This window comes from Granulicella sp. WH15 (assembly GCF_009914315.1).
Classification (GTDB): Bacteria; Acidobacteriota; Terriglobia; order Terriglobales; family Acidobacteriaceae; genus Edaphobacter.
In genome coordinates this window covers 2,528,691-2,643,663 of record NZ_CP042596.1, presented here as the reverse complement: position 1 = coordinate 2,643,663, position 114,973 = coordinate 2,528,691, and the positions used below count along the sequence as shown (strand labels likewise).

Here is a 114,973-nt window from a genome sequence, read left to right as displayed (position 1 = left end):
GGCGATGCCGGAGAGGATCTGGCGCTTCTCGTAGCCGAGGTCGACCTCGAGGCGCAGCAGCTTGTCGGCCTTGGGGATGCGCTCGCAGACGAGCACCTGGGCTACGCGCAGCTCGACCTTGGCGAAGTCGTCGATGGTGATCTGGGGGGAGGCGTCGGCTGGGCCGGTGACGGTTGGTTCGGGAGCTGTTTCGATGACTGCTGGTGCGGGTGTGGTCTCGGCGGCTGGCTGCTCAGTGGCGGGCTTGGTCGAGGGGGCGGAGGCTTCTACTTCGGTCATGATCTGTGCGAGTCCTTTGTCGGCGCGGGGGAAGATGGGGGAGAGGGTGCCTAGCGGAGTGCCGGGTTTCAGGCCGCCCCATGCGAGGTTGTTCAGCTCGCCGTTCCTGGCTGCGGCTTCGATGTCGCCGAGGCCCAGTTGTGCCCAGACCTTCGCCGTAGCGTTGGGCAGGAAGGGAAAGAGCAGGGCGGTCAGGATGCGGATGGATTCTGCTGCCGTGTAGAGAACCTCGACCATCTTCTGGAGGTCGGCGGGGTCTTCCGATTTGGCGAGCTTCCAGGGTGCGTGGCTGCTGAGGTAGACGTCCACGGTCTTGATACGGGCGGAGATCGTCTGGGTCAGTTGGTCGAAGCGAGAGCTTTCGTAGTGGGCGTCGATCTCGGAGAAGCTGAGAAGCTCGTTGATGACCGCGTCGGTTTCTGCGCTTTGCGGAGCAGAGACGGACGGGACGATGCCGTCTAGGTTCTGGACGATCAGGCTCAGCGTGCGGCTGGCGAGGTTGCCGTAGCCGTTGGCGAGGTCCGCGTTGTAGCGCGTAATCATCGCGTCGAAGCTGAAGCTGCCGTCCTGCCCGAAGGGAATCTCGCGCAGCAGGTGGTAGCGCAGAACGTCGGCGGAGAAGAGGTCGCGCTCGTGTTTGGTCGAGTCTGGGAACTGCTTGCCGTAGACGTGCTCGCCGAAGGCGTCAAGCACCGTTTCGGCGCGGACGATGTTGCCCTTCGACTTCGACATCTTCGACTCTTCGAAGAGCAGCCAGCCGTGGGCCGTCACCGACTTCGGCGTGGGCAGCTTGGCGGCCATCAGGAAAGCGGGCCAGTAGATGCAGTGCTGGCGGGTAATCTCCTTGCTCATCAGGTGGACGTCGGCGGGCCAGTAACGCTCGAAGCAGGCTTTGTCTTCGGGCTTGTCCGAGCCGTAGCCTACGGCCGTCATGTAGTTGGCCAGAGCGTCCAGCCAGACGTAGATGATGTGCTTCTGCTGGGTCTCGGAGGCGGCGGGCTCGGGCACCGGAATGCCCCAGGTGAAGCTCGAGCGCGAGACGGAGAGATCGCGTAGTGCGCCGATGACGTACTGGTTGCCGAGCTTTGAGGTGCCGATGGCGGAGCCGGATTCGCGAGCTTCGACGAGGTTACCGCGCAGGAAGCTGAGCACCTCGTTCTTGCGCGACTCGGACTGGATGTGCAGGCCGTCGGACTCGATGAGGTCGATGAGCGGAAGCTGGTACTCGCTGAGCTTGAAGAAGAAGTTCTCTTCGGTGACGGTCTCGGTGGGGCGGCCGTCGGGGCCGAGGACGCCGGGAGGGCCTTCGACGAAGATCTCCTCGCCGACCGAGTACTGGCCGGTGTAGGTGCTCAGGTAGATCTGGCCGCGGGCGTGCAGGTCGGCGAAGAGCTTCTGCGCGCCGATCTTGTGGCGCGGCTCGGTGGTGCGGATGTAGTCGTCGTAGGTGAGGCCCATGCGGTCCCAGAGCTGGCGGAACTCGCGGGAGACCTCGTCGGTGAACTGCTGCGGCGGGATGCCCGCGGCGAGGGCCGAGCGCTCGATCTTCTGGCCGTGCTCGTCGGTGCCGGTCAGGAAGCGGGTGTCATGGCCCAGAAGGCGGTGGCGGCGCGCGATGACGTCGGCCACGATGGTCGTGTAGGCGTGGCCGATGTGCGGGCGCGCGTTGACGTAATAGATCGGGGTTGTGAGGTAAAACTTTTCAGTGCTGGGCATGAGGGTTCCATGGCCAGTTTAGCAGGGCGGTTGCGGGATTCAGTCATTCGCCTTGGAAGCAGAGGACTTTGGGGTGGTTTTGCCCTTCGGCTCGCGGCGCGGGGTGGAGCTGGACGGGGCCGCTGTCTCGAAGGTCTCGCCCAGCTCGGCGGCCTGGGCCATGCGGGCCATGTTCAGGTGCCGCTCCATCGCCTGCATGGCTCCGGTGGGGTTGTGCGAGCGGATGGCGCGGTAGATCTCCCGGTGCATCTCGGCGGACTCCTTGAGGTCGACCGAGTAGTGGACGGTCTTCATGCGGGCGTCGTAGAGGTTGGCCGTGATGGTCTCCATCAGGGCGGCAAGGATGGGGTTGCCCGCCGCGCGGGCGATGGTGCGGTGGAAGCGGACGTCGTGGATCAGGTACTGCTGCGGGTTGTCGAGAGAGGCGTACATCTCGGCGACCTCCTCGGCCAGCTCGGTGATATGGTCGCCGGTGGCGCGCTCGGCAGCGAGTGAGGCCACGTTCGACTCGATGACCAGACGCGCCTCGAACATCTGCCAGGGGAGGAATCCGTGCAATGCGCCCAGCACCGTCAGGGAGTTGGAGTCGAGCGTCGGAGGGCCGGTGGAGACGAAGGTGCCCGCGCCGTGGCGGCTCTTGAGCACTCCCATGGCCGAGAGGAAGCCGATGCCCGCACGCAGGCTGGAGCGGGAGATCTTCAGCTTGCGCGCCAGCTCGCGCTCGGGCGGCAGACGGTCGCCGGGCTTCAGCTCGCCGCTGGCGATCAGGCCGCGCACATGCTCGACTACCTGCATGGTGAGCTGGCTGTGTCCTGTCATTCCGTCCAAGGTTTCTTGAGGCAAGTTGGCTTTCGCTCCTATCGGTGTCGTGAAGATTATCACGGTAATTCGTACTGCTCTCGGGGCGATATGGGGAAATTATCAGCATGGGCCTTCCGCCCAGCGGGAGTCCTCAGAAGATCACTTGCCCATACTGCCCCGAGGACAGCACGAAGCACTGCTTATGCTTTGCTTCGGGACTCTCCGATGCGCGGCACCAGTATCTGGAAGAGTGCGAGGGCGGAGATGTAGCTGAAGCCACCGAGGAGGAAGATCAGCAGAGGATGCGCGGAGAACTGAGTCTTCACGACGTACGTGAAGATGGCTCCGCCTACCGCGCCTGCCGCGCCGCCGATTCCCACCACCGTCGAGACCGAGGTGGAGGGGAACATGTCGGTGGGGGTTGAGAAGAGGTTAGCGGACCAGCCCTGGTGTGCCGCCGTGGCCAGCGAGAACAGCGCGATGGCGGGCCATACGTTGCCGTGGAAGATGTGACCTGCCATCGGCACCAGCATGATGGGCAGGACGCAGATCGCGCAGATGAGCATGGCGAACTTACGTCCGTCGTTGACGCTGTGGCCCTGCTTCATGCGCAGGCCGGAGAGCCAGCCGCCGCCGATCGAGCCGACGCTGGAGAAGGCGTAGACGATGATGATCGGGTACTTGGCGTGGTTCAGGTCGAGGCCGTAGTTTTCGTTCAGGAACTTGGGGAGGTAGAAGAGATAGAACCACCAGACCGGGTCGGTGAAGGCCTTGCCGATGGCAAAGGCGTAGAGGCCGGGCTGCTTGGACAGCTCGCGGAAGAGCGTGAAGAAGCCCGCGTTGGCCGTGCCGGGGATCGCCTGCTGGAGGTTGATCTGGGTCTGGGTGGCTCCGCGGCGCAGGCGGTTGTAGGGGAAGAAGAGCCAGATGACCAGCCAGATGAGGCCCATCGAACCGGTGGTAATGAACGCCGCGTGCCAGCCGTACTTGTAGGTGACGAAAGCCACGAGCGGAGGCGCGATGAAGGCCGAGGCGTTCGAGCCGGAGTTGAAGAGGCCGGTGGCCAAGGCGCGCTCTTCGGAGGGGAACCACTCGGTGGTGGCCTTGATGGCGGCGGGGAAGTTGCCCGCCTCGCCGAGGCCGAGCATGAAACGCGCGATGCAGAACCCCGCGACCGAGAAGACGAAGGCGTGGCTCATGGACGAGAGCGCCCAGATGCCGATGGCCAGAGCATAGCCCAGCTTGGTGCCGAGCTTGTCGATGATGCGGCCCGCAGTTAAAAGGCCTACGCCGTAGGCAATCTGGAAGCAGATGATGATGTTGCCGTAGTTGTTGTTGAAGACGCTCTGGTGCGCGTTGTCTTGCGAGAAGTCCCAGCCCATGAAGGGCAGGTTGTGCAGCATCGGCTCGATGAGCGAGAGCACCGAGCGATCCATGTAGTTGATCGTCGTCGCCAGGAAGAGGAGACCGCAGACAAACCAGCGGATGTTATGGCCGGTGGCGGGTTCGGAGGAGGCGAAGCCTTCATGGGGCGAGCCGCTGTCCTGGGACAGACCGCCAGTGTTCGTCGACATAAGTAAAGATGCTCCCGCGGCAGGTTTTGGTCGGACCATGCGCGCGCCTGGCGGTTCAGTGGGGCTGAAGACGGATCTGCTGCTGGAACGACGGTTGCTTTGTGGTGAGAATATCTGGTGGGTGGCTATTACTGTCAAGCGGGCACGATCTACTGGCGATAGGATTGATCCGACCACTTCGGGTATCCTCGGGATCGTCAGGTACTTAAGATGGAGATTCAGAGGTTATGGAGGTTGCCGATATCTTAGCGATCAATACAAATGGCCAGCCCCCCAGGCTCGATCACCTCGGCATCGCGGTTCGCAGCATCGCGGCGGCGCGGGGTTTTTACGAGATGCTTGGTCTCTCCGCTGCTCAGGAGGAAACCATCGAGCATGAGCGGGTGAAGACCGCGATGTTCTCCGTAGGGGAGAGCCGTATCGAGCTGCTTGAGCCTACCGTGGAGGATTCGGTGATCGGGAGGTTTCTTGATCGGCGTGGAGAGGGACTGCACCATGTCGCGCTCCACGTCGCGGAGATCGACGCCGTGTTTGTAAGGTTGCAGGGGGCGGGTGTGCGGCTTGCGAGTGACTCGATTCGCGTCGGCGCGGGTGGCCACCGATATTTTTTTGTTCATCCGGCCAGCACGAGCGGCGTGCTGCTGGAGCTGGTGAGCGACGAGGTGACGGAGTGAGGTTATTGCTGCTCAATACCTGCGGGGCCGAGGGCTCGGCTGCTCTGGCTGATACTGCGTTGCCGCAGCCGGTCGTTGCGGCTGAGACCTTGCCTGGACGGGGCAGCTCTGAGCAGTTGCTGCCGGTGTTGCATCGGCTCTTCAAGGTCGCTGGATGGCCTGTGAGCGAGCTGGGCGCGGTCGCTGTGGTGCATGGGCCGGGGTCTTTTACCGGGGTGCGTGTCGGGTTGAGCGCGGCCAAGGGGCTTTGCGCGGCCACGGGGGGGCGGATGATCGCGATCTCGCGGCTGGCGCTGGTGGCCGCGAGCGTGGAGGCGGATGGGGAGACGCTGGCGCTGCTCGACGCGGGGCGGGGAGAGTTTTATGCAGGGTTTTATCGTGGTCGTGAGTGCCTGAGTGAACAGTTGCTGCGGCGCGAAGAGGTGTTGGAGCTGCTTGCTTCCCGGACGCCGGTGACGTGCGAGGCCCGAGTGAGGGAACTGCTGCCGGAGGTCGACGGGCTGCGGCTCGTCGAGGAGCCAGGGGCGGTCCTGATTTTGCGGCTGGCCGTGGAGAGGATCGCGGCAGAGGAGTGGACTGACGTGGTGACCATCGACGCCAACTATCTGCGTCGTACCGATGCTGAGCTGCTGGTCGAGCGCCGCGCTGCCGCGGAATCGGCCTGAATGGGGATGGCTTCCACTCCAGAGCTACGGCCCGCACGGGCGGAGGATCTTGCAGGGGTTTTGCGGATTGATCGTGAGACTCCCGAGGCTCCGCATTGGGCGGAAGTGGAGTATGCGGGCAGGGTTGCGGGAGAAGAGGAAGGCGAGTTGATGCGGCGGTGCCTGCTGGTGGCGGCTGCGAGTGAGACCGTCGTCGGGTATGCGGCTGCGCGGGTGGTTGCCGGAGAGGCGGAGCTGGAGACCGTCGCCGTAGACGCATCGGCCCGGCGGCAGGGGATTGGCCGGGAGCTGTGCCGGGCGGTGATGGAGTGGTCTCGGCTGCATGGAGCAGAGGTGATGGACCTGGAGGTTCGGGCTGCCAGTCTGGGGCCACAACGGCTCTATGCGGAGTTGGGGTTCATGCCGACAGGGAGGCGACGCGATTATTATCAGGAGCCGCCGGATGATGCCGTGATGATGCGGGTGGCTTTTTGATGGGGTGATATGGCTTCCTCAACCCTGTATCGTGAGGCCGGGGAGGAAAGCATACTTCGGGGCTAAACCAGCCTTCTCAGAAGCAGCAACAACGATCAGCGACAGATTCTTCCGCTTCCCCGGTTTCCGCCTCGCTGATTTAACGGCAGTATAATCAAACTGATTATGGTCAAAGACGGTTATCTCTACGCGTTAGGTCTGGGTGTGGTCGCAGCGGTGGCCTGGTTCTTTACCCACAGCACGCTGCTGGTGCTGCTCCCGGTTCTGTTTGCGTTGTTCTTCCTCTGGTTCTTCCGCGATCCGCAGCGTACGATCCCTACCGGCCCCGGTCAGATCGTCTCGCCCGGCGACGGCGTCGTGACCGATGCCGAATGGATCGAGACCACGCTCGGCACGCGGCTGCGCCTCAGCATCTTTCTCAACGTCTTCGACGTCCACGTCAATCGCGCACCGATCGCCGGTACGGTCTCCTCGGTGGAGTATCGGCCTGGTGGTTTTATGAATGCGATGCAGCCGGAGTCCGGCCTGACCAACGAACAGACCATGATTGTGATCGAGGGCGGTGGGTACGAGGTCGCTTTTAAGCAGATTGCGGGGCTGCTGGCGCGGCGCATCGTCTGCAATGTCAAGGCGGGCGACAAGGTAGAGCGCGGGCAGCGCGTGGGGCTCATCAAGTTCGGCTCGCGCGTCGATGTGCTGATGCCTGCTGAGGCCGAGCTGCGGGTCAAGACCGGCACCAGGGTCAAGGGCGGCTCGACCGTACTGGCGGTTCTGCCCGTTGGCGAAGCACCTGTGGGGGCCTGATGCAGGTGCCCGAACCCGAATATGCGGTCGCACGGCAACGGCCCAGTAGAGGCATGTACGTGCTGCCGTCGGCCTTTACCGCGGGGAATATCGCGTTTGGCTTTTATGCCATGACCCAGAGTGTGCAGGGGATCAACGGCGGCGATGCCTGCTTCGATCGTGCCGCGATGGCGATTGGATTTGCGGTGCTCTTCGATGGGCTCGACGGCCGCGTGGCCCGGATGACCAACACTACCAGCGACTTCGGCAAGGAGCTGGATTCGCTGGCGGATGTGGTGACCTTTGGGGTTGCTCCGGCGCTGCTGGCGTATGTATGGGGCTTTCGGATGTTGCCGCTTGACCTCTATCCTTACCTGCGTGAGCGGATCGTTCCGCTGGGCCTGGTGATCTGCTTTCTCTTCCTGATCTGCGGCGCGTGCCGTCTGGCGCGGTTCAATATCAGCGTCAACCCGCAACCTCGCAATCCAGGGCGGGCGGATCGCAAGTACTTTGTGGGGATGCCGATTCCGGCTGGCGCCGGGGTGTTGTGTTCGGTCATCCATTACTTCAACGGTAGCCCGATCCATAACCCACTGATCTCCGTGGTCTGGCTGCTGCTCATTATGGGGACAGGCTTCCTGATGGTCAGCAGTTGGCGGTTCTGGAGCGGGAAAGAGATCAGTCTGGGCGACCGGCATCCCTTCCGGACCGTGATTCTGCTGGCTGCGTTGATCGCTGTTCTGGCCTTCTTCTCGGAGATCGCTCTGATCGTGCTGGCACTCGGGTATTTGGTCTCTGGTGTGATCGCTCGGCTGGCTTACTCGTGGGGCAGGGAGCACCGGCGTATCGCTGCGTAGAGGGGCGGGGCAAAGTTGCCTGGGGCAGGGAAGTGGAAGCGTCGTAAACTGGCTGCGCACCGCATCGTTTACCGATCGAAGTGAATCTGACAGGATGCGGGTTTGCGAACCCGATCTGTAAAAGCGCAGGTCAGGCGCAGTATGTGCAAGGGAGCAGGATGGCAGACGGAATGTATCGCATTGGTGTGGTGGGCGCGTCGTCGCTCGTGGGCAAGGAGCTGGGCGATGAGCTGAACGAGTCGCTGCTGGCGGCTTCGGACTTCATCCTGCTCGAAGACGAGGATGATGCCGCTGGGCAGATTACCGCTACCGGCGATGAGGCCGCGTTTATCCAGCGCATCGAACCGGGCTCCTTTGATCGGATGGACTTTGTCTTCTTTGCGGGCTCTGCTGCGGACGCCGCCAAGCACTGGCAGGCCGCGCGGCGTGCGGGGGCGAGCATCGTCGACATGACCTACGCGCTCGAGAACGAGCCGGATGTGCTGGTGCGAGCGCCCTGGGTGCCGCAAGCTGCTGCGTCGGCAAAGCCTGATCTGCGGACTCCGGCCGTGGTTCCTGCTCACCCGGTAGCTGTGATGCTGGCTCTTACGGCCAGTCGGTTGGTGTCGCGGGTTGGGCTGGTGAACTTTGCGGCAACGGTGCTTGAACCGGCGTCGCAGCACGGGCGGGAGGCGATGGACGAGCTGCATCAGCAGACGATTAATCTGCTCTCCTTCCAGAACCTGCCCAAGGAGCAGTACGACGCGCAGGTCTCGTTCAATCTGCTGCCGACGCTGGGCGAGTCGGCGAAGATCGACATCAGGGGGAACGAGCGGCGCATCCATCGGCACTACGCTGCTCTTTCGGGAGGGCGGCTGCCGGAGCTGGTGTTGCAGATGGTGCAGGCTCCGGTCTTCCATGGCTATCTGGCTTCAGTGCTCATTGAGCTGGACAAGCCTGCGACGGTCGCGGAGGTGGAAGCCGCGCTCGCGGGCGATTACGTGGATGTGGTGGCGGATGAATCGGACCCGCCGAGCAATCTCAGCGTCGCGGGGCAAGAGGATATTATGGTCCAAGTGCGGTCGGCGACGGCGAACGCTGAGGGTTCGACGAGGTTCTGGCTGTGGCTGGGCGCGGACAATCTGAAGCTGGCGGCGCTGACGGCGATCTCCTGCGCCAGCGAGCTGCGGAGAATGCGTCCGCAGGGCAGCGTCCAGTAGCGAGACCTTTGGTAGTATCAATAAAGCGCCGGGATGGCGGAACTGGCAGACGCAGCGGACTCAAAATCGTCCAAGACACCATTGGATATCCGCTTAAACCATTCAAAATAAGCCATTTAGCTTCTAGTGAATGTTGCCTCTTCCGTTACACAACTCTTCCACACTTTCATGGTATTTTGGGTGTGTCAGGAGGTGCTCTCGCATGTCCGAACATCACACCATCCTCGGTGGCAAGGTTCACGTCTACAAACGTCCGAATAGCTCAAGCTGGCAATGCGCGACGTATCTAGCCGGAAGGAATCGGCGCACAACAACCAAAGAAGACAGCCTTTCGAAAGCAAAAGAGTTCGCTGAAGACTGGTACTTGCAGTTGCGCGGTAAGCTCCGCGACGGCGAGTTAAAGACAGGCAGAATGTTCCGCGATGCCGCGAAGTTATACCTGCGCGAGTTCGACATCATGACGCAGGGACAGCGAAACGCGACCTATGCGCGTGGTCAGCATGCGCGTACGAATGGCTATCTCGTGCCGTTTTTCGGCGGCATGGTTCTTCCCGAAATCACTGCGGGCAAAATCAATGAATATCGCATCCACCGACTAGAAGAAGCAAAGGCATCCCGTGGCAAACCTCCAGCACATAGCACCATGCACCAAGAGATCGTGACGCTGCGTCAGATTTTCAAAACGGCATTGCGGCATGGATGGATCGACCATATGCCGGACATGTCCGCGCCCTATCGGGCGTCGGCCAAGATTTCTCACCGCGCATGGTTTTCGCCGGAAGAGTATAAGCAGCTCTACGAAGCGACCCGCAAGCGGGCGCAACACCCGAAACAGCCACGCTTCCGCTGGGAAGCAGAACAACTTCATGACTATGTTCTGTTCTCTGCGAATACTGGGCTCAGGCCCGATGAAGCGATGCGCCTTCAGTTTCGTGACGTAAAGGTCATCAAAGACGAAGGCAGCGGCCAAACGATCCTAGAAATCGAAGTTCGAGGCAAGAGAGGTATTGGCTTCTGCAAAAGCACAGAAGGAGCTGTGCGCCCGTTCGAACGGTTGAAGACTCGTCCCCGTCCTGACGGTGGACCGGGACGAGCAGGAAGCCGCAAGGAAAGCGGCGAATGGCAGCAATCTGGACCAACTGACCGCCTGTTCCCCAAGTGGTCTCGAGACTTGTTCAACAAGATTCTTGACGAAGAAAAACTACGTAAAGATCGTGACGACAGACCGCGTACGGCGTACAGCCTTCGCCATACCTATATCTGTTTGCGGCTTCTTGAGGGGGCTGACATCTACCAGATCGCAAAGAACTGTCGGACAAGCGTAGAGATGATTGAGAAATACTATGCGGCTCACCTGAAGACTCAGCTCGATGCCTCTGCGATAAATGTGATGAGACCACGCCCTAAGAAAGAAGTGGCAAAGAAGGATCCCCGGCGAGTCGAGTCACAGCTGTTGGCAAATGCAATGTAGTTGCACTACCCGGATGGAAGCATCCGGGTTTGCTTTTGGCACCGGATCAGGGCCGCTCCGGCCCGCTTTGATCCGGTGCCGCCTCTGCACACGAGCGTGTGCCGCGGTTTCACGGCCATCCAGCTCACGATAGGTGAAGCACTAATAAACGGTCTACTCCTGTTTTCCATTCACCATCGTGGTGTAAAGTGGTGAACGATCATAGGAGTCTAGATGATGAAACGCAAATCGCCTCTAACAAGCGGCATAAAGGTTGACCCTGAAACTGTTCGGGCGTCGATCAGCTTTCCTGCCGAGCTTTACTTAGCCCTCGAAGCTGAGGCAAAGCAAAAGAAAGTTTCGCTTGCATGGATAGTGCGCGATGCTGTCGAAGTTTATCTCAGCGACAGACGGATTCCGAGTCTGCGTGAGGCTCGCAAATGACGCCTTATCACGCGAAGCTCTTTGCTCATGAGCTGACGAAACGGTCCAGTTCGGACAATGTTGACAAACTTGCGTCCGCACTCTCTGACGCACAGGTTGACCTCAATCCCCATCAGATTGAAGCTGCACTTTTCGCCTTTCGCTCCCCACTGTCGAAAGGAGCGATCCTTGCCGATGAAGTCGGTCTTGGAAAAACAACGTCCCTAACGGCTGTCCGTGAAGCCGCCGAGCGTTCGGGATATCAGATTGAAGGTCTAGCGCCGACGTCCAGAGCCGCGCAAAAGCTGGGCGAAGCGGGCATGGAGACGCAGACGTTACAACGCCATCTTGCACGCGGCGAGCAGCCGGACAATGGTCAGAAGACGCTCTACGTCGTCGATGAGTCGAGCATGGCAAGCACCATGCAGATGCACACGTTTGTCGAGCGCCTAAAAGAACATGATCGTGTGTTGTTCGTCGGAGATACGCGGCAGCATGAAGCGGTCGAAGCTGGCCGACCGTATGCTCAGCTTCAGGAGGCAGGAATGCGAACGGCGCAGTTGGATGAGATCATCCGGCAGAAAGACCCTGCCTTGAAAGAGGTTGTCGAGCAGCTTGCGCGGGGCGAAGTGCGCGAGGCCATCGGCAATCTCAATAGCCAGGGCCGCGTGTTGGAGATCGAAGACCGCCACGAGCGTATCGGTGAAATTGCGCGTGAGTATGTGCGTTCGCCTGAAAGCACGTTGGTCGTCTCGCCCGACAATGAATCGCGCCGCGACATCAACAGCGCCATCCATCAGAGGATGCAGGCAGACGGCAGAGTATCGAATGAAGAGCATCGCGTGCATGTGCTGTATGCGCGGCAGGACATCAGCGGAGCTGATCGTCAACATGCGCAGAACTATGACAAGGGTGATGTGATCCGCTACTCGAAAGGATCGAAGCCGCTGGGTATCGAGGCCGGAGAGTATGCGCGTGTCACGGCCACAGATCGAGAGACAAATACGCTGACGGTGAAGCGTCACGGTGGCGAAGAGCTAAGCTACGATCCTCGCCGCTTGCAGGGCGTGACGGTCTACCGCGATCATGACCGCAGCTTCGCGCAGGGTGACCGTGTGCAAATGACCGCGCCGTACCATGCGGAAAAGCTAGCGAATCGAGAGCTGGGAACGGTCGAGCAGATCGACAAAGGCGGCAACCTAAAACTGAGGATGGATTCGGGCCGCGAAGTCGAGTTCAACGCGCGACAGCATCCGCATCTGGACTACGGCTATGCGGTGACGAGCCACAGCAGCCAAGGCCAGACCGCCGACCGCGTGCTGGTTCATGTGGATTCTTCACAAGCACACGGCGAGCTGTTGAATAGCCGCATGGCGTACGTCTCCGTTTCGCGGGCGCAGTATGACGTGAAGATGTATACGAACGATGCGAAAACCCTGGGGCAGGACCTGAGCCGGGATGTGACAAAGGCTACAGCGATTCAGGAAGCTCAAAGTATCGGGAGCCAAGATCTAGGGCAGAGCGTCGCGAACCCGTCTGCAACCGTCGAAATGTCTCAGGGGCTAAGCATAAGTTGATCGCATCTAGTGATGCTGGCGAGTCAATCCGCTTTTGTCTTTGGTGCGGCAGTTTTCTTAGCTGCAGCTTTCTTCGCCACTGGTTTTTTCCGTGGTCTGCCGCCAGTGGTCGGCTTGAAAGCCTCCACCTCTGAGCGGCGCACAAAAGTCTTCCCGCCGATAAGCAGGGTTTGCAGCCGTCCTCGTCTGATGAGGTCGGATATGCCTTGCGGAGAAACGTCCCGAATCCGGGCTGCTTCTGCTTGCGTAATCCAGTCCTGAAAATGATCGGCCTGATCGGATTTATTACTTGTTTTTATCAAGTAGTTTTGCTACGATCCTTGAAGTTTAGAGTTCCGGTTTAACTATAGCCGCGGCGACCCACCCTCGTGCGCTTACGTAAACCCTTGTTTCCAAATAGGTCTCTTCTCGGGAGGTCTTCGATGAAATGGGATTTTCGCCACCATCTGCTCTTGCAGATTGAAATGTTGCGCGGGGACATCTCCCATCAGGAACTTAGCGAGCGGCTCGGCGACATCACCGAGCGCTGTCTGGCTCGGTACCTCGCCGGAAAGAGCCACCTGACGGAGACCGAATTCAGGGACGTGGCGAAAGCCCTCATGATTGATGCGCACGTACTCGCAAAAGCCTGGGCTTCCTCTCTCGGTTTGCGGACTTCGGGAAAGGATGCGGTGAGCTGGATAGTGAGTCGAGCGTATCGCCGGTGGAGAGAGCACTCGCGTGTCGCTGGTCGTGGTGTTCCATCCCATCCTTCTGCAATCGCGGTTCTTCGTGCACGGTATGCCGCCCGGCTTCCAAGGAAAACTCCCCCTCTTTGGTTTGGTGCTCATCACCCTCTCCGCTCGCGACAGGATTCCATTGAAGGTCGCGCACGCTTTGCGCGTGCCTACGAAATGCTGGTCGATTCGGTCCATGGCGGCATGTCCGCGCCAGATATCGGGGCACTGCGAGGGATTAGTGGTGAACGCGCGAGACAGCTCATGACCTGTGCAGCCTATACCTGGGCCATGCGGGAAGGCATCGACCTCTGCGGCAAATCAGTTGCTTTCAAGAATGAGGCAGGGTTCGTGAAGAATCTCTATGCCGGACTACGGTTTTTTGGGCAGGAGAAGTTCAATGAACTCGCGCATCGAGCTCAGGCGAGGAGATCGGCCAGCGGCAGAGAGGATATCCCATGAAGAAACCGGTGGATCGAGCTGTTTTAGAACGCTATGAGATGGAGCACGATCGCTGCCTCGGCGTGGCTGTCCGTGAATTCCGTACGGATAAGGGTCTTACGCATGGCGAAGTTGCGAGTAGGGCCAAGGTGTCCGTTCCATGGCTTAAAAAGTTGGAGACAAACGAACTTCACACAAACTACTCGATTGGAAGGCTGGACCGGATTGCTCGTGCCCTGGGGTTGGAAATGTTCGATCTCTATAAGCGCGCCGGGGATATGGCAGGTCCGCCACCTTGGTTGGAAGCAAAGGGAGCCCAAGATGAAAAATAAGGCAAAGCGCGCTGTACTGGTCATGGACGAAGCTGTTGGAAAGCAGATTCGTCGATTGGCGTTAGAAGAGCCCTATCCGAAATCCCATGAAATATATCTGGTCGTGGAGTTTGAGGATAAGACAGAAATCCTGATTGAAGTGAGATGTGCCCCGTCGTTCGAGATTACCCACCTGGCACGCGATGCGCGCGGGGAGTTGGAGCCCATCAAGAAACCGGTGCGCGGCTCACTGCCGATACTGGCGAAGACGCAGAACAACGCCGATTAGGATGACGTGCCGGTTCTAGCAGCTCACAACGTACGGGTCTGGTGACCTTCGAATCGTAGAGTTCCTCTTCTTCGGAGGATGTTTCCTCCGCGCTTCGACCGCTTGCGCGTTCTCCGCTTCCACCTCTGCGGGCCGTTCCTTCCCGCAACGCCCTCCCTGTAGTTTCTGTGCGCTGACGCGCACTGCATAAGGAAGCCAAGCCTTCCTAGTGGGCTCTGCCCCCCGCGCGGCGACAAGGGCATCCCCAATCTTCCGCGCTTCGCTTGTGCAGACCTTCGCTGCGCTCGCCCTCCGCTTTGCTCCGGGTGGGGAGACCCCTCCCTTGCACCTTGCTACCCCCGCCTTCGCCAGGTGGCGTTCGGCATGTACATGCCGCGTTTCAACGCGGAAGTGCAAAAGCAAATGCCGACAAGGAGCAGACGCCATGAACATCATCGCCAAGAACGAAGCCATCGACACCCACAATCAACCCAAGACCGCCCGTGAAGTTATTGCGGAGAATGTACAGCTTCTCATCGAGCAGCTAGAGGCCGGGCATTCGGAAGCCCTCACCGACTACCTCAATGCGATGAGCCGGTTTCATCACTATTCACTTGGCAACATCCTCGAAATCGCGCGCCAGCGACCGGACGCGACTCGCGTTGCAGGCTTTTGGACATGGAAGAACTTAGGTCGTTCGGTGAAGAAGGGCGAAAAAGGCATCCGCATCCTTGCGCCCATCATCGGCGTTCGCAAGAAAAAGGACGAAGAAGGCAGTAGAGATATCACCAAGCAGAACAGCGCTGTTCTGTGTGGCTTTCGTTCGACGTACGTTTTCGATGTCTCGCAGACGGACGGAGTAGACCTGCCATCCATGCGCGAGATCTCCGGCGATCCCGGCGAGAACTCGGCACGTCTGGCCGCATTTGTTTGCTCTCGCGGCATCACCCTTGTCTATAGCCCCAATATCGCGCCCGCACTTGGCATGAGCTACGGCGGACGTATCGCGATCCTCCCCGGACAATCGAAGGCGGAAGAGTTTTCGACGCTGGTGCATGAGACGGCACACGAACTCTTGCACAAGGCTGAGCGCAGGACAGCCACCACCAAGACCGTGCGCGAGACAGAGGCTGAGGCCGTCGCCTTTGTGGTGGGCAAGGCCATTGGGTTGGTTACGGGTACAGCATCCGCCGATTACATAAGCCTGTATCACGGCAACGCTTCACTGCTGGCGGAATCGCTGGAAGTGATCCAGAAGACAGCGGCAGTCATCCTTGCTGCGCTGGAGCCGACCATAGAAGAGAAGAACGACGCTGCCGCCACCGATGAACTCGCGGAGGTGGCGGCATGAAGACGGTTCTCAACATCCTCAAGAAAGCTGGAGGCTGGCGGCCCAACCTCTACATCAGAATTGAGAATCCGCCGTATTTGCCGTTAGTGATTGAAGGGGTGCCTGAGTCAGGACCATTGGGTTTGCCTGCGCTGTCAGTCGCACACTACGGCGAACAGAGCGGCGATGCTATGCGCGACCCCGAGATGTGTTTCGAGCTTGGCCTCGCGGGAGGCGCACACCTGATCCCGTACTCTTGGCGAAATGACTATGTGGCCGTCGAGCAGGTTTCACGTTCCATCATCCGTGATCATTATGTGGCTCTTCTTGAATTGCAGAGGCAGCAGGAGAAGTTTGCGGAGACGTGGGACAACAACTTGCGCTTGCAGGGCTACGGAGAAGCCTTCACGAGCAATTGCATTCTCGGTTAAGTAAGACCCGTCGGGAGGTTGCGAACCTGCAACCTCACCGCTTTTCTTGCGCTCGGCGCGCGGCAAGGAGACACCCACTGGGTTTCTCGCTGCACCCATTTCCTAATGCTCCGGCCTCCGCTCGCCGGCTGCGCGGTAGGAATCCACGCTCCAAGGTCGCACCCGCTCATCGTACCTGCGGTACAATCTTAATCATGGCCGAGTGGTGAAATTGGCAGCCACAGCAGACTCAAAATCTGCCGAGGGCAACCTCATGTCGGTTCGAGTCCGACCTCGGCCACCATCTTCCCCCCAAAGGCATCACCAGCCCCTCGCCAATGAAGAAGCGCATGGACGTGGTTATCATCCACGGCTGCCGCCTCATCACTGGCGCGGGTCTCCAGGTCTCGGATGTCAAGAAGCGTCCGAAGTAAGACGCCCATGTGCTCAAATTGTCGGGTCTGACGGTACCAAGATGCAACAACGTCGCCTTTTCCGGATCAGGGCATGCATGCTTGGATTTGTAGCTTGGCCTCAGTAGTAGATGCGCGCTGATAATATTGCGGGGAATTACTACGGAGTACTATCGGTTTGCCAATAACAGAGCAACATACCGAAGAATGCCTTTCGATTGCACATATACAAGCAATTGCGGGTGCTGCTGGCTACATCGCCGAATGCCGTCCTCCACTCGATTACGGTGTTGACGGACGCTTCCATTCCGTCCAACGCAGGGGGAACAGGTTTGTAGCCGAAGGGTTCCCTCTCGACTTCCAGCTTAAGGCCTCGATAAATTGGCACCGAGACGCCGACTTCATTGTTTACGACCTAGACGCCACCGCATTCAACGACATCGTTTCGCGCTCCGCCGCCGAAACAACGTTGATCCTTATACTCCTGTGTCTCCCGAATGATCGGAGCACATGGCTTCGTGTAAATCAAGACGTTTCCGAATTGAGGAACTGCTGCTACTGGCACGTCCCCGATGGACCAGAAACTGAAAATACGACATCGCGGAGAATCCGCATTCCCGTTGACCAGATACTGACCCCAAAAACATTAGAAGCGCTAATGGTGGAGGAACGGAATCGGAGGATTGCACAGTTATGATGCCGTTTGACGTAACCCGCAATCCGGTGCTTCCCGCCGACCTGATCCGTGCTTATCTGGAATCGACGGGGTGGCGTCTTCAACAGAATCTGGAGCTACCTGCGCTGGGGGCTGAACCGAAGCTCCTCGCTAAGAGATGGGGAGCAGCGAAAAAATATGACGTCTTTTACTCTGGATTACAAAATCCCGTTGAGCTAATTATTCCGCGAGACCCACAAACCTCCGATTACCAGCAACGAGTTCAAGATGTGTTGAGGACGCTTGAAGCCGTCGAAGATCGATCCCGTCATGATATTGCGACCGAGATACTATTCATAAATTTCGATCTGTTAAAGTCCGCGATTCCGAATTCATATCTAACTTACGACGCGATCCCATTGCAATCCGCTGTTGAGCATGTTGGCAATTTGCAGGAGCTCCTAGCGTCATCAGCAACCACACAAATTAGCCCTAAAGCTTTTTATGGAAGAGTCCGAAAGGCAGCCGTTGAATACAGCGAACGATGCCTATTCGGTCACACTTTCAAAGGAAGTTTTGGATTTACCGTTCAGTCGCCACTTCTGATTGAAACCTCTCAAACCAAACTCTTTGAGCTAGACGTTCCGTTTGAACGCAAGGTTCTCGCTCGTCTAGTAAACGGGTTGGAGAGCATCAGAGAGGCACAAAAAGAGAACAATCTTGATGTAGCTCTGAACCCAGAAAGCGGGCTTAGCGCGAACGGATTTGATGTGCTTGCAAAGCTGATAGAAGAGGCGGGAGGACAAGTTTCCCTTGAGGTTGCTTTCAGTCGTCGGTGGCAACGACAAACTGAGACGGCAAGGGTCGAGTCGTTCGAGTTTTCGTCGCAAACCATCGAAGTTTCGCGGGAAGCTGCTGACAAACTCCGCGCGACATATAAACCGGTTTTGAAGACAGTAGTTGGACGTGTTATCAACTTACGCAATACAACTGACCCATCTAGACTCATGCAGCTGGCGAAGTCCAGAGACGTAGTCATAGATTTCGAAGACGAAGATCTTGGAGATATCAAGGTTAAGGTCACGCTCAACGCGTCGGACTACCTTAGAGCTGTGGAGGCTCATAAAGTTGGGCAGCGCATCGCGGTCGACGGGCTGTTAGAGCGCAGTGGATTGCGCTATATGATTCAGAATCCAACACAACTCCGGACCCTCTGAGCCAAGACGTATGAAGGGCAGAGCCACGAGGGGAGTTGCTGGACCAGATGAGCGGACATATCAATGCTTAGCATGAGAAAGTGCAGCGGATGTTTCGAGAGAGGCCTGAAGCGCTTGCGGGCGGCATGAGTGCAAAGGGGTACAGCGTCATGCCGGACGGCTCGGGCCAGGACTGCTGGCGACTGGGTGGGAATGGCGAAGGTTGACCGTCTCCTTGAGGCCCTTTATAAGAAGGTCCTTGGACTGATTTGGACGAGTCCAATCACAACTCGACCGTTGGAATTATGGATGAGGCTTTTCGCTCAGAGGCACGTAGCGTTCTCTCGGAGCCTTCCAGGACGTAAAGAATTCGAGTGGGTCCTGTGTGCCTATGGTTTCCCTCGCGAGTTGGAGTCGTTCCTGCATTAGTGCTTGTTGTGCTGATGGGAGTTTGCCCGCACGTTCTTCAACCTCTTTGAAGAATTGCTCAATGCTCACCGTTGTTGCCCACGCTTGAATAACCTGCATTAACTGGTCGCGACTCTCTTTCTCCGAGGCGGCAGTTTTTCTCTGATCTTCTTCGTGTCGCCATCGTTCACGCTGTTCGTCCCACTCTCGCTTCTGCACCTCCGCTCTTTTCTCAGCTTCGGCCAATTCATTGCGGACGACTTCGACGGAGTTTTCAATTGATTTCACGATCTTCTTGACGTCCTGCGACAGAGACCGCCGGACTGTTTCTTGGAAGGTTAGTGACCACGCGACGTCATGTTTCGGGGCATAGACGATTAACCTTAGGCGGCCGCATGCAATCGCCTTTGTCGTTGTCCATGTATGCCCCATAAGAGAGCGGGATGATTTGCTAGCCTTAAATTCCGATTCGCGGACATACTGGCCATTCAGATAGCGCATCACGGTTTCCTCAGTCATTTCAATGACTGCCAATCCAAACGGAACGTCTCCAATGTATGCGACGGTGGGAACAGCGGGTTGCCACACGGTGCTGTTCCTGTGTGGATGTTCACCGTGTTTCGACTTGGGAACTTCCTCGCGTTCGTCAATATGGGGTCGGTAAAGACGGGATATTGAAGTCGCAAGACGTACGCGATGGCCGCTGCTTTCCAAGGCGTTGAATAGTTCATTCGCTAGCGCCAAGGCTTTATCGAGTCCAGCCGCCGATGCAGCGACATCAACGAGCTGCCGTTTATATGGTCGCAGCAGTTGACCTTCGTCAACCTTGTAGCCCCTTTCGTAATGTTGCTTGGCGTTATGGATCAAAGTATGAACTCCCTTGGCAGTAGGGCCGATTCGAGGTTTCGATGGCGCGGATGTAACGGTGACGATCCGTGCATCAGCGGAAGCCGGCTCGCCGTCGCTATGTGACCAAAATTGTGGTTCTCCTACCGAGGACTCGGGCAGCACTGGTCGATCTGGAGCTTTTCCGGCTTCAAGCTTGGCCCAATAACCTCTGTCTGGTCGCGGAACATTCAATGCCGAGCACACGCGAGCCATGTAGCTCCCAGAAACTGAAAACTTCGCAGCTACCTTTACCATCGGAATTGACCAAACAAGGCTGTACAGCTCTTCTCTCGAAACCATAGATAACCACATTCTATCAATCACAAGAATGGCATATTATGATTGATAAAGGGGGCCGCTATCAATCATGTCTTGGAACTGGCAACAGTCTGATTGGCCTGATTTTCGGTGGAACGAGAAGACCTTCGCGAAGGCAGAAGCGGCATTCCTGCGGGGCGCTGGAGTGTTGATTGGGTCGGCAAAGCATCTTGATGAGGATGCTCGGCAGCAACTTGTCGTAGATGCAATGAGTGTTGAAGCACTGACAACCTCTGAAATCGAAGGTGAGATGTTGAATCGAGCGAGCGTCCAGTCTTCGATCCAACGACAACTCGGTTTTCTCTCTGACCGGCGAAAAGTTCAACCAGCCGAACAGGGCATTTCAGAGCTGATGGTTGATCTTTATCGAGGCGTGGACGGAGCCCTAACAGAGAATCAGCTTTTCGCTTGGCACCGGATGGTGGTTTCCGGACGCACAGACCTTCGCGATATCGGTCGTTATCGCACGAGTGATGAGCCAATGCAGGTGGTGTCCGGAGCCAGCTATGCGCCGAAAGTACATTTTGAGGCTCCTCCGTCAACTCGCGTGCGCAAGGAAATGAAGCGATTCCTTGATTGGTTCAACGGAACCGCGCCGGGCATGGCCTCTGCCTTGCCCCCACTGACACGAGCAGGTATTGCCCATCTCTACTTCGAATCAGTTCATCCGTTCGAAGATGGCAATGGACGTATTGGGCGTGTGGTTGCGGAAAAGGCACTCGTCCAGGGTTTCGGGCAGCCCATCATTGTTGCCTTGGCGCGTTCGATCCTGGCGCATCATGCGGACTACTATCGGGCGCTTGAGGAAGCTAACAAGACCAACGATGTCACGACTTGGCTTCGGTGGTTTTCTGCCATAGCACTTGAGGCTCAATACCGAACGTTCGCCGAGATTGACTTTGTCATTCACAAGACGAAGTTGCTGGACCAAGTGAGAGGACGTATCAATGCTCGACAAGAGAAGGTTCTGCTGCGGATGTTCCGAGAAGGGCCGGAAGGGTTTGAGGGTGGCATGAGTGCGAAGAAGTACAGCATCATCGCCGAAACAGCTCCAGCCACGACTACTCGCGATCTGGCCGGGCTGGTGGGCGCTGGCGCTCTCATTCGCTCAGGAGAACTGAAGCATACGCGCTATGCGTTGAACATCCCTGTTTCAAACATCCCTGATATTTCTATCGATGAGAACGGCAAGCTCACTTTCTTGATCTAGCGACGGCTGATCATGCGCGTCGAGATAAAGCAATCCCAAGCGCTTTAGTAGCTCTGATTGCGTCTTTGCTTTCCTGTCGCTCTGCGGCGACTTTTCGGTTGCGCCAACAACGCGTCGAGCGATTGAGGAATTCCACTTGGATGACTCTCTGGGGCCAGAGAGTCGAAATCGTCGAGGCGGCCCAATACCATCGCCAAGCTGAGCAATGAATCAAGAGAGATCAACCCTTCTCGTTCGAACCGTTTCAGCGAGCTCCACGAAACGCCAGAAGATATTTTGCCTTCATATCAGAGCACGAAGAAGGGCGCCCTTAGTCTCGAAATGCAGGAAGAACGTAGAAACTGCTTCGTTGCGGTGACGAGAACGAGGAAATGTCTGACGTTGACAAGATCGCAGAATTATTTCGGCTACGAGAAGCAGCCCTCGCGGTTCCTTCGAGAAATGGGGCTCAAGACGTTCTGACCCTGTGCCTCGGCATCGCCGAGACACAGGCCGGAGCGCGGCGTGGCGTTTCATGCGTAGGGCGATTGCTTGGCGTGAAACTAAGGGACAAGACTAGGGCATGGCTGCAGCGTCGATTGAGCTCACTTCGTGTATACGGTTAAGCAGCCAACAGTGAAGGCCTTGTTCAAGGCGGCAAAAACACCCCGGTTTCCAGTTCGGTCTTTCTTCCTGGTAGCTCATTGGTTGCTTAAACGATACGAATGAAATAGTAGGTTACTTATATTGGCTGGAATGCTCTGATTAGAAAAGGGCTGAAACCTTTCCTCCCTCAAAAGACCGCACGGCAGCTCTGACATTCGCATCGAGAAGGTCCAAGAGCCGTAACGTTCCGTCCGACACTTTGGCAATCGACTGAATACGTAAAAAATGAGAGCTATATGTCTCAGAAAAATCGGCTAACGCGCGAAGCTTAGCTTTTGCATCGGCCAGGTGATCGCCATGCGGATCTATGATTGAAGCTGCCAAACTGCCATCGTCCTTTCTCGAAACGATTATGAAGTCAATTTGGAGAGACGCCCATTTGCCAGCTTCATTCTTATATGGAATTCGTAAAGAGTTTGCAGTTGCTCTTTGGGGATTCCTATACCAGGCGACAAAGGATTTACGAGCGATTTCTGTGTTGATGACCTGGACTTCCCAGTCATTTAGTTTGGGATTTATATACTTGACTCCCTTTTCAGAGATTCCCCTTACGTTCTCTCAAAGAAACCGCAAGGGGGGTTGTAGGTTAGCTAACGCTATCTCGGGAAGTTCTCGAAGACGTATATAATAGGAGCAGGTGATGAAGATGCGAAAGAATGATCCTACGGTTTAGTTCCTGCGAGGCGACCGTGGTTCTTGGGCTGAGTGGAGGGTTTTCTATTGAAGGGAACAAATGACCGCAGACAGAGTATGTAGCAAGGGTGATTGCGAATCAGAGGCAGTAGGTTTTGTTGGAAAATTTGGCGAGACTAGAACAGTCGGTCCTCCCGTGAACACTCCACCGGGAATGCCCATTTCAGCCTCATACTGTGCCGAGCATGAAGATTGGGTAAGAGACGTACTCAAATCACTTTAGCGTCTCAGGTCCACGCGAATAACACCCTTCGATAAGCGGGTGACTAATTCCCGAAAATTGTTGGACAAGCCCCACGAGCAGGTATCGAGCCCTGCCCACTGCAAACAAACCCTCCCAAGTGGAGGGTTTTCTATTGGAGAACGAGTGAGTGCGTGCGTTGGAGTGATAACAATTGATCTTGCGATGAAAGATTTATTCGGTCTTCTTGAAGGTGATGCCGTTCGATCCATCAAAAGTCTCACAGAGCATGTCCGAGAGCGATTCTTCAAATTTCTCTGTAACGGCTTTGTTCATTGCGGCCTGTATGTCGCCCCACCTTCCACAATCGGCACTACATGCGGAACAAATAACATGCATATCCGCCGAATCTGGAATAGTGAGTTCGTTGCTGCCGCATTGTTGGCAGCTGAGGTGATGTGGATCTGCTCGGCAATCGTTTCAGAATCGGGGTTGATGTTGTCAGTCATAGGGCTACAGCCTAACAGGACCCTTTTTTAGGGAACTACATACTCGACCCCTTTGGGGTTCTAACCTAGTAGCCAATGGCAAAGGTTCACTATTGTTCCCAGGTCGCGGTTCGAAACTCCGAGCTTTTTGCTCACTGCTGTGAAGTGCAGGTGCTCGCCAGTGGCAAATTCGCGGGAGGTTTCATTGTAAATATTTACCCCGCGAAGCCGTCGGGGGGCGTAGGTCGCACTCGATCCATTATCCAAGGACACAGTAACCTGTCCTGGGATCGCTGCTACTGCCTCCCAGCGGACGGCATTCGGATGAGAGATGTTCAACTCAGCCGGTTGCTCGATCACGACCAGCCTTTCGTTCATGGGAATGTGGTCAAGAAGAGCCTTCATTAGGGTGGACTTTTCAGACCCGTTCTTCCGCTTCAAAATGAGGTTTACGACATCATCCCGGATGAGGGACGGCAAGTCGACTTACACATAGCGTCACTAGATGCAACTCGACTTGCGTTTAGTTCACACCACCAAAAATCCTCAATCCAAGGCGCCTGTGGGCTTCGGTGTCGGTAATGGATGTTCGCGGATCGTGGGGTCAGCATCTGAAGGACGCGCACGAGAAGTTTGAAGAGTGCGAGTGCGCCAATCTTTTACAGAGGGAAATAAAATAACCATTTTCCATGTAATTTAGTACAATAATTCTTGTTATGGGAAGGATGATTCCAGCCATACTCCCTCGAATGGCGCGCCTGCTTGAAGGCTTCGGCGCGAACCTCAAGCTTGCCCGGCTGCGGCGGAAGTATTCGTCCGAAACCGTCGCTCAGCGCGCCGGCATCACGAGACGAACGCTCTCGAAGGTGGAACAAGGCGATCCAGGTGTCGCGTTGGGTGTCTACGCTCGGGTGATGCAGGTCCTGCGACTGGAAAATGACTTCGCGCAGTTGGCTGTCGATGATGTTCTGGGCCGCAAGTTGCAGGACGCGGGGCTTACTCCGAAACGCCGCGCACCAAAACGGACATCCACTAAATTAGCCGAGGAGAAACCTGCCGAGAACGAACCGAGGAATGCATGACTCGTTTCGATACCGTTCAAGTCTATGTCGATCTCGAACGTTTTGGGCAGCCGGCCCTGATGGGAGAGCTTCACTGCCAGCAAAGCCGGTCAGGGGAAATCTTCTCTTTCAACTATGACGAGGCGTGGCTGACCGGTCCAGAGACCTTTGCGTTTGATCCGGATCTTGCCCTTGTGGCAGGCCATCAATACCCAGCGTCCGACAGGGCGAACTTCGGCATTTTTCTGGATTCGTCTCCCGATCGATGGGGACGCGTGCTAATGCAGCGCCGTGAAAATTCACGCGCACGGCAAGAACAGCGAAGGGCACGCACCTTAACAGAATGGGATTTTCTGTTGGGCGTGCATGATGAGACCCGGCTAGGAGCGTTACGCTTCCGTGTGCCACCTGATGGCGCGTTCATCGATAGCGATGAGCATCTGGCCGCTCCTCCGATCACTTCGCTCCGGGAACTGCAAGCTGCCAGCCTCCAATTTGAACAGCACATCAACGAGGAAGAACATCCTGAGTATGAGAGATGGCTCACTCAGCTCTTTGCTCCTGGAACTTCGCTGGGTGGTGCGCGACCGAAAGCCTCGGTGCGAGATGAGAAGGGCACGCTATGTATCGCTAAATTTCCAAGCCGGCAGGACACACGTGACATCGGAGGCTGGGAGTTGGTGGCGCACCAACTTGCTCTGAAAGCGGGCATTATTGTTCCTGAAGCACGGCCGCTTCGACTTCAGGAAAGCCCCTACACAACTTTTCTAGTAAAGAGATTTGATCGCACTGCGCACGGGGGACGACTCGCCTTTGTCTCTGCCATGACGCTCACACAGCATAAAGACGGCGAGCCTGGTGCAAGCTATCTGGAGCTTATTGATCTCCTGCAGTCAAGAGGCGCCGACACAGCACCCGATTGTGAACAACTCTTTCGCCGAGTTCTCTTCAATATCCTGATTCACAATACAGACGATCATCTGCGCAATCATGGCTTTTTCATCGGTGAGCAGGGTATCCGGCTTTCCCCTGCCTACGACATGAACCCGTCGGTCGACCGCACGGAATTGACTTTGGCGATCAATGAAGTCGAAACAGCTTGTGATGTCGAGATTGCGATGGCCGCCTATAAAGATTACGGCCTGACGACTCAACAGGCTGACAACGTGTTGCAGCGAGTTCAAAAGGCAGTCCGTAGCTGGCGTAGTGCAGCAAACAAATTGCACATTCCAAAAGCGGAGCAAGATCTGATGGCACCAGCCTTTGAACCTTAAGCCGAAGACAAGTAATTGATCCAGACTTCTGGTGCGTAAATACTAGGCTACTTTTCGGCACCCTCTTGAGCACCCAAAAGTGAAGGAAATCAGTAAATCTTAGGCAAAACCTTTGACCTACAACGGCAGCGGTCCCCACATCTACTGCCGCATGCAGCACATTAGGAAACGCAAGCCGACTTCATAGGTGTCGGTAGAATGATTGCACCCGATGGCTTCAGCCCTTATCGGGACGCAAGATTCGGGCAGCTCTTCGAACTGCTTCTTCACTCACCTTGCCAGTTTCTTCGCGCATCCTTCCGAGAGTGGCATCTGACCGGAACTGTGGAATTGGCTTGCTTAAGTTCTGATTCAAGGTGTCGCTTCGTTTCTGTTGGATCTCGCCCGTTTTAGGCGGAGTCTTGTCACGGTGGCGCCCATCCAATCCTGGCTCTTTCATCTGATTTCCTCCTGTTACTTTTTGCTTTGACGGTACCTGAGCGCGATCAACAAGGCGTGAGAAGCTTTCGATCTGTGTCGCTACCAACCGCGCGCCACTCAGCAGTGGTTCCTAGTCGAAAAGCCCACGCTCAATATGCTGTCTATTCTCCTCTTTCGCAAGCCAGTGGAGTGCGACTGCAAACGCGATCGCAATAACCAACACTCCCACCCACATCCTTGTGTTTCCGCCGGCCAACTTTAGCCCGTGCGTGATGTTCGCTGCATTCATGGTGCCTCCAATCGCAGATGAGTGTGAGTTCACTAGACCGCGCGCCAGTGATCAGGTCGCTTCTTGTCGTTCAGGTGCCTGACACGAGCAACATGAGGAGAATGGCCGTTTGCTTTCGCCCAATCGATGGCGGCTTTCTGAGTGGTAAAAGTGCCAAGTACGTGATCGCCTTGGGTCTCGACCACATAGTCATCAATGTGCGAGCCTTCAGAGCGGCCCTTGGGCCGAGCTTCAACGTAGACGGTAGCCATAATCTCTTCTCCCTTAGTCTTTGCAGCGGTTATTTTTTTGCCCACGGTAGCTTGGAGGGAGGACTGGCTTCATGGCAGAATCTTCCCGTGTACTTCCACAGTAGGCGCGGCAGGTGATATGTTTCAAGTATGCAACATGTATCTCGTAAGCCTAATTTCAAATCTAGACCCAAGCCTGATAGGCTGTCAATAGCTGCAACTCGTTTCTTTGGAGAAACGGTGTGAATATTCTCAAACTCAGCAAGCTGCTGATCGAGAAGCGCGGTGAGCGCGGTGTACGCGAATTTGCACGCGAGATTGGTATCAGCGCCGCAACACTCTCAAGAATTGAACGTGGCAAACTCCCCGATATTGAGACGTTTGGCAAGCTGTGTTCCGTGCTAAAACTGAATCCCGCCGATATCCTCGAAATCGACGATATCGAGGCCCAACCAGCCGCTAGTTCGCCAACGGCGGTCGCAGCAGTTCATTTCAAGGCAGACGCCCATTACAGCCTTCAGGCTGCACAGGATCTTGCCGCCCTGATTCTGGCAGCGCAGGCGTTCGCAGGCTCGAAAAGCTAAATGTTCAAGAGAGGATTCAAAACGTGGTGCGAGCAAACTGCCGAAGCGACACGTCGGCAGCGCGGCATGCAGCCCTGGGAACCTGTGAGAGCTCGCGCATTGGCTGAAGATCTGAAGGCAACTATTGTTACCCCGCGGGATTTGCCAGCGTTGCCATTTGATGTGTGCCAGCGGTTGCTGTCTGAGCATGAAGACATTTGGTCGGCAATTACGATCTCCACCAGACCTCCGTTGATCGTTTACAACCCTGCGCATTCAGAAGGTCGACAGAACAGCGACTTGATGCACGAGGTCGCTCATCTCTTAATGGAGCATGTCCCGGGAACCGTTTATATCGATCCCAAAAGCAGACTTGTCCTGAGACATTTTGATGCGGATCAAGAGGAGCAAGCCAATTGGCTATCAGGCTGCTTGCTTTTGCCGCGAGCGACCCTTCTGCGTATTCGGCAACTAGGTTGGTCTAATGAAATGGTGTGTGAACAATACTCGGTAAGTTCTAAGATGCTGAACTACCGGATGCACACTAGTGGCGTGAATATCCAATATGCACGACGACACGCCTAGGCTCGTCCGTTTGCAATTTATTCTGTCTTGAGTTTTGGAAGATTGGTGATATCTAGCCATCGCTGACCCTCCGATCGGTAGCTGAGCGACCGATTACTCGGTGACCAATTATCGCGCCAGTGCCGCGACAATTCCTTCATCCTAAACAACGGTTTGACGTTAAACAGCCCGCCCGAGCGCGCTTCCCAAATGGTGGTATAGAGTCGGGACCCAAACAGTTCTACCGTTTGGTTGGGGTTGGCCTCAGTAATTTTCAGATAACTGAGGACCCGGCTTCGCCTCTTTTTGTCGAGGAGGTTATGGAGGAGTAACGAGCAAACAGGCTACAACTGGACGATCCACTTATGACTGATTCGCGACGATGACGCTCCGGCAACGCGTTAGAGTCGTCTTTTCGGGCAATGGGTGGATCGCAACCTGTGCATCCGGTACGGTTACTATCCGCGAGCTTGTTGAACAACTACGGTGACGAACTTATCATGATCGTCGAAATGCTCGATTTGATCGTTCATCGTGAAGTACAGCGGCCCCTCCGTCTTGTCATCAACTGCAATCACGGTGTAGGTCCCAATCACAAAGGAGGATAAAGGCTTATCTGCCGTACTTCCTCCGATTTTCCCAATCAGTGCGCCCAATGGGGCAGATGGGTTTAGCGCGTTGGCTGGAAAGCCACCTTGTCGTGAACCGTCCGGTCCACACTCCTTGCTAGGCGAGTAGTCCCATATACCCTTTGCCTCGACTTTCAACTTAAGCGGTCCTTTGACGTAGTCACAAACCAAAGTCCAGATGGCAGCAGGTTTGGCTGGAATTTCGGCAGTTTTGAGCTGTATGAGTGTCCATATCGGTTCCGTCATAATAGCCTCGACTTACGGTTTGTTTTGTCGCAATAGGATGGTTGTTGACGTTAGTTCGACAATCTGCAACCGCGAGAGTTGCTCTGGGGCGATTTCCAGAATTGCCATACAGTCGCTGACTGGATCGTTTGCACCGCACTGAATCGCGAGAATTGAAACATTCTGCGCAAGGAGCACATTGTGGTCCCATAGATCGATCTTGGTGCCAACATCTGCTGCCTGTGATATCCGAATGTCCCGAAGGCCAAAGGGAAAAGCAACATGTCCAGGAGCAGGATCAATGCGGGGCAGTAGAAGTACTTCCGAACCGAGCACCGTTTCCCCCTCCTTGATTGCACACGCGGAATAATGGTTCACAAAGTCGGTCGTTTGAATACTCTTTGAATGCGGCAAGCCCCAGTTTAGGTCTTGTTCACGAATCAGGTGATTGAGAGCAAAGCCGCGACTAGCGACGATGCCGCTCAATTGCTTTTTCTGCTCGTTGGTTTTGCAGGTGGGCGAGTTAGCGGTCGCTGGTGCAGTCTTGACTGCGTGAGGATGGGATTTGATGCTCTGGTAACCGAAAACCACAATAGCCGCCCAGAAACTGAGAACCACCGTGATGCAGCCGATTTTGAGGGCACTGGTCATCTGTTTAATGTTTATACGTTACCGAGATGGGTCGACCACCGTCGCCTCGCAGATTCTCATATCCCATCACGTTTGCGAGATCTTGCCAGGCTTTCTTTTCCTCCTCTAAACCCAACGGAAGAGGCAGATGCAAATCGGTTAGAACCTTGAACCGGAAAAGATCGACACAACTGCGCATCAGGTCGGCGAAAATCCCGTAACTCCGACAGCTCAACCGATATGCGATGAGAATAATGATAGGCCCGGCGACAGCCGTGTAAACGAAGTCTATGGCCACGCGGAAAACAGCTACCTGTAGCACACACCAAGTCAGCGTCGTTATCGCAGCGAACCATGTCGTGGCTACGAAGAAATCGAGCTGCACTTTTGCGTCTTGAAGAATAGTGTAGAACTTGTCCGATGATTGACTCGCATTCTGAAGGCGAGTCCAGAGAACATCGAGATCGAATCCATAGTGTTTCTGGGCATAGCTGCGCATCGTACGACCGATATTGCCCATTCTTGTCGGAGCCAGAATAATCGCGGATTGTTCCTTGTCGGCATCTAGATCCACTGGATAGAAGAATCGCCGGAGGTTGAAAAGGCGAATTCTTTCCGCCTGGTACCGATCACGCGAGAAGTAAATCGATTCGATCAGGTAATCGCAGTCCTCACTAAGGGTGCTCATGCTCTCGGAACTGTCGGTCCCCGAACTGAGAACGGGAGCCAGTCCGTCAACCGCCGCCTCGAGCAAAGACGCTGGAATTGGTAACCCAGCTTCTCGACAACCTCGAATCTTTAACATAGCCGAGATGACTGGCTTGGGAAAGCTTGGTCGACATCTGTACGTGAGGCGCTGCCACGCGTTGGTGGGATATGGAGACGGTGTAGGCCGGATTGCCGCCGCTGCCAGGGCTTTTTTTGAATTGTCTAGCTTTTCGACCCAGCCGGGGATGCTCTTGCTGGGATCTCCTTCCAATCCGAATTTCACAGCATCGAATGCGAGGAAACAATCCCAGTAAGCTTTCTTAAGCGATCGGAGCCTCATCCGCTGGAACCGATACGACAAGCGATTGAACCAGGACACAGGCCAGTGTTTACCTTCCAGGATCTCAAGCAAAACGGACGAGATGCCAGACAAGACATATGCAGACACAACCATCACCGCGAGGATCAGGGTCACAAGGGTGGCCTGCTGAGTTAACGCTTCGAAGGTCTTGAGCCATGCGCGGAAGCTATCGCTGGCCCGATATAGGAATGCTCCGTTACTAACGACAAAAATAAGGACAGGAAAAAGACTGCCCACGAGAAAGCCCCTGGAACCGAGGCTGCTTTGGATCGAGTTGAGTAGGGCGCTTAGCATAGTCGACAAAGGAGGCTAACAGCAGCGAACGGTACCCATATGGCTGTAATCATGTGGGCAATTACCACCTGAGACCCCTGACGACACCGGTTTCCGATCTGCAGTGCAGTAACAATCGACCGGACTCGCTTGAATTGCAAACATGTCGGTTTCTTGACGGCTGACGATTAGCGCATTCGCAGTTGAAATTGCGACTAAAGCGTAGCGCTGCTTCTGACTATCAAGGAAATGTTCGACACGAGCAGCTAAGCCGGTGTCACGAAAATCCAGAAACCCCCGGGGAAATTCGAAAAGGGGCAGGCTTATGAGGGCTGTTCGCCTTTCGACGCCGCTCAGTGTATCGGAGCTTCGTTCTGCAATAGCAATGGCTATGTCCGCTGCGAAGAATAACGAATAGGACTGACCATCGGCGAAAACCAATGCGGAACGAGCAGCCTGTTTCAGGCCAGCAAAGGCATTTCGCAAGGAAAGATCGAACATCGCTAGAGGGACCGAAGTCATTTCCATAGTTCATCAACACCGTGTTTTCGTGAAATAAGTGGCCAGCTTAAAGAAAGATTATGCGCACCGCACCGAATTATGGTGGCCGTCCGGGCAATCCGTGCCTGTCTGACCGTCAGGTACGGGTTTGCCATCAACTCTGCAATAGCAATCGTGCGGGCTACCCTCGAGCATCGCAAACGTGACTTCGTCGATTCTGAAGTGACTTACAAGATCGCCTTGCGGCTGGCCGGCTAGCGAAATTCGATGTCCCGAAATCCCTGCCTCGTCAAAGATTCGGCTTTTACGATCTGGATGCATTTCTCTAAGTGGCCTGATGTCACTGAGATTCACCGAGGGATTGTCAGATAGCGCTGTTACTACCTGCCAGGCCGCGAAGAGCCAATATCTGTCATCCACATGGCCTACCACCCCAGATGTTGACCGATGTCGCATGAGGTCGAAAGCGTCTCTAGCTTTAGCGTCTAGTCGAAGAAGAGGAAGGTCTAAGTCTGGCATGAAGTGCCCTCGCCTTACGTAAAGAGGAATGACGAAACTCTCTAGAAGTCCAATTTCGGTTTGTACACCAACCCTGTTTTGAGTACGAGACCAATTGTATTGATGTGTTCGGGGTGAACACCTGTGTCTACATTCACCAAGACTCGTTCTGCGGTTAGACCTTGCGAATCGCGCGAAGTCGCGACCTCGCCGTAGTCGAAGTATCGCATCTCGCGTGGATCAAAGACGACTGTTTTCTCCTTGTTGTCGTCCATACGAATGGTCATCCTTCCGTTCTTGGCAATCCACGTGGCTAATATTTTATTAAAAGACCTGCTTGTATTGAATTGACCCTAGCGTACGTCGGTGCGTCGAAGCCGTTCGTGTACTTGATCGTCAGGCCGACGTGACTGGCGGAACTATCGGAATAGGTTGCCGTTGCGGTACATAGAGCTCTCCAGGTCTGAAGGTGCTCGAGATGGAGTGCGTTGCTCTTCGTCTGCAATATGGTGTTTTCTGTCGCTACAAGATAGCGACCAACAACAGTAGTTTCCGTGCTAATTTTCCAGAATTGCAAAATACTGTGAACCTGCGGCACTATGCGAAAGATGGAGTATTCCGGCAAAACGAGGCTGGCCTTGCCAGATGTGGCAGTGACGGTCTTATCCCGAATCGCCCTCCCTGCTTCAATTCCTGTGTGGAAATCGAATTCATACCCGAACGGTGGCACACGAATGTCAGCAAGTTGCACCTTAGCTGCATCTCCGTCCGATAGGGGGGCTATCTTCTTATAGAAGTTCCTAAGAGTTTGAATGGACTGAGTGTTGTTTGAGTGGGCGAAATAATATTTAACAGTTGCTGCCCCAATAAGATTATCTCGATCAAACTCCTTATCAGTCTCATAGGTGACTGTACCGTTTAGAGCGAGGAGAGGAAGAACCAGGCTCAAACGTCTCCGGAATTTACTTTGATTTTTAGCAGGCTTTTTGCTGCTTATCCCAGGCTGAAAATATCTCTGTACAGTACCGCCAAGATCTATCGAATCCGTATAGGTCTGGCCGGGAACTTTGTTGCCTCCCACATTCGCTGTTGCGGACGGTCCGATCGTAAACCCATCGCGCATCGCCAAAACGGGAGCGACCTTGCCATCTAACTCCCAGCCGGGTGCCGTCCCGGTCCCAGCTGCATAATTGACATTGAAGTAATATGCCGAAGCATCTTTTGTCGCTGGAGCTTTTTGGGCGCTGATCCGTGACTTGGGATCAATCTTCGGTCCGATTCCAAACACGTTGCTATATTTCGCCGCACCGCTAGGTAAGCCCATCGGTATCAGGGTTGACTTCAGCAGTGAAACTCCCACCAGGTCTACGTCAATTCTTCCCACCCACTGTGGATCGATGTTCTGCATAGCTGCAACCGAAAGCTTAGAAACAGGCTTTAATTCGTAACAATGTCCGCCAACCGAGACATCCCTCTGAGAGGTGTTTTCGAGGAGCAGCGAGCAAGCCTGGTTGGGGTGTGGGACGTCGCCTGGATTTGCCTGTTGCAGGAGGCTTCCCCCCGAATCTGTAAGTCCGATATGAGATTCGAAGATGAAATGCTGTGGCTGAGTGCTGATCTTGCTGCCTCGAACCGTGAAGGTGTTGCTGAAATCGAGAACCAACGGTGTTTCCGCAGTCGCCACCAGATTCGCAGGGTTTTGGGCATCCGGCGCCAGGTAGGTAAGGGTAAGGGCATACTTCTGCGTTGGAACGAATGAGAAGGGGCCAGCGGCAGCGGATGGGGTGATCAACAACCAACTACTATCGACTGTGATTATGTCTACCTCAAAAACAGTCGCAGCTCCAGTCGCTGGAGGAGGCGGACCGATGCTGGCAGTTCTACCCGCCACCGTTACGCTATGAAGACACTTCACCGCAAGGGCGCCGTTGGTCAGAATCTTGTAATCCGTTGCCTGGCACGCGCCCGTCGGGGACTGCGCGTTCGATGAAGCTGTACTTGAAAAGATCGTCGAAAGCAGAGTCACGATCAGGACGTTTCGCCGATTTGTCTGCCGCCTTAAAGCGGAGGCATAAATCCACGCGTTCTTCCGTTCGCTCATGCGTCAGCCGCCAGATCGTCAACCGTCTTGATAGCACCTTGAGGATTCAGGTCGACCCGTTGCAGGTTTAAGGCGATGAACTCGGTGTTCATGGCCTGAACGAGAAGATCTGCACCGGTGAAATCGTTCGCGTTCGAGTCATAAAATGCTCCCACTTGTCCGCTGAGCACCCAGAGACCTTCCAGCACTTTCTGAATGTCCGGAGGAGCGGCCATCCTCGCCCATTGCTGGACGACCGCAATAACGCGGTTTTGAACGCCCGCCCCAGCTGGCAAAATCGACGCGAAGTCAGCTTTTTTTCGAATGATGGCGTCTGCTGATTGAATCCGGTGGAGTTGAGTTTGTCTCACCTTTGAGGCCATGCTTCGTTTCGAACCCATAAGATCGTCCCTCTATTCTTGAGATTAGATTTCGGTGAAGCGAATCAAGGTCGGGGGCATTTCATTGCACCGTAACGGTCACTGGAACTGTTTGCGACGACATACCGCTCGTGGCTTGTACCAAGAGCGAATAGGTGCCAGGCGCGGTTCCAGTATTTTTGTAAGAAATAAATTCGTTGATCGCGGAAGAAAGGGAAGCCCGGTTGGAGGAGTCGCCAAGATACTGAGCGGAGATTGCATAGGTCCCGCCTGTGGTGAATGTTTGCGAGTAAGTTGCCGCGCCGTTCGTCAGGCTGACGGGCGCGCCGATCGTTAGACCGTTCGAGAGAAATTGCACGGAGCCAGTCGGAGCAGCGCCTCCCGGCGAACCTGCGACGATGGCTTGGAAGCTGATCGGCACCTGTGTTGTCCCGGGATTGAGTGCCGAGACGACGGTAATTGTCGTTTCGGTATGTCCGCAGGCAACCAGGAAAGCGCCGAGAATCGAGATTAAAGCCAACGGCGCAATTTGCTTACGAAGGTCTGTGAACCTTCTGCGAGGAATAAACAGAAAACCGAGCAAGCTCAGTGCAAGCCCTTGTGGAAGTTCGTCGAGCAAGGGATCGCGAGGTTTCGTGGCCGACGCCTGGGCCGCGCCTGCCGGACGTAAAGATGGCGCAACTGAGGTGAGCTTGAGCGCCGACTGAACCGGCGTAGCACCCAAAGTGAACGACGCTGGGCTGAACACGCAGGAACCAAGGGACAGTCCCGGTTCGGTAATGCAGCCTAAAGTGACCGTGCCACTGAAGCCATTCGTGGATGAGATTGTGACGGATGATGTTCCGGAATCCCCTGGAGCGCCGATCTGGATGGGAGTTGCTGTCACGTTGAAGCCAGGAGATCCAAGGGGAGTGATCACAAACTGCATGGTCCCGGAGACTGCCGCTGCATACGTGCTGTCCCCGGAATATACCGCTTGAACCTTATTGATTTGTGCCGTTCCGATCACCAGATACGTCAGCGATGCGCCTGTCGAGTTGAGCGGAATCGGTCCTCCAATTGTTTGGCCGTCGACCATGAACTGAATCGTACCCGTGGGAACGGGACTCGCGGACTCCATAGAGGCCGTCAAGATGACGTTCTGGCCAGCCGAAACAAGTGTCTGTGAAAGAGTCAGGTCGACCGTCGCAACCGCGAGCTTCGAGATGTTGCCCCAACTCTGAAATAGCTTATAGATATCCATCGAGCCCCAGCCGGTAGCAAGGTCATATCCGGTTCCTACGATATATCCCGGTTCGCCTCCTTGCAGCGACGTGGAAGAAGGCGTTGAGTTATTGCACAAAGAGGGGGTGCCTACGGTGCAGTTGGTCACTTCGCTTGAGCTGATCGTGACGTCATGAAATACGCCGTTCGCCGGGTTCGCCGCAAGGCTGTAGAGAGTCGGATTGATATTTCCCAGTTTTGCGTTTTCTTGCTGGTTGAGCAGCGCCTGAATCCCGGCCATCGAGGGGGCGGCGGCCGACGTTCCTGCAATCGTGTAAAGCTCCGTCACTCCCTGGGAGTTTGCAACGCAGGGGTATCCCAGATAGGTGAGGCAAATGAAGTAACCATCGTGTCCGGAAGAGGAGAAGGATATGTCCGGAACCATACGGAAACCACCGCTACTAATCGGAATGCCCGTCTGCCAGCTTGGCGCCGGAATAAATGTACTGATTCCGCCGCTACCCGCAAAGATTTGGGTCGCCCCCGTTCCTAAATTGATCGGCTCGTTGAATGAGCCTTCCGGGATGTATCCAATTGCCGACTCGTGTCCCGCTCCATTAGCTGCGTTCCAGTACTGTGAGGGATTGGCCGTATCATTAAGCTGCGTCCCTCCGACACAGATCACATTCGGACTGGCGCAGAGATGATTGATGCTTGCAATTTGGGTCGTGCTTGGAACTGAATCAGGTCCTTCGCACGCATCGACACCCCCGTCGCCGGCGCTGATGAATGTGGTGATGCCTTGCACTGCGCCCTGTGTAAGAAGGGCGTTGTAGAAATCTGTGCTGGGGCCCCCTGCGCTGGCTTCACAGGTTCCAAAACTTACTGACATGATTGAAGCGGCTTGATTGTCGATGACATATTGCATAGCCAACTCATAGCCGCCACTTGCCGCCGAGCTGATAACGAGGGAGATCGACGCCCCTGGGGCAACGCTACTCGCACGGGTAACATCGAGCGTTGCTTCATTTTGATCGCCGTTATTTGTCTCGCCGGGATCAATGCTGCCAGGCGGAAGTACCACCTGAGGATTAGAGAGAGTCAGATTCGTGGCCAGAGCAAAGTTCTGGACGTCAGAGTTGGAGACACGGGAGCGGCCAACGATCGCGATGCTTTGGCCGGCACCGGAATATCCGGCCTTGTAGACCGGATTGAGATCATAGATAACCGCGAAGTCAGCCGGCGTAATGTAGTGTGCGCCGCTCGAACTCGTGCCGTCAGGACGAATAGAAAGCCGATGCGGAGTTGCCGCTTTCGCCATGTCCGGATGCTGCGTCAATCCGTTGATAGACCGTATAAATGGGGCAACCTCGACGGGGACGCTGGGATTAATGGTCACCGAATAGACGCTCTGCCCGTGCAGAGCGAACGTATGAAAGGTGGTGTGAAATAGCGTCGCGAATTGCGCGGCATTCCCGGAGACGGAAACGTACATCTTGCTGCGGGAGACCGTTGGTGAGAATCCGTTGGCGTGGAGCCACCCGGAAACAATTTCGATAGCCGTTTCCGATGCGCCGAATCGACTCGCAAACTCTTCAGGAGTCAGCCAGCGATGAAAGTTAAGAGAGGTCTTGTCCATCTGTTCCTGCAACAGAATCTGAAGCGCCGCATCTTGTTCCGGAGAACGGGCAAGCAATATCGCTGCGTTTGGTATAGGAGTGTTGTCTGCTGTAGGACCTTGATCCTGTGCACTTGTGACATATTCCGGTACGTGATCCGGCATCAGTACCAAGTTATTAGCCCTGGTGCTGATCGGCGATTGCGCGAATGCGAAGGCAGGCGCTACTACGAAAATGGCTGCAGCGACCACTATGCGAAGCAAAGTGCCTCCAACTCTCTAAGAATGTTTCCGGTCCAAACACATGAAATACCCGTGCTGGATGAGGCCAGCTAGGAGCATCACGCAATCGACCACATAAGCGATTCGGAAGGTATGACAGACATGGTTCGATATTTTGATTGGTTGAATCTGGTGTCTGACCATCCATCAGGCTCAATCCGGTTTTCAACCTCCTTTGCTGCTCTATAGGAGACTAGTCGATGCGCACGCGCGCCACGAAGGGAATGCGATTATGCTGATGGCCTGGAAGCTTGTCTAAGTGGATATCATGTGTCTGATCGCCCGTCAAGGTTTGCATCGAACGATCGCTAATCCCTCAGGTCGTCTAACCGTTCTGCGACATTTTCACCACGATCGTTGATAGCTGTACCTAACAGCACAGTCCCGAGTGTTGACAAAGAGCTTCAGCCAGGAACGTCGACTCGCTTACTAACGTTCAACGAATGGTTAAGGATGTTTCGAAACGACGTGAGTCCGTAGAAAGCGAAGCAACGCGCTGGAAAATGTTCTCTCATAGGTGGGTAGCTCGCAGACCGGAACTCTGACTTACCCGTGCTACAATTTCGCTCACTCAGCCCATTATGGAATCAACCACGGAGCATTTCCATGAATCGAAGTTCCGCCCGTGTAACCCACAAGCTAGCTTTGTTTCGGACCGAATCCTAGATGCTCATGCGGATCAAGCTCCCTCTTAGCGTCGGTGTCGTGATGATCGGTAGTATGTTGGCACCCAACCTGTTAGCGCAAGTACCGATTCAATACTCGCGCCTCAATTCCTTCTCCTTGTTTTCCGAATACTCGCATACCTCGAGTCATATCGAATGGGGCGTCTCCCGTAAACGGCAGTTCGTGAACACCGGAGTTGAGTACGCACGCCGCTTCAACGCGCCACACTGGTTCAACTGGACGCCTCACGCTAGCGTTTTCTATGAAATGGGTGTCCTACCGGCTGCATTTCTTCAAGATCAGGTAGCCACCGATGTCATCCTCAACACGAACGTTGTCAATGCCACCACCAGTCCGATCTATAACATCTGCGTCCCTGGCGTCTTTACGGTGCCTCAGCCGGGCAATCAGGGGTACACCTTTTCTCGCTCCTGCGGCACTCGATGGACATACATGGGTGGTGCAAGTCCCGCAGGGTTTAGGGTGAACTTTGCGCCCAAAAAGAAAGTTCAGCCTTTGATCGATTCCCATCTCGGCTTCTTAGTGTCCAACAGGGATATTCCCGTCAACAACTCGTCGTCTTTTAACTTTACGTTCGAGTTCGGTGCTGGAGTCGAACTCTTTGAGAACCACAACAGATCGTTAGCAATTGAGTATCGGCTTCATCATCTCTCAAATGCCTATCTGGGTTACGACAATCCCGGGGTCGATAGTCAGGCCCTCGCCGTGACGTTTCGTTTTGGTCGATCGCTCAACTAAACGGCGTAATCCTACCATTCGCTCGATGAGCGCGGCCCTGATAGGGCCAGCGTTCGCGCGAGTATCATAAATGACGACACCATCCTTACCTTTAGCTATGACCTTGTCATTCGAGCGATGGGCCGGACCGATTCCATAAGCTCGAAGCGACTCAGGCTATGGTTCTACGTTGACAAACGGCCAGCGGTTGTTCTCTGCTGGTTTGACTTGTTTGATATGATGTCTCTACAGTCGAGGGAAGGGTTCGATGGACTTTGTCTAAACTTTGTCCAGACCGAACTCACAGACCCTCAAACAACCTCACGGAACTGAACGATGATGTTTCGTAAGTTGCTGTATCGACATGATTCTGGGCGGATGAACTTGAGGCTTCTACGGACTCAAAATCCGCCGAGGGCAACCTCGTGGGGGTTCGACCCCCCTCCCGGCACCAACAAAATCAATGCTTTAGGAAATAAACGCATCTTCGGATGCGTTTTTCTGTGCCCGAACTGTGCCCAAAGTATGTGCGATGCGTTAGCAAGTGAAGAAAAGGGACCAGACACTTGCAGGCTCAATAATTAGGCGATTGGCTGCTGTATTGCGCGGACCAGTTTGACTTGGCTCGTTTCTATAGCTAGGCCCGACATTTATCATCGCGGTAGAACCCATAAGGTCAAAGAAAGGATCGGTGACGGAGAATGACCTCGGCCACAGAGTTGTCCTCGCTATTGGCGGACCTGTACGGCGCGCAACTGGAGCCTGAAAGGTGGAACCGGTTCCTCGACAGACTTTGCCATCTGACTAGCAGTTCCTGCGGCTATGTCATGGGGGCATATCAGGAGAAGGGCAATGTCATCCTTGCGGGCGGGGGACAAAGCCATGATGCCGAGTTCTTTCGGCTATATAGCGAGCAATACGGATCGTCTGATCCGTTCCGGCCAGGACTCGCGAAGCTTCCAGCGTTGGGCGTGAATCATGGCACAGAGCTGGTCGATCACGCAGCCGTACGAAAGACGGAATTCTACAACGACCTCTTGTCGGAGTACGACATGGAGTACATGACCCTGTTGCTCTGTAACTTCAGCGACGCACAAACGGAAGGTTTATCGCTATGGAGAAGCAAAAACCATCCATCTATGACAAAGGAATCTGAGCAGTTGCTGGAGATGCTGGTGCCTCACCTGAAGATAGTCCTGGCGCTTCGCAGCAAAATTACCTCAATCCGATCTGTCAGTCTCTTTTCTGAAGCCGTCATGGAAGCCATGTCCGTTGCAGCGCTTCTCGTAGATGGAAAGGGACGTGTCCATCAAATGAATCGGCGAGCAGAGAGGTGCGTTGCCGAGGGAAACGGATTACAGTTTTCGCATGGTCGCCTTCAGGCGGGCGATCCTCAGGAGCAGGCACAATTCCAGAAGCTTTTGCAGGGCGTTACCTCGAAGCTTTGTGCTAACGCCCTGCCAGGTGGAGCGATGCGCGTGACTCGAACAGATGCCAGCCCTCTGCACGTAAGCGTCGTCCCGCCTCCCAAAGACAATGCTTTCGGCGACCGTGATCGATACGCTGTGGTGTTTGTATACGACGAAAACGTGCCGCAGGGAAATCGAAGCATGATAATGAGGCAGCTTTACCAGCTAACTCCAATGGAGGCGAGGATGGCAGACTTGCTCTGTTCCGGCGTCACCATCAACGAGGCCTCCGAGCTTCTTCGGCTCACCACTGAGACGGCTCGTTTCCAGGTCAAGCGGATTCTAAGCAAAACAGGCGTGCGTCGCCAAGCGGAGTTGGTGAGGCTCATGCTCTCTCTCCCCACGAGTCCAGAAATGCCGCGCCTGCTTTAGCCCAAGACTTTACAGTTCAACCGGTCTGTCCAGTATCGTCATCCATCCAGACTTCGATGATTTCAGGAAATCGCCGGCTGACAAATATGGCGAGTCCGCAAGATCCCGGCTGTCATTGATATGGTGGCCTCGAGAATCTCCCAATTGGGAGATTCTTTTGCCAAAGGCGGTATCTTTCGAAGGAAAGGGGGAGGACCTGCTACGTTCGTAGCTATCCGGATTTTCAATGGGAGACGTGATGGGAAAGCTGCGGGTTTGTCTCTTATTTTGCGTTGCCGCCTTGGTTTTGAGTTTTGCTGCTGGAGCTTGGGGGCAAGATACTGCTGCGGGGGCCAACGCGGACATCGTCAAGATGCTTCAGGCGGGGCTTCCCGAAAGCACTGTCGTCAATAAGATTCGCCATGGAGCGGGGCGTTGGGACACGTCCGTGGATGCGTTGATCGCACTGAAGAAGGTCGGGGCGACGGAGGCGGAGATGAATGCCGTGATGCAGAATGGCCCCACTGCGACGACATCCGCAATCGTGATAGCTCCCGATCCGGCGAACCCTTTCGCTGGAGCTACATTGGCAGCTACTTTGCAGTCAATCTCCGAAAGCGTGGCTGATTGGAAGACTCAAGATAGATCTGACGGTCGTTGGGCGATCGCTTTCGGTCCGTTAGTAGACGGTGGAACAGTCATGGGAAGCGACCAAGGACAGGTCAGTATGGCAATAGAGTTTGCTCCAAAGTTTTCTGCTAATGCGGAAACCTGTCGCGCTAACTACGAATTGGAATTGACGGGGCAGCTTGGCATGATTGTGCATGGTGGTGATAACTATAGGTTTTTATTCTCCTTCGGTGATATAAAGCAGGTCACCGTACAGAATTTTCCTCTGCCACCTGACACAGAAAATCAAGATCCAATTCCAATCGTTGGATTGAAATTCAATGGTATTGACCATGAAGCGCTGGTCTTTTTGTTCAAGGACGACGCGACAGCACGCCGAATGGCCGATGCTGTTCAACGTGCTACAGAACTCTGCAAGGGCCATCCAATGAATCCCACCGAGGTTGCCACGCTTGCGGAAGAGCTTAGCCGATTCCAACCAGGAATCCGCAAGACATTGGCGACAGTTTCTCAGGATGTTGGGGGAGGCTTTCGAGTTCGGGGTTCTGGGTCAACCTCAATTTCTACGAGCAGGACAGGCTTTTTAGATTCCATAACGAACATGCTCGGTGCAGTCAACGATGGACTTGACGCGCAACTCGCTCAGCAGACCGCTCGAAATGCGGAGCTGCAACAACGCATGGAGGTTCAGGTCGCCGCGAACGAGAATCGCCAATCGCAGATAGCTGAGCAGCAACGCAGGGCGCAAGAGCGGGCCCGCGCGATTGCGACTTCGCCACCCACTACTCACACCGGAACTTCGAACGCCGGCTCTGCCGAACCGGCAGGCTGCGTCTACCTCAGTTCCTCCCAGCCCTGCGTTCCGCTTGCCCAGTACCAGCAGATGCAGGCGCAGAAGCAATCGGGCGCGCAAGGGGTTTGTCCGGCTTCTGGTTTTGTCCCAGGTGTAATGCTTCGCACGGAGAGCGATGTAGCCGTTGGGGTGCCATGCAAACCGGGGACGCCCTACGGACCACTGATTGCGACCACCGCAAGCGGCGGCTACACCGGCGTCACACCGCCCGATCCGGCCTCCGCCGGAGGCTCTGGCAGTAGCAGCGGCTCTGACAGTTCAGCCACGGGAGGCGCCACCGATCCTGGCCTCAGCTACTGCGTACAAATCGCCTACAAAGCCGATCCGATCACGGGCTCACACCTGATCCTGCAAAACAACTGTGGCGTCACGGCTCAGGTGTACTTTTATTCCAGTCCGCAAATATCTGGTGCTACGACCCTGAGTCCCGGCCAAACAGACAATACGTACGCGGCACAAGACAAGATCGCCGCTGCTGGTGGCGTATCCGTCTATGCCTGCCCTGTTGGAGATACGCCACGGACGGGTGACGGGAAGCTGGCATACAGCGGACGCAACAACCCCTATAGCTGCAGCCGCAGGTAAATCGGCTGCAGGTATCACGGAGAAAGAGGAGCTTAGGTACCGAGGCTCGAATTATGACTGAGATCGAGAAGGAAAAGAAGGAACGTCAACAAGCAGCTGCCATTGCCCTGATGGATTGGAGTAGATGGCTTGTGACCTTACAACCGGCTGCCATTCTTGCCATTTCTGGCGTGGTCAAATTCGATCAACAACCGACGCTTGGTCCAAGTGGGAAGACGCTCTTGATTCTTTCACTGGCGAGCGTTGTTATCTCACTGCTTGCAGCGACATTCACGTTGGGTGGAATGCCAACCGTTATCGAACGCCTTCCATCCAAGGGACCGGATGAGAATGGCCTTTATGACATGAGCATCTATAATCACCTCCGTGTCTGGCAAGTTGTCTTTGTCGAACACCTCTTCTTTGTTCTCGGTATCGTTTTCTTCAGCGTTTTCCTCTGCATCTCGATTGTCTATCACAAGTAAGTTTGATCCCTTGATGTATCGCCTTTGTGGACCCATTCATTCTTGCGCATGATCACATGAGAATGCCCTTTGTCGTGCGCCGCTGAGAGCCAGGGAAACATCGATGCGGCAGCAATCTGGTCACAGGCTCTTCGTGCCATGCTCTTTACAGGACTCCTTATATCGCAGCATTAGGGCGAGCTAGTTGTGGAATCCACGAGATCTCCCATATGGGAGATATTTGCGGTAGCACCAATTATGGTCCCGAGTGTCCGGCGCAAATTCGGCTAGACTTGTCCCTGTCCAAGTCATAACAATCGGATTCAGTTCGCAGTCGAGAATGAACATTCAGGCCTGACGTATGTTTTTCCGGCGGAGCCGCAGGAGCGATATGCCCAAATTCCTTTCCCCAGCCCTTCTGGGACTTTGCTTCTTCACTAGTTCGCTTTCCTTTGCGCAAGAGTATTCCCAAGCTTCAAAGAGGCTTGGCATTGTTGTGTCCGGTCCCCGCACGGCTTCCGAACGTGCGGCGGCAGGGGATGGTGGTGTCTTCGTTTCGACCGTACTGCCGGGCTCATTTGCCGCCACCATCGACCTCCATGAAGGAGCTCTCATCGTGGAGATCAACCGGCAGCCGATCAAAACGGAGGCAGCTTATCGGGCCGTAATCTCGCACCTAAAGGTCGGGGACGATGTGGTGTTCGTGGTTCGGGATATGAACAGTGGCGGTAAGAATTCCTATATTGGCGGAACTCTAAATAATGCGGCTCAACTGGGCGAACAAAATGGAACCGAGTCTGCCGCCCCCGCGAGCAATGACCTTGAAGCCCAGGCGCTTGCTCATCTTAATGGTGGATCCGCGCCTACTGCCTTAGCCACAGGTGATGATCTTGAAGCGCAGGCGCTTGCTCATCTCGGTGGCTCCGCTCCTTCCGGTCCCCCTGCAACGGGAGCCGATCTGGAGGCGCAGGCATTGCAGGCCATGAAGATCAATGAGATCGAAGCTGAAAAGCAGCGCCAACGCGAGGAGGAGCAGCGCCAGCGCGAGATAGAAGAAAGGGCAGAGCAGTCCAATGCGGCGGCGATGGCGGGATCGCAGCCCCAGACGATTGGCACAACTGGCGGAGGTGGGTTTCTCAACGCCCTCAATGGTATGCTCGGGGCCGTCAACAATGGTTTGGACGCACAAATCGCTCAGCAAAACGCTCGGAACGCGGAACTCCAGGCACGTGCGAATGCGCAGGTCGCCGCAAACAACGCGCGCCGCGAAAGAGAGGCAGAACAGCAGAGACTGTTGGCCGAGCAACGTCAGCAGGCAGAGCAACGACAGTCCTCTGCAACCAGTTCGTCCAGCAACAGCAGGCTGTGCAACTCTGCACAGGGCTCACAAGGTCTTCTCGCCCAGGGGTGCGGTGGATCGGAAGCCACATCCGATGTCGCCGGACAAGGACGATCAGTACAGCAGCCAACTCAGATGGCTGCGAATGTATCGTCGCCAAAGCCAGCAACGACCTACAACCCGAATCTAGGCAGTGTACCGACCGGCGTCAGCACCGGCACGGCAGCCCCTGCCGACTGCGTCTATCTCAGCGCGTCTCAACCGTGCGTTTCACTCGCCCAGTATCAGGCGCAACAATCGACTCGTGTGCCTGTGCAGACCTGCCCACCGTCCGGCTTTGTTCCGGGCCTCATGCGCAGGACGTCGAGCGACACGTCTGCAGGTGTGCCTTGTACTCCCGGCCAGCCTCTCAACCCCAGCCTCTTTGCATCAGGCGGAGGGACAGGTACCGGGGGCGGCTCAGGTTCTGCTGCACCCGGTGGAGGATACAGCGACGCGGGCTCTGGCGGAACAAGCGCCGGCGGCCCTTACGATCCCGATCTTAATCAGTGCGTCGTCTATTCCTACAAGAAAGATCCCATCACAGGCGATCACCTCATTCTCCAAAACAACTGCACCGTCTCCGCCCGAATTTGGTACTACGCCAGTCCGCAGGCGTACGGGGCTGACACTCTTGCTCCAGGCGAAGCCACCAATACGTACGCGTCGCATGATGCCATCATTGCTGCCGGAGTCTTATCAATCTACGCCTGCCCCTCAGCCGACATTGCCAGGGAGCCTGACGGAACGCAGGCCTTCATGGGAGCCAATAACCGATTCCTATGCAGTCGCAAGTGACTCTATACCAGAGTTCGAGAACCGATCAGCTGCAACATGCTGCCCCAGTCATACCTAAATAGAACCGCCCGAGAAGACCTATGAAACTCCGTCAATCCACCGCATTCGCAGCCTTTCTCATGACACTTCATTTGCACTGTCAGATGCCAGCACCATCGCCGCAAACTACAGGCCCGACCATGGATCAGACCATTAACTTCATCAATGAAGCATTCAGTAAGCCGATCAGCCTTGCGTGGGAGTATGAGAATAGGCGAGGCGTTAGCGAGGTCTCGGCTCAGCATGTTTCCGTGAGCGAAAATTGTACGCTCAGATACACTTACCGCTTTCAGTATTCCATAGATATGGAAAGTCTGAAGCGCGGGACTGGCCATCCCCAGAGCGAGTCAGTTTTGTTGCAGAATCTCGATCCACTCTCAATTCAGATAGAGGAGGAGAGAGCCGAGAACGCAAGATCAACTCCTCCGATTTTTCATGTCACGATCAAGCAACTGGCTACGCAGGAGCGTCAGGCAAATAACATCACAACTGGATATTTCACTGAAAGAGACAGTGCTCAGCGTGTGGCGAAGGCATACATCCACGCTATCGTTCTTTGCCACAAGCCGGAAGCACCTTCAATTTTCTAAACGTTTAGGGCAACATTAAAGCCCGAAGCCACTTCAATTTTCTGGCCCCATCCAAGGAACGCCATGAATATCATTCGTTGGGTCGCAATCGGGATCCCTGCTCTCACACTGATCCTGCACGCGCAAACGCCAGCCCAGGACTACGCCAAGGCCAATCAGGCGATCGCTGAAAACAACGCGAAAATTGCCAGCGTGAATAAGCTACTGGTAGATGCGCGGGCAGCTAAAGCTCGGAACGACTTCGACCTTGATTCGTCGCTTATGCAACAAGCTACCGCCATCAAACCCAACGAGCCACTGCTTTGGCTTGAGCTTGGTGACGCCCAGGTAGGACAAAAGAAATTTCAAGAGGCCATCCCAAGTTACAAAAAGGTCATTGAACTTACGGAGGCGACGAAAACTCAGAGCAACCTAAATACGCAAGCTCGTTACGATCTCGAGCAGCTGAACACCCAATCATCCGGTGCATCCCCCGCGCCCACCCCAACACTTCCATCTGCAGCTTCCGCGCCATGTTCAACCTCTTCCGGGTCAGCGCCTACGCCCCGCGCCTGCCTCTACCCCGACAATGGAGCAGACAATCGCTTTCATCTCTGAGGCTTTTCAAAAGCAAGGAAAGTTTATTACCAATCAGGGCTCACACATGATGGCCTGCCAAGAGATCAGTCTGATAGGGCACTGCTTTCTACGTTACCAAACTACCCAAAGCAACCCTGATGGCAGTAAGCCTGCCGGTACTTTGCAGGATATAGACCTCGTCAACGACGATCCGCGCACAATCGCAGTCGAAGAAGGTGACGATTTTTCTATATAACGTTTCAGCATCACGATGTCGATGGTGAAGGAACTCAGGAGATATTTAGAGGATTTCTTGGAAGATTTCAGGATAAGGAGCAAGCTGGACGGGTTTCGAAGGCATACATTCATGCAATGGTGCTCTGCCACAAGCCAAAAGCACCATCATTGTTTTAGTCCACACCATGGAGAAGCCATGAAGATCGTTCGTTGTCTGGCAATCACTGCCTTTTACATCGCCTTCAACCTGCATGCCCAGAGTTCCGCAACAGCGCCCGCTTCGCCCCCGCCTGTGTCCGGTTCGACCATGGAGCAGACCATCGCCTTTATGAATCAAGCCTTGGTTACACGCGGAGAGATATCGCTCAAACCGCATGAACGCATCATCTCGCAATCCGTCACATTGGAGAATGCCTGCTCCCTAGTCGATCGCAGCGAGGTTGTTCATCAGTATCCGACTGACGAATCGTCGTGGCCTGACTCAAGCAAAGCCTGAATGAACGGGACGGGAATCTATATCACTGCGCTCCGACTCGACCAGAGCAATCCGTTGTCGGTAGGAACCAAGGACGGCGGCACCACCGTGTTCGTGACGGGACCTGTAGACTTTCGTGATCCTCCAGTTTCCGGGACACCCGCCGAGTTGCCCAAGAAAGTCAGCAGCGACGTGCCGGATGCACGCGTTCGTTCCGTATCCAAGAAGGAGGTCCTAATAGTTGCGGGCGGCAGAGTTCTGCGCGTGCCGCTGGATAAGAAAACGAATATCCGCGGAGAACTTTCCCCCGGCGATGTCGTTTACCTCCAAGCGACGCCTGGCTATGGGAGCGACTTCGGGAACATCACAAGAGCCGATGACAATACGCCACGTCGGTATGACTTGGCATCGTTTCGCGATAAGGATACCGCCGAGCGTGTCGCCAAAGCTTTGATTCATGCCATCGTTCTATGCCACAAGCCAAACGCCCCTTCTCCGTTTTAAGTTAGTTAGCCTCAAGCTTCTTCAGCGCATCAGCGATATCGGTTTGCGACACGATGGCGTAGCGTTCAAATACGCTACGAGTGCGCCATCCGCCGATCTTCATGATGACGCCTTCCGCGATCCCGGCGCGGCGAAGATTACGAGCGGCAGTACGGCGCAGATCGTGGAAGAGAAGCCCCGGCACTCCGGCTGACTTGCAGGCGTTGGCCCACGTCTCACGGAAGTCTCTCACAGCTTTTCCATCAGGGCGCGTCAGCACGGCTGATTCTGCCGACTTTCCGGCGACAGATTGAGTCAGTAGCGCATGGATATTCGCGGTCATCGTGACCTCGCGTCCGTCCTTGTTTTTGGTGGTGCCAGGTTCCAATTCACTGCGCCAGACAACGAACTCAAGATCGCTAACCGTGAACTCGCAACCGTTGAACGAATCAGTGATGGGCGGATGAGTCTGCGTATGGACGATGGCCGCTCGGTTGAGATTGATCCGATGCGGAATCCGCATCTCGATCATGGCTATGCTGTGACCAGTCACTCCAGTCAGGGGCAAACCGCTGAGCGAGTATTGGTTCATGTGGACACCGAACTAGGCGCGAAAGATTTGCTAAACAATCGCATGGCCTATGTCTCGATCTCGCGCGGAGCGCATGATGCGCAGATTTTCACCAATGACCGCGAGAAGTTGCCGATTGCACTTGGACACGATGTATCGCAGCAGAGTGCTCATGCACCGAAGGTTGGCATGGAAAAGGGTGTCATGCCGCAACAAGATATGGGTGAGAAGATAAAGCCGCAGTCCGTACAGGAACACGATATTTCCTATGGCTTTTCTATCGGTCGATAACGCATTGCTTTGAGCTGCATGCAGAGTTTTGCGGAGGAAGTTTCCTCCGCGCTTCAACCGCTTTCGCGTTTTTCGCTTCCGCCTCTGCGGGACTTTCCTTCCCGCAACGCCCTCCCTATAAATCTTGTGCGCTGATGCGCACGTATGCGGAAACCAGACTTTGCTCGGGGGCGCTGCCCCCGCGCTCTTCAAGGCCATTCGCCCTTCGGGTTTTGGCTCCCCCACGCTAAAGCGCGGTCCCCCCAAAAAGCTCCGCTCGAAGACCTTTCCGTTTGCTACCCCCCGCCTTCGCCAGGAGGCGTTCGGCATGTACATGCCGCGTGTCTACGCGGACGTGCAAAAGCCAAACCCAAAGGAGCAAACACCATGAACTCCATCGCCACTATCGACAGCAAGAAGCCCAGCACCAAGCAGGAACTCATCGCCGCCAATATCAAACTACTGATTGAGCAGTTGGAGGCCGGACACTCTGAAGCCCTTACCAACTACCTCACCGCCATGAGCCGTTTCCAAACCTATTCGTTCGGCAACGTCCTCGAAATAGCGCGACAAATGCCTTCAGCGACCAGAGTAGCGGGATTCTGGACTTGGAAGAACTTAGGCCGCAGTGTGAAGGCCGGACAGAAGGGCATCCGCATTCTCGCCCCGATTGTTGGCTTTCGCCGCAAGAAAGACGAGGAAGCGAAGAAGGACATCACCAAGCAGAATGAGCGGGTGTTGCTTGGCTTTCGTAATGCCTATGTCTTCGATATTTCGCAGACCGAAGGCGTAGACCTTCCGGCCATGCGCGAAGTCTCTGGCGACCCTGGCGAAGATCTGGAACGGCTGGCCGCGTTTGTGCGTAGCCGTGGCATCCAGCTTACCTACAGCGACGACCTGCACGGCGCGTTAGGCGCAAGCTATGGCGGACGCATCGCCATTCTCAATGGTCAATCGAAGGCGGAAACTTTCGCCACGCTGGTCCATGAAACGGCACATGAACTGTTACACCGCGCCGAACGCCGCACCGCCACCACCAAGACGGTACGCGAGATGGAGGCCGAGGCCGTGGCCTTTGTCGTCGGCAAAGCGGTTGGGCTGGTGACTTCCACCGCAAGCGCGGATTACATCGTCTTGTATCACGGCAACGCTTCGCTGTTGGCCGAATCGCTGGAAGTCATTCAACAGACCGCCAGTGTCATCCTTGCCGCACTGGAACCGCCCATATCGGAGGACGTAATTAGCGAGGAACTGGAGGAGGTTGCGGCATGAGGGTTATGCCCGCAGACATGTGAAAATCAGACGGTACGAAAACAGGACAGACGGGACTTATACGATCCCGTCTGCCATTTTGAGAGGCGCGGGAGACACCCTGCGGGTTTCTCCCGGCCCCTCTTCCGCCCCTTCCATGTTCAGGCTAAGCTGCACATGCCATGTAGAATTGCGGTAAACACCGAGCGATCTTCAAGTCCAGCACTTTGTGGTCTAATAGAAGCATTGGCGGGTTGGCGGAACTGGCAGACGCAGGGGTCTCAAAAACCCCCGAGAGCAATCTCGTATCGGTTCGATTCCGATACCCGCCACCAATACAATCCCCTCAAAACTTATTCCAACGTTCACGGCGATGATTCTTTCGACCGGTCGGACCTCTTCATGTAAAAAGAGCGAAATTTACACATTTTCTTACACACTATTGAATTGATGTTCTTCAAGTAGCTGAAAATAAATATGTTATGAGCATCCTGGAAGGACTCAAAATCCGCCGAGGGCAACCTCGTGGGGGTTCGACCCCCCCTCCCGGCACCAATAAAATGAATGGTTTAGCAAATCAACGCATCTTTCGGATGCGTTTTTCTGTGCCCAAACTGTGCCCAAAGTCACGAATTGCGCTGTATGCGGAGCCAAACGAGCCAGGCACTCACCGATTGACGGCGATCCCTCTAAACGGTTGAAGCGCCCACATTGTCAGCGGCTTGAAATGCCCGGGAGGGCAAGCATTAACCTGATGAATTCACTTTGTCGCCGAGCGCCACTCTTTGCTAATACGCGCTTCACGTGGAAGCGGGTCGTTTCTAACGTGAAGCGCATCCGTCCGGCAATGTCGCGCAGTTCTAAACCTGCCAGCAGCATGTCCGCAATACGGCATTCAGTCGGTGTCAAACCATAAAGTGCCCGGAGCGTCTCCGCGCGGGAAGGTGCCAATTGCGCAGGATCGCTCAGAAAAAGGAGCGCTGCGAGAGTTTTGGAGCGCCCCGGCAGTGAACCGCGAAACGCACTCACCATGACCCGCAGCGCCGACTTACCCTCGCGACGCACCAGCATTGCGCCGCCCGGACCGCCCGTCAGCACTCCGGTGAGCAACTCTTGGAGGGCTCTGCTCTCCTCTGCGAACGTACAGCACAGCAGTCCCCCTACGATCCGAAGACCTGTCCCCGCCTCGAGCATCGCAACCGCTGGCCTGTTGGACACTATCACCCGCGCGGAGGCATTGAGCCCGATGACTGCGTGTCCGTACGCCTCCAGCGCGTTCTCCAGGCCCAACGTCCGCGTCTGCATTGTTTCCATCTGGCGATATAACGTTAGAGCGCGGCGCAAATGAGGCATCAGCGTACGGAGAACAGTTCCTTCGCTGTCATCGAATCCACCCGTCGATCTTGCGCGCTGCATGCTGAAATAGGCCGGTGACTGATTGTCCAGAGGAATTTTGAGGCCGATGCTGTAGTGCATGTCCAGAGGCTTGAAGAAGTCGTTGTAAATTCGGATTTTTCAAACTCCGCATCGGGAACCGCCCAATGGCTATAGCGCACGGTTCCGGACGGAAACATCTGGTCGCACGGCTCGGCCAGCACGTTCACCGACGCGTAGTAGCTGGTGAAGAGATGGGGAACATCTTGGTTTGTCTTCGAGCCGGAAAGAGCGTTGGGAATAGGCGAACCCGGAATATCCGTAAACAAGAGGTTCTGATCGCTATGAATTGCTTCGCCGATCTGATCCAGTACGGTCCGCCAGTGCGAGGGTTGCTGTACGGCTGCATAGATCGTATCGATGAGTTCGAGCATCGGCTTGGTGCCGCCAAACGCCTGCTCTGGATTCTCGAATATTGGTCCTCTGCACAACGGTGGTCTGGATGTGCCGAGAATACCAACGGACGACTTGTGCCGCAACGAAATTAAAATATCTCCCATTTGGAGGGCGCGGGCTGGTAGCGCCAGTTCGCAGGCGTATGGGGGGTGACTCTTGACCCCGGAGAAGCCACCAATACCTACGCCGCTCACGACAAGATCCTCGCTGCCGGAGGCGTGTCGATTTACACCTGCCCCGTTAATGACATCCCCAGACAGGCCGACGGAACGGTGCCCTATAACGGAGTCAACAACCACTTCCGCTGCAGCCAGAAGTGAATAGACCGCAGCCAGGAACGGAAGCTCCTCTTACACTGATTCTGACCAAATTGCCTTAGGAGCCCAAGGCAATCCAGGCGCCGACTACAGAGGCAGTATTGCCGACGGCAGTTCTGCCGCTTCCGCAGATCGCGGCGGCAGTGCCCGTCTTCGTTCCGGATCCGGCACTCCCTCTAAATCCCAGAGGTTGCACTTCCGAAAGCCATGCAGCCAGAGCCGCGCAAGTCAGCCCTTCAAAAAAAGGAGGGAACTGCTCGCGAATGTAAGCCTATGGAGTAGATTACTCAATCAATAGACCTCACAGTAACGCATCAACTTCGGCGGTTTGCCCAGATGTCACAGCCACCGTGAAATCCTTGTCTCCTACGGATACGACGACGCTTCCTGTGGGAAGATCTGCCACAAAAAAACGGCCGTGACGGTCAGTGAAAGTTCGACAAACGACTACATTGTCATGAAAAATCGTGACAGCCTCGGATTTTAGCTCTATACCTTGTTTTGTTACTTTCCCCTGTAGCGCTAGCTTAGCCATTCCCGCTTCCACATCTGTTCCGGCAAGCCTGGAAAGGTTAGGAGCGGCCGCTGCATGCATTGCATTGTGGGCTTCGATTGGCGCAGCCGGGTCAGGACGGCGAAGTGATCCAGATGCTCGGCCAACATTGCCTGCAGGTGTAGAGCGGCAGAAACCGGCGCGTGGCGCATCGCCCCTAGACACAGGACGTAGCCGTGGACAAGCTCATTCGCGCTGATGGCTTCGTAGCCTTGTTCATGCATCGCTTGCCAGTCGGTGTCTTCGATCAAAATCCGGCGAAGATCAGCCACGAATTTCTCGAGAGGATGGTTTGCGGGCAGGAGCGCTTCAACCTCCGACAGGTAGCCGAGGATTTCGTCGCGGGTCCAGAAGGAAGCGTTCCGATCCGGACCTGATCTGCATCGGCGGTCGATACGTGCATGACGATCTGCTCCCGGTTCACGATCTCCTCACCATATTTATCGACGAGCTCTTGATGTGTCGACGGTCTATGGAACCCGGTCGCGACGAGGATTTTTATATTGGCATTGGGCTGCGCTTCACGAATGCGCCGTAACAGAATCGGTGTGATGATCTTTGAAGGAACAGGACGCGTATGGTCGGAACTGATGATAACGATGTTCTTCTTGCCCTTTGCCAGTGTTTCCAGTTGAGGGGAGCCAATGGGGCTATCAAGAGATGCTTCGATCAACTCTTCTTGCGAGCCTGCGGGCTTATAGCCCTCCACCTTCGACTCCAGAATCCCAACCAGATTGCGGTCGTCGATCTCAACATCGATAGTCTTCCTGTCGTAGGGTAATGCGAACTTCATGCTTCCTCCTCATTCCGCGAAGTGCTTACGAGATATGCTTGCCGGCCATACAAAGCTGTTCCGCTAAGACCTCGGGTGCTTATTCGAAGATTGCCGAAAAGTTCGCAGCTTAATGCACGCTTCGCTCATTTACCTGCTCGAATAAACGGTGATTGTCCCGATAGTCCACATGAACTCCGATAAGCACGGGACCTGGAACTTCAAAAGCCTGCTTCAACACAGAGGTGATCTGATCGGGAGTGTGAATCATGAGCCCCTTAGCACCGAACGCCTCGGCGTATTTGACAGGATCAAGAGGGCCGAAGTCAGTGCCTGATGGTCTGCCATATTTCTGCTCTTCCTGGACGGCAACCATGTTGTAGGTGCCATCGATCCATATCATGTGGACGAGGTTTGATTGGAGTCGTACGGCAGTCTCCAGTTCCATCCCGGAAAAGAGGAATCCGCCGTCTCCGGAGATCGAGAGGACCTTCTCGGCAGGGCGAACGAGTGTGGCTGCAATAGCCCACGGAAGCGCGACTCCTAGTGTCTGCTGTCCGTTGCTGATGAGAATCTGTCTCGCACGAAAGCTATAGAGGTGTCGTGCCATCCAGAGGTGAAAAGAACCCATATCCAGACACAGTGTGGTGTCAGGTGTGAGCATGTCTTGTAGTTCAGAAACAAGCCTGAGCGGATGGAGCGGCATTCCATTCATCTCAGTCGAGGATTGTGCCAGTTCATAGCGGTCTTCAGCGATCTTTTCCAACAATCTTTGAATAGACGGGTCTGGATTGGTATGCGAGATGAGTGGGCTCAACAGTTGGATCGTTCCGGCGATATCTCCTATGAGCTCGACCGTCGGGCTGTAGGAGTTGTCTATATCTGCGGGTAGCGCGTCCAGATGCACGATTGTGCGCTTGTTACCTTTATTCCAGATGGAAGGCCAGTATTCGACGGGGTCATATCCGATCGTAATCACCAGATCTCCGGCAGCGAGAATCTCATCTGCTGGTTGATTGTTGATCTGGCCGACTCGTCCGCCGAAGTTGCTGAAGAGATTCGCTGATACCGCTCCTGCGGCCTGAAAAGTTCCAATAACCGGTAGCTTTCCGCTCTCCAGCAATTCACAGACTGCAGCTGCGTTCTCTGGCTTGCTCGCCAGCAGACCGAGCAATACCACCGGCCTCTTTGCGTTGTTGATGAGCCGTGCAGCTTCTTTTACTGCTTCGAAGTCTGCGGGGCCTGGAGCGGAGTGTGTCGGCAGGGTTAGGAGGTCGCACTTCGCAGGTGCCACCATGATGTCCATCGGCAAGCTCACAAAGGCTGCCCCTGGCCGGTCGGACTCAGCGCTTCGAAACGCGGCCGCCATTACCTCCGAGACCGATTCCGATGAGTCTACTTCGGCGCTGTACTTGGTCACAGCTCGCATAAGATTTACCGAGTCCATCGACTGATGAATCTTCTTGAGTCGGTCGGCGAGAGGTACCGCGCCACCAAGCGCGATCACCGGGTCACCTTCGGTATTTGCCGTGGCCAGTCCGGTGACTAGATTGGAGACACCAGGACCAGAGGTTGCGATTGCCACACCGGCTTTGCCGGTCATTCTTCCAATGCCTCCCGCGATGAAGGCGGCGTTCTGTTCGTGACGGCAGACGACAGTTTGAATGGAAGAGTCGACCAGGGTGTTAAAGACCTTGTCGATCTTGGCCCCCGGCACCCCGAAGACCCATTTCACGTCCTGCTGCTCGAGCGTCCTGACGACAATATCCGCGCCGGTAAGCTGATCGTTTGGCTTCTGTTCACTGGACATTAGAGATTTTCCTTTTTGTGAGCTTGTTCCGCGTAGGCAAGTTCTTTCGCAGTATCTTTTGTCAGGTCGGCTCGCAGAAACTCTTCTGACTCTGGAAGAGAGAGGTGGAAGTCGTTGAGCCTCTCTACTCGTATCCTCAGGTCCATTCCATTGCACTGAAGCAGATGTCCTCCCTTGGTTCGGTCCTTAGAGAGAAAATGGAAGTGATACCCGGCGACGTTGAGCGCGCTCGAGAACTGCGGGGACCACAGTCCGACGAGGGTTCCGTCGATGTCCCTGAAATCAAATTCCGGCTGAATAGCGGCAGCCTTTGCCAGAGGAAGTCCGTCCAGCGTGGCTTTCATGGCGCGAGTGTGAACGTGCTCGAAGTGGCCATCAATGCGGAAGGCATAGAAGAGATTTTCGGAGTCCCGATACTGGTCACAGAACTTTGTGAGTTCCTCGAAGGTCGAAGCGTTCTCGATGGTTTGGTCCTGGTCGGCAAGAAAATGCACAACCACGGCAAAGGGTGTTCCTGTGTCATCGACAATCTTGTTAACCGTGCCATCGCTGCGCACCTGATAGATGCTTCCATCCAACACAACCATCTCTCCGTCGAGATTGTCGAAGGTGCCGAGCCCAAAATCGCCGTAGTTGAGCAGAAAGGAGCTGGAGACGGCCCGTTCGTAGATGCCTTGAACAAGCGCTCCTGATGTGGAGACCTGAAACAGCGTATGCACGGGTATCCCCAGAGCCCGGGAAAGGGCTGATGTAACAATCCGAGCGATCGATTCGCCGGTCGTCTTAGAGCGTTCTTTCAGAGCGATTTCGAGCTGCTGTGATATTTCACAACCGAGCATGGGCATTGGCAGTTCTCCGGGGATAAGCCTAAACAGGTGTGGTGTCTGCAAGGACAGCTTTGCGATGTGCCTTGAATATTCGATAAAGAAGGAACAGCGAGGGAAACAGAATAGCTCCTCCAAAGGCACACGCAATCTCAATCTCTATAAGGACGTTGGAAGGTGCTGAACTGTTGAAGATAGTCAAGCCTGGCCTAGCGAGGTATGGATACTGCGCTGCGCCCCATCCGATGATGATCAGGCCGACCTGGGCCGCGGCTGCGATTCTGGCACGAAGATAGCGTCTCGACCAAAGTGCCTGAAATGCGACGAATGCGGCGATTGCAGCGCAAGATTCGACTAACAAGACATAGGGAGCGCCCGAAAGACCATCCCGTATCTCCCGCGCGTTGTCACCTGCGACAACGTATGTCGCAAATGCTGCCATAAGAGAGATAAAGCCAGAGAAGAGAGCCCGGCTTCTGAAATCATCCTGAAGTGCAGGGTCATCGGTTTCTACGGTTAGATAACACGCCGACAGGTAGGCGAACAGCGAGAGCGAGAGAACGCCGACAATTACCGGGAATGGATGAAACCACGTTCTGAGAAAACCATTTTCGCTGATGCCATCTCTTACGACAACCGTGTCACTTGAGATAGCCCCGATCACGATTCCAAGAAAGAGCGGCGTCATACTGCTCGATATCGAAAAGACCTTACCCCAGTAGAGCTGCGTCCGGATGCTTCCAGCGAAATAGGTACGGAAGACATAGGCTGAGCCTCGCAGGACGACGCCCAGCAGGATAAGAAAGACTGGGACGCCAAGGGCTATGCTGATTGCACCGAACGCGGGCGCGAAGCCTGCAAACATGAGAACAACTACCAGAATGAGCCACACATGGTTTGTCTCCCACACCGGTTCAATCGCTTGCGCAATCAACTGGCGCTGTTTCTCCCGGCGAGGTCCGGAACACATAAGGTCCCAGAAGCCCGCGCCATAGTCAGCCCCGGCGAGCAGAGAGTAGATCACGAGCGCGCCGAGCATGATGCCTGCCAGAATCATTGCGGGATTCATACCAGCACCCCGGGGCCGTCAAGTTGCTTTTTCTCGGCTGGTGCGATCACATGCTTGCTCAACAACCAGACGACAATGATTCCAAGAACAAGATAGACGAAGGTCATCACCAGAAACGTAATTGTGATGTTCGGCATGGTAGTCACTGCATCTCTTGTGCGCATCAGATGGTAGACAATCCAGGGCTGACGGCCCAACTCAGTCACCATCCACCCGGCCTCCAGGGCGACGAACCCAAGCGGACTAACCAGGACGGCTGCCTTAAGGAACAACTTCTGTTTGCTCAAAGGGCCACGTTTCCAGGAGAGCCAGGCCGCGATGAGGGCGAAGAGCGATAACAGGCTTCCGCAGCCCACCATGATCTGAAAACAGATATGCACCATTCGCACATTCGGCCAGTCCTTCGAAGGTTCCTGATCGAGTCCCTTGATCAGGGCGTTCGGAGTGTGGAAGGCTAGCAGGCTCAGACCGTGCGGTATTTTGATGGCGTACTTCGTTACCCGCTCGTCTGGAAAAGGAAGACCGCCGATGCTTAGCGGAGCCCCCACTTCTGTTTTGAACTGTCCCTCGAGGCTCGCCAGCTTCATTGGCTGCTTCACTGCAACCATACGGGCAAGAGCATCGCCACTTACACCCTGAATCAAAACAGCTGCTCCACCGACACACAGTGCAATTCCTATGGCGACTTCATCGAAGCGATTTCTGCCTCGACGCAACAGAAGCCAGCTATGGATTCCAGCCGTCGCGAATCCCGCGGCAGTGTAGGAGGCAAGTACCATGTGTACTGCCTCCGGAATGCCTGCCGGGTTTAGCATTGCGGCGAAGGGGTGGATGTTCTGGAACTTGCCATCGAGGATGTCAAAGCCAGTCGGCGTGTTCATCCACCCGTTGACAAGCGTAACGAAGATGGCGGACAGCAATCCACTCAAAGACACGATGATGCCCGAGAAGAGATGGAACCAGCCGGGTACACGGTTCCACCCATATAAATAAATGCCGAGGAAGATGGCTTCCGTGAAAAACGCGAATCCTTCCAGAGAGAATGGCATTCCGATCACAGCTCCGGCATATTGCATGAACCTCGGCCAGAGCAAACCAAGCTCGAATGACAAAACGGTCCCTGAGATCGCGCCGACGGCGAAGAGGATGGTTGTCCCCTTCGCCCAGCGTTTCGCAAGCAGGAGATAGGTCGGATCGCCTGTCGATCTCCACCGCCATTCGGCGATGGTCATCATCAATGGCAGCGAGACGCCAATCACCGCGAAGACGATGTGGAAGGCGAGGGACATCCCCATCTGAGAGCGAGCTGCAAGAAAGTTATCCATTTGCGACGCCTCTCCCTTACGCGATGGATGGTGCGTCTTGTGCCTGGGGCCGTGTCAGTTCCTCAAGCAGGAAGATCACCGATTGATAGTCCTTCCCAGTCGCCAGATTCATGCCCAGTTCGCACGTTCGGTTGCTGCACAGGTACTTGTCAAACTCCTGATCTCCAATCTCGTTCACCTCTTCCGAAGTAGCGGACTGAGTCAACTCTGGATGCAGAAAGCCCCGGTCACCAGCGAAGGCGCAGCAGGTAGCGTAGATCGGCGTTACGGCCTTCTTTGCCAAAGCCTCGCCGAGCAGCTGCATCTTCTCGACCAATCCAAGGTGATGAATGGCACAGACTGGATGAATCACAGCAGACTCGATCTGACGTTCTACCTTGAGCTTCGGCAAGAGGTAGTCATACGCCCATCCCACGGAGTCAATCAGTTTCAACTGCTTGTGTCGTTCCGAATTCTGCAGCGTCAGATAACCGAGAATCTCGGTCGTGATTCCGAATGTGCAGGAACTGGCATCGCAGACGACCGGAATCTTTCCGCCGTCGCTCCACTCCCACATCTTCTCGACGATCTTGTTGGCCATGTATTTATTGCCATCGGCGTAGCCCTTGGAGTGCCAGACCGTTGCGCAACAGGTTCCAGATAGGTCGTCAGGGATCCAGAGTGGCATTCCTGCTCGAGCCGACACCGCGACCATCGCATCGGCGATGCCTGGCCCCTTCGATTCCTCGGAGTTTCCAAACATCCGGTTGACACATGCGTGGAAATAGACTGCGGCTGCGGCCTCACGCGATGTATCTGGAACCTTGGGAGTGGCAGCCGGCGGAATCACGGGAAGCCATCCCGGCACCAGGTCCTTGCTCACAACCGAGCGAACTACCTTTAGAGCGCTTTCGGCTACGAGAGATCCACCATACATGCTGGTAGCAATATGATTCAGCGTGAGAGCCGCTCGCGCTCCTATCTCGGCAGCGCCCCAATTCTCCGCAATCTTCTCGGCGACGTGCTCTTGGGTGGTATTGTGTTCCTCATGACGGAATCGCTTCATCAGCATCCCGGTGTTGATGCCTACGGGGCAGGCGAGAGCGCAACTGCCATCGCCGGCGCAGGTCTCAATCGCGTCGTACTCGTACTGCTTTAGGAGTGCCTCGGTAACGATAGAACCAGTCGGTTGGCGCAGCATCTCGCGTCTTATAACAATGCGCTGCCGCGGCGTTGTGGTGATGTGACGGCTCGGACACACGGATTCGCAGTAGCCGCATTCAATGCAGCGGTCGACCTCCTGCTCGACCGTGGGCACCGTGTGCAGATGACGAAGATGCGCTTTCGTATCCCTGGTCAGCATTACGTCCGGAGCCAGCATGAGATTTGGATCGGCAAGACGCTTCAGCCGCCACATCATGTCGGTGAGCTTCAAGCCCCACTCGTGCTCAACGAAGGGAGCGATGTTACGGCCTGTTCCGTGCTCGGCCTTTAGTGAGCCGTCGTACTTGTCAACGACAAGCTTCACTACATCCTGCAGAAACCCGTCGAACCGCTCGACATCCGTTTCCGTATTCAATGAGGGGGTAATCAGAAAGTGGAGATTCCCTGCAGAGGCGTGGCCAAAGACCACTCCATCATAACCATGCTTAGGGAAAAGCTTTTGCAAATCGAGCGCACCATCCGCAAGCTTGTCCGGAGGAAAGCAAACGTCTTCGAGGATCAACGATGTACCGCTGGGGCGAGCCCCACCAATAGATGGTAGTAGTCCGCTGCGGATGGTCCAGTACTGCGCCGCAAGATGTGGGTCTTGGGTAAACTCCGCCTTTTCAAGCAACTGAAGTCCTTCGAGTACTGACTGAGCCGCAGCGCCTGCCTCTTTGAGCTTCTCGGGAGTTGGTTCGCGAAACTCTACCAGCAGCGCGGTTGCTTCACTTGGTAACGTCTTCCAGCGGTCAGGTACGCCAGGCTTACCCTCTACAGCGTGTAAACATCCACGATCGGAGAGTTCTGCGGCAGCCGCACCATGAGCAACAAAGGGAGCTACGGCAGCACATGCAGAGTGCATGTCGGGGAAGACGAGGAAAGCTGTCAGTCGGTACTTATCGTCAGGCACCGTCTCGAAGACCCCTTCTGAGATGAAGGCCAATGTGCCTTCCGAGCCCACGAGCAGCTTGCGGAAGATTCCAAGCGGTGTCGATTCATCAAGGAAGGCCCCCATATGGTAGCCCGTCGTGTTCTTGATGCTGTACTTCTTCTTGAGCCGTTCAACGAGCTTCGTGTCTTTGTAGATCTCTTCTCTGATCTCCATCAGCCCAGCGGCTAGATCTGGTTCCGCAACACTGAACTGATTTTCAGCGTCTGGATCCGCAGTATTAATATGTGTGCCCGAGGGAAGCAGAAACGACACCGATTCGAGTGTCTTGTAAGAATTCTCGACGGTTCCGCAGCACATTCCGCTGGCGTTATTTGCAATTACGCCTCCCACGGTCGCCACGCCAGAACTGGCTGGATCGGGTCCTAGTCGGTAGCCGTAGGGATGTAATGCAAGGTTTGCTCGGAACATGACCGTTCCTGGCCGCACTCTAAGGCGCTTGCCGCCGTCCTCGACCGTCATTCCGGCCCAATGCTTTCGACCATCGATCAGAATGCCGTCGCCTTGCGACTGGCCACTGAGGCTCGAACCTGCAGAGCGGATGGTTACTGGAAGCTTTTTTTTCTGCGCGTAAGCGAAGATCCTGGCGATCTCTTCGACGGTTCGCGGCGTTACCACCACCTTTGGGAACATCCGGTAGGGACTCGCATCCGTCGCGTACTTGACGAGATCGATGACTCGCGAATGCACCTGTGCGTCGCCCAGAATCTCAACGAGGTCATCACGCAGCCACAAAGGAGTGCCCAGCGCCAGTTCTTCCGGAGCACGGTCGTGAGTTGGAGCATGGTCGGCTGGAGTAATTCGCGCGGCATCTGGTTCTAACAGCGTTAGCATTGTGTCCTCCATGGCTGGTGTTTCGACAGAGATTTGGGGACTGATGATTCCCAAGTGTAGAAAGGAGAGATCGGATCGGTAAGGCAGTTTGTAACTACAAAGCGACAAAGGGATAAGTTGGCAACTCGCCACTGTAGGTATCGACGCGCGGCTCCGGCAGATCTTCTAAAGCTGATCGCCTTGACGGCGCCCAATAAGCAGTTTGAAATCTGGAGTTGCATTTGCTCGCTCAGACACGTTTCTTCACCTGTCAGGGTTTCTGGGACTTTGCCGCTGGAGGAGGAGAATCGATGAAAAAGGACTATAACCATGCTCGAGTTGTAATCGTACGCACGGTGCCTGGAACTGCATATCACATGTTTCTACTAGACCTACAAAGTACTGAACAGGAACCAATAAATGAAGTCTTCTCCTGATGTCTATCGTTACGGGTTGGTAATTGCGGCTTGTCTGTTCGCGATTCTCGCGGGGCGAATTTCAGGCGCTGAGGCGACCTGCCTCCTCCTCGGGATCATGGTCGGTTCTCTGTACGGAGGACGATATCCGAGCCTCTTGGGAGTCGGAATTTCCGTGCTTGCACTTGACTTTTTTTTCCTCACGCCGCGACAACACTTCTCGATCGCACCATCTGCCTATCCGCGACTTATTACGTTCACGATCGCTGCGTTTATTATTCGTTATCTCATCCAATCGAGGGAAAACCAGATCAGGAAGAATACGAAAGAGCTTCGAGAACTCATTGACTTCATTCCTCATCACGTTCTTCTGCTTGACCCCAATGGACACCTTCTCGAAGCGAACCAGATGGTTCTCGATTACACGGGACGCACTCTGGATCAGATGAAAAATATTGAGACGGGCGAGCGTATTCGTCGAGATATTCACCCAGACGACATTAAAACGGCAAACGGTAAACGGAAGCGCAGTCTATCGGAGGGGCTTCCTTTCGAGATCGAAAGACGCGCTCTTGGCAAAGATGAGGAGTATCGCTGGTTTCTGTTCCGATATAAGCCACTAGTAGACGATAGTGGTGCAATCTCCCGCTGGATCTGCACCGCGACCGATATTGAGAACATGAAGAGAGAAGACGAGCGGCTTCGTCTGGTCGTGGATACGACACCGGCATTCATCCATAGTGCACGACAGGATGGATCGGTAGACTACCTCAATCAGCGCTGGCTGGATTACCTCGGGCTCTCTTTGGAGAGTGCGCTGGACCGACGCTTTGAGGATTCAACGAAGAACATCGATCCAAAAACGTGGGCATGGAATTTAGTCTCTACCATTCATCCCGAAGACCTCCTTCTATACTCTGATCAATGGAATTCAATTATCAGATTCTGTAGGTCCGGCGAGTTTGAGGCGCGAATACGACGCTTTGATGGACAGTATCGCCGATTCCTGTTTCAGGTTGCTCCTCTCTGTGACAAGAGTGGCAGCGTCATCAAGTGGTACGTATCAGGCACGGATATCGAGGATCGCAAACGAGCAGAGGAAGAATTACGAAAAAGAGAAATTGACATAGCTAGTCAACTGCGACTGGTGATTGATACGACGCCTGGTCTGGGCTGGACCGCGGGGCCGGATGGCTCAGCCGACTTTCTCAACCGACAATGGTTAGAGTACTCGGGGTTGACCATTGAGGAGGCGCTTGGCTGGGGCTTTCTGGTCACGATTCATCCGGACGATTTTTCCCGCACTATGGAGGACTGGCAGAGGGCTCTGAAGACTGGCGACTTTTTTGAGTCAGAATGCCGCATTCGTCGTCACGACGGCGAGTATCGCAGGTTTCTTTTCCGTGGAAGCCCAGTGCAGGATAGTGAAGGCAACATCGTCAAATGGATCGGAATCAATACTGACATTGAAGACCACAGACGCGCGGAAGATGCCCTGCGTGCAAGCGAAGAAAGTCTTCGACTGATCGTTGACAGCATTCCCGGGCTTATACACGCGATGGGGCCTTCAGGTGAAATTGAAATTGTCAGTCGACAAGTGATGGATTTCTTCGGTAAGCGTTTTGAAGAGTTCGGTGACTGGCCTGCGCTTTTACATCCGGATGAATACGACAGCGTGTTGGCAATATGGCGACGTTCGCTTGAGACTCATGAGCCAGTTGATATCGAACATCGCGTATTACGACCCGATGGTACATATACTTGGGTACATTCTCGAGGCAACGCGCTGACAGACTCCAAAAACCGCATTGTTCGTTGGTATTATCTGATCACCGTAATCGAGGAGCGTAAGAAAGCGGAAGAGAAGCTGAGACGCAGCGAAGCATACCTACTCGAAGCCCAACGGTTAAGCCAGACCGGGAGTTTCGGATGCAGGCTCTCCACAGGAGAGATGATTTGGTCAGACGAGACCTTTCGGATCTTCGAATACGATTTTGACATCAATCCCACTGTCGAACATATTTTCCGTCGGGTGCATCCGGAGGACAAAGCTCTGGTCCAGGTATACATTGATCGCGCAATGAGTAAAGCGGAGGACTGCGACTTCGAATGTCGTCTTCTATTACCAGATGAATCAGTAAAGCATCTCCACCTGGTAGCACATGCTATAGAAGACGAAGCAGGCTCCGCGGAATTTCTCGGAGCCGTGATCGATATTACCGAGAGAAAGCGAGTACATGAAGCACTACGTCGGAGCGAAAGTTACCTGCTGGAAGGGCAGAGGCTCACACATACTGGCAGTTTCGGTTGGAGTGTTCCCGGAAAGGATCCCACCTATCTTTCCGAGGAGTGTCTGCGCATCTTCGGCTTCGATCCTGATAGAGGTTTGCCTACCTGGGAAGATAGGCTTCAACGGGTTCACGCTGAGGATCAGGCCAAATGGCAGAAGGAGATAGAACGAGCCATACAGGAGAAGTCAGGCTATGAAGTGGACTATCGAATACTTCTTCCATGCGGAACACTAAAGCACATCCATGTAGTCGGCCATCCTGTGTTGAACGAATCCGGGGATCTGGTCGAATTCATAGGTACTGCAATGGACATCACTGAACGCTGGATGGCTGAGGAAGCACTTCGAGAGAATGAGCATCATCTTCGGCAGATTATCGAAGCGATTCCAGCCTTGATCTGGTGCGCGCTACCCGGAGAAGGTAAGGTCATCTATGCAAATCAGCGCTTTTGCAACTATGCGGGTAGAACTCTCGACGAACTCCTTGAGTGTAAATGGAGTTCCCTGATTCATCCAGACGACACGGAAACGACGAGTAGGTCATGGCGACATGCCCTTAAAACCGGAGAGCCACATGAAATCACACATCGCCTTCGTCGAGGCGACGGAGAATATCGATGGTTTCAAACGCTGGCCGAGCCGTTGCGAGATAGAGACAATCGAATTACGCGATGGTACGGTCTGAACATCGAAATAGATGAGAGTAAAAAGATGGCAGAAGCATTGCGCTTCACTCAGGCAAAGCTGACACGTGCAACGCAAATCGCGACTGTGGCCGAGTTGTCGGCTTCGATCGCCCACGAAATCAATCAGCCTCTTGCAGCGGTCGTGGCGAATGCCGACGCTTGTGAGATGTGGTTATCGACTGACTCGCCAAATCTTGAACGTGCGAGGCTGGCCATCCAAAGAATTATCCGGGATGGAAATGCGTCTGCTGCGGTTATTCAACGAATCCGCGCTCTTTTTAAAGCAGAGACTGCAAATAAGGTAGCGCTGGACATGAATGAAGTGATTCAGGAAGTGCTCCATTTAGTGTCGAACGAACTTCAGAGAAAGCGTATCAGCGTTCAGGTGGAACTAAGTCCGGAGCTGCCAGTAACGCTTGCCGATCGCGTGCAGATGCAACAGTTGATGATCAATCTTGTGAATAATGGGATTGAAGCTATGGACGCGATGACCAACCGCTCAAAGCAACTGCTTCTACGTTCTGAAAGTGACGACTCATCGATATTGATTGAAGTTTGCGATCATGGAAGTGGACTCGTAGACCTGGAGAGAGTCTTTGAACCATTTTTTACAACGAAGGACAAGGGGATGGGGATTGGTCTGTCCATATGTCGTTCAATCGTCGAAGCACATGAGGGCAATATCTGGATCACACGAAACAAGGATCAGGGAACAACGTTCAGCTTCAGACTCCCTGTCTTTGCAGAGGAACTTGAATGAACTCAAAAGATCATATGGTATTTGTTGTTGATGACGATCCCCGCGTTGGTGAGGCGTTATCCGAGCTGCTCTCGTCGTTGGATTTCTGTGTGGCGGTGTTCAGTTCTGCCAGGGAATATATCGAATTTCCCAAACCTGATGTGCCTGCCTGCCTGGTTCTCGACGTGCGATTGCCTGATGTCAACGGTCTGGATCTCCAGGGACAATTAGCCGACCGGTGCCATCCACCGATCATCTTTATCACCGGACACGGCGATATTCCATCAACGGTACGGGCTATGAAAGCAGGAGCTGTGGACTTTCTTCCGAAACCATTCGGACGAAAGCAACTGTTGCGCGCAATCGAGGAAGCATTAGTCCGCGATACTAAATCGCGCCTGGACAGGACTCAGGTAGATCAGCTGAAGGAACGTTTTTCTCGTCTGACTCCCCGCGAGCGAGACGTGCTGCCTTTGGTGGTGGCTGGTTTTCTCAACAAGCAAGCAGCGTCACAACTGGGAATAAGTGAAACCACATTCCAGATTCATCGTGGCCAGATCATGCGGAAAATGGCTGCGACGTCGCTGGCGCAGTTGGTAAGGATGGCCGTAAGGCTGGAGATTGCCATTCCTTCTTCTGAATCGACACCCCTGTAAAGTTGCTATAGACATCAATTTCAAACTTCATACTATTGAATAACCCTGTGAAGCCAGTCAAATGACTAATGATCTTAAACGAACCATAGCCGTCGTGGATGATGACTATCGGATTCTCGAATCGTTGGAAAGTTTGTTGGAATCAGCCGGCCATTCGGTTCTGCTGTTTTCGTCAGGGGAGGCATTTCTCAAATCTGGCGTGCTTGCGGATCTCGACTGCCTGATCTCGGATGTCAGCATGCCGGGAATTGATGGCTTTGGCTTATTGAGAATAACCCGACTTGATCGCCCTGATCTGCCTGTCATCTTCATCACCGGTCGTGAAGAACTAGTAAATTCCCAGCCTCAGACGGACGCGCTGCCGCGTCATTTTTTCAAAAAGCCCTTTGACGGTAAAAAGTTGTTGTCGGCTGTTTCTGTTGTTCTATCGGGAATCCGTTAGAGGATCCTGGATCACGTCGAAAAAACAGTGTAAGTGTGGTGCGAGCGACGGTTGCCCATTTGGGGGAACTCTACTCGGGCCTTCGCCGATTCTGGATCGCACGGAGTGAACAGCTTCTAGTAGAAATACGTGATAGTCGATACCTGTATGCTATCCCTACAATGAAAATTCTGGGTCGGGACCTGGCTATGGATATGCCCGATGGAGGATGTTCTGAGTCATGACAAAACGTGCGGTCATTGTCCCAATCGTTGTCCTCGGTATAGCTGTGGGACTTTTTTTCATCGTTCGAGACCATTGGACAAGTAACGAATCTGGAGCGGGAGTCCAAAGGACCGATGATGCTTATGTGCGCGCAGATCAAACACCTCTGAGTACACGCATCAGCGGTACGGTACGACGCGTTACGGTAGGCGATTACCAAGCCGTCAAGGCCGGGCAACTGCTGATCGAACTCGATGATGCGGATTATCAGGCGATGCTCAAAGAGGCGGAAGCTGCACTCGAGGGCACGAAGGCTGAATATGCCGGAAATCAGGATGCAAAACGAGCCGCAGACGCGAGCATAAACGCTGCCGAGTCAGGCATAGAACAGGCGCAGGCTGCGGTAGCTGCGGCACAAGCAGGAATTAGCGCGACACAGGCCAATGTCAGTCAGGCCGAATCCGAATTCACGCGTCAGCAGGCACTGTTGAGCAACAGAGCAGCCACAAAACAGCAGTTCGAGACGGCAGAAGCTGCAAAACTAAGCGTGGTGGCTGGCATGCAGGCACATCAGGCTGATCTGGCGAAGGCTGAGGCCGCCGTAGCCGGTGCCCAGGCTGCGCTGGCCGGGGCGAAGCAGCAGCGATTGGTATTGAACTCCAAAGACGCAGGTCTGCTTGCTCAGATTGATGCGAAAAAAGCCGCGATCATCGTAGCCCAGGTCAACCTGAGCTACACCAAAATCTTCGCTCCCGCCGACGGTTCGGTTGGAGAGTTTCGCGTCCATCCAGGACAGCTTGTCGGGGCCGGTGTTCAGGTGGTCAATCTGGTGCAAAGCGGAATCTGGATTCAGGCGAATTACAGAGAGACTCAGCTCGGACGCGTGCGCCAGGGCGATAGCGCCGATGTTCGTATCGATGCTCTTCCATCCTCATCTTTCCATGGACACGTTCTGGAGATAGCTCCAGCAAGTGGTTCGCAGTTTGCTCTGCTGCCGCCTGACAATGCGACGGGCAACTACACCAAAGTTGTGCAGCGTATTCCGGTCAAAATCGTGCTTGACCAGGCCTCTGAAATCGCGCCATTACGGCCGGGCTTCTCCGCGGAAGTTGCGATCCACCCATCCAGCAACTCCACTGTGAGGTAAATCCTTTCCATGCCAGAGGCTCCACAAGAGAACGCGCCCAGGCAAACCTACCATCCTGCACTCGGGATCGCAGGAGTATTGCTTGGCGCTGCGCTCGCAACCTTTCTGGGCCGGTTGCTCAGCGTCGGCATCGCCGACCTGCGCGGTGCACTGCATCTTGATTTCGATGGGGCCTCATGGATAGGAACGTCTTACAACATGGGGCTGATGTTCGTTGGACCATTCTCCGTCTATCTGGGCGGCCTGCTCGGTCCTCGTCGAGTGCTGTTGGCCTGCGCGGGAGGGTTTTCGATATTTTGTCTTGTCATGCCCTTCGCCGCACACTTCTCCATGCTCATCACTCTTTTGGTGCTGAGCGGACTGACGGCGGGCACGTTCTATCCACTCAGCCTGTCTTTCATCCTTCGCAACATACCGCAACGCTATGTGCTTTATGGAATCTCCGTATATGCGATAGACATTGTTGTCACGACGCACATCGCCCATTCGTATGAAGGCTGGCTCCTTCACGCACTTTCATGGCGCTGGATCTTCTGGACAGATGCAGTACTGGCTCCCCTGATGATGCTCTTCGTCTACCTCGGCATCCCTCCTCAGCCTCTGCCTCAACCCAAACCCGGTCAGCCCAGACCGTCCTGGCGTGGGTTCCTCTATGCCAGCGTCGGAGCGGCAATGCTTTATGGCGCCCTCGATCAGGGACAGCGGCTGGATTGGTGGCACTCCGGCACCTTCGTCGCATTGGTAGTCAGTGGTATGTTTCTCGTCATATGTTCGGCAGTTCGGCATTTTATGCTGCCCAATCCACTCATCAACTTTCCTTTTCTCCGGCGTAGCACTCCCATACTGCTTGCATTCGTTCTTATCTTCTTCCGATTTCTTCTGCTTTCCGCCGTAGTGGTTGTCCCGAGTTATCTGACAAGCGTTCAGGGCTACAGCAACGTAGAAGTCGGTCCGGTCCTGTTGTGGCTTGCCATTCCACAGGTCCTCGCCGGTCTGCTCGCTGTTTATCTGCTGGGCCGAGTCGACAATCGCATTATCCTCGCGGCAGGTTTCGGCCTGATGGGATTGGGATGTCTGATGAATGCCAACCTCTCGTCCGATTGGTCGGGAACGAACTTCATGGCTAGTCAACTGGTCCTCTCGTTGGGAGAAGGCATCGCATTCAATGGGCTGGTAGGTTCGATTGTTTTGGACATCCTGAATTCAGGAGCGATGGGCCGAGGCATTGATCTGCTGACGTTCTCTGGCTTCTTCCAGACGATTCGTCTCTTTGGCGGTGAAATAGGTGCGACCTTCATGGGGCACTTCCTTCAAACCCGCGAGATGTACCACTCGAACATATTGGGCCTCAACGTCCAGTCGGGTTCGCTCGCTGCGAACGAGCGCATCGCTGCTCTCACGGCTGGGATGCAGGCTCAGGCCACCACTTCGGATGTTGCTATGGGCCGCGCATCGACCCTGCTTGCTCTGACCGTCCGAAAGCAGGCGTTCACTTTAGCGGTCACGGACTGTTTCCTTCTCCTCGGTTGCGCGTCCATCGCCTGTCTGATTGTGATCGCTTCGATGGAACCGGCAAAGACTCAATACAAACAAATGATGGCTGCCTTAAAGGCTCAGAGGACATAGTGCTATGAGGAAAGCATACAAACAGATAAAAGTGGAACACAGGATCTCCGGCAGTCCGCCACGCAGATATCTGCTCCTCGCCCTATTGATCGCTTCCTTCTTAGCCGTTAATTACGCAGCCGCGCAGGCAGACAGCCAGGCATCGATAGACAGCGGACGACCCACGCGATCGCTTACTCTTTCCAGAGCGGTTGAGCTGGCTATGCAAAACAATCGTCGCCTCAAACTTGCCCGCCTCTCTGTGGAAGACAATGAAGCAAAGCGGGCGATCGCGCGGGCAAACTACTATCCCCACATCAAAAACGAGTCAACGGTTCTGCACGTCACCGAACTTGAAGGCATAGACATTCCCGCTGGTGCCTTCGGAAACTCCGCTGCGACCGGACTCATCCCGGGTCGCTCTCTGCGGATCGGTCAGGGATCAGTGAATACATACACCAGCGGCACAGGGTTGGTCCAACCCCTCACCCAGATGTTTAAGATTCACGCCGGTGACAGGGCCGCGACGGCAGACGTCCTAAGCGCACAGATCGATGAAACCGACGCGGAAAATTCGATCTCCCTGCTTGTCCACCAGATGTACTTCAATATCCTCACGGCGCAGGCGCACCTGGAGGCCACAAAACGGGCTGCATCGGCGGCATCCGTAAACGAATCCGAAAATACTCGGGCTGTGGCAGAAGGGAGATCTCTGAACGTCGCTGCCTTACAGGCGCACGCCGCCTATCTGGATCAGCAACAATCCGTGCTCACGCAAGAACTCGCAATCGACGATGCGACCCTTCAGTTTGACGATGTCCTCGGACTGCCACTCGGCACTCGTCTGATTCTCGACGGTGATTCTCTGGGAGCAGCACCGACCCTTCCATCTCGTCATGAGGCGATCGCGGCCGTGACAGCAAACAATCCCAAAGTGCTAGCGGCCAGACAAACAGTAGAGAAGGCGAAGGCCGGAGTGACCGCTGCGCGCGATGCATATATTCCGGACATCAGCGGACTCGCACGATATAGCTACCAAAGCGGGATTCCGTTTCTCGTACACAACTTCGGCACATTCGGCGGCGCGTTCACCTACGACCTCTTCGACGGCGGCACTCGAGAGGCAAAGCTCAGACAAGCCAGGATCGAGCTTCAGATGGCAGAGACTCAATTGCAGCAGACCGAAGCAAACGTTGCGATCGAGATATCTGCTGCCTATGACAAGACCGAACAGTTACAGCAGCTTATAGCGGTTGTGAACGAGGCCCTCAAGGCACGAGTCGAAGCAGCCCGGGTAAGCTCTCAACGTGTGGAGCAAAACGCTGATCTCGCATCGAGCGCAGCAAAGGCGGACGCCGCCGTTTACGACACAAAAGCATCTCTTCTGGAAACTCAGCTCGGCCTGTTTCTTGCGCAAAATAACATTCAACAGATGCTGGGGCAACGTCCCTGATGGAGCCAGTCGCTGCTGGCCTTTGAAATGCAACCATGGAACGGCTAGAGCGATGCTCATTCAATACGCGACGAGCAGAAAGCTAAGGTTGAAATAGTCTTAACCGAGCTTGGAGCTTCAACCAAGACCGTCATTCAAGTCTTGAGCAAGGTCGCTCTTATCTCGCTCCAGAAACTCGACCACCTCTCCAGCGATCGCTGCTCCCCAAAAAAGATCTGCCGAGGGCCACCACCACGCTGAACATCCTGCAGTGACGTGGCGGCCCATCAGGATGACGGCAGTGGTGAATGTGGTCGCATGGAAGTCTTCGAGCGGAGCACCGTTTTTCACGTTTCCGTTCCGGGCGGCATTCATCTTTCTTACGACGATCCAGATAGTACTCATCTTCTCCGCACTGCGTCTTCCAGTACGCATCGAGTACGGCCGCGATGTGAAACAGGATGCAGGGCAGGAGGTTATCGAAGCCGTGTCGGATTAGGATTCCCGGCTGATTTCAGAATCCCGAGGCGATCTTCCGGAGCGCCATCGTAAAATCTGCGGTTGCGCGTTCTTTTGCTTGTCATTCAGAAGCGAAGAATCTGCTTTTGCCTTTGCCGTCGTTTTGTCTTTTCTGTTGCTTCTGGGGTGCGTACGGAGTTTGATTGGGACGTACGCCGGCCCTAGTCCCGAGGTATGCTTTCCTCTTCCAGACTCGACCTCTTTGGAGGGTCACCCTATAATTTTAGGAAATGAAGTAAATTACACTTCCTGATAGAAAGTATCCCTCGACGAGATAATTTCGTAATAGATTCTCATTTCTATCTCTCTTTTATCTGAAACAAAACATTGGAGTTGGTTGTGCTTGACAAGAAAACCCTCAAGTTCCTCCGTGACAGCCTCATTTTTTTCAGGTAATAATGGAAATCGATTTCCAAAGGACCCTGACGACTGTGGGAGCTGATCTTTTCGACCTTTCAGGAAGATGTGCGGTGGTAGTTGGCGGCACCTCGGGGATCGGCAGAGCCATCTCCCTGGGGCTGGCCGAGGCTGGTGCCAATACGGTCGCCAGCTCGCGCACCCTGCAGGCCGTGAACGCCCTCGCCGACGAGCTGGAGAGCGCCGGTCATCGCACCCTCCGCATCGCCAGCGACGCTACCCAGCGCGACTCGCTCGAGGCCCTGCACGCGGCGGTCCTCAAAGAGTTCGGTCGCGTCGACATCCTCGTGAACTGCGCTGGCATCACCAAGCGAGTACCCACGCTGGAGTTGACGGAAGAGACCTGGGCCAACATCCTCGACATCAATCTGACGGGAACCCTGCGCGCCTGTCAGATCTTCGGCCGCACCATGCTGGAGCAGGGCTACGGCCGCGTCATCAATATCGCTTCGCTCTCTACCTTTGTGGCCTTTCGCGATGTAGCCGCATACGGTGCCAGCAAGGCAGGCGTAGGCGCTCTGACCAAATCACTCGCAGTCGAGTGGGCCATGCACGGCGTCTGCGTCAACGCCATCGCCCCCGGCATCTTTCCCACCGACCTCAACCGCAAGCTGCTCGATTCGCCCCGCGGCCACGAGTTGCTGATGCGCACCCCCATGCATCGCTTCGGCGACGTGGAAGAGCTGGTGGGCCCCGCGATCTTCCTGGCCTCAGAGGCCGCCAGCTTCATCACCGGCCAGATCCTGGTCGTGGACGGCGGAACGCTGGCGAGCGGCGTAAACCAGTAGCCGCGCGCCACCCAATACAATCACATACATAAGACCGAAGCGCCGTTTGACAGGCTCGCGTGCCACGGATAAAGTTTGTGACGCGTACAAAATAAACTTCACCGTCATCCAGCCGAAACCGCCGGAGCCCGATCACCCATGAAGTCCAAAAAAAACTTCCCCAAAACTCTCTGTCTGCCGGTACTTCTTCTCGCCACGGTCTCCTCGTGCCTGATCGCTCAGCAGTCGCCGGAGCAGCGCGCGCACGAGCTTGTCTCGAAGATGACGCTCGACGAAAAGATCACCCAGACCATCAACACCTCCGCCGCCATCCCGCGCCTGAACGTGCCCGCCTACGACTGGTGGAACGAGGGCCTGCACGGCGTCGCTCGGTCCGGCTACGCGACACTCTTCCCGCAGGCCATAGGCCTCGCTTCCACGTGGGACACCGACCTGCTGCACGAGGTCGCCACCTCCATCTCGGTCGAGGCGCGCGCCAAGTACAACGAGGCCATCCGCAACAACGTTCATTCCATCTACTTCGGCCTCTCCATCTGGTCGCCGAACATCAATATCTTCCGCGATCCACGCTGGGGACGCGGCCAGGAGACCTACGGCGAAGACCCCTTCCTGACCAGCCGCCTCGGTATGTCCTTCGTGCGCGGCCTCCAGGGCGAAGACCCCGAACACCCCCGCGTCATCGCAACCCCGAAGCACTTCGCCGTCCACAGCGGCCCCGAGTCCACGCGTCATAGCGCCAACATCGACCCCACCCCATACGACCTATGGGACACCTACCTGCCCGCCTTCCGCGCCACCATCGTCGACGCCAAAGCCGACTCGATCATGTGCGCCTACAACGCCGTCGACGGCCAGCCCGCCTGCGCCAGCAAGCTGCTGCTCCACGACATCCTGCGCGGCGAGTGGGGCTTCAAGGGCTTCATCACCTCCGACTGCGGCGCGGTTGACGACTTCTTCGAAAAGAAGGCCCACAACTACTCCGCCGACAAAGCCACAGCCGCAGCCGACGGCATCAAGCTGGGCACCGACACCAACTGCGGCACCACCTACCTGGCCTTAGGCGACGCGGTAAAACGCGGCCTCATCAGCGAGAAGGAGATCGACACATCGCTTGAGCGTCTCTTCGCCGCGCGTTACAAGCTAGGTCTCTTCGACGACCCCTCGCAGGTAGCCTTCGCGAAGATCCCCTTCAGCGAGGTCCGCTCCGCACAGCATCAGGAGACAGCCCTGAAGGCCGCACGCGAGTCGATGGTTCTGCTGCAAAATCGCTCGAACCTGCTACCGCTGCGTGCGAGCACGAAGACCATCGCAGTCATCGGCCCCAACGCGGCAGCATTGTCGGCGATAGAAGGGAACTACAACGCCGTTCCCAGGAACCCGCAGTTGCCGCTGGACGGCATCGCAGCCGAGTTCGGTGCAACTCACGTGTTATACGCGCAAGGTTCCTCCTACGCTGAAGGAGTAACGCTACCCGCGCCGCGCACGCTCTTCCATTCGAACGATGGCAAAGAGGGAATTACCGGCGAGTACTTCTCCAACACCGACTTCTCCGGCACACCCACAGCCACGCGAGTGGACAAAGAGATCGACTTCGACTGGAACTCCGCAGCCCCCGTCGATGGCCTCGATCAATCGAAGTTCTCCGTACGCTGGTCGGGCACGATCACCCCGCCGCAGTCCGGCGACTACGAGTTCCACGCGCGCCTCGCACACTGCTTCCCCTGCTACGACTCGGAGAAGTTCGCGGTCTACCTAGACGACGTGAAGGTTACCTCTTTCGCTAGCCCGGCAGGCAAGGAGTCCCGCGGTAGCGGATCGCCGCGCTTCAACCTGCACTTCGCTGACACGCAGCCGCATAAGCTTCGCGTCGAGTATATCCACGAAGCCCCGCTCTTCGGCGGCGGCTTCACGCTGGAGTGGGTGCCTCCCGCCGACGTCATGCGCCAGCAGGCAGTAGCCATCGCCAAGCAGTCTGACGTAGTCCTGGCCTTCGTCGGCCTGTCGCCCGAGATCGAAGGCGAAGAGATGCCGCTGAAGGTAGAAGGCTTCGCCGGTGGCGACCGCACCGACATCAAGCTGCCCGCAGCCCAGCAGCAACTGCTTGAAGCCGTAGCTGCCACAGGCAAGCCCATCGTGGTGGTGCTCCTCAACGGCAGCGCCCTGGCCATCAACTGGGCGCAACAGCACGCCGCCGCCATCCTCGAAGCCTGGTATCCGGGCGAAGCAGGAGCCCGCGCCATCGCCGAGACGCTCTCCGGCAAGAACAACCCCGGCGGCCGCCTGCCCATTACCTTCTACACCTCCAAGGAGCAGCTTCCTTCCTTCGACGACTACTCCATGTCGAACCGCACCTACCGCTACTTCAAGGGCACACCGCTCTACGGCTTCGGCTACGGCCTCAGCTACACGAGCTTCGCCTACAGCAATGTGAAGCTCTCCACCAGCCACCTGCACGCGGGCGACGACCTCACCGTCGAAGCCGATGTCACCAACACCGGCCACATGGCGGGCGATGAGGTATCCCAGCTCTACCTGCTGCCTCCGTCAACACCCTTGGCGCCTGCACTGGAACTCGAAGCCTTCCAGCGCATCCACCTGGCCCCCGGCGAGAAGCGCCACCTGCTCTTCACGCTTCGTCCACGTCAGCTCTCGCTGGTAGACGCGAAGGGCGACCGCGCCGTCCGCGCAGGGGAGTACCGTATCGCAGTCGGCGGCTCACAGCCGTCATCCAGCGCACCGTCCACTTCATTCGCAATCGAAGGCTCGCAGCCACTGCCTCACTAACCAGAGTCGTAAAGGGTGCTATGAAGATCACCAGCGCACGCTTGATTATCTGCTCTCCCGACCGCAACTTCGTCACGTTAAAGATCGAGACGGACGAGGGCATCTACGGCCTCGGCGACGCCACGCTGAACGGCCGCGAGCTGGCCGTAGCAAGCTACCTCAGCGAGCACGTCTGCCCCTGCCTCATCGGCCGCGACCCATCCCAGATCGAGGACATCTGGCAGTACCTCTATCGCGGAGCCTACTGGCGGCGCGGCCCCGTCACGATGACCGCCATCGCCGCGGTCGACGTCGCGCTCTGGGACATCAAGGGCAAGGCCCTCAACACGCCGGTCTACAACCTGCTCGGCGGCAAGAGCCGCGACGGCGTCATGGTCTACGCCCACGCCAACGGCCGCGACATCGACGAGACCGTCGATTCGGTACGCAAGGAGATGGAGCTGGGCTACATCGCCGTGCGCGCGCAGAGCGGCATCCCCGGCATGTCCGGCACCTACGGCGTGCCCAAGGGCACCAAGGCGTACGAGCCCGCCGAGCGCGGCCTGCCCAGCGAAAGCCTATGGTCCAGCGAGCGTTACCTGCGCGCCGCGCCCAAGCTCTTCGAGCGTCTGCGCGTCGAGCTAGGCGAAGACGTTCACCTCCTCCACGATGTACACCACCGCCTGACCCCCATTGAAGCCGCCCGCCTCGGCAAAGCACTCGAGCCCGCAAACCTCTTCTGGATGGAAGACCCCGTTCCCGCCGAGCTGCAAGAGGGCTTCAAGCTCATCCGCGAGCACACGACCACCCCCATCGCCACCGGCGAGGTCTTCAACTCCTTCTGGGACGCGCACGATCTCATCCGCAACCAGTGGATCGACTACCTGCGCATGACCATCGTCCACGGCGGCGGCCTCACCGCGCTCAAGAAGGCTGCCGACTTCGCCGCCATCTACCACGTCCGCACGGGCTGCCACGGAGCCACCGATCTCTCTCCTGTAACGATGGCGGCGGCACTGCACTTCGGTCTGTCGATCCACAACTTCGGCGTGCAGGAGCACATGCGCCACAGCGCCCTCACCGACGCAGTCTTTCCCCACGAGTACACCTTTAGCGCGGGCTACATGTACCCCGGTGACAAGCCCGGCCTCGGCGTCGATATCGACGAGACGCTGGCCGCGAAGTACCCCTACGAACGCGCCTACCTACCGCTGGCCCGCAAGCTCGACGGCACCCTCACAGACTGGTAGCCACTGCCAGCAACGAAAGGACGTATCCGTGAGATCGACTCGCAGAATCCTTGGTATAGCATTGGTGCTTGTCAGCGGTGTAAGCAGCATCTTCGCGCAGTCGTCCTCCGTCGTGGTCAGCGCCGCATCCGTACCCGACAGCCAGGCCGCATGGCTGCGCTATCAGCCCCTGGGCGAAGCGAAAAGCCTCTACGCAAAGCTCCCATCGGTCCTTTGGAACGCAAGTAGCGGACCCACCTCACAGAGCGCATCGGAAGAACTCCATACCGGCCTCGAGCGGATGCTGGGCAAGCCGTTCAGCACCGCTGCCACGCTCCCCGCTCATGGAGACGCATTGGTTCTGGGCACCTCAAAGAGCCTAGCCGCCGCTGGCATCACAACTGCGCCCGTTGCAGAAGAAGGCTTTCGCATCGAGCGCGTCAGGCAGAAGGGAAGAGACCTCTGGGTCGTCACTGGAGGCTCGGAACGCGGCGAGCTATACGGCACCTTCCGATTGCTTTCCATGATCGCCGCAGGCACGCCGCTGCCACAGCAGCCCCTGATCGAAGAGCCCGCAAACAAGATCCGCTGGATCAACCAGTGGGACAACCTCAACGGCTCCATCGAGCGCGGCTACGGTGGCCGCTCCATCTTCTTCGACGACGGCCATGTCCGCGCCGACCTCACGCGCCCCGCCGAGTACGCCCGCCTGCTGGCCTCCATCGGCATCAACGGCGTCACCATCAACAACGTCAACTCCGACCTGCGCACCCTCACCCCCGAGATGATCGAAGAGATCGCCCGCGTCGCCGACGTCTTCCGTCCCTGGGGCGTCCGGCTCTCGCTCTCGGTCGATCTCTCCAGCCCCCAGGTCGTCGGCAAGCTTCCCACCTTCGACCCGCTCGATCCCACCGTAGCTGCCTGGTGGCAGAAGACCGTCGATCAGATCTACACCCGCATCCCCGACTTCGCGGGCTTCGTCGTCAAGGCCGACAGCGAAGGCCGCGCCGGCCCATCGCAGTACGGCCGCACCCCCGCCGAGGCCGCTAACGTGCTCGCCCGCGCCCTCCAGCCCCACGGCGGTCTGGTCCTCTACCGCGGTTTCGTCTACAACCACCACCTCGACTGGAACGACCTGAAGGCCGACCGCGCCCGCGCCGGTTACGACAACTTCCACACCCTCGACGGCAAGTTCGAGCCCAACGTCGTCATCCAGGTCAAGCACGGCCCCATCGACTTCCAGGTCCGCGAGCCGGTCAGCCCTCTCATCCCGGCCCTCCAGCACACTCCCCAGACCATCGAGCTACAGATCACCCAGGAGTACCTCGGCCAGCAACGCCACATGGTCTTCCTCGTGCCCATGTGGAAGTGGGTGCTCGACACCGACATGCGCGTCCCCGACCCCGACGGCAAGGCCCGCCACACCCCGGTCAAGCAGATCGTCTCCGGCCACAGCTTCCGCCAGCCCACCGGCGGCTTCGTCGGCGTGGCCAACGTTGGCCTCGAAGACAACTGGATGCACCACCCCATGGCCCTGGCCAACCTCTACGGCTACGGCAGGCTGGCCTGGAACCCCGACCTCACCAGCGAACAGATCATCGAGCAGTGGACTCGCATGAGCTTCGGCAACGATCCGCTCGTCGTCGCCACCATCGACCGCATCCAGCTCGAAAGCTGGCACGCCTACGAGAACTACTCCGGCCCCCTCGGCATCGGCACCCTCACCGAGATCACCGGCGTCCACTTCGGCCCCGGCATCGAGAGCGCCGAGCGCAACGGCTGGGGCCAGTGGTTCCGCGGCGACTCGAAGGGCATCGGCATGGACCGCACCGTCGCCACCGGCACCGGCTACATCGGCCAGTACCCACCGGAGCTAGCCGCCAAGTATGAGTCGCTAACGACCTGCCCGGATGACCTGCTCCTCTTCATGCACCACGTCCCCTACACGCACCAGCTCCACTCCGGCAAAACAGTCGTCCAGCACGTCTACGACAGCCACTACGAAGGAGCCGCCACCGCAGCCAGTTACTCCACCGAGTGGGCCAAACTGAAGGGCCACGTCGATCCCGCCACCTACACCCAGGTAGCCGACCTCTTCACCTACCAGGCTGGCCACGCCATCGTCTGGCGCGACGCCGTCAACGACTGGTTCCACCGCATCTCCGGCATCGACGACACCGCAGGCCGCGTAGGCCACCACTCCGGCCGCATCGAAGCCGAAAACATGACCCCCGACGGCTACACCCCGGTTGACGTCACCCCGTGGGAGACCGCATCGGGAGGCAAGGCCGTAGCCTGCAACCGCGCCGAAACCTGCACCCTAACCACCAAAACCACCGTTCCCGAAGGCCGTTACAACATAGCCATCCAGTACTTCGACCTGCACAGCGGAACCTCCAGCTTCGACCTGCTCCTGAACGGTCACTCCATCGCCACCTGGAAGGCCAACGCCACCCTCCCGCCGGACCGTCCAGACGTCCGCCTCAACGGCCACACTAGCACTCGTTTCACCACACCACCCGTCGCTCTCCACGCCGGTGACACGCTCGAGCTACGCGGCACCTCCGAGGGCAAGGAACCAGCCCCGGTCGATTACATCGAGCTGACCCCAGCCACTCCCTAGCCAAAGCCCGCACAAATAAAAGAGGCACGGATTATCCGTGCCTCTTTTTGCCTGTAAGCCTTACTTCGTCGGACTAGCCGCCAAAAACGGCGAGCAGCAAGGTTTACCCATCGGCTGGAACTCCATCAGTTCCGCCCGTGTCCCATCCGGATCATAGATATTGAGCTGCCACTTGCTATCCCGCCCAATCTGCGGCGGCGAGTGCTTGGCGTTCAAACGATCCCCCAGATAAAGCACGTTCATCGTCTTCTCCATGTTGAAGACGCCCAGAGCAAAGTGGTTGAGCACGCCCGCCGCGCTCTGCGTCATGGTCGACGGAATCCCGGTCTTCTCCGGCCCCTTCACCGTCATGTACTCCACCCAGTCCGTCCCGTCCGGCACCTGGATCGAGATCCAGTCATGCGCGTCTTCCTTCATGCCGCCGTGCCAGTAAGGCCGGAAGCCCAACACCCGCTGATAAAAGGTATCCTCAGCCTCGGGATCATGCACGATATAGCCCACATGAATCATGTGGTTGCTCAGCGGGTTGTTGGGAACAGCGATAGGATGAGCCGAAGGCTGCACAAACTGCACCCGGTTACCCTCCGGGTCCTTCACCTCAAAGTAGCGGCTGCCGTCACTCACCTGCGTCACCGCATCGGGCACCGCGATACCTTGCGCGCCCAGGTACTTGCGCAGCGCCTCGGCGTTGGCAGTGTTGTACCCAGCATGGTCGAAGCGATTCACCCCCGCTCCCGCAGGTAAGGGAAGCACCTCAACAAACTGGATCGGGTTGAAGTAGTAGCGCACCCCGGCCGGGTTCTCGGGATCGATCCCCTTCATCGCACCCAGGTCATGCACGTAGAACTGTTCCGTCTTCGCCGGGTCCTCGCTGTAGACGCTGAGGTGCGAGACACTCGTAATCTTCGGCCGTTCCTGGCCGACCGCTCCGCTAACCCCATACCCAAGCAGGGAAACGCATACTACTGCCAACCCCGCTGCTTTATTCCATCCCATCATCGCCCTCGCATCCGCCTTCAAATTACTCATTAGGAATCAAAGTATAGCCCGATCCGGCTACTACTGGCCTGCGTTGCTTCCGCCGTTGGCAGCACTGGCCGCGTGCGCAGCCGGAGCGGTCAGGTAACGGCTTGCAAACTCAATAAACGTCGGCCAGTTCGGCACCGGAGTATGCCCTCCGCTATGCTGACGAAACGCCAGATCTCCACCAATCAGCGGCGTCTCCATCGGCGGAAACTCCGTCGTAGCCAGATCCTTCTTTCCCAGCAGCCGATACACCGGCCCAGCCGCGACGGCGGCCATAAACATCCCCTTCGCATCCACCCAGCCGTCCCCGGCAGCCAGAGCGCCACCGCTGATGAACACCGGCCGCGGCGCGCACAGCGCAATCAGCTCATGCGCATCCACCGGCAGATCTTTCCACTGCAAAGGCCCCGCATACTTCAGAAAGTTACCCGCCATCCAGTGATACTCGTTGGTCCCGGCCACATTCTCGACGATCTCGCCCCAGTTCCTCCGGCTCAGCTTGGCTCCTCCCTCGCCCGACGAGCTGACATAAGCAATCGCAAACCGAGGCTCATAAGCCATCGCCACCACTGTCGCCTTGCCATAGCGCGAGTGGCCCTCGATCCCTACCTGCTTCGCGTCCACGGCCTTGTCAGTCTCAAAGTAATCGAGCGCCCGGCTCGCGCCCCACGCCCACGCCCGCAACGCTCCCCAGTCGTCCAGCTTGCGCGGCTGGCCCTTGTTCACCAGCCCGATAATCCCCTCGGTCAGCCCCCCGCCGTTATCCGCCTGGATGCTTGCCGGGCTCAGCTCCGCATATCCCCAACCCTTTGCCAGCACCTGCTGCTGCCACGTCGGTCCCGGCGGCGGTGGCGGGGGAGCCGAAGCGCCCGGACGAACCGGCCTCGGCCCGATAAATCCAAACTCCATCATCACCGGCACCGGCCCGCTGGCCTTGGCCGGAGTCGTCAGCTCCAACTGAATATCGACCGTAATCAGGGGATAGGCGGAGTTGTCCACATGCCCCACCAGGCTTTTGGTCACGATGGGCACATCGCCGTTCATGCCCTCCTTCGTGCTCTTCACCTCCCACGTCACCTTGGGAGTGTTCTTCGGCATCCGGCCGTAGATCTCGCGGTCGAAGAGCTCAAACAGCTCCGGCCTGCGCACGTTCCACCACACCTTCGCCGACGTCACCTTCTTGCCGTTGTTCAATACCAACGGGTCCGGAAGCCCCACAATGGGGTTCGCCTTGCTCTCATCGTAGTTGGCAAAGCTAGGGTCCTGCGGGTTCGTCCCATTGCGCCCCGGCCGGATCGACGTCATGTGCAGTTGCTCCATGACGCGCTGATGATCCTGCTCGGACGTCAGGTGCACGACCGGTGGGTACGTCGCCTGCCCTCGTGCTGCATTGCCTGCAAGCCCGGTTGTTAGTGCCAGGATCAAAACCACAGCCTGCCGATGTCTGTTCATTTCCTTACCCTCGTTGGTCTAGCGGAAGATGATTTATACGGTATGACAATAAAGTAAGCGTCGCCGTTCTACGAGGACAGAGCTATGGCTGTCAAGGATTTTGTAAAGCGGCTAGTATTTCTTGGGAAATAAGCAACTTACATTCCATGCTTTATTTATGCGCAGGACGAAGTAAATCTGTCCTCATTCAGGGAACAGCTTCAGCCGCTGAGGAATAGACCTCCTTCGCGGAGGGCAGTCACTTCGTGACCTTCATACTTGTCTCGATGACTCAAAGTGCAAAGGTCCTCCCGTTGGCCGGAAACAAGCAATGCTCGTTTCCGGCCAATGGGAGGACCTCAGAAGATCACTCGCCCATTAAGCTAAGCGATGGGTGTCCCAGCCGCCCTGTAAATTGCCTCGATAGCGAGCAGATCCTTCAACCCCTCTTCACCCGCCGCAAGAGGCTCCTTGTCGTTGCGAACACAGTCGGAGAAGTGGTCGGCCTCTAGCGTGAACTGATAAGGATGCTGCTGGGTCGCACTAAGATCCACCGGCTCGCGCCCGATCCGTCCGCCCACATGGCCCTTGTCGTAGTTGAATGCCGGGCTGAACTCCAGATACCCCTTCGTCCCATTGACGGTCAACATGCTCGGCCCGCTCTGCCCATACGAGGTCCCGCACTTGGCGATGATTCCGGAGGGGAACTCCATCGTCCACTCCATCGACTGCTCCATCTCCGCAAAGCGCCCCGAGTGGTCCATCGTCGAGACCACCGCCGTAAACTTCTTTGGCTCCTCTTTGGTGATGTGACGAATCGCGTTCAGCGGATAGACCCCAAGATCCATAATCGGCCCACCGCCTGCCAGAGCCTTGTTCAGCCTCCACTGCGGAGCCTTCATCTGCGCGTAATAGCCGCCGGTGAACGACTGGATATCCCCGATATCGCCCGCCTCGATCATCGCAATGGCCTTCTTCCACGTTGGCTCATACTGAATGCGGTACGCGATCATCAGCTTCACATTTGCTTTCTTGCACGCGGCGATCATCGCCCGGCACTCCTCGCTCGAGACGGCCATCGGCTTCTCGCAGAGCACATGCTTGCCCGCCTGCGCCGCCCGCACCGTGTATTCCTTGTGCATACTGTTGGGCAGACCGATGTACACCGCGTCCACGTCTTTGTTCTCGCGGATGCGGTCGAACTGCTCGTACGTATAGATCGAGCTTTTGGGGATGCCGTACATCTCCGCATACTTCACGCCCTTGGTGTCGGGATGGCCGGTCACCAGTGCGGTAATCTTCGAGCTTTGCGTAGCCTGACAGCCGCGCATGAAGATATCGGAGATCGTTCCCAACCCAACCGCGGCATAGCCGACGGGCTTACCCGTAGGGGTGTTCTGCGCGGACGCAGGCAGATAGCTCGAGGCCAGGGCGAGTGTAGAAAGCTTAGTGAAATCGCGACGGTTCATGCCCACAACTCTAAGCCGAGAAGGTGAAGATGTCGAGAGCTAAGCCACAGACCAGGGCTCCCTATCTCCAGCCTCTGATCCATGCCTTTCAACCAACGGTTGTCTTTGCCGTTGCCTGTTCTTTTGGTTGTCATTCAGGAGCGAAGCGAAGGAATCTGCCGTTGCTTTTGTTCTTGCCGTTGCTTCTGGGGTAGGTCCGGGCTTTAGCCCGGACATTAAAAACATGCACGGATGCGGACTCTAGCCCTCGAGGTATGCTTTCTTCTCCCGAGCCACAAAAAAACCGGCCCCAGCACTGACCTTCGTCAGTCTGGGGCCGGATTTCAAGCTGCATCAGTTAGTTGGTCAGGCTGTTGAACAGCAGTTTGAACGTCCCATAGGTCTGCGCGCGGTGCTGGGTGCGGAAGCCCACCAGAATCACCTTGCCCTTGCCCATCTCAGCCGAGATCATCGCCGCCTTGCCCTGGATCAGACCCTGACCCACCAGCCAGCCGCTCTGCAAAAGATCCCGGTTCTTCTGGTAGCTCACAATCACCGAGTACTTCTCGTTCGACTGGCTCGGAGCAATCTCGAAGACCGGATCGCCCTGAAGGAACAGCGCCAGCCCGTCCTTCGGCATACCGTAAGCCAGCGGGTTCGTCGTGTCGAAGTCCACCTTCAGCGTGGACCCAGGGCACCAGAACTGCTTGGTGGTAGCGTTGGCCAGAATATTGCGCGCATGCACGCCCAGCCGGTCGATGGCGAAGTTGCTTGCCATGCCCAGCGTCACCACGGTGCCGCCCTGCTGCACAAAGGTCTTCAGCGAGGTCACGCCATCAGCCCCCATGCCGCTGCGGTACTCCGGCGGATAGTCCGTCGCCGAGCCACGCTCACCGCCGCCGCCACGTCCTCCCGTTCCCGGCTCGCCCGTCAGCGTCGTCGTCGCATCGTCCGGCAGGATAATGACGTCGTACTTCGCATTCAGGTCGCCCTTCTTGATCTCCGGGTCAAAGATGTTGACCGAGTTATAGCCCCACTGCTCCAGCAGCCAGCGCGTCCAGCCCTCGTCCACGTTGCCGCCAAAGTAGCGCTGGTACAGGCCAATCCGCAGGTGCTTCAGCTCGTGCGTCGAGCCAGCCGGAATCGAGGCCACCGGCAGAAAGTCCACGCCGGTCTTGGTCGCGATCTCCTTCATATCGGCCTCAGAGCCCTTGCCGACCACGAAGTCGCCCAGCGTCAGGCCGTCGCCAGCCTTATCCACTCGGCTTACCTTCACACCCTTGTTCTGAAGCAGGTTCACCGCCATAAAGGTGTTGTCGAGCTTCGCGCTCAGCGTGTATCCCGCGCTGCCCGCCTGCACCTTGCCCGGAGCCAGTGGAGCCGCCGTAATCAGTTGCAGATCCGCGTTGATCGGCCCGGCCACCGGATCGACCCGCACACCCATGAACTCGTACATCGTGTCGGTCGAGAGGTCGTACGGACGGATAGGATCGCCGTTCTTATCCCGCGTCCAGTCGTTATCGGGGAAGAAGTTCTTATCCAGCAGGTTCTTGATAAGACCCATCTTCGGTTGCGCCGTCGTGATGACGTAGGTGCCCGCCTCGTAGCTGCGTCCATCGGCGGTGGTAAAGGGCTTACCCGCCTTCTGGATATCAATACCCTGAACCAGCAGCTTCTGAATCATCAGGTTCGCAGTAATGGGATCGTGCTGCGTAGTCGGAACTACATAAGCCTGCACATCGCTCTTGGCCCCGCGCTCAGTCTGCCGGACAGCCTTCTGATACGCATTCCAAAGCACCGTCTCACGGTTCTTCGAGGCAATCTCGAGCGCCGCCCACGCAGAGGTCTTCTGCATATCGACGATGTTGCGCAGGTGCCACCATCCGCCCGGCCACGGGTCCGGGAAGATCGTCTCCTCCTCGTACTTCGGCAGGTTGCGCGCGCCGCCTTGTAGCTGCTCGGGCAGAATGTACATCGGGGTCGCCAGCTTGGCGCTCGCCGACTCCGTCAACATGCCGTCGATGTTATGGAACGGCGTAATCCAGTGGAAGCCGAAGTGTCCCCAGCCCGAGTAGATGGCGTTGTTGATCGCGCCCGTATACCCGTTCTCAGACTCCTTGTACGCCATTTGCGCGCCATACCAGGCCACCTCGCGCCACGTCAGCGGATCGGCATAAGGCCGACCCGGCTCCGCATAGGGCGGCAGCGAGATACGCGGGCCATAGCTTCCCATGTGGTGGTGATCGACATAGACCTCAGGCCGCCAGTTCGTAAACAGGATGCTGGCCATGTACTGCGACTCCCGCATCTGCGTCATAAACGCGTCGCGGTTATCGTCGTGGCCGATGTACTTCGCATACAAGGAGGGGTAGTTCACACCTTCATACGGAGTCCCCAGCGTCTTGTTGTACCAGTCCGTCACCATCAGCTCGCCGTCGGGATTGAAACACGGAACCTCAATAAAGACGACGTTATCGAGGATGCGCTGCGTATCCTCATCCTTGCGCGTCAGCAGGTCGTAGGCCAGCTCCGGAGCCATCTGGGTTCCGCCGATCTCGGTCGCGTGCATACTCATCGACTGCACGATGACGACCTTGCCCGCGCCCACCAGCTTCTTGATCTCATCGACCGGCGTGTTGCCCGGATGCACGATCGTCAGGTTGTTCTTCTGGATCGTGTCGAGGTTCTGCATGTTCTTCGCCGAGGTGATAATCACCATCAGGAACGGATTGTCATTCATGGTCGGCCCCATGTTGATGACCTTCATCCGGCCGCCGCTCTGCTTCTCGATGACCCCGTAGTAGTCCACGATCTTGTCCCAGCGCGCCATGTGGCGGTCGGCGCCCAGTTGGAAGCCGAAGAACTTATCCGGCGGGGTAACGGTCGTCTGGGCCGCGAGCGAGCCCGTCATCACGGATGCCAAAGCAATGGCGCTTAGCCAACAGGTATTGCGAAGAGAGCGCATAGGACGGTGAAGCCTCCAGAGTTCAGCAAATGGACTGCTTGAAAAACAGGGACAACAAAAACAGGAAAGACAAGGCCCTGCGCAAGGCAAAGTGCCCGCGCATTGACAGCGAAGTCATGTTACAGAACAGTTGTGGGTACGCGGGCAGTGTAACCGCCCATGGCCTCAAAGTCCAAGGACTAAAAACGTGGAAAAAGGCTGACGGATAAACTATTCAGATAGTAGCTACTGGTTTTGCTGTAACTATCGTTTCCGGGCAGTCCTGAGTTTTAGCTCGGAATTTGCATCCCGAACACAGTAAACTCATAGAAACAATCACACTCAGGACACCATCAGAAAGGCAACACGTGAAGGCACTTGTGAAATCCCAGGCCGCGCCCGGCCTCTGGCTCCAGGACGTTCCTGAGCCGGAAATGGGCATCAACGACGTCAAGATTCGCGTCCTCGCCACCGGCATCTGCGGCACCGACCTGCACATCTACCAGTGGGACTCGTGGGCTCAGAAGACCATTCCGGTGGGCCTCACCATCGGCCACGAGTTCGTCGGCGAGGTCGTGGCCTTCGGTTCGAACGTCATGGACATCAAGGTCGGCCAACTCGTCAGCGGCGAAGGCCACGTCGTCTGCGGCCGTTGCCGCAACTGCCTCGCCGGACGCCGTCATCTCTGCGCCAACACACTCGGCGTGGGTGTGCAGCGCAACGGCTGCTTCGCCGAGTTCATCGTGCTGCCCATGACCAACATCTGGAGCCACGCGCCCGGCATCCCCACCGAGATCGCGGCCATCTTCGACCCGCTCGGCAACGCGGTGCACACGGCGCTGGCGTTCCCCCCGCTGGGAGAGGACGTGCTGGTTACCGGAGCCGGTCCCATCGGCGTCATGGCCGCCGCGGTGGCCAAGCACGCGGGCGCGCGCCATGTCGTCATCTCCGATCCCAACCCCTACCGCCGCGAGCTGGCAGAGAAGGTCGGCGTCACCCGCGCCGTCAACCCGCTCGAGACCTCGCTCAAGGACGTGATGGCCGAGCTGAACATGCACGAGGGTTTCGACCGCGGCCTCGAGATGTCTGGCAACCCCGCCGCCTTCAAGGACATGCTCGCCAACATGAGCCACGGCGGCAAGATCGCCATCCTGGGCATCCCCTCGCAGGAGATCGCGATCGACTGGAACAGCGTCGTCTTCAACCAGTTGACGCTGCGCGGCATCTACGGCCGCGAGATGTACGAGACCTGGTACATGATGACGGTGATGCTCGAGTCCGGCCTGGATATCTCGCCGGTCATCACGCACCGCCTCAACTGGAAGGACTACGAGCAGGGCTTCGAAGCCATGCGCACCGGCAACTCAGGCAAGGTCGTCCTCGACTGGAGCGACGTCAGCTAAATTGAACCAATAATCGTTACAAATAAATGGCTGCGCCGCACTGGCGTAGCCATTTTGTCATGAACGATGATTGGAATGCTGTTGTTCTTGTCGTTGTTCTTGTCGTTGTTCTTGTCGTTGTTCTTGTCGTTGTTCTTGTCGTTGTTCTTGTCGTTGTTCTTGTCGTTGTTCTTGTCGTTGCTTGTTTTCTTGGTTGTCATTCAGGAGCGAAGCGGAGGAATCTGCTTTTGCCGTTGCCGTTGCTTTTGCTTCTGGGGTAGGTCCGGGCTTTAGCCCGGACATTAAAAACATGCACAGATGCGGGCTTTAGCCCCCGAGGTATGCTTTCTTCACCCCAGCCCCATATCCGGGTGCCCATGTCTCGCGTCTGAGACATGGGTTTCAACCGAGCCACCCCACCCCACCACGACAAACCCCACCCCACAATGAGATCGTGGATGCAGAGGCCCACATGCCACTCGCCCCACTCGACATCCGCCCCAGCCGCGACCCCCGCTACCCCGCAGGCTCAGCCTTCCTGCCGCCGCTCCTCTCAGGCATGTTCCGCCGCATCGACGCCACCGAATCCATCACCCGCCTGGCCACCCGCTTCGGCGACCTGGTCCATACCACCGCCTTCGGCCGCCACATCTACCAACTCAACCACCCAACCTTGATCGAAGACTTCTTCCTGAAGGACGCGGCCAAACACCATCGCGGCATGGTGATGCAGCGCGCCCGCGTCATCCTCGGCGACGGTCTGCTGACCTCCGAAGAACCGACCCACATGCGCCAGCGCCGTCTGGCCCAACCCGCCTTCCACCGCCAGCGCATCGCCGCCTACGGCGAGACCATCGGCAGGGAAGCAGTCCGCATCTCCGCAAGCTGGCAGCCCGGCACCACCACCGACCTCCACGAGTCCATGCTCGAACTGGCCCTGCGCATCGTCGGCAAGTGCCTCTTCGACCTCGACGTGAACTCACGTGACGAGGTCCGTCGCATCTCTGCCGCGGTCGACGCCTTCATGGGCTTCCTGCCGCTGGCGCTGCTCCCGTTCTCCACGCAGATCCAGCGCCTGCCCCTGCCCGCCATGCGCCGCATCCGTCGCGGCCAAGCCGAGCTGGACGCCCTCATCTACGGCATGATCCGCGAGCGCCGCGCCCACCCCGGCGACCGTGGCGACTTGCTTTCCATGCTGATCGAAGCCGCCGACCCCGAAGACCCGTCCTACACCATGAGCGACCAGCAGATCCACGACGAGTGCCTCACCATCCTGCTGGCGGGCCACGAGACCACGGCCAACGCCCTCAGCTTCGCCCTGTGGCTCATGGCCCAGCATCCTGACGTACAGCAACGGCTGCATGCCGAGGCCACAGCCGTCTTCCCCGGCCGCGCCCCCAACGCAGCGGACTACGGAAACCTGCCCTACGCCACGCAGGTCTTCTCGGAGGCTCTCCGCCTCTACCCACCCGTGTGGGTCACGGCCCGCACCTGCGTCGAGCCTTACGAGATCGCGCGCTTCACCATCCCGCGCGGAGCCATCCTGATCGCCCCGCAGTTCGTGGTCCACCGCGACCCGCGCTTCTTCGACGAGCCGCTCCGCTTCAACCCCGACCGCTGGACGGAGGCAGAGCGTTCGCAACGTCCCCGATATACCTTCTTCCCCTTCGCGGCAGGTTCGCGCCAGTGCATCGGCGAGGGGCTGGCCTGGATGGAGGGAGTCCTCTCACTGGCCACCTTTGCCCGCGACTGGCAGCTAACGCCCACTCCCGGCTCGCCCGCCAAAATCGCCGTCAACCCGGCCATCAGCCTGCGTCCGAAGCACGGTTTGGCTCTCAGCCTCAGTCGTCATTAAAAGACAGCAGCAAAAGCGCCCTAACGCCGGGCGGGCGCCACTTCGTGGGGTTTTGGAAGCTGCGCGTGTCTTGAACAGGCGGTAAATTCCGCCCCTCAGTACCAACGTTCCCCCATTCCACCCGTCCAATCCCGAGAAGTACTCTTGCAACACCCGTCATTTGACGAAAGAATAAGAAGGCCCGGCCCTCTACCGCCGCGCCACCGGGAGTTTACCTTGAACCTCTTCGCCAGCTCGACCATCGCCAGCAACCTCCTCCGGAAGACCGCCGCACTCGCCGCCTTCGCAGTTGCCGCCCCTCTGCTCCACGCCGCCCAGCTCTCCAGCGACGGCAAGTCCAGCATCCCCAAGGACATCCAGCAGATCATCGTCGTCGACTACCGCGCCATGCAGAACTCCCCGGCGGCGATGAATCTCAAAGATCGCGTCCTTCCCCCCGAGCTGAAGCGCCTCGAGACAGCGCTCAAGACCTCTGGCCTCAAGGTCGATCAGGACGCCGATACCCTCGCCTTCGCTTCCTTCCGCCAGGGCGGCGCTGATTCCAATAACACCCGCATCGTCGGCATCGCGCAGGGCCAGTTCCACACCAACGCCATCATGGCCAACTTCCTCAAGCAGAAGACCAAGCCGGTTGTCGTGCGCAACAACAGCATCTATCCGCTGGGTTCGGCGGGCATGAGCGTCGTCTTCCTGAACCAGACCACGATGGTCTTCGGCGACCGCGACGCGGTGCGGGCCGCCATCGACGCCCGCGACGGCCTCACCCAGAACTTCCTGGCCAACGCCGATATGGTCAACGAGATGACCGCCGTGGACAGCAAGGCGATCTGGAGCCTGCTCGACCAGAAGGGCACGCAGAACATGATGCGCGGCGTGATGGGCGACGCGGCGGGGCTGGCAGACTACGACACGGTCCGCAACCGCATGAAGAGCTCCCGTTACACGATGGACTTCTCGAACGGCGTCAAGTTCGAGATGGCCGTGGTGATGTCCGACACGATCACCGCCGCCACCGCCGCCACTCTGATGAAGGGCGTCTCGATCCTGAAGAAGACCTCCGGCGACCAGATGGAGAAGAACGCGCTCGACGCGACGAACATCGACTCCAACTCGGGCACCCTGACGGTCGATTACTCCTCCTCCGACAGCCAGTTCTCGAGCCTGCTCAGCTCGTCGCTCTTCCAGTCGGTAGTCCACTAATCCCCAGCCAATTAAAAGCAAAGAGGCCTCCGCGCTCCTGCGGAGGCCTCTTCGTTTGAATCCTCACATCCACACCCTTACAACCTTCTAACCCAGCTCTCCTCCGCTTCGGCCTCCCGCGTGCATCACTCTCCGGCATGGACAGCGGAATCTACGCCGTATACACCGGTCTGCTCGCACGCACGCAGGCACTCGACACCGCTTCAAACAACCTGGCCAACGCCAGCACCAGCGGCTTCCGGGCGCAGCGCGACTACTTCAGCAGCCTGCTCTCCTCGGGCCTCGACACCTCCGACGAGGGCTCGCAGGTAGGCAACAGCGTCAACAGCTACGGCATCCTCGGGGGCACCACGGTCGATATGGGCCAGGGTGCTCTGGTGCCCACGGCCAACCCGCTCGATCTCGGCATCCTGGGCACGGGCTTCTTCGCCATCACCACGGCGCAGGGCGTGCGCTACACCCGCGACGGCCAGTTCTCCCGCTCCGCCGCAGGGCAGCTCCAGACCGCCACAGGCGAGCCGGTACTCGACGATCAGGGCAAGCCCATCACGCTGCCCACCGGCAAGATCGAGATCTCCTCCGACGGCATCATCGCAGTAAATGGCGCGATCGCGGGCAAGGTCGGTCTCTACTCCTTTCCGGCCGGTTCGCAGCTAAAGGCCGAGGGCATCAACCGCTTCCTCCCGCCTACCAAGCCCGACGGAACCACCGTAAAACCCACGCTCGGTGGCGGCGTAGTCCACCAGGGCGAGCTTGAAGGCTCCAACCAGGACAGCGTCCACGGCACCATGAACCTCATCCTCATCCAGCGCCAGGCCGAGATGATGCAGAAGGCCCTCAGCCTCTTCCACAACGACTTCGACAAGACCGCCACCGAAGAACTCTCACGCGTATAACCCAGTATTTACGAGGTAAATAGAGATGATCCGAGCCCTATACACCGCCGCCAGCGGCATGAGCGCCCAGCAAGCCAACCTCGATACGGTCGCCAACAATCTGGCCAACTCGGCCACCGCCGGATTCCGCAGCCGCCGCGTCCAGTTCGAGGACATGATCTACCAGAATCTCGTCACGCCCGGCTCTCCGGCCAGCATCCAGACCACGCAGGCCGGACTCCAGATCGGCCTGGGTACGCGCTCGGCCGCGACCGAGGTCATCATGACCCAGGGCGACTTCAACCAGACCAGCAACCCGCTGGACGTCGCCATCCAGGGGCAGGGCTTCTTCCAGATTCAGCGCCCCGACGGCACGCTGGCCTACACACGCGCGGGCAGCTTCCACCTGAACAACCAGGGCGTCATCGTCACAGTGGACGGCGATATCCTGCTGCCCAGCATCTCGATTCCCGCCAACGCGACCAACATCGCCATCTCGAACTACGGCATCGTCTCGGCCAACATCCCTGGCCAGACCAACGTGGCCAACCTGGGGACGCTTCAGCTTGCTAACTTCGCCAATCCCGGCGGCCTGACCTCGCTCGGCGGCAACCTCTTCATGCAGTCTCCCTCTTCGGGAAACCCCATCACCGATACCCCCGGCGGTACCTCCGGCGTCGGCACCTTGCAGGAGGGATACGTCGAGAACTCCAACGTGGACGTCGTCACCGAGTTTGTCCAGATGATCCTGGCGCAGCGCGCCTACGAGAGCAACTCCAAGGTGATTCATGTCGCCGACGACATGTACCAGCAGATCAACGGCATGGTCCGGTAACAGTCCGTTATGGAGTCCGTCATGCGCCAACGATTCATACTCGCCGCTCTGTTGTTTACTGCTCAAAGCGGCGTGGCACAATCCGGAACAGGCATCGCCACTCCCTGCTTCGCATCGGTGGATGAAGCAGCGCGTCAGGAGGGGATGGTGGTGGCGCAGACGACCGGCTACCGGCTCCAGTCGCGGCGTTGGGACCCCTTCCTCAACCGTGGTTGGGCCATGGTCGCAAGCTGCGAGCACCCGGAGCGGCCCGAAGTTGCCGTCCCGCTCGCCCAGTCTCCGAACAGCCTTAAGGGCGCGATTGCCGATGCGACACCCCCGGCGGTGCGGGCTGGAGATATCGTCCACGTCCGCTACTACGGGCCGATGGTCCATCTGGAATTGAGCGCAGTGGCGCAGTCCAGCGGCTACCCAGGAGACACGATCCGAGCCCGTGTCAATCAGGGCGGGCAGGGGAGCGGCGGTACGGAACGATACGTCTCCGCAGTAGTTGTAGGGCCGCGCACGCTGGAGATTCAGCCATGATCCTCATTCGTAAAGCAAGCCTCATGCTTCTTCTGTTGGCGAGCGCCTCCGCGCTGCGCGGGCAGTCGGTCTTCGACACCCCGGCCACGCCAACAAAGCAGCCATCCAAGCCGCAGGGGGTCGTCGCCAAGCTGCTCACCCCCAAGCCCAACCCCGCTGCGACCTCACTCTCCTCATACCTCACCCGCGTCAAGGCCGAGACCGCCATCGACTACACCGCGGCGGGCTCCACCTGGACCGACAGCGGTCGTCTGGCACGGCTCAGCACCGACGTGCGCGCCCTGCGTCCGCACGACCTCATCTCCGTCGTCATCGCCGAGAACCTCTCGGCCTCAACCGACGGCACGGTCAAGAACAGCCGCGCTTCTAACGCCAACTCCTCCATCAGCGGTCTCATCGGCACCCTGCACGCGGGCAACGCGCTTCAGAACCTGATTAACCAGACCTCCGCTTCGGGGCTCAACGCACAGGGCCAGAGCGAGACCAACTCCAGCCTGAGCACCGTCCTCGGAGGCCAGGTCATCGAGGTGCTCTCGAACGGAACGCTGGTCATCGAGGCCGCCCGCCAGGTCGAGTTCGCCCAGCAGACCCAGACCATCATCCTGCGCGGCCTGGTGCGGCCCGAGGATATCTCGCAGCAGAACCAGATCCTGTCCACGGCCATCTCTTCGCTCGAGCTTGAGGTCAAAGGCAAGGGCATCGTCAACGACTACACTCACCGGCAGAACGCGCTCGTTCGGTTTCTGCAGAATATCCTGGTGTTTTGATGGGTCAGCGTCCTCCGTCTCTGTTTAGCGTTATCGTCTGCTTTTTGCCCCTGTTGCTTGTGCCCCGCTGCCTTGCGGTCGAGGCGACCTCTCTCAACAGCGGCTCCTCCGTCCGTCAGGCGCGGGTCAAGGACATCTCGACCATCGAAGGCATCCGCGATAATCAGCTCGTCGGTTATGGGTTGGTAGTCGGCCTCGAAGGCACAGGAGACAGCCAACAGACCACCTTCCCGGTCCAGACCCTGGCCTCGATGCTGCTGCGCATGGGCGTCAGCGTCCCGGCAGCCAGCATCCGCGTCCAGAACCTCGCGGCGGTCTTCGTCGCGGCGTCGCTGCCCGCGTTTTCGCGTCCGGGAACGAAGCTCGACATCACCGTCTCCTCGGCCGGAGACGCCCGCTCGCTCGAAGGCGGCCTGCTGCTGATGACGCCGCTCTACGGGGCCGACGGCAAGATCTACGCGCAGGCTCAGGGTCCGCTGGTGGTAGGGGGATACTCGGTGAGCGTCAACGGCAACACCCGGCAGTTGAACCACCCCAATACCGCCCGCGTGCCGCTGGGAGCCACGGTCGAGCGCGGCCTGGCCGTCGACCTGACTAACCGCACGCAGTTCTCCATCCTGCTCAACGAGGCCGACTTTCACAGCGCCGAGTCCATGGCCACGGCCATCAACGCCGAGCTGGGCCGTCCCGCCGCCCGCGCCTACGACAGCCGCCGCGTCGATCTCGAGGTGCTCAAGACGGACGACGTGCCGGTGCTGCTCTCGCGGGTGGAAGCAGTGGAGGTATCGGTCTTTCCCCGCGCCCGGGTCATCGTTAACGAACGCACAGGAACGGTGGTCATCGGGGGTACGGTGGTGCTGCAACCGGTCTCCATCCTGCATGGAGGCTTCGCGGTCAACGTCGTCACCGAGTTCAAGGTCTCGCAGCCCGGACCCTACGCCAGCGGCACCACGCAGGTCGTGCCCGTCACCCGCGTCGACGCCCGGGACCGCCCCGTCAACAGCATCGAGCTGAAGCAGGGTGCCACGGTGGACGACCTCGTCCGCAACCTCCAGACCATCGGGGCCACCTCCCGCGACGTCATCTCCATCCTGCAAGCGATGAAGTCCGCCGGAGCCCTCGAGGCGGAGCTGGAAGTTCTCTAACCCAGATACCTATTGACCGGGATACCCAAATGACCATCACTCCCATTGATTCCACCCCCGTCGATTCAACCCAGTCCGACCGCCAGCAGCAGTCCAAACTCGTAGACGGAGCCCGCCAGTTTGAAGCCATGCTCCTGGGCGAGATGTTGAAGCCACTCCACTTCGGCGAGGCCGCCGGGGCCGACGATGCCGACGGCGACTCCAGTGGAGGAGCCAACGATACCCTCCGCTCCATGGGGGTAGAGGCGCTCACAAAGTCACTGGCCAGCGGTCCGGGCTTTGGCATCGCAAAGCAGATCATCCAGCAGGTGAACAGGGAAGATCATTCGAAAAAAATAAAATCGTAATAGTACTAAAGTTTGAAAACACTAAGGCCGATACCGTAAGTGATGGAGGAACACGGTATGAACCTCAGCAGTAGCATCACCGGCGGCGTCACCAGCACGATCGCCCCGCCCCAGGCACTTCACAGCTCCTACGCGCCGGATCCCGGCTTAGAGGACAGTACCCCGGCGGCATCGGGCAGCAACCAGCCCGACCAGGCGACTCTCAGCTCCGCCAGCAGCTTCATCTCCCAGGCCGTCGGCAGCTCCAGCCCCGACTCCGATGTGCGGACCGAGAAGATCGCCGCCCTGCAACAGGCCATTGCCGACGGTACCTACAACGTCTCGGCGAGCGACGTCGCCGACAAGATCATCGGCTCGCTACTGCGCTAGTCCAGTTTTCGCGGGCAAGAGTTCAGAAACCTCATCGCCTTGCAGCGTGCCTGTAAGGTCAACGAGCCATCCGTATCCCAACGCAACACCTCATCTTCAGCCGACAGGATAAATCCATGGCAACTCTGACCTCGCTCACCGACATCGCCACCTCCGCCCTGGCCGCGGACCAGTACGCCCTGAACACCACCGCCAACAACGTGGCCAACCAGAACACCCCCGGCTACACCCGGGAGGTGGTCTCGTGGCAGGCTGGCGATACGGTCAACGTCGGCGGCCAGGCCGAGGCCCAGCCGCCCACCGTCTCGGAGACCTCTCAGCGCGACCGGGTGCTCGAGCAGCGTGTCCAGCAGCAGACCCAGGACACGTCGGCCAGCGGCGCACGCTCCTCGGTCCTCACCTCAATTGAAGGCATCTTCAGCCTCAGCTCCAGCAGCACCTCCTCGGCCGACACCCCCATCGGCACCGCGTTGAACTTCTTCTTCAGCTCGCTGACCGCCCTCTCGACCAACCCCGCCGACGCCTCCACCCGCCAGGGCGTGCTCTCGGCCGCGGGCAATCTGGCCTCGGCATTCAACTCCGCCTCCTCCCAGCTCAGCAGCATCAGCTCCTCCATCGGCTCCGAGCTTACAAGCTCGACCTCGGAGGTCAACTCGCTGACCAAGACCATCGCCTCGCTCAACGCCCAGATCGCCTCGCAGAGCCCCAACTCCGACGCCGGAACCCTCGAAGACCAGCGCCAGAACGCCATCGCCCAGCTCTCCGGCCTCATCGGGCTGGACCAGATCACGACCGAGAACAACGGCATCACCCTGACCACCACCAGCGGAGCCGTGCTGGTCACCGGCTCCACCAGCTCCAACATCTCGGTCTCCAACACCGGCAGCGGCTTCCAGGTCACGGACGCCACCGGCAACAACGTCAGCGCGGGACTTCAGGGTGGCAGCATCGGCGGCCTGCTCACCGCGCAGTCCACCGATCTCCCCGCCGCCGCCAACGCGCTCGACCAGTTGGCCTACACCCTGGGCAGCGCGATCAACGCCCAGAACGAGGCGGGCAACGCCTCGGACGGCACTCCCGGCCAGGCCATCTTCTCGTTGCCCACCACGGCCACCGGAGCAGCGGGCGCGATCAGCGTCATTCCGACCTCGGTGACGGCCATCGCCACCGCCGCCACGGACGAGGGCTCGACCGGCAACACCAACGCCCTCGCGCTCGCCAACGTGCAGAACACGGTCGGCGGCAACGGCCTGACCTTCGCAGGCACCTACGCCGCGCTGATCGGTCAGGTGGGCAACTCGGCCTCCTCCGTCAACGCGGAGAACACCGGTCAGCAAGCCACCCTGACCACCCTGACCAGCCAGCGCGACAGCCTCTCGGCGGTCTCGCTCGACGAAGAGGCTTCGAACCTGACTGTCTACCAGCGTTCTTACCAGGCTGCGGCCAAGATCTTCTCGGTGGCTGACTCCCTCGCCGTCAGCGCGCTCAACCTCGGCGAACAGACAACCGTCTCTTAGTGTTCTCTCTGGTCGGGAGAAGAATGCTCGTTTCCGGCCAGCGGGAGGACCTCAAAAGATCATTCCCCCATACCGCTCCGAGAACGGTACGAATGTACCTATAACAGAAGGTAGAGAGCATATATGCGCGTCGATCCTAACTATGCCAATAACCTCGTCCAGTCCCTCGGGCAGGTCAGCCTCAGCGAACAGAACCTCACCCAGGAGCTATCGAGCGGCCTGCGCGTCTCCACCCTCTCCGACGATCCGGTCGCAGTCGCCCAAAGCTCGCTCTTCTCCGCATCCTTGGGCAATCTGGACTCGTTCGTCAAATCCTCCACGGCCGAGCAGAGCCAGTTGACCTTCACCGACTCGACCCTCGGCGAGGTGGTAACACAGCTTACCTCGGCGATCTCGCTCGCCACCGGAGCCGCCAACGGAACCAACAACAGCGCGAACCTCTCCTCGGCGGCGACCGAGGCCACCGGCATCCGCGACCAGGTGCTGGCGCTGGCCAACACCAGCTACCAGGGGCAACACCTCTTCAGCGGCAGCCAGGGCAACACCACTCCGTTTACGCTGGACTCCTCGACCAACCCCGCCACGGTCACCTACCAGGGCGACGACAAGACCCAGAATATCGCCACGCCCAACGGACAGAAGGTCCAGCTCAACCTTCCGGGCGACGCGGTCTTCTCCTCGGCACTGACAAGCCTCAACCAGCTCGTCAGCGACCTGACCAGCGGCAATACCGCCGGGATCGCCACCGACAGCTCCGCGCTCTCCGCCGCGCTCTCGGGCGTCAGCCGGCAGCGCAGCGTCCTCGATAACTCGCTGAGCCAGCTGACCAACGACTCCACCTACGCCAATACTCAGGTGGCCACGCTCACCGCCGCGCAGACCACGCTCATCTCTGCCGACCCGGCTCAGGTGGCTACGGACCTCAGCAACTCCGAGGTCCAGCAGAAGGCGCTCGACAGCGTCATCTCCAGCCTGAGCCAGAACGGGCTCTTCAGTTACCTGCAGCCGTAGCTCCATCCATAGCAACAGGGCAGGCTTGCGGTAGACTGCATCTGGCGGCGTTTATGCTGCCAGATGCAGTCTTTGCAGGAGATCTGGTTGAACGTCCTTGAACCTGTCAGCGCCTCAAACTCCGGCGGCCTTCGCGTAGCCCTGCCGTACCTCATCGAGCAGGACTGGGCCGCTTACACGCCCGAGCAGCACGCCGTCTGGGGCGAGCTGGTCGGACGCCGTATGCCTCAACTGCGCCAGCACGCCTGCCGGGAGTACCTCGACGGCTTCGAGCAGATCGGCTTGCAGGAGTCGCACCTGCCCGACCTCAAGGCCATCAGCGCGCGCCTGCGCCCTCGCACCGGCTGGGAGTCCACACCGGTCAGCGGTTTCTTGCCGGGAGATGCCTTCTTCGAGATGCTCGCCGCCCGCCGGTTTCCCACCACCACCTGGCTGCGCTCACGCGAGGCGATGGAGTATACCCCCGAGCCGGATATCTTCCACGACGTCTTCGGCCACGTCCCCATGCACGCGCACCCGGTCTTCGGAGACTTCCTCCAGCACTACGGCCAGCTTTGCGCTGCGCAGCCCGATCCCGTGACGCTCGAGCGCCTGGGCCGCCTCTTCTGGTTCACGGTCGAGTTCGGGCTCATCCGCGAGCGGGGCGAGATCAAGGTATACGGCAGCGGCCTCATCAGCTCGCACGGTGAGTGCACCCGTGTATTGGCCGGTGGTTGCGAGATTCGCGACTTCAATCTGGATGCGGTGCTGAACCAGGAGTTCGATACCGGAGCCATGCAGCCGGTTCTGTATGCGGTAGAGTCCTTCGACCAGATCTACGAGGCCACCAAGCAGGCAGAGGCGCGGCTAGGCTAGATCCCCAACCTGAATCGCCCATCCGATCATCAACAGCAGGGGAGCCGGTCCCGGCTCCGCCGTCGCCAGTCCGCCCAGCGTTGTGGAGCAGACCTGTTCCTCCGGCGTCGTGGCCTTCGACACCGCCACGCACGGAGTTTCGGCGGCGATCCCTGACTCCATCAGGCTCCGTGACAGCGCCTCGAAGTCCCTCCCCGGCATGTAGAGCACCAGGGTAGCCTCTTCCGGAAATGCTCCCTGCCAGCTTGGGATCAGGTTCGTCTTACCCGCCGCGTGGTGGGCCGTCGCCAGAATCAGCTTCGAGGCTGCCGCCCGGTCGGTCAGGGGAGTCTTGAGCGAGGCCGCCACAGCAAAGGCCGCCGTGATTCCCGACACGATCTCGAACGGAATCCCCGCTGTCCGCAGCGCCTCGATCTCCTCACCTGCCCGTCCAAACACCAGCGGATCACCAGACTTTAGCCGCACCACCGACCGTCCCAATCCAGCGTGGTGCAACATCAACTCGTGGATTCCAGCCTGTGTAATACGGGGTTGTCCGCAGCGCTTACCAACGGGAATAATCTCCGAATCTTGATGTGTCAGTTGAAGTATTTGGTCTGAAACCAAGTCATCAGGAAGAATAACGTCAGCCGTCTCCAAGAGCCTTAACGCCCGCAACGTAAGTAAATTCGGATCACCCGGACCCGCGCCGACCAGGTATACGGTTCCTGCTGCTGCCGCTGGATTGGCTGTAACCCCAGTAGGAGCAGGGCGATAAAGCGTTCGGGAGTCCGGTTCGACGGTCACTTCGAAGTCTCAGGCAGGGGATTCGTCTTTGCGTGGGCACGGGCCATCACCCGGCTCGGACAACCGTCGTATCCACAGACCTCACGTTGCGCCAACTGGTGCAGAAGGAGCTTCCGCTCCTCGTTCAGCGGCTCCATCTGGACCACCTCCCGGCGCAGATTGCCCAGGTCGGTCAGCCAATCGCCGGTGTCGAGCGGAAGCTGTGCGTTGATCTCCTTGCGCAGCCGTTGCGCAAGCGCCGGACTGGCCCCAGCGGTCGAAATCGCAATCTGAAGGTCGCCGCGTCGCACCACGGAAGGGAAGTAGAAGTCGCAAAACGGCGGGTCGTCCACCGCGTTGCAGAGTACGTTTTTCTCCTGCGCCTCCAGGTAGACCGCCCGGTTGACTGCCCCGATATTCGTAGCTGTGACCACCAGAAACGTGCCCTCGGCGACGTCGCCAGCCTCAAACGCTCGTTTGATCCAAGTCACCTCGCCGCTGGCCGCCAACTCGGCGACAGCCTCTCCGGCCTCCGGCGCGATCACGGTCACGTCGGCGTGACCCGCCCGCAACGACTCGATCTTGCTCGCGGCAAGATTACCCGCGCCCACCACAAGACAGCGTCGGCCAGTCAGCTTCAGGAAGATCGGAAACAAGTCCATAACGCCTCAGTCCGAACTACGCGTCCGCGACGTGCCTTCCGCCAGCCGGAGGCAGATCCCGCTCCACCGGCTCGACGAAGCTGCCGTTGAGCTGCGCCCGCAGATGCTCGTCGTCGGTGCGGTTGAAGTACGAGCGCAGGTCCTCGCCCGGCTCGCGTACGGCCAGGTAGCCGCGCAGCAGACGCTCAATCGCACCGGGGCAGTCTTCGGCGGCGGCGCGGAAGCCCAGCGCCCGTGCCGGACGGGCGTACTTGCCCACCGAGCCGCCGACGCAGAAGTAGAACGCATCGACGATCTTGCCGTCCTTCTTCAGTTTCTTTCCTTCAAGCCCGATATCTGCGATCCAGTGCTGTCCGCAGGAGTTCGTGCATCCGGTCACGTGCAGCTTGATCTGCTGGTCGAAGGCGGGCAGGCGCTCCTCCATCTCGGCCACGAGCCACTTCGAGAACGCCTTGGTCTCGGCAATGGCCAGCTTGCAGAACTCGGTGCCGGTGCAGGCGATAGCTCCGCGCCAGAAGGGCGAAACCTCGACCTGAAGCTCGATTGCCTTCAATTCTTCAACTAACACGCGAACATTTTCGTTCTTGATGTTGACCAGAATGATGTTCTGCATGATGGTGGCGCGCAGACTGCCGTCGCCGTACTTCTCCGCCAGCTCGGCCAGCTTCTCCAGCTGATCGCCCGAGAGCCGCCCGCGCAGCACGCTCGCACCCACCGCCGACAGCCCCGCCTGTTTCTGCGGCGTGACGCCGATGTGGTCGCGGTAGACGTCGTCGGGGATCACGTCGGCCGAGACCGGCGACGGATCGAGTTTGTAGCCCAGCTTGGCCTCGATGGCTTCGAGCATCGTTTCAGCCGTCCAGCCGTGACGCATAAAGAGGTACTTGATGCGGGCGCGAGTGCGGTTCTCGCGCAGCGCGTCCTGCTCGCGGAAGATGCGCACGACCGCCTCGACCACGTCATAAGCCTTGTCCTGCGGGATGAAGGCAGGGATGCGGACGGCGATGTGCGGCTCGGTGGAGAGACCTCCGCCGACGCGCAGTGTGTAGCCGATCTCCTCTAGACCGTTCACCTCGCGCTTGATCGCCGTCAGGGCGACGTCGTTGATCTCCGGGTACGAGCACCAGACCGGGCAGCCGGTCGCCGTGATCTTGAACTTGCGCGGCAGATTGTAGAACTCGGGGTTGGCTGTCAGCTTGTGGGCGATCTCGAGCGCCAACGGGCTGGCGTCGAGCAGCTCGGTGTGCTCGATCCCGGCCAGCGGGCAACCGGTCACGTTGCGGACCACGTCGCCGCAAGCACCTTTGGGCGAGAGGCCGACGGCGGTCAGGGCATCGGTCACCTCAACCAGGCTCTGGATCGTCAGCCAGTGCAGTTGGATGTTCTGGCGGGTGGTGATGTCGGCCAGGTTGTTCGCGTGCCTCTTGGTCAGGTCGGCGATCACGCGGAGCTGCGCGCTGGTCAGGATGCCGTTGGGCAGACCAATCCGCATCATGAAGTATTCCGTGGACTTACCCTCGCCGCCTACGCCACCGGTCGCGCCTACGCCGTCGCCCTGGGTATAGATGCCCCACCACTTGAAGTACAGCCCGGTCCACTCCGGCAGTACCGAGTCACGCCCCGCAAGAGCGAACTGCCGCACCTCGTCCCAGGCCTCCCAGGGGTTCTTCGCCAGCTTCAGGCGCTCGGACTTCTGGGCCTTGGTTTCTTTGGGGGCGGACGTTACGGCGGCGGCGGTGGCAACTTCGGGCATGTTCTGCGATTCCTTGGGCTACGCGTAGATTTTGATCGGATAGGGAGGGACAAGTAAAAGCCCACCGGAGACAGTGGGCGCGCTCAACAGTTGCTTTAGCTTCAAAAGAGTCTAGAAGATAGAAGCATTCCTGTAACGCATGAAGCCCCGACAACAGTGGGTACAGTATGCGAGCGCGAACCTTGAATCCATCCCCTTGATGCTACGAGTCCAGTGCATCCGAGTCAAGGGCACTTCGTGCGGTTCTCGGGGCAGTAGGGAACGGATTCTCTTCTGAGGACCTCCCGTTGGTCGGCAGCGGGCATCGCTGTTTTCGAGCAATGGGGAAGTGTGCGAAGTTTTAAAGAGCCTTTGCCAGAGCTTCCTGTTGCAGCGTGAATAGCGTGCGAATACCGCCCTCGGCCAGGTCGAGCAGCTCGTTCAACTGCGCCCGGCTGTAGGAGTCCTTCTCGGCTGTCGCCTGCGTCTCCACCAGTCCGCCGTCGGCCAGCATCACCACATTCATATCGACCGTGGCGCGCGAGTCCTCCTCGTACGCCAGATCGAGCAACGTATTGCCGTCGACGATTCCAACCGAGGTCGCCGCGATCATCTGCTTCAGCGGAGAGCTCTTTAGCGTCCCCGCCTGCACCAGCTTGCCCAGCGCGATCGCCAGCGCCACCGACGCTCCGGTGATCGCCGTCGTGCGCGTGCCTCCGTCGGCCTGTAGCACGTCGCAGTCCAGTATGATGGTGCGCTCGCCCAGCGCTCGCATATCCACCACCGACCGCAACGAGCGGCCGATCAGCCGCTGAATCTCGTGCGTGCGCCCGCCGATCTTGCCGCGTTCGGACTCGCGCGCGCTCCGGGTCAACGTCGCCCGCGGCAACATGCCGTACTCAGCCGTCACCCAGCCCCGGCCGGAGTTGCGCATCCACCCCGGAACCCCCGTCTCCACGGTGGCGTTGCACAACACGCGCGTGTTACCGGCCTCGATCAGCACCGAACCTTCGGCGGTCGAGATGTACCCGGGAGTAATCGTTACGGTGCGAAGTGCATCGGCGGCGCGGCTGTCAGGACGGAAGATCTGTGACTCAAAACCCATCGGGCGATTATACCGGGCCGCCAGCCTGTGAATTTACCCGCACGTTGCCAGCCAGGAAAGCCGTGGAGGGCAGCAAGTCAAGAACCATTAAGAAACTTTCCGTTCCGAAATGGGAATTTCGAGACATTCAAAACTGGTTACGAAAGTTCCTGGTTAACAAAAAACGTGAAGCGGAGTACATTCGGAGCACGTTATGAAGGCTAATTCGAGTAACACAGCAGCCTATAAGTACCGTTGTTTCATTGGAACACTCACTGCTACCCAGATCAGCGTAACGGTCCGGCCGAAGTTTTCCTGCCTTGGAAGTGTCCTGAGTCTCCATGGTTATCAGAGGGGGCAGTTCCCCGTCTTCTTCGGAGGCTGCTCATCATGCTAAACCTTTGGGACCAGATCCCCTATAACAAGATCGGCGAGTTTGGCGATCGCTCCGGCCGCACCGGTTACACTCCCTCTCTGCACGAACCTGTGCCGGATTGGGACGTCACCGCGGAGATTCCCAACCCCTCGACCTCAGCTCCCGTCCTGCACCTGCTGGTCGTGGATGAAGACGCTCCCGTGCGTGGTGCCTGCTGCGAGATCGCTCGCAAGATGGGCTTCGCCGTGACGGCGGCCGAGAGTCTTCCGGCGGCGAGGGCCATCCTTCAACACCAGAAGGTCGACCTGATCCTGCTTGATCTGAAGTCGCCCGGTGGTTCGGCGCTCTCTCTGCTCGAGGAGGTCAAGGCGATCCATCCCGAGACCAACGTGGTGGTGATGACGGCCTACGCCACCGTGTCGAGCGCGGTGGAGGCCATGCGCATCGGAGCGGGCGATTATCTGACCAAGCCCTTTGCCGTTGAGGAGTTAGCCACGATCCTTGGACGAGCGGGCGACCGTCGCCAGTTCAACCTTGAGAGCCGCCGTCTGCGCGATCGTCTGCGCAGCCAAGGTGGCGTCGCTCCGCTGATCGGCCGCTCGCCCCAGATGGAGAAGCTCTATCGCATCCTGTCCAAGGTCGCTCACTCCAACCACCCGGTCATCATTCTGGGTGAGGGCGGCACGGGCAAGGAGGCGGTGGCGCGCTCCATCCACTTCAACGGCCCCAACGCCGCTAAGCCCTTTGTGCCGGTCGACTGCGGCTCGCTGGTTCCGGCGCTGGTCGAAGGCGAGTTGTTCGGCTATGTGAAGGGAGCGTTTCCCGGCGCGATGCGCACCAAGGAGGGATTGCTCTCGGTCGCCGCTGGGGGCACGGTATTCCTCGATGAGGTGGCGGACCTTCCACTAGACCTTCAAGGAAAGCTGCTGCGGGCATTGCAGCAGAAGGAGATACGTCCCATGGGGGCATCGCAGGCCGTGCCTATCTCGGCGCGTATCCTGGCCGCGACTAACCGCGATCTGAGCGCGATGGTGGATCAGGGGCGGTTCCGCCGCGACCTGTACTTCCGGCTCAACGTGGTTAGCCTGAGGATTCCGCCGCTCCGCGACCACAAGGAGGACATCCCCATGTTGGTGACGCACTTCCTGGAGCGCCAGCAGAAGGAGACGGGCACAGCCCACAGCTTCTCGGACGAGGCCCTGCGGGTCATCTCCGAGTACGAGTGGCCGGGCAACGTGCGCGAGTTGGAGGCAGCGATCCTGCGCGCCTGCGCTCTCTCTTCCGGGCCGGTCCTGCACACGGGCGACCTGCCGACGGAGTTGCAGGAGTTCCGTTTGGAGTCCGGCAGAAATCGTCCAGCCCGGATTGGTGAAGGCGGTGCATCTAGAAACCTGGGGGCGTCTCAGGCCTCCATTCAGGGGCACTCCTTTCCTGCGGAGGACTCCTCCAGCCTGGGGAATGGCTACGGGATGGGCTTTGCGGGAAAACGGGAGGCTGCGGGGATCATCTCCATCGCCGAGTTGGAGAAGAAGGCGATCCTTGGCACCATCCGCCAGCTAAACGGCGACAAGCTGATGGCGGCGCGGCTGCTCGGCATCGGTAAGACGACCCTGTATCGCAAGCTCAAGGAGTATGGGTTTGCAGACGTGAACTGACCGTAGGGCACCCGGCCTCGACTGCCGACTGGCGGCGGATACCGGGTGCTCTCAAGCACCACGTAATCGACTCAACGTAGTCCAGAGTTCGAAAGGTGAACGGATCGTGGCGACTTCATTAAGCAGGGATGTACTGGTCATTGCAACGTTTGTAGGGGCGGAGAACTGCGCTCTTGCAATTGAATCGCAGATTGGCTCCAGAGTTGAGCTGGCAACGAGCCGCAGGGCGGGGCTGGCGGCGCTTCGGCGGTCCCAGTTCGGCGTTGTGGTGGTGGAGGAGAGCTTGGCGGAGAGCGATCTGGAGTGGGCGGACGCTCTCTGGCAGTCTCTGGGTACGGCCATGCCGATCCAGGTCAACTTTGCCATCTCGGGCACGGCGCGGCTCACGCGCGAGGTTAGGTCGGCGCTGGCGCGGCGTGACGGGGAGCAGATAATCGTCCGCCGGGTGGTAACCGAGGAGATCGAAAACGACCTCAAGACCTCGCTGACGGGGCTGCTGTTGCAGAGCGAGCTGGCGCTGCGAGAGCCGGCCGTGCCTCCGGGGCTGGAGCCTAAACTGCGGTCGCTGGTCGAACTGGCGGGTGCGATCCGGGAGAGATTGCGGACATAAAGCAGCGAGCGGATAACATGGTGGCGTGGCCGCATGGTCACGGAGGCATAACGATGGGCTGCGTTCACCAGAAAGAGATCAAGGATGAGTTCCTTCATAGCAGGCACCGTCCCAAGGGCTGCGAGGAGTGCCTGAAGATCGGGCAGGGTTGGGTTCACCTGCGCGAGTGCCTCGTCTGCGGCCACGTCGGCTGCTGCGACTCCTCGATCGGCAAGCACGCCACCGGGCACTTTCACGCCGTCCATCATCCCGTCATGCGGTCGCTCGAGCCGGGCGACCACTGGGGCTGGTGCTTCGTGGACCAGCAGATGTTCGAGGTCCGATAATTTCCGGGCGGGGCTTTGCTATGCTTGGTCATCTCGTCCCCATCTTGGAGAATGTATGTCTGAAGTTGTATCGAACGTCGCACCCGAGTCCGCAGCGCCCACCCCGTCGGTCAAGATCACGGTTCGTCCCAACGGCCCGTTCCGCGTCGAAGGCCTCATCTCGCTGGTCGATGTAAACGGCGTCGAGTGGGACCTGACCGGCAAACCGGCCATCTCGCTCTGCCGCTGCGGCCTCTCGTCCAAGCGTCCCTTCTGCGACGGAACCCACGGCCGCGAAGGTTGGAAGTGCGATGCCAGCCCCATTCCCACCGAACCCGTAGCCCTGGGCTAACTCCAACTGTCCACGCGCCGCGTCTTCATTCCCGGAGGCGCGGCTCATCATCTTTTCCGGCCTGTCCGGTTCTCCGGAGTCCTGATGTTCCTTCGTCTCCGCTCTTTTTCGTCGCTGGCTGTGCTTACAGCGTCCTGTCTGGCTCCAGTTCTGGCGCAGCAGCCAGCCTCGCAGTATGTCGGCCAGTACCGGGGCGTGTCCGATCCGGACGCCGTCAACTCGGTTTACCTCGAGGACGGCCACCTCTATGAGGAGAGCGACCGCACCGCCCGCGTCGAACTGACGCCCGACGGCCACGACAGCTTCAGCATGGTCGATACCCCTGCGCACGTCGTCTTCCTTCGCGATGCGAAGGGGGGAGTCGCGACACTCCGCATCGTGATGGACCGCGATCACTCGACCCTGATCGAGGAGAAGCGCTTCAGCCTCGAGCCGGTCCGCCTGAACTATGCCCGCGAGTACACCCGCCGCGAGGCCATGATCCCGATGCGAGACGGCGTGAAGCTGCACGTCGTCATCCTGGAGCCGGTGGGGGAGCCAGCGGACGCTCACGAACCGCTGCCGATCCTTCTCGACCGCACGCCCTATGGTGTCGATAACTCTACCTCGCGCTCGATCAATACCAATAAGCCTGAACTCGCCGCCAGCGGCTATATCTTTGTCTTTGGCGATATCCGCGGGCGCTACAAGTCCGAGGGCCAGTTCGTGATGAACCGCCCCATCGTGGCCCACACGACGCCGAAGGATATCGACGAGACCACCGACACCCACGACACCATCGACTGGCTGCTCAAGAACGTGTCCCACAACTCCGGCCGTGTGGGCGTGCTGGGCATCTCGTACCCCGGCTTCCTGGCCATGATGGCCGGTATCGACGCGCATCCTGCCGTCAAGGCCATCTCGCCCCAGGCCCCCATGACCGACGTATGGATGGGCGACGACTTCTTCCATAACGGAGCCTTTCGCCAGAGCTACGGCTTCGACTATGTGCAGGAGCTGGAGGCGCAGAAGACCGACGTGGTCTCCGAGAGCAAGGAGGACACCTTCAACTTCTTCCTGCGCAACGGCAACTTCGAGGGTGCGGCCCGCGCCGCCAAGATGCAGCACCTGCCCACGGCAAGGATCTTCCTGACCCAGCCCGCATACACGAAGTTCTGGCGCGATATGGCGGTCCAGAACCACCTGACGAAGGTGGAGGTGCCCACGCTCGAGGTCGGCGGCTGGTGGGACCAGGAGGATATGTGGGGCACGCAGGCCGAGTACGCGGCGCTGAAGCCGCACGACACGGCGGGCGTCGTCCAGATGGTGCTCGGCCCCTGGAACCACGGTGGCTGGTCGGGCTACGGCCGCACGCTGGGCGGACCATTCGGTCAACTGGACTTCGGCCAGCCTACCGGCACCGAGTACCGCCGGACGATCGAGGCTCCGTTCTTCGAGAAGTACCTCAAGGATCGTCCCGGTTACGATTTGAAGGCCGTGGCCAGCTTCCGCACCGGCGAGAACGCGTGGCACCGCTACGCCGCATGGCCGCCGGTCGAGGGCTTCCACGCGGCGAAGCTGTACCTGTCTCCGTCTGGCTCGTTGAGCATGGACACACCCGTCGAAGGGGCGGTGGCCAGCTATATCGCCGACCCGGCCAACCCGGTTCCATACCGCAACCGGCCCATCCAGGCCACCTACGGCACCGGCTCCAAGTGGAGGACGTGGCTGGTGGAGGACCAGCGGTTTGTGGATGGCCGCAAGGATCTGGCCGAGTTCCAGACGCCGGTTCTCGAGCAACCCCTGACGGTAACCGGCGACGTGACCGCCGACCTGATCGCCACGACTACGGGATCGGACGCCGACTGGATCGTCAAACTGATCGACGTCGCGCCCGACGGCACCCAGACCATGATTGTGGACGAGATCTTTCGGGGCCGCTACCGCAAGAGCTTCGAGGTGCCGGAACCGATTGAGCCGGGCAAGCCAACCGAATTTAAATGGAGCCTCCACGGCGCGGATCACACTTTCCTCAAGGGCCACCGCGTAATGGTGGAGGTGCAGTCGAGCTGGTTCCCGCTCTACGATCGCAACCCGCAGACCTTCGTTCCCAACATCATGTCCGCACCGGCCTCGGCCTACAAGGCGCAGACAATTACCCTCCTTGGCGGCTCGCATCTTGATATCTCTGTAGCAGAGACGCGGTAGAAGGGAGACAGCATGATTAAGACGATCAGCACTCGCGAGGTCTACCGCAACCACTGGACCAGCGTGCGCGAGGACGTTATCGAGCGCGCCAACGGGCAGCGGGGCATCTATGGCGTCGTGGACAAAGACCCCGCGACGATCATCGTGCCACTCGACGTCACTTCCGAGGGATTGTTTCTGTATCTGGTCGAGCAGTATCGCTACACGGTCGGCGGGCGTTTTCTGGAGTTTCCGCAGGGCGGCTGGGAGCAGGCCGAGGTCGTCCCTGAGGAGCTGGCGCGGGGCGAGCTGAAGGAGGAGACCGGCCTGACCGCCGGACGCATGACCCACCTGACCACCTTCCAGATCGCCTACGGGGTGATGAACCAGAAACACCACGTCTTTCTGGCCGAAGAGCTGGTTCGCGGAGCCGCCGAGCCGGATCATGAGGAGACCGACCTGCTGCTGCACCGGGTCTCGGTGGCCGAGTTCGAGCAGATGCTGCTCGACGGCACCATCGTGGACAACTGCACCGCCGCCGCCTGGGGGATGTACCTGGTCTGGAGCGCCGCGAAGGCCCGGCAGGGGTAGGGTTGCATCCGCACGCTGGCCGACGCGTCTAATATGGAATCAGGGGTCTCCATGAAGCGCATCCGCTATACCAAGTTTACCGGCGATCTGGCATCGTCCTTCGGTCTCGAAGACCTCATGCAGGCCCTCTCGGACTTTCTCCTCGACTCAGGCTTTCAGGACCCCAGCTCACGCTTTCAGGATCTGGACGGCGAGCAGACCCTCGAGAACCTGCGCGAGGCCATCAAGCAGGCGCTCGAGTCCGGCGAACTCTTTGACGAGGAGGCGCAGGAGAAGTTCGACGAGCTGGACGAGGAGCAGGTGGAAGAGCTGGTCGACCAGATCATCCAAAAGATGCAGGAGCAGAACTTCATCAACGCCGAGGAGCCTGGCGATGGCGACTCTCTGCAAGGCGACGGCGAGGGGCAGACCCGCTTCGAGGTGACCGACAAGGGGATGGACTTTCTCGGCTACAAGGCGCTGCGCGAGCTGCTGGGGCCGCTGGGCAAGTCCTCGCTGGGCCGCCACGATACGCGCCACGAGGCCGCAGGGGTGGAGACGAACGGCTCCTCCAAGCAGTACGAGTTCGGCGATAGTCTGAACCTCGACATTACCGGCACGCTCTCCAACGTCTTCGCGCGCGAGGGCATTGAGAACGGCATCGCCGGGATCGAGTACTCGGATATTCAGGTGCAGGTGGCGGACTATCAAAGCTCCTGTGCCACGGTGGTGCTGCTCGACTGCTCGCACTCGATGATCCTCTACGGCGAGGACCGGTTTACCCCGGCCAAGCGCGTGGCCATGGCTCTGGCGCATTTGATCCGCACGCAGTATCCGGGCGACACCATCGACCTGGTGCTCTTCCACGACTCCGCCGAGCATATTCCCATCGGCCAGTTGCCGCGCGTCAAGGTCGGCCCGCACTACACCAACACGCGTGAAGGGCTGCGCGTCGCCCAGCGGATTCTGCAACGGTCGAACAAGGACATGAAGCAGATCGTGATGATTACGGACGGCAAGCCTTCGGCCCTGACGCTGCCGGATGGCCGCATCTACAAGAACGCCTTCGGCCTGGACCCCATCGTCATCTCGGAGACGCTCGAAGAGGTCAACCGCTGCAAGCGCTCGAACGTGATGATTAATACCTTCATGCTGGCGAGTGATTTTCAACTGGTCCAGTTCGTGCAGCAGGTGAGCGCGATGTGCCGGGGTAAGGCTTACTTTACAACCCCCGAGACGCTGGGGAGCTACCTTTTGATGGACTTTATGAGCCGCCGGATGAAGACGGTCCACTAAAGAGGTTGGGGTAGGGAAAGAAAGCATACCTCGGGGGCTAAAGCCCGCTTCTGTGGAGGATTTTGATGTCCGGGCTAAAGCCCGGACCTACCCCAGAAGCAACGGCAAGAATGAAAGTAACGGCAAGAGCCAAAGCAACGGCAAGAACAACGGCAAGAACAGAAGCAGATTCCTCCGCTTCGCTCCTGAATGACAACCAAAAGAACAGGCAACAGCAAAACGCCCTCGTGCCGGGTGGATGGCACGAGGGCGTTTTGTACTTTTATCCGTGGTAAACGCTTTGGTCTAGTTGAAACCGCGGCGGCTGCGGTTCTTGGGGGAGTCTTCGAACTCGCGCTCGCGGATACGTTCGGCGTACTGAGCGGCCTGCTCGTTGCGGCTCTTCTTCTCGGCGGCGGAGAAGCTGCGCTCCTCGGTGCGGGAGATGCGCTTGTGCGCGGTCATGCCTTCGAGCAGGAACTCCGCCGCCGACACAGCCACCTCAGGCGCGGACTTCGCGGTGATGTGCAGCGGCGCGAGCTTCTCGAAGAGTCCCTGAATCTGGTGCAGCTCGGCCAGTGAGCCTGCGGAGGGCTGCGCGTCGTTGAGCTGGACGGTGCCGCCCAGGTTGAACCACTGCTCGATCTGCTGGGTGTTGACGCCGCCGAAGTACTGGTCGAAGACCATGGCCACGGCGGTGCGAATGATCTCGCGGACGACGGTATCGGCGCCGCGCATCTCGCCCTCGTACTCCAGCTCGATCTTGCCGGTGATGCCGGGCAGCGCGGCGTAGATGTCGCCCACGCGGGGGACGACGACGCTCTCGCTGTGGATGAGGGCGCGGCGCTCGGCGTTCGAGACCACCAGCTCCATCGTGGAGATAGGCAGGCGCTGCGAGACGCCCGAACGCTTGTCGACCTTCTTCTCGTCGCGCGCGGAGAAGGCGATCTGCTCGACGATCTGGCGGATGTAATGCGGAATCTCAATACGCTCGATGACCGTGTCGCCGGGCGCGTAGGAACGGGCGGTCCACGCCTCCTGCTCGGTGATGGTGATGGCCTCATCAAGCGACTCAGGATAGTGGGTGCGGATCTCGGAGCCGATGCGGTCCTTGAGCGGGGTGACGATCTTGCCGCGGGCGGTGTAGTCCTCGGGGTTGGCCGAGAAGACGATAGCCACGTCCAGCTCGAGGCGCACGGGGTAGCCCTTAATCTGGACGTCGCCCTCCTGCATGATGTTGAAGAGCGCGACCTGGATCTTTCCGGCGAGGTCGGGGACCTCGTTGATGGCGAAGATGCCGCGGTTGGCGCGGGGCAGCAGACCGTAGTGCATGGTTAGCTCGGAGCCAAGCTCGTGGCCCGAGCGGGCGGCCTTGATGGGGTCCACGTCGCCGATCAGGTCGGCCACGGTGACGTCCGGAGTGGCGAGCTTCTCGACGTAGCGGTCCTCGGGCGTCATCCAGGCGATGGGGGTGGCCTCGCCCATCTTCGCGATCAGGTCGCGGGAGAACTTGCTCAGGGGCGCGTAGGGGTTGTCGCGCAGCTCTGAACCGGCGACGTAGGGTGCGTAGGCATCGAGCAGCGTGGTCAGCGAGCGCAGGATGCGCGACTTGGCCTGGCCGCGCAGGCCGAGCAGGATGAAGTTGTGCCGGGAGAGCACGGCATTGACGATCTGGGGCAGCACGGTGTCGTCGTAGCCGACGATGCCGGGGAAGAGCGGCTCCTTCGTCTTGGCGACGGTGCGCAGGCGCACGATGAGGTTGTCGCGCAGCTCGTCTTTTACGGAGCGGCCAACCCGCTCGGGGGTGTATTCACTGCTGCGGAGTGCGCCTAAGGTAGTCGGGAGATCCAGATTCGCCATGTGTTGAGTATAGATGTTTGAGGGCGGGAGGGGATTCACCGCCCTGTAACTGAGCGCGTAACTCAGGCGGTGAGATCCTCGCGCAGGGCCTCCATCTCGGCCAAGGCGTGCTGGTTGCCGGTGCGGTTGGCGGTGGCGATGCCCAGGTGGAGACGGGCTACGGCGTCCTCGGTGCGTCCGGCAGCGACCAGCGTCTGGGCCGACATCTGGTAGGCGGGCACGTAGTCGGGCACCAGCTCGATGAGCCGGTCGAACTCGGCGAGGCCCTCGTCGATGCGTTTCTGGGAGACGTACTCCATGGCCAGGCCGTAGCGGGCGAAGGCGTCGTTGGGGTTCTGGGTCAGGATCTGGGAGAGCATTGCGAGCTTGTCCATAAGTTCTATGGTGAGGGTTGCGCCGAGCGGGCGCAAGCGGATGAATACGCGGTAAACTGGAGGTTCATGAGCGAAGAGAGAATCGTACGGCCAGTTCGGGAGTCGCAGTCGGAGCGGAGCGAGATCATCTTTCCGGCGGATGCGAACGCGCTGGGCAATCTGTTTGGCGGGCGGCTGATGCAGTACATCGACCTGGTCGGCGCGATGGCGGCCTCGCGGCACTCGCGGGCCATCACGGTGACGGCGAGCATGGATCACCTGGACTTTGTGGCCCCGGTGCACGTGGGCGACCTGCTGATCCTGAAGGCCAGCGTCAACCGCGCGTTCCGCACCTCGATGGAGGTCGGCGTAAAGGCGATGGTGGAGGATATCCGCGAGCAGAAGCTGCGGCATGTCTCCTCGGCCTATCTGACGTACGTGGCGGTGGACCGCGAGGGCAAGGGTCTAGTGGTGCCGGAGCTGCTGGTCGAGACAGACCACCAGCGGCGTCGCTATGAGGACGCGGGGCGTCGGCGCGAGATGCGGGCCGGGGAGACTCTGCGTAAGAAGCGGCTGCGCGAAGAGCTGGCCGTGGATTGGCACATTTAGGTTTGAAACAGGGATAGGAGAACGATATGGGTGCACAGGGACAGGGAATGCCGCAGGGGCCGCAGCCGTTGCCGGGAGTTTCGCATGTAATCGCAGTGGGCAGCGGCAAGGGCGGGGTGGGCAAGACCACCGTGTCCGTCAATCTGGCGGTGGCGCTGGCTCGTCTGGGGCATCGGGTGGGCCTGATCGACGCCGATATCTACGGGCCGAATGTGCCGATGATGCTGGGCGCGACGCGGCAGCCGAACGTGGTGGGGGATAACCGGATCGAGCCGATCCTGGCGCACGGGGTGAAGTTTATCTCGGTCGGGCTAATCTCGCCCGGCGACAAGCCGATGGTGATGCGCGGGCCGATGCTGCACCAGATCATCCGGCAGTTCTTGCAGCAGGTGGAGTGGGGCGAGCTGGATTACCTCATCATCGACCTGCCTCCGGGGACGGGCGATGTGGTGATCTCGCTGGTTCAGACGGTGCCGCTGACGGGCGCTGTAGTGGTTTCGACCGGCTCTTCGGTAGCGTTGCAGGATGCTCGCAAGGCGCTCGAGATGTTCCACCAGGTGAAGGTGGAGGTGCTGGGGCTGGTCGAGAATATGTCGCAGATGACGCTGCCCACGGGAGAGGTCATCGACGTCTTCGGAGCCGGTGGGACGGAGGCGACGGCGCGGCAGTTCGGGCTGGAGTTCCTCGGCTCGGTGGATATGGCTCCGGCGATCCGCAAGGGCGGCGATAGCGGGATGCCGGTGGCGCTGGCGGGGCCGGAGAGTGCTCTGGGAGCGGCGTTTTATAAGCTCGCGGCCAAGGTGATTGACGTGGCTGAAGCGGCTGGGGCCGACCAGACGGATGTAATCGAGATCAGCTAAGGCTTATTCGATTCTTGTGAAATAGATGAACCCCATGCCTCATCCGAGGCATGGGGTTCATCTATTTGTGCTGGAGAATAAACAGGTATTCCGGCGATAAGGTGTTTTTGCTGTTGCCTGTTTTCTTGGTTGTCATTCAGGAGCGAAGTGGAGGAATCTGCTTTTGTCTTCTTCGTTGTTTTTGCTTCTGGGGTAGGTCGGGGCTTTAGCCCCGACATCAAACCCAGCCTATGAACTGGGCTTTAGCCCCCGAGGTATGCTCTCTTTTCCTGGGCGGCCGTACATCGTCCGAAACCCATGTCTCAAAATCGAGACATGGGGCACCCGCGTTTGTGGCAGGGGAAGGAAAGCATACCTCGGGAGCTAAAGCCCCGCGTCCGTGGTGAGTCGTAATGTCCGGGCTAAAGCCCGGACCTACCTGAGGAACAACGGCAAAAGCAAAAGCGTAATGGCAACCGCAAAGACAAAAGCGAAGCAGATTCCTCCGCTTCGCTCCTGAATGACAACAAAAAAGAGGCAACAGCAATAAAGATCAGGCGAGTTCGAGCGTGATCTTCTTGGCTGCTGCGTCCAGCGTGGCGATCTTGAAGCTGCGGATCTGGCCGGGCTTCAGTTCCTCGGGCTTGCTGGGCGGTGCGGCGGCTGGCTTGGCGGCGGACTTCTTCGGGTTTACCTCGGTCTTCCACTTGGCCGAGAGGAGCGAGCCGAGGGCGGAGAGATCGACCGGGCCGGTGGCGGTTGGGGTCGGCTCTTCCACCGTCGCGGCAGGGCAGGGACGGGGCAGAAGGAGACGATGCCTTCGCCCAGCTCGACGCGGGCGATGTTGCTGACGTGATCGATGTCGATGATGCGGCCCGAGAGGGTGTCGCCGACGGCGTGCTCGGCCAGGAACTCGTCGAGTCCGGTGGGGATGAGCTGCTTGATCGAGAGCTTGAGCTGGCGCTTCTCGTTGTCGATGGCAACGACCTGTGCCTTGACCACCTGACCGACGCGCAACGCTTCAGACGGGTGGTTGAGGCGCTTGTCGGCGGCGATCTCGGAGATGTGGATGAGGCCCTCGATGCCCTCGGCTACTGTGAGGAACGCGCCGAAGGGAGTCAGGCGCGAGATTGGGCCTTCGACGACCGAGCCGGCCAGCGTGGTGCGGGACAGCTCGACCCACGGGTCGCCCAGGGCCTGCTTGAGACCGAGGCCGAGGCGCTTGTCCGCCGGGCTGATCGAGAGGATGATGGCCTCGACGTTGTCGCCTACGTTGACGATGTCGGTGGGCTTGTGGACCTTCTTGCCCCACGCCATCTCTGAGATATGGATGAGGCCCTCGATGCCGGGGGCCAGCTCCACGAAGGCTCCGAAGTCGGTGGTGCGAGTGACCGTGCCGGTAACCTTGTCGCCCAGGTGGAAGCGCTCCTCGATGGTGTCCCACGGGTGCGGCTGGAGCTGCTTGAGGCCGATGGCGATGCGGCGCTTCTTCTCGGGATTGGCGGCGTCGGGCTGGTCGATCTTGAGGATCTGGGCCTCGATGGTCTGGCCGACGGTGAGGACGTCGGCGGGGTTGGCCACTCGGTGCCAGGAGATGTCGGAGATGTG

General features: G+C 57.9%; 107 protein-coding genes, 2 tRNA genes and 1 pseudogene (2 of these 110 only partly in view). 67 read left to right on the top strand and 43 right to left on the bottom strand.

The window, feature by feature from the left end:
* The 3 genes from metG to FTO74_RS10975 all read right to left on the bottom strand — a co-directional run.
* A protein-coding gene (gene metG / locus FTO74_RS10985; RefSeq protein ID WP_162538191.1) for a methionine--tRNA ligase subunit beta crosses the window boundary here: on the bottom strand, positions 1-1,995 show its 5' portion. The gene continues 183 nt to the left of window position 1, outside the view; only the first 1,995 of its 2,178 coding nucleotides appear in the window; its start codon is at positions 1,993-1,995; its stop codon lies beyond the left edge, outside the window.
* A 39-nt stretch (positions 1,996-2,034) separates the two neighbouring features.
* Positions 2,035-2,814 carry a FadR/GntR family transcriptional regulator gene (locus tag FTO74_RS10980; RefSeq protein WP_162538190.1) on the bottom strand — a complete coding sequence of 260 codons (780 nt, stop codon included), beginning with the start codon at positions 2,812-2,814 and terminating at the stop codon, positions 2,035-2,037.
* A 182-nt stretch (positions 2,815-2,996) separates the two neighbouring features.
* Positions 2,997-4,370 carry an MFS transporter gene (locus FTO74_RS10975; protein WP_162538189.1) on the bottom strand — a complete coding sequence of 458 codons (1,374 nt, stop codon included), beginning with the start codon at positions 4,368-4,370 and terminating at the stop codon, positions 2,997-2,999.
* Positions 4,371-4,597: 227 nt separating this feature from the next.
* Here FTO74_RS10975 and mce point away from each other — a divergent pair, with 227 nt between their 5' ends.
* The 9 genes from mce (at position 4,598) to FTO74_RS10930 (ending at position 12,472) form a co-directional block, all read left to right on the top strand.
* Positions 4,598-5,044, top strand: a complete 447-nt coding sequence (mce, locus tag FTO74_RS10970) for a methylmalonyl-CoA epimerase (protein WP_162538188.1) — start codon at positions 4,598-4,600, stop codon at positions 5,042-5,044.
* A complete protein-coding gene (tsaB, locus tag FTO74_RS10965; RefSeq protein WP_162538187.1) occupies positions 5,041-5,709 on the top strand; it encodes a tRNA (adenosine(37)-N6)-threonylcarbamoyltransferase complex dimerization subunit type 1 TsaB in 669 nt (222 codons plus the stop codon). Before mce ends, tsaB begins: the two co-directional genes overlap by 4 nt.
* Before the next feature lie 6 nt (positions 5,710-5,715).
* Entirely contained in the window at positions 5,716-6,183 is a 468-nt protein-coding gene (locus FTO74_RS10960; protein WP_162538186.1) for a GNAT family N-acetyltransferase, read from the top strand.
* Between the two features lie 165 nt (positions 6,184-6,348).
* On the top strand, positions 6,349-6,987 hold the full coding sequence (locus tag FTO74_RS10955) for a phosphatidylserine decarboxylase family protein (protein ID WP_162538185.1): 639 nt from the start codon (positions 6,349-6,351) through the stop codon (positions 6,985-6,987).
* Positions 6,987-7,823 carry a CDP-diacylglycerol--serine O-phosphatidyltransferase gene (gene pssA / locus FTO74_RS10950; RefSeq protein ID WP_255462196.1) on the top strand — a complete coding sequence of 279 codons (837 nt, stop codon included), beginning with the start codon at positions 6,987-6,989 and terminating at the stop codon, positions 7,821-7,823. The genes FTO74_RS10955 and pssA overlap by 1 nt, the downstream gene beginning before the upstream one ends.
* Positions 7,824-7,981: 158 nt before the next feature.
* Complete coding sequence (locus FTO74_RS10945; RefSeq protein WP_162538184.1) at positions 7,982-9,022, top strand: Asd/ArgC dimerization domain-containing protein; 1,041 nt, start codon at positions 7,982-7,984, stop codon at positions 9,020-9,022.
* Between the two features lie 202 nt (positions 9,023-9,224).
* Positions 9,225-10,493 (top strand): site-specific integrase, encoded by a 1,269-nt coding sequence (locus tag FTO74_RS10940; RefSeq protein ID WP_162538183.1) that lies wholly within the window; start codon positions 9,225-9,227, stop codon positions 10,491-10,493.
* A 213-nt stretch (positions 10,494-10,706) separates the two neighbouring features.
* A complete protein-coding gene (locus FTO74_RS10935; RefSeq protein WP_220399002.1) occupies positions 10,707-10,916 on the top strand; it encodes a hypothetical protein in 210 nt (69 codons plus the stop codon).
* A complete protein-coding gene (locus FTO74_RS10930; RefSeq protein ID WP_255462195.1) occupies positions 10,913-12,472 on the top strand; it encodes an AAA family ATPase in 1,560 nt (519 codons plus the stop codon). Before FTO74_RS10935 ends, FTO74_RS10930 begins: the two co-directional genes overlap by 4 nt.
* 23 nt (positions 12,473-12,495) lie before the next feature.
* Here FTO74_RS10930 and FTO74_RS10925 read toward each other — a convergent pair whose 3' ends face one another.
* On the bottom strand, positions 12,496-12,774 hold the full coding sequence (locus tag FTO74_RS10925) for a helix-turn-helix domain-containing protein (RefSeq protein ID WP_162538182.1): 279 nt from the start codon (positions 12,772-12,774) through the stop codon (positions 12,496-12,498).
* 120 nt (positions 12,775-12,894) lie between these two features.
* Between FTO74_RS10925 and FTO74_RS10920 the strand changes: the two genes are divergently transcribed.
* The 7 genes from FTO74_RS10920 (at position 12,895) to FTO74_RS10885 (ending at position 18,233) form a co-directional block, all read left to right on the top strand.
* A complete protein-coding gene (locus tag FTO74_RS10920) occupies positions 12,895-13,650 on the top strand; it encodes a hypothetical protein (RefSeq protein ID WP_162538181.1) in 756 nt (251 codons plus the stop codon).
* Positions 13,647-13,961: a helix-turn-helix transcriptional regulator gene (locus tag FTO74_RS10915; protein ID WP_162538180.1), complete on the top strand. Its 315-nt coding sequence runs from the start codon at positions 13,647-13,649 to the stop codon at positions 13,959-13,961. Before FTO74_RS10920 ends, FTO74_RS10915 begins: the two co-directional genes overlap by 4 nt.
* Positions 13,951-14,229, top strand: coding sequence for a hypothetical protein (locus tag FTO74_RS10910; protein WP_162538179.1), 279 nt, complete (start codon positions 13,951-13,953; stop codon positions 14,227-14,229). Before FTO74_RS10915 ends, FTO74_RS10910 begins: the two co-directional genes overlap by 11 nt.
* A gap of 424 nt (positions 14,230-14,653) precedes the next feature.
* Positions 14,654-15,559, top strand: coding sequence for an ArdC-like ssDNA-binding domain-containing protein (locus tag FTO74_RS10905; protein WP_162538178.1), 906 nt, complete (start codon positions 14,654-14,656; stop codon positions 15,557-15,559).
* The gene (locus FTO74_RS10900; protein ID WP_162538177.1) at positions 15,556-15,969 is read left to right on the top strand and encodes a hypothetical protein; all 414 of its coding nucleotides are present in this window, start codon (positions 15,556-15,558) and stop codon (positions 15,967-15,969) included. The genes FTO74_RS10905 and FTO74_RS10900 overlap by 4 nt, the downstream gene beginning before the upstream one ends.
* A 196-nt stretch (positions 15,970-16,165) precedes the next feature.
* A tRNA-Leu gene (locus tag FTO74_RS10895) sits at positions 16,166-16,252 on the top strand.
* Between the two features lie 802 nt (positions 16,253-17,054).
* Complete coding sequence (locus FTO74_RS10885; protein ID WP_162538175.1) at positions 17,055-18,233, top strand: hypothetical protein; 1,179 nt, start codon at positions 17,055-17,057, stop codon at positions 18,231-18,233.
* Positions 18,234-18,515: 282 nt separating this feature from the next.
* On the opposite strand, the gene FTO74_RS10880 is transcribed toward FTO74_RS10885, so the two are convergent.
* Positions 18,516-19,832 carry a hypothetical protein gene (locus tag FTO74_RS10880; RefSeq protein WP_162538174.1) on the bottom strand — a complete coding sequence of 439 codons (1,317 nt, stop codon included), beginning with the start codon at positions 19,830-19,832 and terminating at the stop codon, positions 18,516-18,518.
* A gap of 43 nt (positions 19,833-19,875) precedes the next feature.
* Here FTO74_RS10880 and FTO74_RS10875 point away from each other — a divergent pair, with 43 nt between their 5' ends.
* Positions 19,876-21,036, top strand: a complete 1,161-nt coding sequence (locus FTO74_RS10875) for a Fic family protein (RefSeq protein WP_162538173.1) — start codon at positions 19,876-19,878, stop codon at positions 21,034-21,036.
* A 744-nt stretch (positions 21,037-21,780) separates the two neighbouring features.
* On the opposite strand, the gene FTO74_RS10870 is transcribed toward FTO74_RS10875, so the two are convergent.
* From FTO74_RS10870 to FTO74_RS10860, 3 genes and pseudogenes are all read right to left on the bottom strand, one after another.
* Positions 21,781-22,005, bottom strand: a complete 225-nt coding sequence (locus tag FTO74_RS10870) for a hypothetical protein (protein WP_162538172.1) — start codon at positions 22,003-22,005, stop codon at positions 21,781-21,783.
* A gap of 882 nt (positions 22,006-22,887) precedes the next feature.
* A complete protein-coding gene (locus tag FTO74_RS10865; protein ID WP_162538171.1) occupies positions 22,888-23,064 on the bottom strand; it encodes a hypothetical protein in 177 nt (58 codons plus the stop codon).
* 246 nt (positions 23,065-23,310) lie between these two features.
* Positions 23,311-23,523, bottom strand: a pseudogene (locus tag FTO74_RS10860) (ATPase, T2SS/T4P/T4SS family); the annotation flags it as partial.
* A gap of 269 nt (positions 23,524-23,792) precedes the next feature.
* On the opposite strand from FTO74_RS10860, the gene FTO74_RS10855 reads away from it, so the two are divergent.
* Together FTO74_RS10855 and FTO74_RS10850 are read left to right on the top strand one after the other, a co-directional pair.
* Positions 23,793-24,125: a helix-turn-helix transcriptional regulator gene (locus tag FTO74_RS10855; protein WP_220399001.1), complete on the top strand. Its 333-nt coding sequence runs from the start codon at positions 23,793-23,795 to the stop codon at positions 24,123-24,125.
* On the top strand, positions 24,122-25,378 hold the full coding sequence (locus tag FTO74_RS10850) for a HipA domain-containing protein (protein WP_162538170.1): 1,257 nt from the start codon (positions 24,122-24,124) through the stop codon (positions 25,376-25,378). Before FTO74_RS10855 ends, FTO74_RS10850 begins: the two co-directional genes overlap by 4 nt.
* A 741-nt stretch (positions 25,379-26,119) precedes the next feature.
* Here FTO74_RS10850 and FTO74_RS10845 read toward each other — a convergent pair.
* A complete protein-coding gene (locus tag FTO74_RS10845) occupies positions 26,120-26,338 on the bottom strand; it encodes a hypothetical protein (protein ID WP_162538169.1) in 219 nt (72 codons plus the stop codon).
* A gap of 221 nt (positions 26,339-26,559) precedes the next feature.
* Between FTO74_RS10845 and FTO74_RS10840 the strand changes: the two genes are divergently transcribed.
* The gene (locus FTO74_RS10840) at positions 26,560-26,901 is read left to right on the top strand and encodes a helix-turn-helix transcriptional regulator (RefSeq protein ID WP_162538168.1); all 342 of its coding nucleotides are present in this window, start codon (positions 26,560-26,562) and stop codon (positions 26,899-26,901) included.
* Complete coding sequence (locus FTO74_RS10835; RefSeq protein ID WP_162538167.1) at positions 26,902-27,465, top strand: ImmA/IrrE family metallo-endopeptidase; 564 nt, start codon at positions 26,902-26,904, stop codon at positions 27,463-27,465.
* A gap of 437 nt (positions 27,466-27,902) precedes the next feature.
* On the opposite strand, the gene FTO74_RS10830 is transcribed toward FTO74_RS10835, so the two are convergent.
* The 8 genes from FTO74_RS10830 to FTO74_RS10795 all read right to left on the bottom strand — a co-directional run bounded on the left by FTO74_RS10830 (position 27,903) and on the right by FTO74_RS10795 (position 36,814).
* A complete protein-coding gene (locus FTO74_RS10830) occupies positions 27,903-28,319 on the bottom strand; it encodes a hypothetical protein (protein WP_162538166.1) in 417 nt (138 codons plus the stop codon).
* A 12-nt stretch (positions 28,320-28,331) separates the two neighbouring features.
* Complete coding sequence (locus FTO74_RS10825) at positions 28,332-28,949, bottom strand: hypothetical protein (RefSeq protein ID WP_162538165.1); 618 nt, start codon at positions 28,947-28,949, stop codon at positions 28,332-28,334.
* A gap of 4 nt (positions 28,950-28,953) precedes the next feature.
* Entirely contained in the window at positions 28,954-30,234 is a 1,281-nt protein-coding gene (locus FTO74_RS10820) for a hypothetical protein (protein ID WP_162538164.1), read from the bottom strand.
* 72 nt (positions 30,235-30,306) lie between these two features.
* Positions 30,307-30,771 (bottom strand): hypothetical protein, encoded by a 465-nt coding sequence (locus tag FTO74_RS10815; protein WP_220399000.1) that lies wholly within the window; start codon positions 30,769-30,771, stop codon positions 30,307-30,309.
* Between the two features lie 560 nt (positions 30,772-31,331).
* The gene (locus FTO74_RS10810; RefSeq protein WP_162538162.1) at positions 31,332-31,544 is read right to left on the bottom strand and encodes a hypothetical protein; all 213 of its coding nucleotides are present in this window, start codon (positions 31,542-31,544) and stop codon (positions 31,332-31,334) included.
* A gap of 38 nt (positions 31,545-31,582) precedes the next feature.
* Positions 31,583-33,370: a hypothetical protein gene (locus FTO74_RS10805; protein ID WP_162538161.1), complete on the bottom strand. Its 1,788-nt coding sequence runs from the start codon at positions 33,368-33,370 to the stop codon at positions 31,583-31,585.
* Complete coding sequence (locus FTO74_RS10800; protein WP_162538160.1) at positions 33,367-33,732, bottom strand: hypothetical protein; 366 nt, start codon at positions 33,730-33,732, stop codon at positions 33,367-33,369. The genes FTO74_RS10805 and FTO74_RS10800 overlap by 4 nt, the downstream gene beginning before the upstream one ends.
* Positions 33,733-33,811: 79 nt before the next feature.
* Positions 33,812-36,814: an Ig-like domain repeat protein gene (locus tag FTO74_RS10795; protein WP_162538159.1), complete on the bottom strand. Its 3,003-nt coding sequence runs from the start codon at positions 36,812-36,814 to the stop codon at positions 33,812-33,814.
* A 690-nt stretch (positions 36,815-37,504) separates the two neighbouring features.
* Between FTO74_RS10795 and FTO74_RS10790 the strand changes: the two genes are divergently transcribed.
* The 10 genes from FTO74_RS10790 (at position 37,505) to FTO74_RS10745 (ending at position 47,146) form a co-directional block, all read left to right on the top strand.
* Positions 37,505-38,257, top strand: a complete 753-nt coding sequence (locus tag FTO74_RS10790; protein ID WP_162538158.1) for an acyloxyacyl hydrolase — start codon at positions 37,505-37,507, stop codon at positions 38,255-38,257.
* Between the two features lie 680 nt (positions 38,258-38,937).
* Complete coding sequence (locus FTO74_RS10785) at positions 38,938-40,077, top strand: helix-turn-helix transcriptional regulator (protein ID WP_162538157.1); 1,140 nt, start codon at positions 38,938-38,940, stop codon at positions 40,075-40,077.
* 238 nt (positions 40,078-40,315) lie between these two features.
* Entirely contained in the window at positions 40,316-42,124 is a 1,809-nt protein-coding gene (locus FTO74_RS10780) for a hypothetical protein (RefSeq protein WP_162538156.1), read from the top strand.
* Between the two features lie 53 nt (positions 42,125-42,177).
* On the top strand, positions 42,178-42,588 hold the full coding sequence (locus tag FTO74_RS10775) for a hypothetical protein (protein ID WP_162538155.1): 411 nt from the start codon (positions 42,178-42,180) through the stop codon (positions 42,586-42,588).
* Positions 42,589-42,958: 370 nt separating this feature from the next.
* Entirely contained in the window at positions 42,959-44,743 is a 1,785-nt protein-coding gene (locus FTO74_RS10770) for a PDZ domain-containing protein (RefSeq protein ID WP_162538154.1), read from the top strand.
* A gap of 80 nt (positions 44,744-44,823) precedes the next feature.
* The gene (locus tag FTO74_RS10765; protein WP_162538153.1) at positions 44,824-45,372 is read left to right on the top strand and encodes a hypothetical protein; all 549 of its coding nucleotides are present in this window, start codon (positions 44,824-44,826) and stop codon (positions 45,370-45,372) included.
* A gap of 63 nt (positions 45,373-45,435) precedes the next feature.
* Complete coding sequence (locus FTO74_RS10760) at positions 45,436-45,969, top strand: hypothetical protein (RefSeq protein WP_162538152.1); 534 nt, start codon at positions 45,436-45,438, stop codon at positions 45,967-45,969.
* On the top strand, positions 45,941-46,186 hold the full coding sequence (locus FTO74_RS10755; protein WP_162538151.1) for a hypothetical protein: 246 nt from the start codon (positions 45,941-45,943) through the stop codon (positions 46,184-46,186). Before FTO74_RS10760 ends, FTO74_RS10755 begins: the two co-directional genes overlap by 29 nt.
* A gap of 177 nt (positions 46,187-46,363) precedes the next feature.
* Positions 46,364-46,663, top strand: a complete 300-nt coding sequence (locus FTO74_RS10750; protein WP_162538150.1) for a hypothetical protein — start codon at positions 46,364-46,366, stop codon at positions 46,661-46,663.
* Positions 46,664-47,146: a hypothetical protein gene (locus tag FTO74_RS10745; protein ID WP_162538149.1), complete on the top strand. Its 483-nt coding sequence runs from the start codon at positions 46,664-46,666 to the stop codon at positions 47,144-47,146.
* Position 47,147: 1 nt separating this feature from the next.
* Here the strand turns inward: FTO74_RS10745 and FTO74_RS10740 are convergent, their stop codons facing one another.
* The gene (locus FTO74_RS10740; RefSeq protein WP_220398999.1) at positions 47,148-47,657 is read right to left on the bottom strand and encodes a tyrosine-type recombinase/integrase; all 510 of its coding nucleotides are present in this window, start codon (positions 47,655-47,657) and stop codon (positions 47,148-47,150) included.
* Between the two features lie 9 nt (positions 47,658-47,666).
* On the opposite strand from FTO74_RS10740, the gene FTO74_RS19380 reads away from it, so the two are divergent.
* The 3 genes from FTO74_RS19380 to FTO74_RS10725 all read left to right on the top strand — a co-directional run bounded on the left by FTO74_RS19380 (position 47,667) and on the right by FTO74_RS10725 (position 49,552).
* Positions 47,667-47,987, top strand: coding sequence for a hypothetical protein (locus FTO74_RS19380; RefSeq protein WP_174242199.1), 321 nt, complete (start codon positions 47,667-47,669; stop codon positions 47,985-47,987).
* A 366-nt stretch (positions 47,988-48,353) separates the two neighbouring features.
* Positions 48,354-49,238, top strand: a complete 885-nt coding sequence (locus FTO74_RS10730; protein ID WP_162538146.1) for an ArdC family protein — start codon at positions 48,354-48,356, stop codon at positions 49,236-49,238.
* A 227-nt stretch (positions 49,239-49,465) separates the two neighbouring features.
* Positions 49,466-49,552, top strand: a tRNA-Leu gene (locus FTO74_RS10725).
* A gap of 379 nt (positions 49,553-49,931) precedes the next feature.
* Here the strand turns inward: FTO74_RS10725 and FTO74_RS19765 are convergent.
* Positions 49,932-50,249 (bottom strand): LuxR C-terminal-related transcriptional regulator, encoded by a 318-nt coding sequence (locus tag FTO74_RS19765; RefSeq protein ID WP_255462636.1) that lies wholly within the window; start codon positions 50,247-50,249, stop codon positions 49,932-49,934.
* A 320-nt stretch (positions 50,250-50,569) separates the two neighbouring features.
* Positions 50,570-51,151, bottom strand: coding sequence for a hypothetical protein (locus FTO74_RS19760; protein ID WP_255462193.1), 582 nt, complete (start codon positions 51,149-51,151; stop codon positions 50,570-50,572).
* 45 nt (positions 51,152-51,196) lie between these two features.
* Here FTO74_RS19760 and FTO74_RS10715 point away from each other — a divergent pair, with 45 nt between their 5' ends.
* Positions 51,197-51,367 carry a hypothetical protein gene (locus tag FTO74_RS10715; protein WP_162538144.1) on the top strand — a complete coding sequence of 57 codons (171 nt, stop codon included), beginning with the start codon at positions 51,197-51,199 and terminating at the stop codon, positions 51,365-51,367.
* 298 nt (positions 51,368-51,665) lie between these two features.
* Here the strand turns inward: FTO74_RS10715 and FTO74_RS10710 are convergent, their stop codons facing one another.
* From FTO74_RS10710 to FTO74_RS10675, 8 genes are all read right to left on the bottom strand, one after another.
* Complete coding sequence (locus FTO74_RS10710; RefSeq protein WP_162538143.1) at positions 51,666-51,899, bottom strand: hypothetical protein; 234 nt, start codon at positions 51,897-51,899, stop codon at positions 51,666-51,668.
* Positions 51,887-52,189: a hypothetical protein gene (locus FTO74_RS10705; protein WP_162538142.1), complete on the bottom strand. Its 303-nt coding sequence runs from the start codon at positions 52,187-52,189 to the stop codon at positions 51,887-51,889. Before FTO74_RS10705 ends, FTO74_RS10710 begins: the two co-directional genes overlap by 13 nt.
* Positions 52,165-52,710 (bottom strand): lactate racemase domain-containing protein, encoded by a 546-nt coding sequence (locus tag FTO74_RS10700; RefSeq protein WP_162538141.1) that lies wholly within the window; start codon positions 52,708-52,710, stop codon positions 52,165-52,167. The genes FTO74_RS10705 and FTO74_RS10700 overlap by 25 nt, the downstream gene beginning before the upstream one ends.
* Before the next feature lie 109 nt (positions 52,711-52,819).
* Complete coding sequence (gene alsS, locus FTO74_RS10695) at positions 52,820-54,499, bottom strand: acetolactate synthase AlsS (protein ID WP_162538140.1); 1,680 nt, start codon at positions 54,497-54,499, stop codon at positions 52,820-52,822.
* Complete coding sequence (gene budA, locus FTO74_RS10690; RefSeq protein ID WP_162538139.1) at positions 54,499-55,344, bottom strand: acetolactate decarboxylase; 846 nt, start codon at positions 55,342-55,344, stop codon at positions 54,499-54,501. The genes alsS and budA overlap by 1 nt, the downstream gene beginning before the upstream one ends.
* Before the next feature lie 22 nt (positions 55,345-55,366).
* Entirely contained in the window at positions 55,367-56,392 is a 1,026-nt protein-coding gene (locus FTO74_RS10685; protein ID WP_162538138.1) for a cytochrome d ubiquinol oxidase subunit II, read from the bottom strand.
* On the bottom strand, positions 56,389-57,717 hold the full coding sequence (locus tag FTO74_RS10680) for a cytochrome ubiquinol oxidase subunit I (RefSeq protein ID WP_162538137.1): 1,329 nt from the start codon (positions 57,715-57,717) through the stop codon (positions 56,389-56,391). Before FTO74_RS10680 ends, FTO74_RS10685 begins: the two co-directional genes overlap by 4 nt.
* 16 nt (positions 57,718-57,733) lie before the next feature.
* The gene (locus tag FTO74_RS10675) at positions 57,734-60,685 is read right to left on the bottom strand and encodes an FAD-binding and (Fe-S)-binding domain-containing protein (protein WP_162538136.1); all 2,952 of its coding nucleotides are present in this window, start codon (positions 60,683-60,685) and stop codon (positions 57,734-57,736) included.
* A gap of 399 nt (positions 60,686-61,084) precedes the next feature.
* Here FTO74_RS10675 and FTO74_RS10670 point away from each other — a divergent pair, with 399 nt between their 5' ends.
* From FTO74_RS10670 to FTO74_RS10645, 6 genes are all read left to right on the top strand, one after another.
* Entirely contained in the window at positions 61,085-64,816 is a 3,732-nt protein-coding gene (locus FTO74_RS10670) for a PAS domain-containing protein (RefSeq protein ID WP_162538135.1), read from the top strand.
* Positions 64,813-65,451, top strand: a complete 639-nt coding sequence (locus tag FTO74_RS10665) for a response regulator (protein ID WP_162538134.1) — start codon at positions 64,813-64,815, stop codon at positions 65,449-65,451. The genes FTO74_RS10670 and FTO74_RS10665 overlap by 4 nt, the downstream gene beginning before the upstream one ends.
* Positions 65,452-65,512: 61 nt before the next feature.
* A complete protein-coding gene (locus FTO74_RS10660) occupies positions 65,513-65,893 on the top strand; it encodes a response regulator (protein WP_162538133.1) in 381 nt (126 codons plus the stop codon).
* A gap of 220 nt (positions 65,894-66,113) precedes the next feature.
* A complete protein-coding gene (locus tag FTO74_RS10655) occupies positions 66,114-67,244 on the top strand; it encodes an HlyD family secretion protein (RefSeq protein ID WP_162538132.1) in 1,131 nt (376 codons plus the stop codon).
* Between the two features lie 78 nt (positions 67,245-67,322).
* Positions 67,323-68,870 carry an MFS transporter gene (locus tag FTO74_RS10650; RefSeq protein ID WP_255462191.1) on the top strand — a complete coding sequence of 516 codons (1,548 nt, stop codon included), beginning with the start codon at positions 67,323-67,325 and terminating at the stop codon, positions 68,868-68,870.
* Between the two features lie 4 nt (positions 68,871-68,874).
* The gene (locus tag FTO74_RS10645; RefSeq protein ID WP_162538130.1) at positions 68,875-70,302 is read left to right on the top strand and encodes a TolC family protein; all 1,428 of its coding nucleotides are present in this window, start codon (positions 68,875-68,877) and stop codon (positions 70,300-70,302) included.
* Between the two features lie 117 nt (positions 70,303-70,419).
* On the opposite strand, the gene FTO74_RS10640 is transcribed toward FTO74_RS10645, so the two are convergent.
* Positions 70,420-70,686, bottom strand: coding sequence for a hypothetical protein (locus tag FTO74_RS10640; protein ID WP_162538129.1), 267 nt, complete (start codon positions 70,684-70,686; stop codon positions 70,420-70,422).
* Positions 70,687-71,231: 545 nt separating this feature from the next.
* Here FTO74_RS10640 and FTO74_RS10635 point away from each other — a divergent pair.
* The 4 genes from FTO74_RS10635 to FTO74_RS10620 all read left to right on the top strand — a co-directional run bounded on the left by FTO74_RS10635 (position 71,232) and on the right by FTO74_RS10620 (position 78,620).
* Positions 71,232-72,005 (top strand): SDR family oxidoreductase, encoded by a 774-nt coding sequence (locus FTO74_RS10635; protein ID WP_255462189.1) that lies wholly within the window; start codon positions 71,232-71,234, stop codon positions 72,003-72,005.
* A gap of 138 nt (positions 72,006-72,143) precedes the next feature.
* Positions 72,144-74,789: a glycoside hydrolase family 3 C-terminal domain-containing protein gene (locus tag FTO74_RS10630; RefSeq protein ID WP_162538127.1), complete on the top strand. Its 2,646-nt coding sequence runs from the start codon at positions 72,144-72,146 to the stop codon at positions 74,787-74,789.
* A gap of 20 nt (positions 74,790-74,809) precedes the next feature.
* On the top strand, positions 74,810-76,018 hold the full coding sequence (manD, locus tag FTO74_RS10625; RefSeq protein WP_162538126.1) for a D-mannonate dehydratase ManD: 1,209 nt from the start codon (positions 74,810-74,812) through the stop codon (positions 76,016-76,018).
* A 28-nt stretch (positions 76,019-76,046) separates the two neighbouring features.
* Complete coding sequence (locus tag FTO74_RS10620) at positions 76,047-78,620, top strand: alpha-glucuronidase family glycosyl hydrolase (protein ID WP_162538125.1); 2,574 nt, start codon at positions 76,047-76,049, stop codon at positions 78,618-78,620.
* A 60-nt stretch (positions 78,621-78,680) separates the two neighbouring features.
* On the opposite strand, the gene FTO74_RS10615 is transcribed toward FTO74_RS10620, so the two are convergent.
* The 4 genes from FTO74_RS10615 to FTO74_RS10600 all read right to left on the bottom strand — a co-directional run bounded on the left by FTO74_RS10615 (position 78,681) and on the right by FTO74_RS10600 (position 85,490).
* Complete coding sequence (locus FTO74_RS10615; protein WP_220398998.1) at positions 78,681-79,649, bottom strand: VOC family protein; 969 nt, start codon at positions 79,647-79,649, stop codon at positions 78,681-78,683.
* 30 nt (positions 79,650-79,679) lie between these two features.
* A complete protein-coding gene (locus FTO74_RS10610) occupies positions 79,680-81,098 on the bottom strand; it encodes an acetylxylan esterase (protein ID WP_162538124.1) in 1,419 nt (472 codons plus the stop codon).
* Positions 81,099-81,460: 362 nt separating this feature from the next.
* On the bottom strand, positions 81,461-82,546 hold the full coding sequence (locus FTO74_RS10605; RefSeq protein WP_162538123.1) for a Gfo/Idh/MocA family oxidoreductase: 1,086 nt from the start codon (positions 82,544-82,546) through the stop codon (positions 81,461-81,463).
* 337 nt (positions 82,547-82,883) lie between these two features.
* Complete coding sequence (locus FTO74_RS10600) at positions 82,884-85,490, bottom strand: M14 family metallopeptidase (RefSeq protein WP_220398997.1); 2,607 nt, start codon at positions 85,488-85,490, stop codon at positions 82,884-82,886.
* Between the two features lie 347 nt (positions 85,491-85,837).
* Between FTO74_RS10600 and tdh the strand changes: the two genes are divergently transcribed.
* Entirely contained in the window at positions 85,838-86,872 is a 1,035-nt protein-coding gene (tdh, locus tag FTO74_RS10595) for an L-threonine 3-dehydrogenase (protein WP_162538121.1), read from the top strand.
* On the opposite strand, the gene FTO74_RS10590 is transcribed toward tdh, so the two are convergent.
* Positions 86,869-87,072 (bottom strand): hypothetical protein, encoded by a 204-nt coding sequence (locus tag FTO74_RS10590; protein ID WP_162538120.1) that lies wholly within the window; start codon positions 87,070-87,072, stop codon positions 86,869-86,871. The genes tdh and FTO74_RS10590 overlap by 4 nt on opposite strands.
* A 251-nt stretch (positions 87,073-87,323) precedes the next feature.
* On the opposite strand from FTO74_RS10590, the gene FTO74_RS10585 reads away from it, so the two are divergent.
* The 12 genes from FTO74_RS10585 to FTO74_RS10530 all read left to right on the top strand — a co-directional run bounded on the left by FTO74_RS10585 (position 87,324) and on the right by FTO74_RS10530 (position 98,152).
* Positions 87,324-88,706: a cytochrome P450 gene (locus FTO74_RS10585; RefSeq protein ID WP_255462187.1), complete on the top strand. Its 1,383-nt coding sequence runs from the start codon at positions 87,324-87,326 to the stop codon at positions 88,704-88,706.
* Positions 88,707-88,922: 216 nt separating this feature from the next.
* On the top strand, positions 88,923-89,906 hold the full coding sequence (locus FTO74_RS10580; protein ID WP_162538119.1) for a hypothetical protein: 984 nt from the start codon (positions 88,923-88,925) through the stop codon (positions 89,904-89,906).
* A gap of 137 nt (positions 89,907-90,043) precedes the next feature.
* Positions 90,044-90,802, top strand: coding sequence for a flagellar hook basal-body protein (locus FTO74_RS10575; protein WP_162538118.1), 759 nt, complete (start codon positions 90,044-90,046; stop codon positions 90,800-90,802).
* A gap of 25 nt (positions 90,803-90,827) precedes the next feature.
* Complete coding sequence (gene flgG / locus FTO74_RS10570; RefSeq protein ID WP_162538117.1) at positions 90,828-91,616, top strand: flagellar basal-body rod protein FlgG; 789 nt, start codon at positions 90,828-90,830, stop codon at positions 91,614-91,616.
* A gap of 21 nt (positions 91,617-91,637) precedes the next feature.
* Complete coding sequence (locus FTO74_RS10565) at positions 91,638-92,141, top strand: flagella basal body P-ring formation protein FlgA (protein ID WP_162538116.1); 504 nt, start codon at positions 91,638-91,640, stop codon at positions 92,139-92,141.
* Complete coding sequence (locus tag FTO74_RS10560; protein WP_174242222.1) at positions 92,138-92,908, top strand: flagellar basal body L-ring protein FlgH; 771 nt, start codon at positions 92,138-92,140, stop codon at positions 92,906-92,908. Before FTO74_RS10565 ends, FTO74_RS10560 begins: the two co-directional genes overlap by 4 nt.
* A 53-nt stretch (positions 92,909-92,961) precedes the next feature.
* Positions 92,962-94,053: a flagellar basal body P-ring protein FlgI gene (locus tag FTO74_RS10555; protein WP_255462635.1), complete on the top strand. Its 1,092-nt coding sequence runs from the start codon at positions 92,962-92,964 to the stop codon at positions 94,051-94,053.
* A gap of 29 nt (positions 94,054-94,082) precedes the next feature.
* Positions 94,083-94,400, top strand: coding sequence for a rod-binding protein (locus FTO74_RS10550; RefSeq protein ID WP_162538114.1), 318 nt, complete (start codon positions 94,083-94,085; stop codon positions 94,398-94,400).
* 57 nt (positions 94,401-94,457) lie between these two features.
* Positions 94,458-94,769, top strand: a complete 312-nt coding sequence (gene flgM / locus FTO74_RS10545) for a flagellar biosynthesis anti-sigma factor FlgM (RefSeq protein ID WP_162538113.1) — start codon at positions 94,458-94,460, stop codon at positions 94,767-94,769.
* Positions 94,770-94,885: 116 nt separating this feature from the next.
* Entirely contained in the window at positions 94,886-96,286 is a 1,401-nt protein-coding gene (gene flgK / locus FTO74_RS10540; RefSeq protein WP_162538112.1) for a flagellar hook-associated protein FlgK, read from the top strand.
* A 123-nt stretch (positions 96,287-96,409) separates the two neighbouring features.
* A complete protein-coding gene (gene flgL / locus FTO74_RS10535; RefSeq protein ID WP_162538111.1) occupies positions 96,410-97,297 on the top strand; it encodes a flagellar hook-associated protein FlgL in 888 nt (295 codons plus the stop codon).
* An 87-nt stretch (positions 97,298-97,384) separates the two neighbouring features.
* Positions 97,385-98,152 carry a phenylalanine 4-monooxygenase gene (locus tag FTO74_RS10530; protein ID WP_255462185.1) on the top strand — a complete coding sequence of 256 codons (768 nt, stop codon included), beginning with the start codon at positions 97,385-97,387 and terminating at the stop codon, positions 98,150-98,152.
* On the opposite strand, the gene cobA is transcribed toward FTO74_RS10530, so the two are convergent.
* The 4 genes from cobA to rph form a co-directional block, all read right to left on the bottom strand.
* Positions 98,144-98,938 (bottom strand): uroporphyrinogen-III C-methyltransferase, encoded by a 795-nt coding sequence (cobA, locus tag FTO74_RS10525; RefSeq protein WP_162538109.1) that lies wholly within the window; start codon positions 98,936-98,938, stop codon positions 98,144-98,146. The two genes, FTO74_RS10530 and cobA, sit on opposite strands and share 9 nt — an antisense overlap.
* A complete protein-coding gene (locus FTO74_RS10520) occupies positions 98,935-99,579 on the bottom strand; it encodes a bifunctional precorrin-2 dehydrogenase/sirohydrochlorin ferrochelatase (RefSeq protein ID WP_162538108.1) in 645 nt (214 codons plus the stop codon). Before FTO74_RS10520 ends, cobA begins: the two co-directional genes overlap by 4 nt.
* Before the next feature lie 16 nt (positions 99,580-99,595).
* Positions 99,596-101,332 (bottom strand): nitrite/sulfite reductase, encoded by a 1,737-nt coding sequence (locus FTO74_RS10515; RefSeq protein WP_162538107.1) that lies wholly within the window; start codon positions 101,330-101,332, stop codon positions 99,596-99,598.
* A 340-nt stretch (positions 101,333-101,672) separates the two neighbouring features.
* Positions 101,673-102,416, bottom strand: a complete 744-nt coding sequence (rph, locus tag FTO74_RS10510) for a ribonuclease PH (RefSeq protein WP_162538106.1) — start codon at positions 102,414-102,416, stop codon at positions 101,673-101,675.
* Positions 102,417-102,785: 369 nt separating this feature from the next.
* Here rph and FTO74_RS10505 point away from each other — a divergent pair, with 369 nt between their 5' ends.
* The 7 genes from FTO74_RS10505 (at position 102,786) to FTO74_RS10475 (ending at position 109,725) form a co-directional block, all read left to right on the top strand.
* Entirely contained in the window at positions 102,786-104,426 is a 1,641-nt protein-coding gene (locus tag FTO74_RS10505) for a sigma-54 dependent transcriptional regulator (RefSeq protein ID WP_162538105.1), read from the top strand.
* Between the two features lie 106 nt (positions 104,427-104,532).
* Positions 104,533-105,036, top strand: coding sequence for a hypothetical protein (locus tag FTO74_RS10500; protein WP_162538104.1), 504 nt, complete (start codon positions 104,533-104,535; stop codon positions 105,034-105,036).
* Positions 105,037-105,089: 53 nt separating this feature from the next.
* Positions 105,090-105,362 (top strand): UBP-type zinc finger domain-containing protein, encoded by a 273-nt coding sequence (locus tag FTO74_RS10495; protein WP_162538103.1) that lies wholly within the window; start codon positions 105,090-105,092, stop codon positions 105,360-105,362.
* A gap of 55 nt (positions 105,363-105,417) precedes the next feature.
* Positions 105,418-105,693, top strand: a complete 276-nt coding sequence (locus FTO74_RS10490; RefSeq protein ID WP_162538102.1) for a CDGSH iron-sulfur domain-containing protein — start codon at positions 105,418-105,420, stop codon at positions 105,691-105,693.
* A gap of 84 nt (positions 105,694-105,777) precedes the next feature.
* Positions 105,778-107,880, top strand: a complete 2,103-nt coding sequence (locus FTO74_RS10485) for a CocE/NonD family hydrolase (protein WP_162538101.1) — start codon at positions 105,778-105,780, stop codon at positions 107,878-107,880.
* Between the two features lie 12 nt (positions 107,881-107,892).
* Positions 107,893-108,450, top strand: a complete 558-nt coding sequence (locus FTO74_RS10480) for an NUDIX hydrolase (RefSeq protein WP_162538100.1) — start codon at positions 107,893-107,895, stop codon at positions 108,448-108,450.
* Between the two features lie 51 nt (positions 108,451-108,501).
* Complete coding sequence (locus FTO74_RS10475; protein ID WP_162538099.1) at positions 108,502-109,725, top strand: VWA domain-containing protein; 1,224 nt, start codon at positions 108,502-108,504, stop codon at positions 109,723-109,725.
* A gap of 285 nt (positions 109,726-110,010) precedes the next feature.
* Here the strand turns inward: FTO74_RS10475 and FTO74_RS10470 are convergent, their stop codons facing one another.
* A complete protein-coding gene (locus FTO74_RS10470) occupies positions 110,011-111,564 on the bottom strand; it encodes a sigma 54-interacting transcriptional regulator (RefSeq protein ID WP_162538098.1) in 1,554 nt (517 codons plus the stop codon).
* Positions 111,565-111,626: 62 nt separating this feature from the next.
* Positions 111,627-111,938, bottom strand: a complete 312-nt coding sequence (locus FTO74_RS10465; RefSeq protein ID WP_255462184.1) for a tetratricopeptide repeat protein — start codon at positions 111,936-111,938, stop codon at positions 111,627-111,629.
* Positions 111,939-112,004: 66 nt separating this feature from the next.
* Here FTO74_RS10465 and FTO74_RS10460 point away from each other — a divergent pair, with 66 nt between their 5' ends.
* Together FTO74_RS10460 and FTO74_RS10455 are read left to right on the top strand one after the other, a co-directional pair.
* The gene (locus FTO74_RS10460) at positions 112,005-112,526 is read left to right on the top strand and encodes an acyl-CoA thioesterase (RefSeq protein WP_162538097.1); all 522 of its coding nucleotides are present in this window, start codon (positions 112,005-112,007) and stop codon (positions 112,524-112,526) included.
* Positions 112,527-112,552: 26 nt separating this feature from the next.
* Positions 112,553-113,386: an Mrp/NBP35 family ATP-binding protein gene (locus FTO74_RS10455; protein ID WP_162538096.1), complete on the top strand. Its 834-nt coding sequence runs from the start codon at positions 112,553-112,555 to the stop codon at positions 113,384-113,386.
* Here the strand turns inward: FTO74_RS10455 and FTO74_RS10450 are convergent.
* The 3 genes from FTO74_RS10450 to FTO74_RS10445 form a co-directional block, all read right to left on the bottom strand.
* Positions 113,383-113,604: a hypothetical protein gene (locus FTO74_RS10450; protein WP_162538095.1), complete on the bottom strand. Its 222-nt coding sequence runs from the start codon at positions 113,602-113,604 to the stop codon at positions 113,383-113,385. The genes FTO74_RS10455 and FTO74_RS10450 overlap by 4 nt on opposite strands.
* A gap of 314 nt (positions 113,605-113,918) precedes the next feature.
* Entirely contained in the window at positions 113,919-114,143 is a 225-nt protein-coding gene (locus FTO74_RS19755; protein ID WP_255462183.1) for a hypothetical protein, read from the bottom strand.
* A protein-coding gene (locus tag FTO74_RS10445; RefSeq protein WP_255462182.1) for a S1 RNA-binding domain-containing protein crosses the window boundary here: on the bottom strand, positions 114,056-114,973 show its 3' portion. 762 nt of this gene lie beyond the right edge of the window; 918 of the gene's 1,680 nt are visible here — the last part of the coding sequence; its start codon lies beyond the right edge, outside the window; the stop codon is at positions 114,056-114,058. The genes FTO74_RS19755 and FTO74_RS10445 overlap by 88 nt, the downstream gene beginning before the upstream one ends.

What these genes read in the sequence shown, in the direction of transcription:
- FTO74_RS10740 (WP_220398999.1), bottom strand. Translation starts at nt 47,657, where the DNA reads ATGATCGAGATGCGGATTCCGCATCGGATCAATCTCAACCGAGCGGCC.
- FTO74_RS10855 (WP_220399001.1), top strand. Translation starts at nt 23,793, where the DNA reads ATGGCGCGCCTGCTTGAAGGCTTCGGCGCGAACCTCAAGCTTGCCCGG.
- FTO74_RS10810 (WP_162538162.1), bottom strand. Translation starts at nt 31,544, where the DNA reads ATGGACGACAACAAGGAGAAAACAGTCGTCTTTGATCCACGCGAGATG.
- FTO74_RS10825 (WP_162538165.1), bottom strand. Translation starts at nt 28,949, where the DNA reads ATGACCAGTGCCCTCAAAATCGGCTGCATCACGGTGGTTCTCAGTTTC.
- FTO74_RS10955 (WP_162538185.1), top strand. Translation starts at nt 6,349, where the DNA reads ATGGTCAAAGACGGTTATCTCTACGCGTTAGGTCTGGGTGTGGTCGCA.
- FTO74_RS10930 (WP_255462195.1), top strand. Translation starts at nt 10,913, where the DNA reads ATGACGCCTTATCACGCGAAGCTCTTTGCTCATGAGCTGACGAAACGG.
- FTO74_RS10935 (WP_220399002.1), top strand. Translation starts at nt 10,707, where the DNA reads ATGATGAAACGCAAATCGCCTCTAACAAGCGGCATAAAGGTTGACCCT.
- flgM (WP_162538113.1), top strand. Translation starts at nt 94,458, where the DNA reads ATGAACCTCAGCAGTAGCATCACCGGCGGCGTCACCAGCACGATCGCC.
- FTO74_RS10765 (WP_162538153.1), top strand. Translation starts at nt 44,824, where the DNA reads ATGAAACTCCGTCAATCCACCGCATTCGCAGCCTTTCTCATGACACTT.
- FTO74_RS10630 (WP_162538127.1), top strand. Translation starts at nt 72,144, where the DNA reads ATGAAGTCCAAAAAAAACTTCCCCAAAACTCTCTGTCTGCCGGTACTT.
- FTO74_RS10900 (WP_162538177.1), top strand. Translation starts at nt 15,556, where the DNA reads ATGAAGACGGTTCTCAACATCCTCAAGAAAGCTGGAGGCTGGCGGCCC.
- FTO74_RS10865 (WP_162538171.1), bottom strand. Translation starts at nt 23,064, where the DNA reads ATGACTGACAACATCAACCCCGATTCTGAAACGATTGCCGAGCAGATC.
- FTO74_RS10520 (WP_162538108.1), bottom strand. Translation starts at nt 99,579, where the DNA reads ATGGACTTGTTTCCGATCTTCCTGAAGCTGACTGGCCGACGCTGTCTT.
- FTO74_RS10585 (WP_255462187.1), top strand. Translation starts at nt 87,324, where the DNA reads ATGCCACTCGCCCCACTCGACATCCGCCCCAGCCGCGACCCCCGCTAC.
- FTO74_RS10590 (WP_162538120.1), bottom strand. Translation starts at nt 87,072, where the DNA reads ATGACAACCAAGAAAACAAGCAACGACAAGAACAACGACAAGAACAAC.
- FTO74_RS10920 (WP_162538181.1), top strand. Translation starts at nt 12,895, where the DNA reads ATGAAATGGGATTTTCGCCACCATCTGCTCTTGCAGATTGAAATGTTG.
- FTO74_RS10670 (WP_162538135.1), top strand. Translation starts at nt 61,085, where the DNA reads ATGAAGTCTTCTCCTGATGTCTATCGTTACGGGTTGGTAATTGCGGCT.
- FTO74_RS10685 (WP_162538138.1), bottom strand. Translation starts at nt 56,392, where the DNA reads ATGAATCCCGCAATGATTCTGGCAGGCATCATGCTCGGCGCGCTCGTG.
- FTO74_RS10915 (WP_162538180.1), top strand. Translation starts at nt 13,647, where the DNA reads ATGAAGAAACCGGTGGATCGAGCTGTTTTAGAACGCTATGAGATGGAG.
- FTO74_RS10465 (WP_255462184.1), bottom strand. Translation starts at nt 111,938, where the DNA reads ATGGACAAGCTCGCAATGCTCTCCCAGATCCTGACCCAGAACCCCAAC.
- FTO74_RS10975 (WP_162538189.1), bottom strand. Translation starts at nt 4,370, where the DNA reads ATGTCGACGAACACTGGCGGTCTGTCCCAGGACAGCGGCTCGCCCCAT.
- FTO74_RS10845 (WP_162538169.1), bottom strand. Translation starts at nt 26,338, where the DNA reads ATGGCTACCGTCTACGTTGAAGCTCGGCCCAAGGGCCGCTCTGAAGGC.
- pssA (WP_255462196.1), top strand. Translation starts at nt 6,987, where the DNA reads ATGCAGGTGCCCGAACCCGAATATGCGGTCGCACGGCAACGGCCCAGT.
- FTO74_RS10560 (WP_174242222.1), top strand. Translation starts at nt 92,138, where the DNA reads ATGATCCTCATTCGTAAAGCAAGCCTCATGCTTCTTCTGTTGGCGAGC.
- FTO74_RS10680 (WP_162538137.1), bottom strand. Translation starts at nt 57,717, where the DNA reads ATGGATAACTTTCTTGCAGCTCGCTCTCAGATGGGGATGTCCCTCGCC.
- FTO74_RS10830 (WP_162538166.1), bottom strand. Translation starts at nt 28,319, where the DNA reads ATGACGGAACCGATATGGACACTCATACAGCTCAAAACTGCCGAAATT.
- flgL (WP_162538111.1), top strand. Translation starts at nt 96,410, where the DNA reads ATGCGCGTCGATCCTAACTATGCCAATAACCTCGTCCAGTCCCTCGGG.
- FTO74_RS10790 (WP_162538158.1), top strand. Translation starts at nt 37,505, where the DNA reads ATGCGGATCAAGCTCCCTCTTAGCGTCGGTGTCGTGATGATCGGTAGT.
- FTO74_RS10460 (WP_162538097.1), top strand. Translation starts at nt 112,005, where the DNA reads ATGAGCGAAGAGAGAATCGTACGGCCAGTTCGGGAGTCGCAGTCGGAG.
- FTO74_RS10835 (WP_162538167.1), top strand. Translation starts at nt 26,902, where the DNA reads ATGTTCAAGAGAGGATTCAAAACGTGGTGCGAGCAAACTGCCGAAGCG.
- FTO74_RS10780 (WP_162538156.1), top strand. Translation starts at nt 40,316, where the DNA reads ATGGGAAAGCTGCGGGTTTGTCTCTTATTTTGCGTTGCCGCCTTGGTT.
- FTO74_RS10605 (WP_162538123.1), bottom strand. Translation starts at nt 82,546, where the DNA reads ATGAACCGTCGCGATTTCACTAAGCTTTCTACACTCGCCCTGGCCTCG.
- FTO74_RS10480 (WP_162538100.1), top strand. Translation starts at nt 107,893, where the DNA reads ATGATTAAGACGATCAGCACTCGCGAGGTCTACCGCAACCACTGGACC.
- FTO74_RS10960 (WP_162538186.1), top strand. Translation starts at nt 5,716, where the DNA reads ATGGCTTCCACTCCAGAGCTACGGCCCGCACGGGCGGAGGATCTTGCA.
- FTO74_RS10665 (WP_162538134.1), top strand. Translation starts at nt 64,813, where the DNA reads ATGAACTCAAAAGATCATATGGTATTTGTTGTTGATGACGATCCCCGC.
- FTO74_RS19760 (WP_255462193.1), bottom strand. Translation starts at nt 51,151, where the DNA reads ATGGGAGATATTTTAATTTCGTTGCGGCACAAGTCGTCCGTTGGTATT.
- FTO74_RS10505 (WP_162538105.1), top strand. Translation starts at nt 102,786, where the DNA reads ATGCTAAACCTTTGGGACCAGATCCCCTATAACAAGATCGGCGAGTTT.
- FTO74_RS10815 (WP_220399000.1), bottom strand. Translation starts at nt 30,771, where the DNA reads ATGTTCGATCTTTCCTTGCGAAATGCCTTTGCTGGCCTGAAACAGGCT.
- FTO74_RS10750 (WP_162538150.1), top strand. Translation starts at nt 46,364, where the DNA reads ATGAAGATCGTTCGTTGTCTGGCAATCACTGCCTTTTACATCGCCTTC.
- FTO74_RS10455 (WP_162538096.1), top strand. Translation starts at nt 112,553, where the DNA reads ATGGGTGCACAGGGACAGGGAATGCCGCAGGGGCCGCAGCCGTTGCCG.
- FTO74_RS10515 (WP_162538107.1), bottom strand. Translation starts at nt 101,332, where the DNA reads ATGCCCGAAGTTGCCACCGCCGCCGCCGTAACGTCCGCCCCCAAAGAA.
- FTO74_RS10645 (WP_162538130.1), top strand. Translation starts at nt 68,875, where the DNA reads ATGAGGAAAGCATACAAACAGATAAAAGTGGAACACAGGATCTCCGGC.
- flgG (WP_162538117.1), top strand. Translation starts at nt 90,828, where the DNA reads ATGATCCGAGCCCTATACACCGCCGCCAGCGGCATGAGCGCCCAGCAA.
- FTO74_RS10885 (WP_162538175.1), top strand. Translation starts at nt 17,055, where the DNA reads ATGATGCCGTTTGACGTAACCCGCAATCCGGTGCTTCCCGCCGACCTG.
- FTO74_RS10450 (WP_162538095.1), bottom strand. Translation starts at nt 113,604, where the DNA reads ATGTCGGGGCTAAAGCCCCGACCTACCCCAGAAGCAAAAACAACGAAG.
- mce (WP_162538188.1), top strand. Translation starts at nt 4,598, where the DNA reads ATGGAGGTTGCCGATATCTTAGCGATCAATACAAATGGCCAGCCCCCC.
- FTO74_RS10730 (WP_162538146.1), top strand. Translation starts at nt 48,354, where the DNA reads ATGAACTCCATCGCCACTATCGACAGCAAGAAGCCCAGCACCAAGCAG.
- FTO74_RS10615 (WP_220398998.1), bottom strand. Translation starts at nt 79,649, where the DNA reads ATGAGTAATTTGAAGGCGGATGCGAGGGCGATGATGGGATGGAATAAA.
- FTO74_RS10945 (WP_162538184.1), top strand. Translation starts at nt 7,982, where the DNA reads ATGGCAGACGGAATGTATCGCATTGGTGTGGTGGGCGCGTCGTCGCTC.
- manD (WP_162538126.1), top strand. Translation starts at nt 74,810, where the DNA reads ATGAAGATCACCAGCGCACGCTTGATTATCTGCTCTCCCGACCGCAAC.
- FTO74_RS10485 (WP_162538101.1), top strand. Translation starts at nt 105,778, where the DNA reads ATGTTCCTTCGTCTCCGCTCTTTTTCGTCGCTGGCTGTGCTTACAGCG.
- FTO74_RS10575 (WP_162538118.1), top strand. Translation starts at nt 90,044, where the DNA reads ATGGACAGCGGAATCTACGCCGTATACACCGGTCTGCTCGCACGCACG.
- FTO74_RS10755 (WP_162538151.1), top strand. Translation starts at nt 45,941, where the DNA reads ATGGAGCAGACAATCGCTTTCATCTCTGAGGCTTTTCAAAAGCAAGGA.
- FTO74_RS10850 (WP_162538170.1), top strand. Translation starts at nt 24,122, where the DNA reads ATGACTCGTTTCGATACCGTTCAAGTCTATGTCGATCTCGAACGTTTT.
- FTO74_RS10550 (WP_162538114.1), top strand. Translation starts at nt 94,083, where the DNA reads ATGACCATCACTCCCATTGATTCCACCCCCGTCGATTCAACCCAGTCC.
- FTO74_RS19765 (WP_255462636.1), bottom strand. Translation starts at nt 50,249, where the DNA reads ATGGTGAGTGCGTTTCGCGGTTCACTGCCGGGGCGCTCCAAAACTCTC.
- FTO74_RS10770 (WP_162538154.1), top strand. Translation starts at nt 42,959, where the DNA reads ATGCCCAAATTCCTTTCCCCAGCCCTTCTGGGACTTTGCTTCTTCACT.
- FTO74_RS10980 (WP_162538190.1), bottom strand. Translation starts at nt 2,814, where the DNA reads ATGACAGGACACAGCCAGCTCACCATGCAGGTAGTCGAGCATGTGCGC.
- FTO74_RS10600 (WP_220398997.1), bottom strand. Translation starts at nt 85,490, where the DNA reads ATGCGCTCTCTTCGCAATACCTGTTGGCTAAGCGCCATTGCTTTGGCA.
- alsS (WP_162538140.1), bottom strand. Translation starts at nt 54,499, where the DNA reads ATGTCCAGTGAACAGAAGCCAAACGATCAGCTTACCGGCGCGGATATT.
- FTO74_RS10475 (WP_162538099.1), top strand. Translation starts at nt 108,502, where the DNA reads ATGAAGCGCATCCGCTATACCAAGTTTACCGGCGATCTGGCATCGTCC.
- FTO74_RS10800 (WP_162538160.1), bottom strand. Translation starts at nt 33,732, where the DNA reads ATGGCCTCAAAGGTGAGACAAACTCAACTCCACCGGATTCAATCAGCA.
- FTO74_RS10565 (WP_162538116.1), top strand. Translation starts at nt 91,638, where the DNA reads ATGCGCCAACGATTCATACTCGCCGCTCTGTTGTTTACTGCTCAAAGC.
- rph (WP_162538106.1), bottom strand. Translation starts at nt 102,416, where the DNA reads ATGGGTTTTGAGTCACAGATCTTCCGTCCTGACAGCCGCGCCGCCGAT.
- FTO74_RS10700 (WP_162538141.1), bottom strand. Translation starts at nt 52,710, where the DNA reads ATGAAGTTCGCATTACCCTACGACAGGAAGACTATCGATGTTGAGATC.
- FTO74_RS10875 (WP_162538173.1), top strand. Translation starts at nt 19,876, where the DNA reads ATGTCTTGGAACTGGCAACAGTCTGATTGGCCTGATTTTCGGTGGAAC.
- FTO74_RS10610 (WP_162538124.1), bottom strand. Translation starts at nt 81,098, where the DNA reads ATGAACAGACATCGGCAGGCTGTGGTTTTGATCCTGGCACTAACAACC.
- budA (WP_162538139.1), bottom strand. Translation starts at nt 55,344, where the DNA reads ATGCCCATGCTCGGTTGTGAAATATCACAGCAGCTCGAAATCGCTCTG.
- FTO74_RS10675 (WP_162538136.1), bottom strand. Translation starts at nt 60,685, where the DNA reads ATGCTAACGCTGTTAGAACCAGATGCCGCGCGAATTACTCCAGCCGAC.
- FTO74_RS10495 (WP_162538103.1), top strand. Translation starts at nt 105,090, where the DNA reads ATGGGCTGCGTTCACCAGAAAGAGATCAAGGATGAGTTCCTTCATAGC.
- FTO74_RS10940 (WP_162538183.1), top strand. Translation starts at nt 9,225, where the DNA reads ATGTCCGAACATCACACCATCCTCGGTGGCAAGGTTCACGTCTACAAA.
- FTO74_RS10745 (WP_162538149.1), top strand. Translation starts at nt 46,664, where the DNA reads ATGAACGGGACGGGAATCTATATCACTGCGCTCCGACTCGACCAGAGC.
- FTO74_RS10760 (WP_162538152.1), top strand. Translation starts at nt 45,436, where the DNA reads ATGAATATCATTCGTTGGGTCGCAATCGGGATCCCTGCTCTCACACTG.
- FTO74_RS10470 (WP_162538098.1), bottom strand. Translation starts at nt 111,564, where the DNA reads ATGGCGAATCTGGATCTCCCGACTACCTTAGGCGCACTCCGCAGCAGT.
- FTO74_RS10490 (WP_162538102.1), top strand. Translation starts at nt 105,418, where the DNA reads ATGTCTGAAGTTGTATCGAACGTCGCACCCGAGTCCGCAGCGCCCACC.
- FTO74_RS10775 (WP_162538155.1), top strand. Translation starts at nt 42,178, where the DNA reads ATGACTGAGATCGAGAAGGAAAAGAAGGAACGTCAACAAGCAGCTGCC.
- FTO74_RS10785 (WP_162538157.1), top strand. Translation starts at nt 38,938, where the DNA reads ATGACCTCGGCCACAGAGTTGTCCTCGCTATTGGCGGACCTGTACGGC.
- FTO74_RS10640 (WP_162538129.1), bottom strand. Translation starts at nt 70,686, where the DNA reads ATGAGTACTATCTGGATCGTCGTAAGAAAGATGAATGCCGCCCGGAAC.
- FTO74_RS10710 (WP_162538143.1), bottom strand. Translation starts at nt 51,899, where the DNA reads ATGGCTAAGCTAGCGCTACAGGGGAAAGTAACAAAACAAGGTATAGAG.
- FTO74_RS10905 (WP_162538178.1), top strand. Translation starts at nt 14,654, where the DNA reads ATGAACATCATCGCCAAGAACGAAGCCATCGACACCCACAATCAACCC.
- FTO74_RS10660 (WP_162538133.1), top strand. Translation starts at nt 65,513, where the DNA reads ATGACTAATGATCTTAAACGAACCATAGCCGTCGTGGATGATGACTAT.
- FTO74_RS10655 (WP_162538132.1), top strand. Translation starts at nt 66,114, where the DNA reads ATGACAAAACGTGCGGTCATTGTCCCAATCGTTGTCCTCGGTATAGCT.
- FTO74_RS10910 (WP_162538179.1), top strand. Translation starts at nt 13,951, where the DNA reads ATGAAAAATAAGGCAAAGCGCGCTGTACTGGTCATGGACGAAGCTGTT.
- FTO74_RS10805 (WP_162538161.1), bottom strand. Translation starts at nt 33,370, where the DNA reads ATGAGCGAACGGAAGAACGCGTGGATTTATGCCTCCGCTTTAAGGCGG.
- flgK (WP_162538112.1), top strand. Translation starts at nt 94,886, where the DNA reads ATGGCAACTCTGACCTCGCTCACCGACATCGCCACCTCCGCCCTGGCC.